Origin of the sequence: Flavobacterium poyangense (assembly GCF_011751075.1) — a bacterium.
Lineage (GTDB): Bacteria > Bacteroidota > Bacteroidia > Flavobacteriales > Flavobacteriaceae > Flavobacterium > Flavobacterium poyangense.
Genome location: NZ_JAALLN010000008.1, coordinates 173015 through 259792, shown reverse-complemented (window position 1 = coordinate 259792; position 86778 = coordinate 173015). Strand labels below are relative to the sequence as shown.

Annotated in this window: 56 protein-coding genes, 1 other RNA gene and 1 pseudogene (1 of these 58 running past the window's edge); 35 read left to right on the top strand and 23 right to left on the bottom strand. The window is 36.1% G+C overall.

Annotation, left to right across the window (positions count from 1 at the left end):
• Window positions 1–522, top strand: a pseudogene (locus G3A47_RS14590) (glucosamine-6-phosphate deaminase); the annotation flags it as partial.
• A 140-nt stretch (window positions 523–662) separates the two neighbouring features.
• Here G3A47_RS14590 and G3A47_RS14585 read toward each other — a convergent pair.
• A complete protein-coding gene (locus tag G3A47_RS14585) occupies window positions 663–1583 on the bottom strand; it encodes a hypothetical protein (RefSeq protein WP_166923570.1) in 921 nt (306 codons plus the stop codon).
• Window positions 1584–1703: 120 nt separating this feature from the next.
• On the opposite strand from G3A47_RS14585, the gene G3A47_RS14580 reads away from it, so the two are divergent.
• The gene (locus tag G3A47_RS14580) at window positions 1704–2477 is read left to right on the top strand and encodes a TlpA family protein disulfide reductase (protein WP_166923568.1); all 774 of its coding nucleotides are present in this window, start codon (window positions 1704–1706) and stop codon (window positions 2475–2477) included.
• 349 nt (window positions 2478–2826) lie between these two features.
• Window positions 2827–4446, top strand: coding sequence for an ABC-F family ATP-binding cassette domain-containing protein (locus G3A47_RS14575; protein ID WP_166923567.1), 1620 nt, complete (start codon window positions 2827–2829; stop codon window positions 4444–4446).
• A gap of 89 nt (window positions 4447–4535) precedes the next feature.
• On the opposite strand, the gene G3A47_RS14570 is transcribed toward G3A47_RS14575, so the two are convergent.
• Complete coding sequence (locus G3A47_RS14570) at window positions 4536–4709, bottom strand: hypothetical protein (protein WP_166923565.1); 174 nt, start codon at window positions 4707–4709, stop codon at window positions 4536–4538.
• A gap of 255 nt (window positions 4710–4964) precedes the next feature.
• Between G3A47_RS14570 and G3A47_RS14565 the strand changes: the two genes are divergently transcribed.
• Complete coding sequence (locus G3A47_RS14565) at window positions 4965–6170, top strand: DUF418 domain-containing protein (protein ID WP_166923564.1); 1206 nt, start codon at window positions 4965–4967, stop codon at window positions 6168–6170.
• A 637-nt stretch (window positions 6171–6807) separates the two neighbouring features.
• Window positions 6808–9552, top strand: a complete 2745-nt coding sequence (locus tag G3A47_RS14560; protein ID WP_166923562.1) for a fibronectin type III domain-containing protein — start codon at window positions 6808–6810, stop codon at window positions 9550–9552.
• Between the two features lie 167 nt (window positions 9553–9719).
• Here G3A47_RS14560 and G3A47_RS14555 read toward each other — a convergent pair whose 3' ends face one another.
• On the bottom strand, window positions 9720–10430 hold the full coding sequence (locus tag G3A47_RS14555) for a hypothetical protein (RefSeq protein ID WP_166923560.1): 711 nt from the start codon (window positions 10428–10430) through the stop codon (window positions 9720–9722).
• 294 nt (window positions 10431–10724) lie between these two features.
• Here G3A47_RS14555 and pyrR point away from each other — a divergent pair, with 294 nt between their 5' ends.
• The 6 genes from pyrR (at window position 10725) to G3A47_RS14525 (ending at window position 15353) form a co-directional block, all read left to right on the top strand.
• Window positions 10725–11264, top strand: coding sequence for a bifunctional pyr operon transcriptional regulator/uracil phosphoribosyltransferase PyrR (gene pyrR, locus G3A47_RS14550; RefSeq protein ID WP_166923559.1), 540 nt, complete (start codon window positions 10725–10727; stop codon window positions 11262–11264).
• A 50-nt stretch (window positions 11265–11314) separates the two neighbouring features.
• Window positions 11315–12241, top strand: a complete 927-nt coding sequence (locus tag G3A47_RS14545) for an aspartate carbamoyltransferase catalytic subunit (protein ID WP_166923557.1) — start codon at window positions 11315–11317, stop codon at window positions 12239–12241.
• 280 nt (window positions 12242–12521) lie between these two features.
• Window positions 12522–12854, top strand: a complete 333-nt coding sequence (locus tag G3A47_RS14540; protein ID WP_166923556.1) for a ribonuclease Z — start codon at window positions 12522–12524, stop codon at window positions 12852–12854.
• 178 nt (window positions 12855–13032) lie between these two features.
• Complete coding sequence (locus tag G3A47_RS14535) at window positions 13033–13938, top strand: ribonuclease Z (protein WP_166923554.1); 906 nt, start codon at window positions 13033–13035, stop codon at window positions 13936–13938.
• A gap of 93 nt (window positions 13939–14031) precedes the next feature.
• Entirely contained in the window at window positions 14032–14676 is a 645-nt protein-coding gene (pdxH, locus tag G3A47_RS14530; protein ID WP_166923553.1) for a pyridoxamine 5'-phosphate oxidase, read from the top strand.
• A gap of 170 nt (window positions 14677–14846) precedes the next feature.
• Entirely contained in the window at window positions 14847–15353 is a 507-nt protein-coding gene (locus G3A47_RS14525) for a CAP domain-containing protein (RefSeq protein ID WP_166923551.1), read from the top strand.
• Window positions 15354–15878: 525 nt separating this feature from the next.
• Here the strand turns inward: G3A47_RS14525 and G3A47_RS14520 are convergent.
• From G3A47_RS14520 to G3A47_RS14510, 4 genes are all read right to left on the bottom strand, one after another.
• Complete coding sequence (locus G3A47_RS14520; RefSeq protein ID WP_166923550.1) at window positions 15879–17804, bottom strand: OmpA family protein; 1926 nt, start codon at window positions 17802–17804, stop codon at window positions 15879–15881.
• 11 nt (window positions 17805–17815) lie between these two features.
• The gene (locus G3A47_RS14515) at window positions 17816–18733 is read right to left on the bottom strand and encodes a PorP/SprF family type IX secretion system membrane protein (RefSeq protein WP_166923548.1); all 918 of its coding nucleotides are present in this window, start codon (window positions 18731–18733) and stop codon (window positions 17816–17818) included.
• A 77-nt stretch (window positions 18734–18810) separates the two neighbouring features.
• Window positions 18811–21630 carry a T9SS type B sorting domain-containing protein gene (locus tag G3A47_RS24740; RefSeq protein WP_458294225.1) on the bottom strand — a complete coding sequence of 940 codons (2820 nt, stop codon included), beginning with the start codon at window positions 21628–21630 and terminating at the stop codon, window positions 18811–18813.
• A gap of 1543 nt (window positions 21631–23173) precedes the next feature.
• Entirely contained in the window at window positions 23174–33163 is a 9990-nt protein-coding gene (locus tag G3A47_RS14510) for a choice-of-anchor L domain-containing protein (protein WP_166923547.1), read from the bottom strand.
• A gap of 624 nt (window positions 33164–33787) precedes the next feature.
• On the opposite strand from G3A47_RS14510, the gene G3A47_RS14505 reads away from it, so the two are divergent.
• The 7 genes from G3A47_RS14505 to G3A47_RS14475 all read left to right on the top strand — a co-directional run bounded on the left by G3A47_RS14505 (window position 33788) and on the right by G3A47_RS14475 (window position 40333).
• The gene (locus G3A47_RS14505; RefSeq protein ID WP_166923546.1) at window positions 33788–34279 is read left to right on the top strand and encodes a SixA phosphatase family protein; all 492 of its coding nucleotides are present in this window, start codon (window positions 33788–33790) and stop codon (window positions 34277–34279) included.
• On the top strand, window positions 34279–36360 hold the full coding sequence (ppk1, locus tag G3A47_RS14500) for a polyphosphate kinase 1 (RefSeq protein WP_166923544.1): 2082 nt from the start codon (window positions 34279–34281) through the stop codon (window positions 36358–36360). The genes G3A47_RS14505 and ppk1 overlap by 1 nt, the downstream gene beginning before the upstream one ends.
• 37 nt (window positions 36361–36397) lie before the next feature.
• Window positions 36398–37288 (top strand): Ppx/GppA phosphatase family protein, encoded by an 891-nt coding sequence (locus G3A47_RS14495; RefSeq protein WP_166923542.1) that lies wholly within the window; start codon window positions 36398–36400, stop codon window positions 37286–37288.
• 157 nt (window positions 37289–37445) lie between these two features.
• Window positions 37446–38042 (top strand): TMEM175 family protein, encoded by a 597-nt coding sequence (locus tag G3A47_RS14490; protein ID WP_166923540.1) that lies wholly within the window; start codon window positions 37446–37448, stop codon window positions 38040–38042.
• Window positions 38043–38084: 42 nt separating this feature from the next.
• Window positions 38085–38645, top strand: a complete 561-nt coding sequence (locus G3A47_RS14485; protein ID WP_166923537.1) for a Crp/Fnr family transcriptional regulator — start codon at window positions 38085–38087, stop codon at window positions 38643–38645.
• Window positions 38646–38707: 62 nt separating this feature from the next.
• Complete coding sequence (locus tag G3A47_RS14480) at window positions 38708–39748, top strand: NAD-dependent epimerase/dehydratase family protein (protein WP_166923535.1); 1041 nt, start codon at window positions 38708–38710, stop codon at window positions 39746–39748.
• Between the two features lie 6 nt (window positions 39749–39754).
• Complete coding sequence (locus tag G3A47_RS14475; RefSeq protein WP_166923533.1) at window positions 39755–40333, top strand: NAD(P)H-dependent oxidoreductase; 579 nt, start codon at window positions 39755–39757, stop codon at window positions 40331–40333.
• A gap of 138 nt (window positions 40334–40471) precedes the next feature.
• Here G3A47_RS14475 and G3A47_RS14470 read toward each other — a convergent pair whose 3' ends face one another.
• Together G3A47_RS14470 and dnaX are read right to left on the bottom strand one after the other, a co-directional pair.
• Complete coding sequence (locus tag G3A47_RS14470; RefSeq protein ID WP_166923531.1) at window positions 40472–40816, bottom strand: DNA polymerase III; 345 nt, start codon at window positions 40814–40816, stop codon at window positions 40472–40474.
• A gap of 323 nt (window positions 40817–41139) precedes the next feature.
• Window positions 41140–42225, bottom strand: coding sequence for a DNA polymerase III subunit gamma/tau (gene dnaX / locus G3A47_RS14465; protein WP_166923529.1), 1086 nt, complete (start codon window positions 42223–42225; stop codon window positions 41140–41142).
• 627 nt (window positions 42226–42852) lie between these two features.
• On the opposite strand from dnaX, the gene G3A47_RS14460 reads away from it, so the two are divergent.
• The 3 genes from G3A47_RS14460 to G3A47_RS14450 are packed head-to-tail and all read left to right on the top strand — an operon-like array spanning window position 42853 to window position 44432.
• Complete coding sequence (locus G3A47_RS14460; RefSeq protein ID WP_166923527.1) at window positions 42853–43248, top strand: NIPSNAP family protein; 396 nt, start codon at window positions 42853–42855, stop codon at window positions 43246–43248.
• A gap of 10 nt (window positions 43249–43258) precedes the next feature.
• Window positions 43259–43705: a GNAT family N-acetyltransferase gene (locus G3A47_RS14455; RefSeq protein ID WP_166923525.1), complete on the top strand. Its 447-nt coding sequence runs from the start codon at window positions 43259–43261 to the stop codon at window positions 43703–43705.
• A gap of 13 nt (window positions 43706–43718) precedes the next feature.
• Window positions 43719–44432 carry an exonuclease/endonuclease/phosphatase family protein gene (locus G3A47_RS14450; RefSeq protein WP_166923523.1) on the top strand — a complete coding sequence of 238 codons (714 nt, stop codon included), beginning with the start codon at window positions 43719–43721 and terminating at the stop codon, window positions 44430–44432.
• A 312-nt stretch (window positions 44433–44744) separates the two neighbouring features.
• On the opposite strand, the gene G3A47_RS14445 is transcribed toward G3A47_RS14450, so the two are convergent.
• The gene (locus G3A47_RS14445; RefSeq protein ID WP_166923521.1) at window positions 44745–45038 is read right to left on the bottom strand and encodes an SH3 domain-containing protein; all 294 of its coding nucleotides are present in this window, start codon (window positions 45036–45038) and stop codon (window positions 44745–44747) included.
• A 124-nt stretch (window positions 45039–45162) separates the two neighbouring features.
• Here G3A47_RS14445 and rnpB point away from each other — a divergent pair.
• The 4 genes from rnpB to G3A47_RS14425 all read left to right on the top strand — a co-directional run bounded on the left by rnpB (window position 45163) and on the right by G3A47_RS14425 (window position 48478).
• Window positions 45163–45478: RNase P RNA component class A (gene rnpB / locus G3A47_RS14440), an RNA gene on the top strand.
• A gap of 31 nt (window positions 45479–45509) precedes the next feature.
• On the top strand, window positions 45510–46760 hold the full coding sequence (locus G3A47_RS14435; protein ID WP_166923519.1) for a cation:dicarboxylate symporter family transporter: 1251 nt from the start codon (window positions 45510–45512) through the stop codon (window positions 46758–46760).
• Between the two features lie 131 nt (window positions 46761–46891).
• Window positions 46892–47815 (top strand): ketopantoate reductase family protein, encoded by a 924-nt coding sequence (locus G3A47_RS14430; RefSeq protein WP_166923517.1) that lies wholly within the window; start codon window positions 46892–46894, stop codon window positions 47813–47815.
• Window positions 47816–47818: 3 nt separating this feature from the next.
• A complete protein-coding gene (locus G3A47_RS14425) occupies window positions 47819–48478 on the top strand; it encodes an outer membrane beta-barrel protein (RefSeq protein ID WP_166923515.1) in 660 nt (219 codons plus the stop codon).
• Between the two features lie 380 nt (window positions 48479–48858).
• Here the strand turns inward: G3A47_RS14425 and G3A47_RS14420 are convergent, their stop codons facing one another.
• Both G3A47_RS14420 and G3A47_RS14415 read right to left on the bottom strand, forming a co-directional pair.
• Window positions 48859–49548, bottom strand: coding sequence for a response regulator transcription factor (locus tag G3A47_RS14420; protein WP_166923513.1), 690 nt, complete (start codon window positions 49546–49548; stop codon window positions 48859–48861).
• 11 nt (window positions 49549–49559) lie between these two features.
• A complete protein-coding gene (locus G3A47_RS14415; RefSeq protein ID WP_166923511.1) occupies window positions 49560–50918 on the bottom strand; it encodes a sensor histidine kinase in 1359 nt (452 codons plus the stop codon).
• A 136-nt stretch (window positions 50919–51054) separates the two neighbouring features.
• On the opposite strand from G3A47_RS14415, the gene G3A47_RS14410 reads away from it, so the two are divergent.
• Window positions 51055–53169, top strand: coding sequence for an outer membrane beta-barrel family protein (locus G3A47_RS14410; protein ID WP_166923509.1), 2115 nt, complete (start codon window positions 51055–51057; stop codon window positions 53167–53169).
• Window positions 53170–53427: 258 nt separating this feature from the next.
• On the opposite strand, the gene G3A47_RS14405 is transcribed toward G3A47_RS14410, so the two are convergent.
• Both G3A47_RS14405 and G3A47_RS14400 read right to left on the bottom strand, forming a co-directional pair.
• Window positions 53428–54033 carry an RsmD family RNA methyltransferase gene (locus tag G3A47_RS14405; protein WP_166923507.1) on the bottom strand — a complete coding sequence of 202 codons (606 nt, stop codon included), beginning with the start codon at window positions 54031–54033 and terminating at the stop codon, window positions 53428–53430.
• Window positions 54030–54851, bottom strand: a complete 822-nt coding sequence (locus G3A47_RS14400) for a DUF3822 family protein (RefSeq protein WP_166923505.1) — start codon at window positions 54849–54851, stop codon at window positions 54030–54032. Before G3A47_RS14400 ends, G3A47_RS14405 begins: the two co-directional genes overlap by 4 nt.
• Window positions 54852–55104: 253 nt before the next feature.
• On the opposite strand from G3A47_RS14400, the gene G3A47_RS14395 reads away from it, so the two are divergent.
• Entirely contained in the window at window positions 55105–56529 is a 1425-nt protein-coding gene (locus G3A47_RS14395) for an ATP-dependent DNA helicase (RefSeq protein ID WP_166923503.1), read from the top strand.
• A 127-nt stretch (window positions 56530–56656) separates the two neighbouring features.
• Entirely contained in the window at window positions 56657–57487 is an 831-nt protein-coding gene (ygiD, locus tag G3A47_RS14390; RefSeq protein ID WP_166923501.1) for a 4,5-DOPA-extradiol-dioxygenase, read from the top strand.
• Window positions 57488–57693: 206 nt separating this feature from the next.
• Here ygiD and G3A47_RS14385 read toward each other — a convergent pair whose 3' ends face one another.
• Complete coding sequence (locus G3A47_RS14385; protein ID WP_243860467.1) at window positions 57694–59046, bottom strand: outer membrane protein assembly factor BamB family protein; 1353 nt, start codon at window positions 59044–59046, stop codon at window positions 57694–57696.
• Between the two features lie 173 nt (window positions 59047–59219).
• Here G3A47_RS14385 and kdsB point away from each other — a divergent pair, with 173 nt between their 5' ends.
• On the top strand, window positions 59220–59954 hold the full coding sequence (gene kdsB / locus G3A47_RS14380) for a 3-deoxy-manno-octulosonate cytidylyltransferase (protein WP_166923499.1): 735 nt from the start codon (window positions 59220–59222) through the stop codon (window positions 59952–59954).
• A gap of 181 nt (window positions 59955–60135) precedes the next feature.
• Here kdsB and G3A47_RS14375 read toward each other — a convergent pair whose 3' ends face one another.
• The 8 genes from G3A47_RS14375 to G3A47_RS14340 all read right to left on the bottom strand — a co-directional run bounded on the left by G3A47_RS14375 (window position 60136) and on the right by G3A47_RS14340 (window position 75050).
• On the bottom strand, window positions 60136–62547 hold the full coding sequence (locus G3A47_RS14375) for an alpha-ketoacid dehydrogenase subunit alpha/beta (protein WP_166923497.1): 2412 nt from the start codon (window positions 62545–62547) through the stop codon (window positions 60136–60138).
• Between the two features lie 188 nt (window positions 62548–62735).
• The gene (locus G3A47_RS14370) at window positions 62736–65486 is read right to left on the bottom strand and encodes a M1 family metallopeptidase (RefSeq protein ID WP_166923572.1); all 2751 of its coding nucleotides are present in this window, start codon (window positions 65484–65486) and stop codon (window positions 62736–62738) included.
• 419 nt (window positions 65487–65905) lie between these two features.
• On the bottom strand, window positions 65906–66634 hold the full coding sequence (locus tag G3A47_RS14365) for an LOG family protein (RefSeq protein ID WP_166923495.1): 729 nt from the start codon (window positions 66632–66634) through the stop codon (window positions 65906–65908).
• A gap of 341 nt (window positions 66635–66975) precedes the next feature.
• Window positions 66976–69807 (bottom strand): excinuclease ABC subunit UvrA, encoded by a 2832-nt coding sequence (uvrA, locus tag G3A47_RS14360; protein WP_166923493.1) that lies wholly within the window; start codon window positions 69805–69807, stop codon window positions 66976–66978.
• A 100-nt stretch (window positions 69808–69907) separates the two neighbouring features.
• Window positions 69908–70861, bottom strand: a complete 954-nt coding sequence (locus G3A47_RS14355) for a Fic family protein (protein WP_166923491.1) — start codon at window positions 70859–70861, stop codon at window positions 69908–69910.
• A 63-nt stretch (window positions 70862–70924) separates the two neighbouring features.
• On the bottom strand, window positions 70925–72709 hold the full coding sequence (locus G3A47_RS14350) for a chloride channel protein (protein WP_166923489.1): 1785 nt from the start codon (window positions 72707–72709) through the stop codon (window positions 70925–70927).
• Between the two features lie 74 nt (window positions 72710–72783).
• The gene (gene ggt, locus G3A47_RS14345; protein ID WP_166923487.1) at window positions 72784–74469 is read right to left on the bottom strand and encodes a gamma-glutamyltransferase; all 1686 of its coding nucleotides are present in this window, start codon (window positions 74467–74469) and stop codon (window positions 72784–72786) included.
• Window positions 74466–75050 carry an acyl carrier protein phosphodiesterase gene (locus G3A47_RS14340; RefSeq protein WP_166923485.1) on the bottom strand — a complete coding sequence of 195 codons (585 nt, stop codon included), beginning with the start codon at window positions 75048–75050 and terminating at the stop codon, window positions 74466–74468. The genes ggt and G3A47_RS14340 overlap by 4 nt, the downstream gene beginning before the upstream one ends.
• Window positions 75051–75386: 336 nt before the next feature.
• On the opposite strand from G3A47_RS14340, the gene glmM reads away from it, so the two are divergent.
• The 6 genes from glmM to G3A47_RS14310 all read left to right on the top strand — a co-directional run.
• Entirely contained in the window at window positions 75387–76775 is a 1389-nt protein-coding gene (gene glmM / locus G3A47_RS14335; RefSeq protein WP_166923483.1) for a phosphoglucosamine mutase, read from the top strand.
• A gap of 277 nt (window positions 76776–77052) precedes the next feature.
• Window positions 77053–81675, top strand: a complete 4623-nt coding sequence (locus G3A47_RS14330) for a hypothetical protein (protein ID WP_166923481.1) — start codon at window positions 77053–77055, stop codon at window positions 81673–81675.
• A gap of 31 nt (window positions 81676–81706) precedes the next feature.
• Window positions 81707–85399 (top strand): DUF6443 domain-containing protein, encoded by a 3693-nt coding sequence (locus G3A47_RS14325; RefSeq protein WP_166923479.1) that lies wholly within the window; start codon window positions 81707–81709, stop codon window positions 85397–85399.
• 4 nt (window positions 85400–85403) lie between these two features.
• Window positions 85404–85775, top strand: coding sequence for a hypothetical protein (locus G3A47_RS14320; protein ID WP_166923477.1), 372 nt, complete (start codon window positions 85404–85406; stop codon window positions 85773–85775).
• 359 nt (window positions 85776–86134) lie between these two features.
• Window positions 86135–86359 carry a hypothetical protein gene (locus G3A47_RS14315; RefSeq protein WP_166923475.1) on the top strand — a complete coding sequence of 75 codons (225 nt, stop codon included), beginning with the start codon at window positions 86135–86137 and terminating at the stop codon, window positions 86357–86359.
• Window positions 86360–86487: 128 nt separating this feature from the next.
• On the top strand, window positions 86488–86778 hold the 5' portion of the coding sequence (locus G3A47_RS14310; RefSeq protein WP_166923473.1) for a hypothetical protein. 6 nt of this gene lie beyond the right edge of the window; only the first 291 of its 297 coding nucleotides appear in the window; it begins with the start codon at window positions 86488–86490; its stop codon lies off the right edge, out of view.

Below are 86778 nucleotides of genomic sequence, written 5' to 3'. Positions count from 1 at the left end.
AGATACATCGGATTAAAAGATGAAAACACCCATTTCTTAGACCTGCCATTTTACGAAACAGGACAAGTTAAGAAAAACCCGTTAGGTCCCGAAGACATTGCGATTGTAAAAGATATCATTGCTAAAATAAAGCCACATCAGGTTTTTGCAGCAGGAGATCTGGCAGATCCACACGGAACACATGAGGTTTGTCTAAATGCTATTTTCGCAGCAATGGCCGCTTTGAAACCGCAACCTTATATGGATGATTGCTGGTTGTGGCTGTACAGAGGCGCATGGCACGAATGGGATATTCACGAAATAGACATGGCCGTGCCATTAAGTCCATCAGAAGTATTGTTAAAACGTCATGCTATTTTATACCATCAATCTCAGAAAGACAGAGTAATGTTCCAAGGAAATGATTCGAGAGAGTTCTGGGTTAGAGCAGAGGACCGAAATAAAAATACAGCCATTTTATACGATGAATTAGGTTTGGCTGAATATGAGGCAATCGAAGCCTTCAAACGTTTTGATTATTAGCGTTGTTTTTTTACGATTCGGGTTAGAGCGAATCAAATGACAGAATCCGGATTGATTTCAATGTAGAGTGAGTTTTCATTGAAAATCATTCCGGGTTTTGTTTCTTTTTACAATGTAAACAGAAGTTCACGGAAATAGTTTTATTTTTTTAGATTCTTTTTAATCCACTTATCCACAGGGATTTTTTTTTCAACATATTCTACATAGTCCTTTGTGTGAGAGGAATCCAGATAAATGGCGTAGAACTTTTTTCCATCTGCACTGACTTTAAAATTTTTAAAATCATCATAGTTTTCATTAGAAGCTTTTAAATAAAAATCACATAATTCAAATGTTCTGATGTTATAAAAAGGATCAAACTCGGTCGGTTTTCCAACAATTTCAAAATAGACTATTTTATCCTCGCAGTCAGTACCATTAATTTGAATGATTTGTTTTTTTCTTTTTTCGAAAAAATCAAGAATCTGTTTTTCTTTTTCATTGTATTCAAACTGATACGGGATAAATTGATGTTTTTCTGTTTCAAAATCTTTACGATGATTTCGTTTTTCGGTTGGTTGTATTTCAATTCCATTTTTACCAACATAACCCCAGGTTCCGCCAATTAATAAGGGATGTTCGGGATCTTTTGAATAATCAAAACGGCAGCCATTACAAAATTCGGCAAAACCAAAATTTATTTGTGAAATCCAATCGTATTGCGCAGGAATAATTTTTTTTCCCTGATCGCTGTATAAACCACTTTTTTTATTCTCGGTATACCGAATAAAACCTTCATTAATAACATCCGGACCTTCAGAAGTCAAATAAACATCGAATAAATAATCTCCTTTTCTATTGTAATATTTATGAAAATCTATAGTGAAAATGGCTGTTTTTATTTCATACCCATCAGAATAAGAATCTGCATAAAGTGATGGGCGTAAAGGAATAATAATTTTACCAACTTGATTTTTTACCCCCAGTAAACTATCCTTTTCAACATAATATAAAAGTTTTTCAGTTTGCGCAAAACTAAACAAGCCGGTTATAATTAGAAGTGAAGTAAATATTTTTTTCATTCAAAAAAGACTTTTAAAATAGAAAGCGAAAGTAATACCAGGATCTATTGTATTCAAAAGTACTTAAAATTCTAAAGACTTTATTAGTACTTTTGAATTCGATTTATTTTATACAATTTCATGAAAAGACTAATAAGCGTTGTCGTTGTAATTTTTATTTTTATTTCTGGTTCAGCGCAGGAAAAATATGGAAATCCCGAAGTAGACCCGATACAAATTCAAAGTAAATTTTCGGATTGGTGGGCGTATCAGAATAAAAAAATAATGCTATCCAGAGATTTTACGGCGCTTGATTCTTTTTCTAATCAAATCACAAAAGAAGCTTTTCTGGAAGAACTTACAAAAGGGAATTTTATTCCAATTCGTTTGCTTTCAGAAGGAGATATTTACAATTATAAATTGTTTAAAATTGAACCTGATTCTGATACCAGTATTAAAGCCACAATTGCTCAGGAAGCTTTTGATGCGGAGAAGAATTTCAAAATGGAAGGAACCGTTTTTCCTAAGTTTTCTTTTAAAGATTTAAATGGAAATCTAGTGTCAAATGAGACGATGAAAGGCAAAATAATTGTCATTAAATGTTGGTACATTCATTGTGCTGCCTGTATCAAAGAATTTCCGCATGTTAACGAATTGGTTTCAAAATATAAAAACCGTAAAGACATCCTTTTTGTGAGTCTGGCAGAAGACAATCCACAACAATTAAAAACATTTTTAGCGAAAAGACCTTTGTCCTATTCCGTGATTCCGAATTTGAAAGGATATATGAATGAGACACTGCAGTTGAATGCCTTTCCAACACATTTTATCCTCGATAAAGAAGGGGTGATCAAAAAAGTAGTATCTAATTTTGAAAGTTTAGAAGTTGCTTTGGCTAAAGAAAGTAAACTGTAGTTTTTTTTGAACCATATAAGTTTTTTAGTAAATATAAGTTTAGCTTAAAAACGCAAAGAATTAGAAATAAAACTTTGCGATTCTGCGCCTTTGCGTGAAAATTTTGTCGCGAGGAGTTCGTACGGGTGTTGTTTTTGCTCGCGAGGACGCAAAGTCGCAAAGTTTTTTAAGAGGGTTTTACGACTTCAATTAGTTTGGACCTCCTATGTGAGAGATAAAATTAAGCTATACGACCAGCTTAAAATGTACTCATATCACTTATACGGTTTAAAAATATAGGCGTATAAGTTTCTTTGCAGCTCTGAACCTTTTTCCTTACTTTTGCACCAAATTAATTAAAAAGACATTCATGTTAACAGTCAATAATTTATCAGTTCAGTTTGGCAAACGAATTTTGTTTGACGAAGTAAATACTACTTTCACGCACGGAAATATTTACGGCGTTATTGGAGCCAATGGTGCTGGGAAATCTACTTTTCTTAAAATCATTTCAGGTGATATCGATCCAACTTCAGGCCATATTCATTTAGAGCCGGGAAAACGTATGTCGGTTTTAAATCAGAACCACAACATGTTCGACGAGCATACCGTTTTAGAAACCGTTTTGATGGGAAATAAAGTATTGTATGCTGTTAAGAAAGAAATGGATGAACTTTATTTAGACTACAACGATAAAAACGCTGATAGAATAGGGGAACTTCAGGTTCAGTTTGAAGAAATGAACGGTTGGAATGCCGATTCTGATGCTGCGTCGATGTTGTCTAACTTAGGAATCAACGAAGAACATCACTATACTTTGATGTCTGATATGGAGGGAAAAATGAAAGTACGTGTGCTTTTGGCACAAGCGCTTTTCGGTAATCCTGATGTATTGATTATGGATGAGCCTACCAACGATTTGGACTTTGAAACAATCGCCTGGTTAGAAAACTTTTTGGCGAACTATGAAAATACAGTAATTGTAGTATCTCACGACCGTCACTTTTTAGATGCGGTTTGTACTCATATTTCTGATATTGATTTTGGAAAAATAAACCATTATTCAGGTAACTATACCTTCTGGTACGAGTCTAGCCAATTGGCTGCGAAACAACGTGCACAGCAAAACAAAAAAGCAGAAGAAAAGAAACAGGAATTAGAAGAATTTATTCGTCGTTTTAGCGCCAACGTAGCAAAATCTAAACAAGCTACTTCTCGTAAAAAAATGATCAGTAAATTGAATATTTCAGAAATCAAACCTTCCAGCCGTCGTTATCCTGCTATTATATTTGATCAGGATCGTGAAGCAGGAGATCAGATCTTGAATGTTGAAAATTTAAGCGCTTCTGTAGATGGAGAGCTGTTGTTTAAAGATGTTGATCTGAACATGGCGAAAGGCGATAAAATCGTTCTTTTCTCTAAAGATTCGCGTGCAACTACTGCTTTTTACGAAATTTTAAACAACCAACAAAAAGCAGATTCAGGAACTTTTGACTGGGGAATTACAACCAACCAAGCTTACTTACCGGCAGAGAATCACTCGTTTTTTGAAAATGATTTGAGTTTGGTAGACTGGTTACGCCAATACGCCAAAACAGAGGAAGAGCGTGATGAGGTATTTATTAGAGGGTTTTTAGGGAAAATGATTTTTTCAGGAGAAGAAGCTTTAAAAACAAGCCGTGTTTTATCAGGAGGAGAAAAAGTACGTTGTATGTTGTCGAGAATGATGATGGAACGCGCTAATATTCTGATGTTGGACGAACCAACAAATCACTTGGATTTGGAGTCTATTACCGCTTTTAATAACTCATTAAAAAACTTTAAAGGTTCTGTGATTTTTACAACACATGACCACGAGTTTGCACAAACTGTTGGTAACAGAGTAGTAGAACTTACACCAAATGGTGTTATTGATCGCTACATGACTTTTGATGAGTATCTTGATGATGAGAAAATTCAGGAACAAAGAAAAAAGATGTACAATCTGTAATTAAAATTAGAGGTAGTCTTGAAAAAAGAATAACTCTTTAGTATAAAAAGAAAAAACCTGTTCAATGACTGAACAGGTTTTTTTTATGCTTATTTTCTGCCAAGAAATTTACTGATTAAAAAAACAATTAGGGCAATGATAAAGATAACAAGGAAAATACCAAAACCCATTCCTGCTTTAAAAATATCTCCAATAACTTCACAGCTTGTAAGTGTTACCGGTATAACGAATAACAGTAACAATTTTAGTGTTTTATTTTGCATGATTTTATGATTTTAATGCTATAAAAAAAGCAGTTATTATACTATTGTGAAGTTACTGGCTACCATGGGATTAGGTGTTATATAATTTGCTGAAATTGTTTTATTATTTAATTTCTATTATTTGTAAAACTAAATTGAGAATAATTAAAAATTAGACCTTTAAACGCTTGATAATTGAGGATTTAGATTGTATATTTTTGATAAAATACAATTATTTTTGAGAGATATACATTAATCAAAAACCTTATAAATCCTATGTCAGAAAACGCTTTTAGTTTAAAATCACCTCGTATAGAAGTGATTGATGCCTTACGTGGTTTAGCCATCATGGCTATTATGTTACTTCACAATTTAGAACACTTTGATTTTTATCATTTACCCGAGTATTTACCTGAACCGATAAAAGTATTAGATAAGATTATCTGGGATACTTTGTTCTTTCTTTTTGCAGGAAAATCGTATGCCATTTTCTCCCTTTTGTTCGGATTTAGTTTTTTTATTCAGAGAGACAATCAGCTTAAAAAAGGAAATGATTTTAGAGCTAGATTTGTTTGGAGACTTGCCATATTGTTCGTTTTTGGACTTGTAAATACAATCTTTTTTTCGGGAGATATATTAATGATGTATGCTGTTCTGGGATTGATTCTGATTCCGGTTTGCAATCTAAAAACGAAGTATGTGTTGCTAATAGCCACTTTTTTACTGACATTGCCTTTAGAATGGTTTAACTTTTTTAATATTCTTTTTAACCCGAACTATATTCTTCCTGCTAATATGTCAAATGCTTATTATGGTGATATGTATACTTATTTAAGAGAAGGCTCTTTTGCGGATCACGCAGTAGGGAATGTAACAATAGGAAGATGGGCTTCGGTCTTCTGGTCCTGGGAAAATGGAAGATTCTTTCAGGCACCGGCTCTGTTTATGTTTGGGATGGTAGTAGGAAGAAAACAACTTTTTGCAGCTACACCGGAGAATAATGCATTTTGGAAAAAAGCCTTGGTGTATGCTTCATTGTTATTTATTCCTCTTTTTGCATTCAAAACCTTTTTACCGGATTTAATTGTTAATAAAGATTTAGTAAACAGTTTGTTGATCATTTTTACTTCGTGGTCAAATGTTAGTTTTATGGTTGTTTTGGTGAGCTCATTTGTATTGTTGTATCAAAAAGAAGCGGTGAATAAGATTCTTATAAAATTGATTCCTTTTGGGAAAATGAGTTTGACAAGTTACTTTTCACAATCTATTATGGGGTCTCTTATTTACTATCGTTTCGGATTAGGGCTTTATCAATATACAGGGGCAACATTTGGTTTGTTAATCGGTATCGCTTTATTTCTGTTGCAGTTAGGATTTTGTACCTGGTGGCTCAAGACGCACAAGCAAGGACCATTAGAGGCACTTTGGCATAAATTAACCTGGATTTCTTTTGCAAAAGAAGAAAAGACCGTCGCTGTATAAATTATTTGTTTGAAAGTTGAAATACGGATAAGCAGATTTTCTAAGAGGAAAGCGCAGATAAAATTACTTTTTATCTGCGCTTTTGCTTTATGGAAACTATCGCGCCGGTGTTTCTTTATGTTACTCAAGTCGCTACTTGTAAAATGTAAAATGTAAAATGTAAAATGTAGATTGTGAAATGTGAAATGTGAGATGTGAGATGTGAGATGTGAGATGTGAGATGTGAGTCTGAAAAATTATCCGTTTTTTATAACAACTTAATTTCAATGAATAGAATGCCTGCGAAAGTAAAAAACAATGCGGATTTGTATTTCATTGCTTTAATATCTTACTTAGGAATCGAACATGCAGTCACGTTTGTTTAATGTACTTCTGCAATTCCTATAAACTCTATTACCTTCTGTCTTTATTTTGTAAAACAAAGCTATAAGATAAAACATGTCAAATTTCACAATCTACATTTTACATCTCACAAGTATCAACCTGAATTATGCTATGATATTCCTGACTTATAGTATTAACTTTACAATCTTTACAATAAGGAAAGGTAAAAATAAAAGTAGGGTAATGTTGTCTTAAACTTATTTGTATTTGGAGCGAATACTTTTGTGTCGTTTAAACAACACAAACCAAACTTATGAAAAAACTTTATTTTTTACTACTATTTTTAGGGATAGGTTTAGCTTCACGGGCACAAACACTATTCCCTTATTTGCAAAATGCAACACCAACCTCTATTTATGTGAACTGGAAAACAAGCAGCAATCCGGAATCTATTGTAGAATACGGAACAGCAGCATCCAGTCTTAATGTTACGGTTACCGGTAATACCAATGTCTTTACAGATTCAGGTTATCCGGGAAATTATTTTTACCACAGTGTAAAACTGACGAATCTTTCGCCTAACACTAAATATTATTACAGAATAAAAACCGGAGCCGACGTGTCTTCGGTTTATTCTTTTAAAACCCTGCCTAATCCGGGACAAGCGGCAACTAAAGATGGGCATATTCGCTTTTTGATTATGGGAGATAACCAATTGAAAGCAGTACCGCGTTATGATTCTTTAGTATCGGCAGCCAAAAGAAAAATTAGGCAAAAATGGGGAGCTGCTTTATCTCCGGATGACAATATCGCCATGACTTTTATGGTAGGCGATCAGGTTGACGTAGGTACCTTAGACCACTATGAGAATGTTCATTTTAAAAAGAACAGAGGTTTGTCAGGGAATGTGCCTATCCAAACGACCGTAGGAAACCACGAGACCTATGGAACGCTTGGAATGAATTCGTATTACGATCATTTTTACATCAGTGAGCTTTCTTATAAAGGAATTTCATCAGGAACAGAGAATTATTATGCACAACAAGCAGGAAATGTATTGTTTATTAGTTTAAGTTCCGAACATACCGGAGCGGCCCAATTAACGTGGTTGCAACAAGTTCTTGCCGCAGCAAATAACGATAACACAGTAGAGTGGATCTTTTCGTTAAGCCACAGACCATATCAGGCAGAGCAGTATGTGGGTGATATTTCGACATGGGTTCGTAATACTGCGGTTCCTTTGTTGGTGACTTCTCCTAAATATGCAATGCATATCGGGGCGCATCATCATCTTTACCATAGAGGGCAGTTAAAAAACACACCTACTTATAATATTATTTCGGGAGGTACGGCCTGGGATCAATATTGGGGGTCATCTACTGAGCAGGATTTTGATGATGTGCAAAAAACAATATGCAATTGGATTTATCAAATTGTAGATATCGATGTGGTAAACAAAAAAATGGATATTGAAAGTTATTCCATCGGAAGCGTTGATAAATGGAAGAACAACCAACTAATGGATGAATTTCACCGATATAAAAACAAAGTTGCTCCGGCAAAACCATCTATCACCAATACGTTTTCCGGAAATGTCACATTGCCTGTAACGGTTACGGGATCGGCATATAGTACTACAACAAATGAGTTGTTGAATACCAGTCAGTTTTTGATTTCACAAACACCGACATTTGACATCGTTAAAAAAGAAGTGTACCGCGATTTCGAAAATTTATATGGAAAATATGGTACTCAAAAAGATTCTACTGTTAATATAAATCTGGGAGTGGATATTACCAAAATGAATTTGGCTGCTAACTCGTTACCAAACGGGAAGTATTATGTGAAATTAAGATACAGAGACCGTAATCTCGAATGGTCACCGTGGAGTGATGTACAGACATTTACTGTGACAGGTAGTACAACGGTAAATACAGAGATCATTACCGATGCTTTGACGTATGCACAAAACGCACCTATTAAAGTTAATTTTACAGACGCTCCGGCCAGTACATCAACTTGGGTAGGATTGTACAAAGAAGGGCAGACACCGGGAGCATCATCACCATCTCAGACTTGGCAATATACAGATGGAAACCCAAGTGGGTTCATAAATTTTCCAAAAGGACTAGCAAATAAAGGACGTTATTATGCTGTTATATTTTCAAACGGAGGATACACAGAAATTGCCCCTAGAAAATATTTTTATGTTGGACCGGTTCCGGTACTGACTACTGATAAAACAGAGTATTCCGTTGGAGCTCCCGTAGTAGTAAATTATAGTAACGGGCCGGAACTAGCAAAAGACTGGATTGGAATATACAAGATGGGAGTTAATCCGGGGTCAGGAGTTGCTTCTTCAAGTTGGCAGTATGTTACAACGGCTACGGGAACTAAGTCGTTCACGAATTTGCCGAAAGGATATTATTATGCCGAGTATTATTTGCAAGATAGTTTTAATGCGATTGGCAATAAAGTATACTTTAAAATTGGAGCTGTTGTTACTGAGTTATGGATCAATAAACCGGTGTATGAGCTTGGTGAACAAATCACCGCTTCATGGACAGATGCTCCGGGAATAGTAAAAGACTGGTTAGGAATTTATCATGATGGCGATAATCCAAACAGTAAACCATTGGTGAGTTATACTTATTTTGAGGGGCTTTCTGAGGGAACTAAAAACATTGTAGCTCCTGAATTGCCGACAGAAAAAGGAAAATATTTTCTGGTAATGTTTACCAATGATTCTTATAACGAAGTGTCAAACAGAGTCTCTTTTGAAGTACTGGGGCACTCTTTGGGAAATGACAAATTTAAAATTGATAATGGTTTAAAAGTGTACCCAAATCCTATGGGGAGTAATAAAGAAACTTTTATCCAATCGGAATACCCTATTGACGAAATAGAAATCTATAACATGGAAGGAAAGTTATTGTATGCTACAAAAAATGTAAACAACAATCAGTTTTCTTTAATCAATCAGGATTTACCAAAAGGAGTTTATATTCTAAAGATCCATTCGCGCAAATTGTTTACAGCGAAGTTGGTTGTAGAATAAGTAGATTTTAGATAAAGATTTTAAGTTGAGAAGCCTCTGTAATTGCAGGGGCTTTGCTCTGTAAAGAGTTCTAATGAAAAGCTGCACAAATGCCGGGACATTTATATAACTTTTCATTAAGACACTTCGTTGAGGAGGACTTAGTATTGTTTGTTGTCTTGCTAATTTTAGCAAGTTGTAGGCGTATAAAACACAATGTATTTTTCAATCACCTTATTGGTTTTACTATTCTTAGCTTTAATTTTGTAAACGTATTTGGTTAGAAAAAAGTTAAAGAGTGATTCGTCAACCGATTCAAAATCCTTGAGCTCATTGGACCATTCAGGTCCGCAATGTTTTTCTACGACAAGTTTTAATTCTTCAATAGTAAAGTTTATTGGATAATCATTCTTTTCTTCAATAGTTTCAAATTTTAAATTTTCTTTGTCAATTTTAAGCTTGCTCCAGTTTGAAGTATAACTTTTCCAGTCGTCTAAAACGCAAAATGAACTTTCCACATCTTGTTTTGTATTTACTCCTATTTTTATTTCATATTGTCCATATAATTCTATTTCATCAAATGCAGTTTCTTTAATTTTAAATGATTTTTCAACCATATAACCTGGATAAAGATCAAAGAAAACAGTATCTTGTTTAGTTTCATATATCCTGTCATTAAAATATTTATCCCTCCAACTCATATCATTATCCTGTACCGAAATAGTTAAATCAGGGAATTTTATTTGAATATAGTCATTTGAATTATTTGCAATTTCTTTTTTTGTTGATGCTAAGTTTTCTTTCTTTTCGATGGAAACTTTTTTATTATTTGATTTTGTTGTTTTCTCACAAGAAAATAACAGGAGACATAGTATTACTATTTTGAGCGTAATTTTCATATTGAATATAAGGTTGAGGTATGAATTACTTATAAGGAATAAAACTAAGTATAAAAATGGAAAGAATTTATCAAATTTAAAATTTCCAAGAAAAAAAATATACGCAAAGTTAACAGACATTTGCCGGCGACTTTGATGGAACACTATATAAGAATGTAGTATTTTGGCTTAGTATAGAAAGATGAAGATGCAATTTAAATACAATTGCAAATCATAATTTTATTTTTCAAATAATCCAAACAACAGTTTAATAAAATTATTGTACTTTTGCCCAACCAAACATTACACTTTACTATGAGCCAAAAAGTATTACTTAATTCAAAAGAAGTTACTATCATACTCCATCGTTTGGCTTGTCAGTTGATTGAAAAACACTTAGACTTTTCGGATACTATTTTGGTAGGGATTCAACCAAGAGGTGTTTTCCTGGCAGAACGTCTGAAACAAATACTAGAAAACGAATATAAAACACCCGAAATTCCTTTGGGGTATTTAGATATCACTTTCTTTAGAGACGATTTCCGCAGAACTGATAAACCGCTTGAAGCCAATAAAACACAAATTAATTTTATAGTCGAAAACAAGAAAGTCATTTTTATAGATGATGTTTTGTTTACCGGACGCAGTATACGTGCGGCTTTAACTGCGATTCAGTCTTTTGGAAGACCATCGGAAATTGAGTTGTTAGTGTTGATCGACAGGCGTTTTAGTCGAAATTTACCTATTCAACCCGATTATCGAGGTCGTCAGGTAGACGCTATTAATGATGAAAAAGTAAAAGTAAGCTGGAAAGAAAATGAGGGAGAAGATGTTGTTCATTTAATAACGAGCTAGTTTATTCTTCATTATAAAAAGTACAATTAAAAAAATATAATCGAAACAAAATGAAAGAATTAAGCGTAAATCATTTATTAGGAATTAAATACATCAATGAGAATGATATTAACCTAATTTTTGAAACTGCCGATCATTTTAAAGAAGTCATCAACAGGCCAATTAAAAAAGTTCCTTCGTTACGAGATATTACCATTGCCAACATCTTTTTTGAAAACAGTACCAGAACCAAGCTTTCTTTTGAGTTGGCTCAAAAACGATTATCAGCCGATGTAATTAGTTTTTCTGCAGCCCAGTCTTCTGTAAAAAAAGGAGAAACACTGATTGATACTGTAAATAATATCCTTTCGATGAAAGTAGATATGGTAGTAATGCGCCACTCCAATCCCGGAGCGGCTTATTTTTTATCTAAAAACGTCAAAGCAAGTATTGTAAATGCCGGAGACGGAGCACACGAACACCCAACGCAGGCTTTATTGGACAGCTACTCCATCAGAGAAAAATTGGGAGATGTTGCCGGAAAAAAAGTAGTTATTGTCGGTGATGTATTGCACTCACGAGTGGCATTATCTAACATATATGCTTTGCAGATGCAAGGTGCTGAGGTAAAAGTTTGCGGACCAAAAACACTTATTCCAAGATATATTGAATCGCTTGGTGTAACCGTCGAACCCAATTTGAGAAAAGCATTAGAATGGTGTGATGTTGCCAATATGTTGCGTGTACAAAACGAACGTATGGATGTCAATTTTTTCCCTTCGACAAGAGAATATGCACAACAATACGGAGTGGATAAACCTTTGTTGGATTCGCTAAGTAAAGAAATTGTCATTATGCACCCGGGTCCGATAAATAGGGGAGTGGAGATAACAAGTGAAGTGGCAGATTCCAACCAATCTGTAATTTTAAATCAGGTGGAGAATGGTGTTGCAATCAGAATGGCGGTAATCTATCTTTTGGCATCTAAGATTCAATAGTTAGATTAAACAAATGTGATATTGATCATAGCCGAATTGCTATATTGAGCGAAGCCGAAATATCAAGCTGAGCAAAGTCAAAGTTGTCAAATTGTACAAAGTCAAAACTGTCAAACTTAGCAAAGTTAAAGCTGTCATATTGAGAGAAGCTGAATTGTCAAACTGAGCGAAGCCGAAGTTGTCATATTTGAGTGTAGCCGAAATAACATAACTAAAAAAAACTTTGTACCTTAGCTCTCAAAATTAGTATTGTATCATATAAGCCTTTATAAATTTTAAAATGAAAGTAGATCAAAAAGGACATACCGTTACGATTAAAGACACTCAGGGAGATTTTAATTCTTTCCTGGAAAAAGTAACGCAACAATTTAAAACCTTTGAAAAACAAAATATTATAATTGATCTGACATCAGATACTACATTATCTGAAAAAGACCTAAAGCTATTTTTACCACTTTCCAAGCAACAAAAAAAAGCTAAAAAATCATTTGTAATTGTAGTTTCTGATCTTGACTTTAATGCGATTTCTGATAAGTTAATTGTCGTTCCTTCTCTTTTGGAAGCCCACGATATTATCGAAATGGAAGAAATAGAAAGAGACTTAGGGTTTTAAATTTTAGATTGCAGATTTTAGATTTAATTAGGATAAATTTTAAATTTGAGAACTGTTTAATCTATAGTGATATTTTCGAAATAAAACCGGACTTGAGATTTTAGATTTAATTTTGAATGAGTTTATGTGAGCGTATTGCATTAATCTAAAATCTGCAATCTACAATCTAAAATCAAGAATGAAATTAACGATACTAGGCTGTTATGCAGCTACTCCAAGAACAATTACGAACCCTACTTCGCAGGTTTTAGAAATTAAAAACAGAATGTTTTTAATTGATTGTGGAGAAGGAACTCAGGTTCAACTGCGCAAGAATAAAATCAAATTCTCAAAAATTAACCACATCTTTATTTCGCATTTACATGGCGATCACTTTTTTGGATTAATTGGTACTATTTCTACTTTTGCGCTTTTAGGGCGTACAACCGATTTGCATATTTACGGACCAAAAGGGATCAAAGAAATTATCACTTTACAACTAAGGCTTTCGAATTCATGGACAACGTATGAATTGTTTTTTCATGAATTAGAGTCAAAAGAAAGCGAAGTTATTTTTGAAGATCAAAAGGTGATCGTAAAAACGATTCCGTTAAAACACAGAGTGTATACCAACGGATTTTTATTTCAGGAAAAACCAGGAGACAGAAAACTAAATGTCGATGCGGTTCAAAACTATAATATTGATACTTGTTACTATCAGAAAATAAAAGGTGGCGGAAATGTCACTTTAGATGATGGGACTGTTATAGAGAACGAAAAACTGTCGTTTGATCCGATTCCGTCAATGAGTTATGCGTTCTGTTCGGACACTGGGTATCATGAAGCGGTGATTCCGTTAATAGAAAATGTTGATGTTTTGTATCATGAATCTACTTTTTTGGATTCAGAAGAAGGCTTAGCGCAAAAAACACTTCATTCTACCGCAAAAGAAGCGGCAACAATTGCCCTGAAAGCCAATGTTAAACAGTTGGTCTTAGGGCACTATTCTACGCGTTATGGCGATATAACTGTTTTTAAAGAAGAAGCAGAAACCATATTTCCGAATGTATTGCTAGCAGATGACGGCAGAAGTTTTGAGTTTTAACTTGAAGAGTCTAAGCTGCTGAGGTGCTAAGATTCTAAGATTAAAAAATCTACAATCTACAATCTACAATCTAAAATCTAAAATTTTTTAAATATGAATGATTTAAGTAATTATAGAAAATCTTACGAAAAAAGCGAATTGCTTGAAAGTAGTATACCCGAAGATCCGATTAATCTTTTTAACCGATGGTTTCATGAAGTGGAAGATTTTGGAGCCAGTGGGGAGGTTAATGCTATGACTGTTTCTACAATTGGTTTAGATGGCTTTCCGAAATCGAGAGTTGTTTTATTAAAGAAATTTTCTGAGGAAGGCTTTATTTTTTATACCAATTACAATTCCGAAAAAGGGAAGGCTATTGCTGCGAATCCGAATGTTTGTTTGTCTTTTTTCTGGCAAGAGATGGAGCGACAGGTGATCATAAAAGGAATTGCCCAAAAAACATCTGAAAGCATTTCTGATAACTATTTTGATTCCCGACCGGACGGAAGTAAGTTAGGTGCGATTGTTTCGAACCAAAGCGAAGTAATTCCATCCAGAATATTTTTGGAAGAAAATCTAAAAAAACTGGAGGAAGAATTTGAAGGAAAACCAATTCCAAGACCTAAAAATTGGGGAGGATTTTTAGTGACTCCATTAGAAGTAGAATTTTGGCAAGGAAGACCAAACAGATTACACGACAGGATTCGATACAAAAGCCAGTCGGATTTTTCTTGGAAAATAGAAAGGCTTTCTTCTTAGTGTAAGAAAATTACATAAAATAAATAATACTACGTGTATTTCATCGATTATTTTTGCGTTTTAGCGGTATTTTGAATAAGTTTACTCTGTAAAGTGATAACTATATTATTAAAATAATTTTAAAGGATTTGCCCCAACATCTACTTTAAAACGCTAAAATGCTGATGACTATGAAAAAGATTATGCGCGGCATGATGTTCGTTGTGATACTGATCACAATGAGCTCATGTTCTGCTGACACCGCTGAAGGGAATGGAGATAGTTCTGCTACGGATGAGGCTCTTAGTACGATCCACACTTATAGTAATTCTGAATTAGAATTAATGCAAGTCATAAACAATTACCGTGTAAGTGTTGGTTTAAATGCATTAGAAAAAGTAAATTATATTTCTAATAAATGTGAAGATCATAATAAATATATGATTGCAAACAATGTGGCTGATCATAATGATTTTGTTTCAAGGTCGGAAAGTATTATAAAAGTACTGGCAGCGAAAAATGTGGGAGAGAATGTGGCTCGTAACTACAGATCTTCTGAGGCTGTTCTCAAAGCCTGGTTGGATAGTCCGGGACACAAAAAAAATATAGAAGGAAATTATACCCACTTTGGGATTTCTGTTGAGACAGATCCTGTAACAGGATATAAATATTATACCAATATATTCGCGAGAATATAAAACGTAATGAGTTAGTTTAGTTAGTCGTTGTAGCTTTAAGGGTTGCAGCGACTTTTTTTGTTTGGGATTGCAAAGAGGATTGTTTTGCGCAATCTTGTCATTCCGAAGAATGAGGAATCACACTAGTAGCTCGACAAAGCTTAGCAACATGCTGCAGGGATTCTCGAATGCGATTCCTCCTTTTTTTGCGCAATCTTGTCATTCCGAAGAATGAGGAATCACACTAGTAGCTCGACAAAGATTAGCAACATGCTGCATGGATTCTCGAATACGATTTCTCCTTCGTTGGAATTGGCAATATTATGTAAATAGGTGTTCGTATTTAAAATATATTAATTTCTACTTCAATTAAATCTGACAGGTTTTTAAAACCTGTCAGATTTGTGGTTTAGGGTTGTCAGGAACGACATCAAACGTTGTGTTTATCATAGAAATCGGAATGACAAGATTGCGAATTTTTAAATAAAAAAAGCTGTCCACAATAGACAGCTTTTAAGAGTATGATCATCTTATTGTAATTTCAAATTACAAAGCCGTAATAATAAACTCACTTCGTCTGTTCTCTTGGTGCTCTGCTTCTGTACAAGGTACCCCATCCGCGCATTTGTTTACGAGTTCCGTTTCTCCGTATCCTCGGCCTGTTAGTCTATTTGCTGCAATACCATTTTGAATTAACCATCCAATAGTAGATTTCGCTCTGTGCTCCGATAAAACCTCATTGTATTTAAAGGTCGCACGGCTATCAGTATGCGAACGTATGTCAAGTTTCATCGTTGGATTATCATTTAATACGGCAAGTATTTTTTCAAGATCCAAAGCAGCCTCCGGTCGGATATTTGATTTATCTAAGTCAAAATAGATCATTTTTATACCAAAACATTTTCCTAAATCATCCCCCACGGTAACTTTACAGGTCGATTTGTCAAGGGCAATAGATAAGGTTGTTTTTCCGGTTGTTTTTTCAATAGTGACGCTAAGTTCTCTGGTAGTATAATCGGTTTTTTCGGCTCTTACATTATAGGTTTTACCACATTCGACAGGAAAACTATAGTATCCGGTAGCATCGGCGATTGCAGTACCCTCTACATCCATCTGATTGTTAAACAAAGTCACTTTTGCTCCCGGTAAAACAGCTCCGGTTTCGGCATCGGTGATGAGTCCGCTAAGCTCTTGTATACATTTTAGTCTTTTGGTTTCCAGAAATTTATAGATATCATCAGAACCTTGTCCTCCGTCTTTGTTCGAACTAAAGTACCCTTTTCTTGTGACAGGGTCAATGCTATAAGCAAAGTCATCTTTTGGAGAATTAATATCATTACCTAGGTTTTGAATGTTACGGATACTGCCGTCCTGTGCGATTTCACCAACAAAAACATCCAAACCACCAAGTCCGGGATGTCCGTCAGAGGCAAAGTAAATTTCATTTTCATTGGTGATATAAGGAAATGTCTCTTTTCCTTCGGTATTAATACTTTTTCCTAAATTTTCCGGTTTTCCGAAATCGCCATTACTGTTTATCGCTACTTTAAAAATATCAGATTGCCCTAATGTTCCGGGCATATCAGAGGCAAAATATAATGTTTTTTCATCGGGACTAAGTGCAGGATGAGCTGTACTGTAATGGTCACTGTCAAAAGACAATGGCGTTACATTGTCCCATTTGCCATTTTCAAGTGTGGCTTTGTATATTTTTACTAAAGTAATTTTGTTAGCATCTGTTCCTTTTTTTCCTGTTAGATAATTGTTTCTTGTAAAATAGATCGTTTTACCATCTTTTGTAAAGACCGGTGAAGATTCGTGAAATTTTGTATTTAAGGCATTTTTTATTTTCGATACTTTAACAGAATCAACATCCGCCATATAGATGTTTGTAAAATACTCGTTGGTCCATTTGTGTTTGCGTTGCGAAAAATTTCCGGTGTCTCTTGCCGAAGCGAAATATACTTTGTTATTGTGTACAAAAGTTCCATAATCGGAGTACTTGGAGTTAATACCGGCATTTTCAATGGTATAACGCCCGGAATTTGCTTTTATCTGGTCGAGATAGTTTATATCATTGGTATAAAGTTTACCTCTGCTGTCGTTTTTGAATTTGGAGTCAAATTCATCTAAAATTTTATTTGCTTTATCCAGCTGCCCGGTTGATTTTAAAGACTGGGCATATCTGTAATAATACTCCGCTTCAAGATTGGTATTCATGGCAAATAATTCACCATACCATTTTGCAGCACCTTCAAAAGCAGAATTAAAATAATAGGAGTTTCCAAGTTTTTTGAACATATCTTCAGACTTGTATCCTTTTTCGGCCACACGTTCATAAACCTTTATCGCATCGATATAAGCATATTGATCGTATTTTTTATCGCCGGAATTTACTTTCGATTGTTGCGCATAACTGTCAAATGAAAAGACAATACTAATTGTCAGACAAAGTAGGATATAATTTTTCATGATTGTCATTTTTAGAAGAAACGAGGAGTTGTCATTTTGCCTTTATTGGAGAAGAATTCATATCGTAAGAATATCTCATGCGATCCCGAATTGTAATTGTTTAATTTGGTGGTTTCCCGATCGTAACCATATCCAATGTACAAACCGTCTGTGACCTGAAATCCGACTATGGCGCTTAAAGAAGCACTCCATCGGTAAGCGACACCGGCCACAAATTTATCGTTGAACATAAAATTGGCCGAAACATCTACCTGTAAAGGGGCCCCCTGTACCATTTTAACAAGTGCAGCCGGTTTAAATTTAATGTATTGATACCGATCTAAATTAAAAACATAACCGGTCATAAAGTAATAGTTGATTTTATCTTTATAAATGGCAATATCATTATCATCATATCGATTGGTTTCAATAAAATTAGGAACCGATAAACCGACGTAAGCTCTGTCGGAATGCCAGTAGACCCCGGCACCGATATTAGGAGAGAATTTGCTGCTGAAATCCTGAAACTGCGGATCACCCTGATCCGCAGGATTTAGTTTATTGATGTCTAAATTGAATAAATTAGCAGTTCCCTTGATCCCAAACGAAATTTTGGACTCGGCTGAAACCTGAACACTATAGGAGAGATCTGCAGAGAGAGAATTTTCATTAGTAGGACCAATTTTGTCGTTGACAAACGAAAATCCAACCCCCAGATTACTGTTGTTTATAGGTGTGTTAACCGAAAGAGCACTGGTTTCAGGAGCGCCATCCAATCCAACCCATTGTGTACGATATAAACCGAAAATACTTAATACTCCTCGGGATCCCGCATAAGCCGGATTGATATTTATGGTGTTATACATGTATTGGGTATACTGCGCATCTTGTTGTGCATAACCGGCAATTACAGTAAACATTATGACGAAGGAAATTAATTTTGTTCTCATAGTAGATATTTATTATTTCAATTATTACTAATGATTTTTTTATCAATGTTTGTAATTCAAACCCGGTGAGTCTGTTTTTATCTTGATAAATACAGATAACCACTTTCTTTATGATTTTGAACTACATTATTTCCATCTAAAGATTTATAAGTGATGATGTAGAAATAAGTACCTGTTGGTAAACCATCAGATTGCTTAATAGTTGTTCTTCCTCTGGAAGTTCCGTCGAATGCATTGGTTGCATTATTGTAATTAGAGGTGTCAAATACTAATACTCCCCAACGATTGTATATTTCTACTGTATTTTCAGGATAACAGCTTGTCTGATCAATATTGTCAATTTGGAAATAATCATTTCTTCCATCGCCATTAGGAGAGAAGGCATTGTGTATCACCACATTTTGACAGGCCAATACACTACAATCATCGTTTATTTCCATCGTTAATACAATACTTCTCGGACAGGTTTCATCAGCAATTGCATATTCAAATGTATAACTGCCTACTGCCAATCCAAACGAATTAAGGATGTTACCCTGCAAAGCGTTACTGTTACCGGTATCGATCCAGGTTCCGGTTAGTGGCGTGTTTTCAGGTAGTAATGTATTTAAGTTAATTGGAGTAGAGTCTGATTTACAAGCTTTACCGGTTATACTAGTCACATCTTTTGGAAGCACTGTTATAGTAACAGTTGCTGTATCACATATATCAGGAATTGCTTTGATACAAATCTGATAGTTATAAGTATAGGTTCCCGCAGGAGTTAAACTTGATACTGTTACATTACCGGAAGCGTCAATTGTTATATTTGGATCCGTTTTTGCATTGTTGTTATTACCAGTGTCGCTTAACAATGTAAAGTTAACTAATTCTACTGTAGCTTTTACCTGACCAATTAAATCATTATCAAGAACATTACCCACTAATCCGAAAGTGTTGCAGCCAATATTAGAATATGTATCATCAGTGGCTATTATAGCCGGCGGAGCAACTATAGTTAGGGTCACAGTAGCTGTATCACAGTTATTGCTATTGTCAGCCTCACAGATTTGATAGACTAATGTTAAGGTACCAATAGGCGCATTTGGAAGTATGTTAATAGAACCATCTGAGTTTAATTGTAAGAACGCATTTGGCGTTACGGTTGTAATAGTAACATCTGATGGTTGTACAACCACTCCTTCGATCGTATCATTTGGCAATACATTCAGCACATTTGGAGTGATTTGATTTACACTTGGAAACGGACCGGCAGTATCATCATTGGCCACAATATCTCTAAGCATTTTGCAATTAACACCAAAATCAGCATCTAAATGAATCAAATCTTGTGGTGTTATGGTCACAATATAACTGCTTGGACTTGTTGTCTGACAAGCGTTATGTAATTGCGCCTGACTTAATTTTGAAGTAACTTTTTTATCTGCTGACGGAATAACTTTTACCAAACCGGTTGCTCCTAATGCTGTCGCAACCGCATCCAGATTAGCATCTCTTACCAGTTTAATCGTATAATCTCCATTAGGGTTTGCTGTTTCAGGTCGGTCTCTCCAATAACCTGATATACCTACAATTATTTCTTTATGATAACCGTTAGGGCCATCAATAATAACATTAGGGGTTAGTGCATTACCAAAGCCGCCTTCGTTTAGTTCTCCTACGTTTTGAGGGCCGGCAAAACTGCCATCCCCATTAAAGTCAATCCATTCCCATTTGCTGTAATCGATTGCTCCATTTCCATCAGGAATGTTTTTGGTTACAATTCCGTCGTTATTAGCATCATACCATTCGTCCTGAATGCCGTTGCCGTTGGTATCGTACCAAACATAGTCTCCCAAAACAGGTAACGTTGATGATCCGTATTCGAAATTATGTACTTGGAATTTACATTCTTCAAGAGTGGTATAGAACAAACTTGAATCTATAGGATACAACTGTTGTACGCTACCTAAATTGGCATCCTGAACCTGAACCAGATAACTTCCAACAGGCACGCCTGTGAAGTTGTAGATACCATCGGCACCGGTGATGCGCAATAAAATAGGACCCGTTGTGGTACCTTGTGGAATTAATGTCACCGGTACATTGGCAATAGGCGTATTGGTATCAACGTTAATAATTTGTCCGGATATTTTTACTTTGTAGTCCGGTTGTGTTATGACAACGGTAGCAGTAGCCGTACAAGTCTGATTTTCATTGTTTACAGGCGAAGTAGCTGTCAAAGTATAGGTACCGGCCGGTAAGTTTGTATTTCCAACAATTTCATTGTTTTGATTTCTAATGACAACTGTAGCACCAGGGCTGCTGGTTATCGCAATAGCACCATCGGCAGCACCAAGACAAGTGGCGTTTGTAGCTATTCCGCTTACAGACACTTTATTTTCGACAGTAAAGGTTTGTACCAATTCTGTTTTATTACCTGCGCAATCTGTAAGGGTATAAGTTCTTGTTAGAATATAGGCGCTTCCCTCACAACCACTTCCTCCATTATGGGTGTCCGTAATGGTGATTGTGACGTTTGAATCACAATTGTCAGAAACATTCGTAACATCCTGTGGATTACCAGTTGGAATACTAACAATACTTTCTAATCCGGTAACATCAGCAGGAACAGTTCCCGTAGGCGCTGTGGTATCTCTCACGGTTATAATTTGTACATAAGAGGTAGTGTTGCCGGAGCAATCCGTTGCGGTCCAGGTGCGAGTTAAAGTATAATTTGAATTACATTGATTTTGAATATCACTTTTTGTTTCAGAGAAAACAACCGGTAAATCTAAAGTACAATCATCTGACACTACTAGTTGAGCAGGGGCTGGAACGGCATCACAAGAGACAGTGGCATCTTTAGGAAGATCTCCGGCAAATACCGGTTTACTGGTATCTTCGATAGTGATCACTTGAGTGAAAGTTTCAGAAGCATTACCACAATCATCGGTAACAGTCCAGGTATTGGTTATAGTTCCTGCATTGGCGCAACCCTCAGAGGCTACAAAAGTACCGCTGGTTTTCACAATATTCGAAACATCACCATCACAAGAATCCGTCGCAACAGGGAATTGTGCTTGCGCCGTAGCCAAAGCTTGTGTATCGCTACATTGAACAGTTGTATTTAATGTTCCGGCTTGAGTGGTCCAGGTTGGAGCTGAAGTATCTTCGATAGTAATTATTTGTGTGAAAGTCTCAGAGGCATTACCACAATCATCGGTAACAGTCCAGGTATTGGTGTACGTTCCTGCATTGGCACAACCCTCAGAGGCTACAAAAGCACCGCTTACTTTTACAATGTTGGTAACATCAGTATCGCAGGCATCGGCAGCAACAGGGAATTGTGCTTGCGCTGTAGCCAAAGCTTGAGTATCGCTACACTGAACAGTTACGTTTAATGTTCCTGTTTGTGTTGTCCAGGTTGGAGCTGTAGTGTCTTCGATAGTAATTATTTGTGTGAAAGTATCAGAAGCATTACCACAATCATCGGTAACAGTCCAGGTATTGGTGTAAGTTCCAGAATTAGAACAACCCTCGGAAGCCACAAAAGCACCGCTCACTTTTACAATGTTGGTAACATCAGTATCACAGGCATCAGCAGCAACTGGGAATTGTGCCTGAGCAGTAGCCAAAGCTTGTGCATCACTACATTGAACGGTAGTATTTAATGTTTCGGCCTGAGTGGTCCAGGTTGGAGCAGTAGTGTCTTCGATGGTAATTATTTGTGTGAAAGTATCAGAAGCATTACCACAATCATCGGTAACAGTCCAGGTATTGGTATACGTTCCGGCATTACTACAACCCTCAGAGGCTACAAAAGCACCGCTCACTTTTACAATGTTGGTAACATCAGTATCACAGGCATCAGTTGCAACGGGGAATTGTGCTTGAGCAGTAGCTAAAGCTTGAGTATCGCTACATTGAACGGTAGTATTTAATGTTCCGGCTTGAGTGGTCCAAGTTGGAGCCGTGGTATCTTCGATAGTAATTACTTGTGTAAAAGTCTCAGAAACATTACCACAATCATCGGTAACAGTCCAAGTATTGGTATACGTTCCTGCATTGGCACAACCCTCAGAGGCTACAAAAGCACCGCTGGTTTTCACGATATTCGAAACATCACCATCACAAGAATCAGTAGCAACAGGGAATTGTGCCTGAGCATTAGCTAGAGCTGTTGCATCACTACATTGAACGGTAGTATTTAATGTTTCGGCCTGAGTTGTCCATGTCGGAGCTGAAGTATCTTCGATAGTAATTATTTGTGTGAAAGTATCAGAAGCATTACCACAATCATCGGTAACAGTCCAGGTATTGGTATAAGTTCCAGAGTTAGCGCAACCTTCAGAGGCTACGAAAGCACCGCTGGTTTTCACGATATTCGAAACATCACCATCACAAGAATCGGTTGCAACAGGGAATTGTGCCTGAGCATTAGCCAAAGCTGTTGCATCGCTACATTGAACAGTTGCGTTTAATGTTCCGGCTTGAGTGGTCCAAGTTGGAGCTGATGTATCTTCTATTGTAATTACTTGAATAAAGGCATCCGTTACGTTTCCACAATCGTCTTTGGCAATCCAGGAGTTGGTATAAGTTCCTGCATTGGCANCAACCTTCAGAGGCAATAAAAGCACCCTCAGTTTTGGTGTAGGTCACAAAGGAACAATTTGCTGTTGCTGCCGGTGCTTGACTTTGAGCAGTTGCTAATCCTGCAGTATCACTACATTGTACAGTTGTGTTTAAAGCTCCTGGCTGAGTAATCCAAGTTGGAATTGCAGTATCTTGAACTGTAATTACCTGAGTAAAGACAGTTGACGTATTATTACAAATATCATTTGCGGTCCAAGTGTTGGTATAAGTACCGGTACTTCCACAACTTCCTTTTTGTAATAGCCCGGTTACTTTAGTATAAGTTACGGTTCCATCACAATTATCGGTTGCAATTGGAGCTTGATTTTGAGCGTTTGTCAATCCTTCAGTATCACTACATTGTAAAGTAACATCTAATGTTCCGGCCTGAGTGGTCCATGTTGGAGCAGTAGTATCTTCGATAGTAATTACTTGCGTGAAAGTCTCAGAAGCATTCCCACAATCATCGGTAACAGTCCAGGTATTGGTGTAAGTTCCAGAATTGCCACAACCCTCGGAAGCTACAAAAGCACCGCTGGTTTTCACAATATTTGAAACATCAGTATCGCAAGAATCCGTTGCAATAGGGAATTGTGCTTGTGCAGTAGCTAAAGCAGTTGCATCACTACATTGAACAGTTGCGTTTAATGTTCCGGCCTGAGTTGTCCAGGTTGGAGCTGTAGTGTCTTCTATAGTAATTACTTGCGTGAAAGTTTCAGAAGCATTCCCACAATCATCGGTAACAGTCCAGGTATTGGTATACGTTCCTGCATTGGCACAACCTTGAGAAGCTACAAAAGCACCGCTTACTTTTACAATATTGGTAACATCAGTATCGCATGCATCGGCAGCAACAGGGAATTGTGCTTGTGCATTAGCCAAAGCTTGTGCGTCACTACATTGAACAGTTGCGTTTAATGTTCCTGCTTGAGTGGTCCAGGTTGGAGCCGTGGTATCTTCGATAGTAATTATTTGTGTGAACGTATCAGAAGCATTACCGCAATCATCAGTAACAGTCCAGGTATTAGTGTACGTTCCTGCATTACTACAACCTTCAGAGGCTATAAAAGCACCGCTGGTTTTCACGATATTGGAAACATCACCGTCACAAGAATCCGTTGCAACAGGGAATTGCGCTTGTGCATTAGCCAAAGCTTGAGTATCACTACATTGAACAGTTACGTTTAATGTTCCGGCTTGAGTGGTCCAAGTTGGAGCTGTAGTGTCTTCGATAGTAATTATTTGTGTGAAAGTCTCAGAAGTATTACCACAATCGTCTTTAACAGTCCAGGTATTGGTGTACGTTCCGGCATTACTACAACCTTCAGAGGCTATAAAAGCACCGCTGGTTTTTACAATGTTTGAAACATCAGTATCGCAGGCATCAGTAGCAACAGGGAATTGTGCTTGCGCCGTAGCCAAAGCTTGTGTATCACTACATTGAACAGTAGTATTTAGTGTTCCTGTTTGTGTTGTCCAGGTTGGAGCCGTAGTATCTTCGATAGTAATTATTTGTGTGAAAGTCTCAGAAGCATTTCCACAATCATCGGTAACAGTCCAGGTATTAGTGTACGTTCCGGCATTGCCACAACCTTGAGAAGCCACAAAAGCACCGCTTACTTTTACAATGTTGGTAACATCAGTATCGCAGGCATCAGTTGCAATAGGGAATTGCGCTTGTGCATTAGCCAAAGCTGTTGCATCACTACATTGAACAGTTGCATTTAATGTTCCTGCCTGAGTGGTCCATGTTGGAGCTGTAGTGTCTTCGATGGTAATTATTTGTGTGAAAGTATCAGAAGCATTACCACAATCGTCGGTAACTGTCCAGGTATTGGTATACGTTCCGGCATTACCACAACCTTGAGAAGCCACAAAAGCACCGCTGGTTTTTACAATATTCGAAACATCACCATCACAAGAATCCGTTGCAACAGGGAATTGTGCCTGAGCATTAGCCAGAGCTGTTGCATCACTACATTGAACAGTTATGTTTAATGTTCCGGCTTGAGTGGTCCAGGTTGGAGCCGTAGTGTCTTCTATTGTAATTACTTGAATAAAGGCATCCGTTACGTTTCCACAATCGTCTTTGGCAATCCAGGAGTTGGTATAAGTTCCTGCATTGGCGCAACCCTCAGAGGCAATAAAAGCACCCTCAGTTTTGGTGTAGGTCACAAAGGAACAATTTGCTGTTGCTGCCGGTGCTTGACTTTGAGCAGTTGCTAATCCTGCAGTATCACTACATTGTACAGTTGTGTTTAAAGTTCCCGGCTGAGTAATCCAAGTTGGAATTGCAGTATCTTGAACTGTAATTACCTGAGTAAAGACAGTCGACGTATTATTACAAATATCATTTGCAGTCCAGGTGTTGGTATAAGTACCGGTACTTCCACAACTTCCTTTTTGTAATAGCCCGGTTACTTTAGTATAAGTTACGGTTCCATCACAATTATCGGTTGCAATTGGAGCTTGATTTTGAGCATTTGTCAATCCTTCCGTATCACTACATTGTAAAGTAACATCTAATGTTCCGGCCTGAGTGGTCCAGATTGGAGCTGTGGTATCTTCGATAGTAATTATTTGTGTGAAAGTCTCAGAGGCATTACCACAATCATCAATAACAGTCCAGGTATTGGTGTACGTTCCTGAATTAGTGCAACCCTCAGAGGCTATAAAAGCGCCGCTGGTTTTCACAATATTTGAAACATCAGTATCGCAGGCATCAGTAGCAACAGGGAATTGTGCCTGAGCATTAGCCAGAGCTGTTGCATCACTACATTGAACAGTTGCGTTTAATGTTCCTGCCTGAGTGGTCCAGGTTGGAGCCGTGGTATCTTCGATAGTAATTATTTGCGTGAAAGTATCAGAAGCATTACCACAATCATCGGTAACAGTCCAGGTATTGGTATAAGTTCCTGCATTACTACAACCTTCAGAGGCAATAAAAGCACCGCTCACTTTTACAATGTTTGAAACATCAGTATCACAGGCATCGGCAGCAACAGGGAATTGTGCTTGTGCATTAGCCAAAGCTGTTGCATCACTACATTGAACAGTTGTATTTAATGTTCCGGCTTGAGTGGTCCAGGTTGGAGCCGTGGTATCTTCGATAGTAATTATTTGCGTGAAAGTATCAGAAGCATTACCACAATCATCAGTAACAGTCCAGGTATTGGTATACGTTCCGGCATTGCCACAACCTTGAGAAGCAACAAAAGTACCGCTTACTTTTACAATGTTTGAAACATCAGTATCACAGGCATCAGCAGCAACAGGGAATTGTGCCTGAGCATTAGCCAAAGCTGTTGTATCACTACATTGAACAGTAGTATTTAATGTTCCGGTTTGAGTGGTCCAGGTTGGAGCAGTGGTATCTTCGATAGTAATTATTTGTGTGAAAGTCTCGGAAGTATTTCCACAATCATCGGTAACAGTCCAGGTATTGGTATAAGTTCCTGCATTGGCACAACCTTGAGAAGCTACAAAAGCACCGCTGGTTTTTACAATATTCGAAACATCACCATCACAAGAATCCGTTGCCACAGGGAATTGCGCTTGTGCAGTAGCCAAAGCTTGAGTATCGCTACATTGAACAGTAGTATTTAGTGTTCCTGTTTGAGTGGTCCAAGTTGGAGCCGTGGTATCTTCGATAGTAATTATTTGTGTGAACGTATCAGAAACATTACCACAATCATCGGTAACAGTCCAGGTATTGGTATACGTTCCTGCATTGGCACAACCTTGAGAAGCTACAAAAGCACCGCTTACTTTTATGATGTTTGTAACATCAGTATCACAGGCATCAGCAGCAACTGGGAATTGTGCCTGAGCAGTAGCCAAAGCGGTTGTATCGCTACATTGAACAGTAGTATTTAATGTTCCGGCCTGAGTGGTCCAGGTTGGAGCCGTGGTATCTTCAATAGTAATCACTTGCGTGAAAGTATCAGAAGCATTTCCACAATCATCGGTAACAGTCCAGGTATTAGTGTACGTTCCGGCATTGCCACAACCTTGAGAAGCCACAAAAGCACCGCTTACTTTTACAATGTTTGTAACATCGGTATCGCAGGCATCAGTAGCAACAGGGAATTGTGCCTGAGCAGTAGCCAAAGCTGTTGCATCACTACATTGAACAGTAGTATTTAATGTTCCGGCTTGAGTGGTCCATATTGGAGCAGTGGTATCTTCAATAGTAATTATTTGTGTGAAAGTCTCAGAAGCATTACCACAATCATCAGTAACAGTCCAGGTATTGGTATACGTTCCGGCATTACCACAACCTTGAGAAGCCACAAAAGCACCGCTTACTTTTACAATGTTGGTAACATCAGTATCACAGACATCAGCAGCAACAGGGAATTGTGCCTGAGCATTAGCCAAAGCTTGAGTATCACTACATTGAACGGTAGTATTTAATGTTCCGGCCTGAGTGGTCCAGGTTGGAGCACTAATATCTTGAACAATAATTGTTTGACTAACAGGTAGAGACGTGTTGCCGCAAGCATCTATAGCAGTCCAAGTTCTGGTTTTTGTATAAGAACCGGTGCAATTTCCGGGATCTGTTGTGTCCTGAAAGGTTAGAGAAGAAACAGTTCCGCTATCATCAGTTGCGGTAGCTTGTGCAAATACAGGTACTTCCGGACAGTTGATTGTTGTAGTTGCCGGTAAAGGATCAATTATCGGTTTAACAGAATCTCCATCAATGATTACAAATGATTCGCTGATACTACAGCCTTTAGAGTCTGTAATTGTTACGCTATAATTTCCTGCTAAAAGACCACTGGCGGTAGCTGTAGTTTGAGCAGGAGTTGTATTCCATAAGTAAGTATAAGGAGTTGTTCCTCCTGACACGGTAACGGTAGCAGAACCGGTTGCATCACCTCCACAAACTACATTAATTTGTGTTTTTGTAGCACTTAAAGCTTTTTCTGGTTGTCCGATTGTTACCGAGCAAGTAGTAGTGTAACCTAATTTGTCGGTTACAGTTACAGTATGTTGACCCGCAATTAGAGAAACTGCTTGCGGAGTTGTTTCATTATTATCCCATAAATAAGTGTAGTCACCATTTCCTCCGATTGCAGTTACAGTTGCTTTTCCGTTACTGTCTCCAAAACATTTAGCCGGATCATCTTGAGAAATACTACAAGACAATATATTTGGTTCAGTTATGAGGATGTCGCAAGTTGTAGTACATCCTTTAGCGTCTGTTACGGTAACAGAATGGGAACCTGCATTTAATAGTACAGCTTTTTGTGTAGTTTCACCGTTGTCCCATAAGTAAGTATAACTTCCATTTCCGCCAAGTGCAGTTACGGTAGCTTCTCCATTACTTAAACCATTAGAGGTAACTGCTTTGTTTTGTACTATTGAACAGCTTAAAGCAGCACTCGGTTGTCCAATAGTAACGGAGTTGGATTGAGACGAACAAGAATCTGTAACCGTTAAAGTATAAGTTCCGGCAGGAAGATTTGAAACAGTGGCTGTTGTTCCTACTACTGTGTTAGAACTGTCTTTCCAAGAGAAGGTTACTGTTCCTATTGCGTTTGTAACGGCACCTGCAGTTACTGTTCCGGTACTGTCACCAAAACAAGCCGCATCTGTTTTAGAAGAAGTTGCTAAAGCCAAAGGAGCACTCGGTTGCCCAATAGTAACGGAGTTGGATTGAGAGGAGCAAGAATCTGTAACCGTTAAGGTATAAGTTCCGGCAGGAAGATTTGAAACCGTTGCCGTTGTTCCTACTATCGCATTAGAGCTGTTTTTCCAAGAGAAAGTTACAGTTCCAACAGAGTTTGTTACGGCGCCCGCAGTTACAGTTCCGGTACTGGCACCAAAACAAGCGGCATCTGTTTTAGAAGAAGTTGCTAAGGCCAAAGGAGCACTCGGTTGCCCAATAGTAACGGAGTTGGATTGAGAGGAGCAAGAATCTGTAACCGTTAAAGTATAAGTTCCGGCAGGAAGGTTTGAAACAGTGGCTGTCGTTCCTACTACTGTATTAGAGCTATTTTTCCAGGAGAAAGTTACAGTTCCAACGGAGTTTGTTACGGCTCCCGCAGTTACAGTTCCGGTACTGGCACCAAAACAAGCGGCATCTGTTTTAGAAGAAGCTGCTAAAGCCAAAGGAGCACTCGGTTGCCCAATAGTAACGGAATTGGATTGAGACGAACAGGAATCCGTAACAGTAAGTGTATAAGTTCCGGCAGGAAGATTTGAAACAGTGGCTGTCGTTCCTACTACCGCATTAGAGCTGTTTTTCCAAGAGAAAGTTACAGTTCCAACAGAGTTTGTTACGGCTCCCGCGGTTACTGTTCCAGTATTTCCACCAAAACAAGCGGCATCTGTTTTAGAAGAAGCTGCCAAAGCCAAAGCGGCACTTGGTTGTCCGATGGTAACAGAGTTGGATTGAGACGAACAGGAATCTGTAACCGTTAAAGTATAAGTTCCGGCAGGAAGATTTGAAACAGTGGCTGTCGTTCCTACTACTGTGTTAGAGCTGTTTTTCCAGGAGAAGGTTACAGTTCCAACGGAGTTTGTTACGGCTCCCGCGGTTACTGTTCCAGTATTTCCACCAAAACAAGCGGCATCTGTTTTAGAAGAAGCTGCTAAAGCCAAAGCGGCACTCGGTTGTCCGATGGTAACGGAGTTGGATTGAGAGGAGCAAGAATCTGTAACGGTAAGTGTATAAGTTCCGGCAGGAAGATTTGAAACTGTAGCAGTTGTTCCTACTACTGTATTAGAGCTGTTTTTCCAAGAGAAGGTTACAGTTCCAACAGAGTTTGTTACGGCTCCTGCAGTTACGCTTCCGGTGCTGGCGCCAAAACAAGCGGCATCTGTTTTAGAAGAAGCTGCCAGAGCCAGAGCGGCACTCGGTTGCCCAATAGTAACGGAGTTGGATTGAGAGGAGCAAGAATCTGTAACCGTTAAAGTATAAGTTCCGGCAGGAAGATTTGAAACTGTGGCTGTTGTTCCTACTACTGTATTAGAGCTGTTTTTCCAGGAGAAAGTTACAGTTCCAACGGAGTTTGTTACGGCTCCCGCAGTTACGGTTCCGGTACTGGCACCAAAACAAGCGGCATCTGTTTTAGAAGAAGCTGCCAGAGCCAGAGCGGCACTCGGTTGCCCAATAGTAACGGAGTTGGATTGAGACGAACAGGAATCTGTAACAGTAAGTGTATAAGTTCCGGCAGGAAGATTTGAAACCGTTGCTGTTGTTCCTACTACTGTATTAGAGCTGTTTTTCCAGGAGAAAGTTACAGTTCCAACAGAGTTTGTTACGGCTCCTGCAGTTACGCTTCCGGTGCTGGCACCAAAACAAATAACATCTGTTTTAGAAGAAGCTGCTAAAGCTAGGGCGGCACTTGGTTGTCCTATGGTAACAGAATTGGATTTGGACGAACAGGAATCTGTAACAGTAAGTGTATATGTTCCGGCAGGAAGATTTGAAACAGTGGCTGTTGTCCCTACCACCACATTAGAACTGTTTTTCCAAGAGAAGGTTACAGTTCCAACGGAGTTTGTTACGGCTCCTGCAGTTAGTGTTCCGGTGCTGGCACCAAAACAAATAACATCTGTTTTAGAAGAAGCTGCTAAAGCTAAAGCTGCACTCGGCTGTCCAATAGTAACGGAGTTAGATTGAGACGAACAGGAATCCGTAACGGTAAGTGTATAAGTTCCGGCAGGAAGATTTGAAACAGTGGCTGTCGTTCCTACTACTGTATTAGAACTGTTTTTCCAAGAGAAGGTTACAGTTCCAACGGAGTTTGTTACGGCTCCCGCAGTTACTGTTCCTGTGCTGGCGCCAAAACAAGCGGCATCTGTTTTAGAAGAAGCTGCCAGAGCTAAAGCTGCACTCGGTTGTCCGATGGTAACGGAGTTGGATTTGGATGAACAGGAATCTGTAACGGTAAGTGTATAAGTTCCGGCAGGAAGATTTGAAACTGTGGCTGTTGTTCCTACTACTGTATTAGAGCTGTTTTTCCAGGAGAAAGTTACAGTTCCAACGGAGTTTGTTACGGCTCCCGAAGTTACTGTTCCGGTGCTGGCACCAAAACAAGTAGCATCTGTTTTAGAAGAAGCTGCTAAAGCCAAAGCGGCACTCGGCTGTCCAATAGTAACGGAGTTAGATTGAGATGAGCAAGAATCCGTAACGGTAAGTGTATAAGTTCCGGCGGGAAGATTTGAAACCGTTGCTGTTGTTCCTACTACCACATTAGAGCTGTTTTTCCAGGAGAAAGTTACAGTTCCAACAGAGTTTGTTACGGCTCCCGCAGTTACTGTTCCGGTGCTGGCACCAAAACAAGTGACATCCGTTTTAGAAGAAGCTGCCAAAGCCAAAGCGGCACTTGGTTGTGTTATGACTATAGAAACAACGCCTTTACATCCGTTTGCATCTGTTGCAGTTGCTTCGTAGGTTCCAGCCCCTAAGTTGGTTATAGTTTGAGTAGTTGCCGCAATTGCAGTTCCATTTTTTTTCCATGAAAAAGTATAAGGCGCAACACCTCCCGTGGGAGTATTGAGCGTAATTGCTCCCGTACTTTGTCCAAAACATTGTACATTAACGTGTGATGCAACCGATTCTGTTACAGTAATATTACTGACAGTTACCACTACAGGTTTAGTATCTGAACAACCTGATGTAAGATTTTTTCCTTTGATATAATAGGTGCCTGCAGTTGCAGCAGTAGGAGTTGTATAAGGAATTGTTGCAGCTGCGTCTTGCCAATAGGTATAGGTTAGTCCGGCAGTGCTACCGGCAGTTACAGCCGCAGCAGTAATATCTACCTTATTAGGGAAACATACCCCGGGAGGATTATTAATTACTAAAGTATTTGTCGCAAAACTTCTTGCTTTTAAAAATACACCCGCATCCCATTTTTGATCGGAGGCATCGGCAATTGCCATTTTTATTTTATAAGTTTGACCCGGAGTAACAGCATAAGTAGCTGTAAGTACGGTCGTAGATCCATCATATTCCATCACTAACGAGGCCGGAGGGTTGTCTGTATAATAGGCAGCATTTTTGGCCGCAAAAGCAACATTATTTACGTTGGTTCCGGCAGAGTGTATGTTGTTTATCGTAACAGCATCATTATTGGGTAATTGAGCAAGATTTACAGCATTATTGGTATAAGTACCGGTTATTCCGGGTCCGCTTAAGAAAAAACCAAATGCATCGTTAAATTGGGTTTCAACATATTCCAGATATTCTTCTGAAGCGAAAACGAATTTGAATTCAACTAAGTTTCCATCCGGAACAAAATTGAATTCAAGAATCGAAGCATCGTGCATGGTTCTGCCTGATATATTAGTTAAATCAGGATCACTGGCATCATTAACCATTTCGTCTGATTTATTTGTAAACGTATTAGGCCCCATAGCGGAGCTTATTTTTCCGGTGGAAATTAAAAGACCTTCATCAATAGGAAATGTCGAAGTGGCCTTATTAAAGTAACCCAACTGTCTGTCACCGGCAGTTGCAGACCAGGTATGATTTGTCCAATCCCAATTGCTTCCATTTCTTTTGTAATAGCCAAATCTAACATTGCTAATCGTTAAACAGCCCGATGTTAGTATGTTACGTACTAATCCATCTGCCGTATATCCATTATTTCCGGCGGCAGGATTCGCAACATCTATAGACCCGGCTACAGCCAGTGCCGCTAATGCCGCAGTTGTCTTAGCAGTTGAACTACTCTTAGCAGTAGATTTATTTTTGGTGATTGTATTTCCAATTCTGGTGGGAATATTTGTTTCTTGAGCAGACAGCTCTGTAAAGAAAAATAGTAATCCCAAAATAGTTGTTAAAGTAATTTTTTTCATGATCCTTCATCTTTAATTTCAAAAATTGGTTGTTCCTCTACAGTATTTTTTTCTTATAAAATTTATTTTGGCTCCTTTAGTATTATCATTCTTTAACACACTTATCTACGATTTTTGAGCCTCCATAGATTTAACTTTATGTTTGTGATTTTTTTAAATTTTTAACATAATCAAAGTTATATAGTCTATTTTTAATAGATTTTTTTCCTCTGTAACTAACCTAAATAGTCGTTGAAATGTCTTTTTTGAGCCAAAATTTGACAAAATCGAGGTTGTTTTTTGCTGTTTTTGAATAATGAAAATAGAAGTTTGTTTTAGATTTTTTAATTAAAAACACGATGAAATACATGTGTATTTGCGAATAATCTGATATAAAGTTAATTTTTTGTGATATAGTCAGTATCGACTAACGGATCGTTTTAACGACGAAGAGCATTTTTTTGCAACAATAGAAAAGATGATCTATTCTTTTAATGCCGCTTTTAGTAAAATTTTATTCTTGTTAAAATTTTCTTAAAATGTTAACAGAGTTAAAAAAAGGAAAGGGATTGGAATTTCTTTCGTAAATTAGGACTTCAATAAAATAGTATCTCCTTTTTATGATGTTTCTAAATCCTTGCGCTTATGAAAAATTTAATCTTAATACGACATGCAAAATCCAGTTGGGAAGCTCCTTTAAAAGATTTTGACAGACCTTTAATGAAAAGAGGAATTTTAGATGCTCATGAAGTATCGGGAACTATTTCAAAATTCTTGCCCAAGACTTATATCATTTGGAGTAGCACAGCGGCCCGGGCTTCTGAAACAGCTGTAATTTTTGCTCAAAACATATCCTATCCCATAGAAAGTATCGTATACAAAGATGATCTCTATACTTTTGATGATAAACAACTCGAAAAAGTGATCAAATTATGCGATAATAGTTTTGAAAGCGTTATTCTTTTTGGACATAACGAGGCTATTACAAATTTTGTTAATAAATTTGGGGATGTTTTTATAGAAAATGTCCCTACATCCGGATTTGTATCCTTAAAGTTTGATTCAGAAAGTTGGGATACTATTAATAAAGGCAGAACTCATAAAACAATTTTCCCCAAAGATTTAAAAAAAATATAGTGTACGAACAAAAATATATCGATAGAGAAAAGAGTTGGTTAGCGTTTAATGCAAGAGTACTTCAGGAAGCAGGAGATAATACAGTTCCACTTTTAGACAGGTTGCGTTTTGTTGGAATTTTTTCGAACAATTTAGATGAATTTTTTAGAGTGCGTTATGCCGCAATCAGAAGACTGAGTCTTTCGGGGATTTCCGGTGAAAAATATTTGGGCGGAGTTTCTGCTCACCAGTTAATTAAAGACATCACCGAAATTGTAATTCAACAACAATCGGAAAGTTTACGTATTTTAGGAAATATTGAAGCTGAATTAGAAGCCGAAAATATTTTTATTATAAACGAAAACCAGATTACAGAAGCACAAGAACATTACCTAAGAGACTTTTTTACTCAAAAATTAAGTCCGGAACTAGTTACGATTATCCTAAACGATTTAGCGGAGTTTCCGGTCTTGAAAGATACTTTGGGCTATCTGGCTATTCGTTTAGAAATGAATACAAATGATGAAATTCGATATGCCGTTGTCGAAATTCCGAAAACGATAAACAGATTTGTGGTTTTACCGTCGAATGATGATAAACAATATGTGATCTTAATCGATGATGTAATTCGCCATAATCTGAATAATATTTTCAATATTTTTGATTATAAAAGCGTATCAGCCCATATGATCAAAATTACACGTGATGCGCAATTAGATATTGATAGTGATTTGAGCAAAAGTATGCTCGAAAAAATTGCATCATCAGTTAAAGACAGAAGAATAGGAGAACCGGTTCGTTTTATTTATGACAGTTTAATCGAAGATGATACTTTGCATTTCTTTCTGGATAAAATGAAAATTGTAGAAACAGACAGTATAATTCCGGGCGGTAGATATCATAATCGTCGTGATTATATGAGTTTCCCGAATTTAGGAAGGTATGATTTGTTATATAAAACCAATGATCCTTTGCCTATTCCGGGATTGAGTCTGGAAGGTAGTATACTGCAGAAAATCAGTAAAAAAGACTATTTGTTGCATGCTCCGTATCAGTCGTTTTCTTATTTAACTAAATTTTTGCGTGAAGCGGCATTAGATCCAAAAGTAACCAGTATAAAAATTACGTTATACCGTTTGGCAAAAAATTCGCAAATTATTAGTTCCCTAATAAATGCGGCAAAAAATGGCAAGAGAGTGGTGGTTCAGATCGAACTTCAGGCTCGTTTTGATGAAGCAAGTAATATCTCTTATGCCGAACAAATGCAGACGGAAGGTATTGAACTTATTTTTGGAATTAAAAGCCTGAAAGTACACAGTAAAATATGTGTGGTAGAAAGAATGGAAGAAGGTAAAAGCCGTCGTTACGGATTTATTTCGACCGGAAATTTCAACGAATCGACAGCGAAAATTTATACAGATGTAACATTGTTTACCTGTCATCCCGGTATTCTGAAAGACATTTCGAAGATATTCGAGTTTTTCGATATCAATTACAGAGTACACCGATACAAGCACTTGATCGTATCGCCACATTATACAAGATCGAAATTTATAAAATTGATAGATCGTGAAATTCTGCATGCTTTAGCCGGTAGGAAAACGCATATCAAGTTAAAAATGAATAGTTTATCTGATTTTAAAATGATCGATAAATTATATGAAGCAAGTAATGCTGGTGTCAAGATTCAGCTTCAGGTAAGAGGGATTTGTTCGCTGATTCCGGGGATTCCGGGAATGAGTGAAAACATTGAAGCAATTAGTATTGTAGATAATTATTTAGAACATTCAAGAGTTTATATTTTTGGAAACGCAGGATTAACAGAGGTTTATATTTCATCAGCAGATTTTATGACGAGGAATCTTGACGGAAGAGTAGAAGTAACCTGTCCAATTTATGATCTTGAAATCAAGAAAGAATTAATTGATAATTTTAATATTGCCTGGAAAGGAAATGTAAAAGTGAGATACCATTCCTATAAACTGGACAATAAATACAAAGCTCGTAATCACCATGCCCCATTTAGAGCACAGCTTGAAACGTATAAATATTATCAGCACAAAGTTGAATCAATAGTGAAAATTCCACAAAAAATTAGTTAGTACAGAATACAAAATAAAACCAAATCATAAAGGGAGCATGATTAGTATAAGAAAATACGCAGCAATAGATATCGGATCGAACGCCATGAGGCTTCTGATATCGAATGTTGTAGAACAAGAAGGCAAAGAACCACAATTTAATAAAAGTTCGCTTGTTCGTGTTCCGATTCGTTTGGGGCAAGATGCCTTTACAGTTGGAGAAATTTCAGAACAAAATATAGATCGAATGGTAGATGCGATGAAAGCATTTAGCCTTTTGATGAAAGTACATAAAGTAGAACGTTATATGGCGTTTGCAACTTCAGCAATGCGCGAGGCCTATAATGCCAAAGAAGTTGTGGCTTTAATTAAGAAAAAAGCCGATATAAAAATCGAAATCATAGACGGTAAAAAAGAGGCCGCAATTATTGCTTCAACAGATTTGCATCATTTATTAAGAACTGATGAAACCTATCTTTTTGTAGATGTGGGCGGTGGTAGCACAGAATTTACGCTATTCTCTGATGGAAAAATGATTAACTCGAGATCGTTCAAAGCCGGAACCGTTCGTTTGCTAAATAATATGGTTCACGATGTGGTGTGGGATGAAATCGAAAAATGGATCAGGACCAATACCGAAGGCTACGAAGAAGTTACCTTAATAGGTTCCGGTGGAAATATTAATAAATTGTTTAAAATGTCCGGGAAGCAACAGGAAAAACCGCTTTCGTACATTTATATCAATTCACAATACGCTTTTTTAAATTCGTTGACCTACGAACAAAGAATCGCGGAATTAGGACTAAACTCAGATCGTGCCGACGTAATTATTCATGCCACAAGAATTTATCTGAACGCAATGAAATGGAGTGGTGCCCGCCAGATTTATGTTCCCAAAATAGGACTTTCCGACGGAATTGTAAAAGCCATGTACTACGGTAAAATTTAAAAGTAGACAAGTCAGTTTTTACAACGCCCGACCGAAGCAAAGCAAGGTCACAAGATATTTTAAAATGCCAATTTGCAAAAATTGGCATTTTAAATTAAACAGAAAAATTACTGTAAATTCGTGAAATTCATAGCAAACTTTTAAACGTACATAATAAATGAATAAAACAAGACTTGAAGCCTTTAGTGATGGTGTATTAGCAATTATAATAACCATTATGATTCTGGAAATTAAAGTTCCACAAGGAAATGAATTTGCAGATTTAAAACCGCTTATTCCAAAGTTTTTGAGTTATGTTTTGAGTTTTATTTATGTCGGAATTTATTGGAACAATCACCATTATTTAGTGCATGGTTTGTCTAAAGTAAATGGGAAGGTGCTTTGGAGTAACCTGCATTTACTTTTTTGGTTGTCTCTGATTCCGGTTTCAACAGGCTGGATGGGCGAGCACAATTTTGCTAAAGCTTCCATGGCTTTATACGGAATTATTCTGATGCTTTGTGCGATAGCGTACAATATACTTCAAAAAAATATCATTCAGGTAGAAGGAAAAAACTCTTCTTTAAGTAAAGCGCTGGGGAAAGATCTAAAAGGAAAAGCTTCAGTAGTTTTATACTTTGTTGGTATCGTTTCTTCTTTTTACTACGAATGGATTTCGGGTGCCTGTTACTTGATAGTAGCTTTTTTATGGCTGATTCCGGACAGAAGAATTGAGAAGATTTTTAGCCCTGCCGAAAAAACAATTGATTCTTAAAGTTCTGATTCTTTTAAATCCTTTTACTCGAAATACGATATAATGAAATTAATATTTCAATCTCTTCAGATTTTACCGCTACAGGAACTAGATAAGCTGGACGGCTTAATTGTGAAAAGGAAATTAAAAAAAGGAGATTTTTTAATTCGGGAAAACCAGATTGCCAAAGAAATTGTTCTTATAAAATCAGGAGCTTTGCGCTCTTTTTATATGAATAATGAAGGGGAAGAAATAACAAATTGTATCACATTCGAGAATGAATTTATGACTGCTTTTACCAGTCTTATTACGCAGAAACCAACCGAAGAAAATATTCAGGCTTTATTTGATACGGAACTTGAAGTGATAAGTCACGAACAGATAGCGCATCTTTACGAGAACAGTATCCATTGGCAAAAAGTGGGAAGAGTAATTGCCGAAATGCAATATATAAATTTGGAACAACGAATTTTATCTTTCCAGAAACTTAGCGGGAAAGAACGTTACGAAACGCTTTTTGAAAATCATCCGCACTACATTAAGTTGATTCCATTACATTATTTAGCTTCTTTTTTAGGGGTTACTCCAAGGCATTTAAGTCGTATTCGAAAAGCTGTTTTATAGGACATTTGTCCAGTTTCTGAGGGATATTACATCATTATTTTTGTTGCAAACAATAAATACTGATGAATAAAAATATTTTAATAATTGGAGGAACAGGATTAATTGGTAAAACAATATTACGTATTCTTAAAAGTAGGAATCCAAACTATCACCTGTTTGTCGGAAGCCGCAAATCCGGCAATAACCCAAACGATATGGTTATTGATGTGACCAATTCAAAAACCTTTAAAGCTATACTGGATAATAAAATAGATCTGATTGTATTGTGTACAAAAGACAGTGGCAATGAAATTTTAAGGTTTGCAATAGAAAATCAACTCGACTATATTGATATTACAAAACCAACTCCGGACTTAACAGTCGCTTATGATTTAGCCAAAGAAAATAAAGAGTACATAAAGAGCCATATCGTTTTTAGTTCCGGTTGGATGGGGGGAATTGTTGGGAGTTTAGTTGGTTTTGTAGCCCCGGATAAACGCAATATTATAGAAGCGAATCTTTATATTTATTATTCCGTAAAAGACTTGGCCGGGAAAAGTTCTGCCGATTTTTTGGCTAAAAATGTATGTAAACCCTTTTTTGTTTATAAAGATAACAAACCTCAAAAAGTTAAACATTTTCTGGATTCCGAAAAATTTAATTTCTCATTCGGAATAGGAAAACGCCAAGTTTATAATCTGGATGTTCCGGAGTTGTTTATCTTTAATCAAATAGAAAAAATACCGACCGTTTCTTCTAAAATGACTTATAATTCTAAATTTATTACTAGGATAATGGGGTATCTTCAATCGTTTAGAATTTTTAACATTATGATTTTAAAAGAAAGACAGTGGTTGTTTGGGGCTAGTGGAAAAGGGGATCAGACTGTTTTTGAAATCAGTATTAAAACAAAAGACAAAACAAAAGATAAAACAAGAAAAGTTAGTTTGCAGAGTATGAGAGGACAAGCTGAATTAACCGCATTCTCTACCGTTTTACATATCGAAAAAATGTTGGAATTGACTTTAGATAGCGGAATTTATTTTAGTCACCAAATGCATCTACCACAGGAAATTTATGATGCATTGAATAATAATGATTCAATCAATATAAAAATAAGCTAATTGAAAATGAAAAACATTCTAATTATTAACGGCCACCCTAATGCAAAGAGTTTTAATTTTGCAATTGCCGATGCTTATAAAAAAGGGGCATTGGACTCCAAAGCTGCAGTAGAAACGATTACTATTGTCGATTTAAAGTTTAGTCCCAATCTGCAATTCGGATATCAGGAAAGAACCGAATTAGAGCCGGATTTGCTGGAATCCTGGGAAAAAATACAAAAAGCAGATCACTTGGTTTGGATTCATCCGGTATGGTGGGGTGGTTTACCGGCAATCACAAAAGGTTTTATCGACAGATTGTTTTTACCCGGTATGGCTTTTCAATACAGAGAAAATTCCGTTTGGTGGGATAAATTGCTTAAAGGGAAAACAGCACATATTATTACAACTTTAGATCAACCCGGTTGGTATTACCGCTTGTTTTATGGAAGACCAAGTGTCAATCAGTTAAAAAAAGCAACTCTCGAATTCTGCGGTATAAAACCGGTAAAAGTAAGTTACATCGGAATTGTTAAAACAGGCAACGGTCTTCAAAGAGCAAAATGGCTCGAACAAGTTTATAATTTCGGGCTTCGAAACAAATAAATTTAACACGAATTACACTGATTTACACTAATCGTTATCATTTTAAAATATAAATTTCACTAAGAATTACAAGAATTTTTATACGCAAAGATTAATAAAAAGAATTAGTGAAAATTAGTGTAATTTGTGTTTCTATACCTATGAATGTAAATCCAATCCAAATGTGGAACGTAAAAGTTCAATGTTTGGATTGATTTCTAGTAAACGATTGTAGCGGTCCTGATCGTTAAAACTACGTCTGGCTTCAACTTTTTCGTTTACGACAACTTCAATGGTAATATCGTGATTGTGTAGATGTCCTTTTAAATGTCCTAAAAGGCCATGAATCTGGCTTTCAAAATCTAATTTAGAACCCTCATTAGGTAATTCAAGCGTAATAACAGTTCCATTTAGAGTAGGGTCGTTAATGAGTAATAACGATTGCATAATTCTAAGACCTTTGTTGCCCAGACGTTCTGCATATTTGTTCCAGTGCAATAACATTTCGGTTTCGGTAAACTCTTCTGTTGGTAAAGTACCGGTAGGTCTTACATATGATTTACTGTTCGCTTCCAGTTCTTTCTTTTTGCGAATACTGGATAATGAAAAAGCAGAAATTTTTTGCTCAGTGTCAGTCTCCGTCTTCGGAGCTACAGCATTTGTATTTGCAGCAGTTTCTTGATTTTCAGTAGTCGAAGTGCCTTGTGTAACCCCGGAATTTGAATCTTGAATCTTAGAATTTGGAATTTCAACACTTGGAGTTTCACCTTTAGGAGATTGAACTTCAACAATAGAATAACCTCCATTTTTAAAGTAAACAGGTGGTATTATGAATTGCTCAGCTTTTTTTTTTCTCCATCAAAGTTGATAGAGGCCAGTTGCATTAAACATAATTCAACCAGTAAACGCTGATTTTGACTTAGTTTGTATTTTAAATCACAATCGTTTGCAATATCAATTCCTTTTAGTAAAAAGTCCTGAGAGCATTTTTGAGATTGCACACCGTACATTTGTTGCGCCTGCTCACCAACTTCAAGTAAAGCGATAGTAGCCGGAGTTTTACTTACCAGTAGATCTCTGAAATGTGAAGCCAGTCCTGCAATAAAATGATGTCCGTCAAAACCTTTTGCCAGAATATCATTGTAGGCCAGTAAAAGTTCAGGAATCTGATTCTCTAGCAGTAAATCGGTAATTGATATGTAAGTTTCGTAATCTAAGACGTTTAAGTTCTCTGTTACAGCCTGACGTGTTAAATTGGTTCCGCAAAAAGAAACCACACGGTCAAAAATAGATAAAGCATCACGCATCGCACCATCTGCTTTTTGAGCAATAATGTGCAAAGCATCATCTTCAAAACTGATTCCCTGGCTTGTCGCAACATCTGCCAAGTGCTCTTTTGCATCTTTGACAGTAATTCTTTTGAAATCAAAAATCTGACAACGCGATAAAATCGTTGGAATAATTTTGTGTTTTTCAGTAGTCGCTAAGATAAAAATAGCATGTTTTGGCGGTTCCTCTAATGTTTTCAGAAAAGCATTAAAAGCTGCTGAAGATAACATGTGAACCTCGTCAATAATATAAACTTTGTATTGACCGGTTTGTGGCGGGATTCGAACCTGATCAATCAAGTTACGAATATCGTCAACCGAGTTGTTTGAAGCCGCATCTAACTCAAAAACGTTAAATGCAAAATCTTCATTAGGATCATCATATCCGGGTTGATTGATTTTTCGGGCCAAAATACGCGCGCAGGTGGTTTTACCAACTCCACGTGGTCCTGTAAATAATAAAGCAGAAGCAAGGTGATTGCTTTCTATGGCATTCAGCAAGGTGTTGGTAATGGCTTTCTGCCCCACAACATCCTTAAATGTCTGCGGGCGATATTTACGTGCCGATACTACAAATTGTTCCATATTCCTTTATTATTCGATAGCAAATATAGGGTATAATTTAATGATTAAAAAATTTAAAAATCGAAAGATTTTAAGTGTTTGAACGACTGTAAGTTTTATGATTTGTCAGTAAGGAGATTAGATAAAATGAAATTTAGTTTTAAGCTGAATTCGATTTTTGAATACTAATAAGCTCAGAAAAAAAATCCTTTAAATCAGTGAAATCTGTGACTACTACTTTTTATTATGCCACAGATTAAATGGATTAAAAAGATTATTTCTAAGCTTATAAAATTCAATTCATGAAAATTATTGAAATTCTTTTAACTCGATTGTTAGGTAGTATTGTCAATAGATGAATAATCGGGTTGAGGTTATCAGGCATAAATTCAATTTCAAAAAAATAAAACTATAGTTTTTTTTCAATAGCCGTTGGTTTTAACCAACGGAATCGGAATCAAGAAAATCTCGGCTTTAGCCAAAATTTAAGCGATAGATTGAGTTAAAGTATAAGTAGATTTATCTCTAAATTGATTGGCTGGAAAGCAACGAAAATTCAAAATTAGATTCATTTTTGTAATGAAAAAAGGATTAATTTTATACACCAATTAATTAAACTTTCGCAAATTAAATTTTAATAAAAGTAAAATGAAACTACATTTTTTGATTTTAGTATTCCTTATTTCTTTTGGAATGAAAGCCCAAAAAGCAAATACTAGTCCAATTTACCAATTGCGTATCTACGAGATATTCGAAAAGAATAAAAAAGACTTTCATGATCGTTTCCGGGATCAGGCTATGGTGATCATGAAGAAATACAACTTTAAAATTAATTCTATTTGGGAATCAAAGTCAGAAAGTAAAACCGAGTTTGTTTATCTGCTGGAATGGCCCGATGAAGCCACTATGAAAGCAGCATGGGCGAATTTCAAAGCAGATAAAGAATGGATAGAAATTAAAAAACAAACCAGCGCAAAGTTCGGTGATCTACTCGGAAATATTGAAGACAGAACAATGATCAAAACAAGTTATTCCCCTAATTGATAGCCTAAAGATGCGGAACGATTCCTTAAAGATTATCGAATTCAGGAAAAGCAATTTAGATTCGCTACGACATCTCTTTCTAAAAGTGCGTCAGGATACTTTTGTGTGGGCTGATCCAACTACATTCGATTTGCCGGATTTTGATGATCAGACAGAAGGGGAATTTATCTTAACAGCCTTGTATGACGAAAAAGTAGTTGGGTTTATAGCGGTCTGGATGCAGGATAATTTTATTCACCATTTGTATATTGATAAGGCATTTCATAAATGTGGGATAGGCAAAGCACTTTTAAAAGCTGTACTGGAAAAAACAAAATTTCCTGTAACGTTAAAATGCCACGATAAAAATACAGAAGCAATTGAATTTTATAGGAAAGTTGGATTCATTGAGAAAGAGAGAAGTGAGAACGAAAATGGTGGCTATGTTTTATTTGAGTTGAAAGAGAAAATAGCATAAAAGTAAAGTTAAGATGAAAATCATAACCTGGAATTGCAATATGGCTTTCAGAAAAAAAGCAGCCTTTATTTTGGTTCACCAACCGGATATTCTGATAATTCCCGAATGTGAAAATATCGAAAGATTAAAATTTGCTGCAACTATTCCAAAGCCAACAGCTATGCTTTGGTATGGTGAAAATGTAAACAAAGGACTTGGTGTTTTTTCGTATAGCGATTACCGCTTCGAACTTATGGATTGTCATAATCCCGATTTCAAAAACGTGTTGCCCATTGCAGTTACCAAAGGAAAAGTTGATTTTGTTTTGTTCGCTATATGGGCAAATAATCCTCAGGATAAAGACGGACAATATGTAACTCAGGTTTGGAAAGCAATTAAGTATTACGAAAACCTGCTTTCTGAAACCAAAACTATTTTAATTGGAGATTTCAATAGCAACACGATCTGGGACAAGCCAAGAAGAGAAGCAAATCATTCGGCAGTGGTGAGTAAATTAGCAGAGAAAAACATTTTCAGTGTCTACCACAAATTTTTCAATCAGGAGCAGGGAAAAGAAATGCATCCAACATTGTTTTTATATCGACACGAAAATAAACCCTATCATCTGGATTACTGTTTCGCTTCAAATGATTTTATAAACGTTTTAGAAAGCGTTGAAGTCGGAAGCTACGAAGACTGGAAAATGCACAGTGACCACAAACCTTTGATTGTGAAGTTTGGGATATAAAGAAATTTGGTTTCTGGGTAATGACACACAGATCAAACTCTAGTTGTCAAGCTGAGCGAAGTCGAAGCCCCGTTTCAGTTCCATAAGCCTTCGACTTCGCTCAGGGTGACATTCGTGATTGCTATGAGGTAAGGTTCAAAAAAACTCTTTTCTGAAAATAATGCCTCCACTGTCAAGCTGAGCAAGATAAAGGGTTTAATCAAACCCCCACTGTCAGGCTGAGCGAAGTCGAAGCCCTCCATCACCAGTTAAAAAAAGACACACTTCGTCATCAGAAAAACTTCTGAAAAATATAAAATTGATTTTTTAAAATCACCTGCCTTTGATGCTTAAATCGATTAGTATCTTAGCGGTTTCGGAATCGGTATCTACCGAGAACCCGGATACATAAACGCCTTTTTTGCCTGAGTTTGATTTTATTCCGTAAACAACTGCCTCATCGCCTGGGTCTGATTCCCCTTCGTATCGATACACATGTACAATTTCAAATTTTTCAGGATTTTTTTTAATTGCGTCTGAGTTTAAATTAAAATCATAGGTAAATCCTTTTTCATTCAATTGATCTAAAGCTTTTGAAACAGTTGCGTAATGATACATTCTAATCATGATAATTGAATTTTAAAATTATGGATTTTAAAGATAACCAATTTAAAATTAAAATGTTGCGATTTTAAAGTGAAAATCTAAATTTTAAAAGCGGGATTCTTCGATTATAAATTGCTACTTTTGCCCCGCAGACCGCCTTATCGTCGCTCGCTTAGGTGAGGGGAGGAAAGTCCGGACACCACAGAGAAGCATAGCGGGTAACACCCGTCGGCCTTAGCAATAAGGCAAGGACAAGTGCAACAGAAAGTATGTACAGGTAATGCTGTAGTGAAACCAGGTAAACTCTATGCGGTGAAATACCAAGTATATCAGCATTTAAGGGCTTCTCGTCCGTTGTTGAAGGGTAGGTAGCTTGAGCTTATGAGTAATTGTAAGTCTAGATAAATGATAAGGCTCTGATGTATCAGAGACAGAATCCGGCTTATAGGTCTGCATTTTTTATATATTTGTGAAACTATCTAACCTAACTTCATGAATGTAACTACTTCAAATCTTCCAAATAAACCTAAAAAAAGTACTTTTTCTGTCATTGTAACCAATTTGACCTTTTGGGTTCTGATTGCGATTATTGCCGGTGTTTTACTGGGACATTTCTCGCCGCAAAACGGAATGAAAATGGAAATTGTCGGCAAAACGTTCGTAGATATCATTAAACTGTTTATTGGCCCCATCATATTTCTGACTATTGTTTTAGGGATCTCCGGAATGGGGAATCTTAAAAAAGTAGGCCGAATCGGAGTCAAAGCTTTAGGTTATTTCGAAGTAGTTTCAACCATTGCTTTAGCTATTGGCGTTGCAGTTGCTTATATTCTTAAACCGGGAAAAATTGACAAAACAGGATTGGCCTTGCAAGATGCAAGTCAGTATACCAATCATGCTGCGGACAATTTTTCGTGGCTGAATTTTTTCCTTTCCAATTTTACGCTTCAGGTTTTGGTTGCGGCGATTGTTTGTGGAATCGGATTGAATTTTTACCAAAAAAGAGAACAGACTATTTTGGTTTTGGAACGTTTCTCCAAAGTAGTTTTTACAGGATTAAAATATGTGATGTACCTCGCTCCGCTGGGCGCTTTTGGTGGAATGGCGTATACGATTGGTAAATTTGGATTGCAGACTTTGATTCCGCTTGGGAAGTTGATGTTATGCGTTTATATGACCATGTTTTTATTTGTTTTCCTGATTCTGGGTAGTATTTTGAAATATTATAAAATCAGTATTTTGTCGATTTTAAAGTATATCAAAGAAGAACTTTTATTAGTTCTCGGAACTTCATCTTCTGAGGCTGCCTTGCCAAGTATTATGGTTAAACTGGAACAAATGGGTTGCAGCAAATCAGTGGTGGGTTTGGTAATTCCGACGGGATATTCTTTTAATTTGGACGGCACTTCGATTTATTTATCAATGGCTGTGATATTTTTGGCGCAGTTGTACGATGTTCATTTGAGTTTCTTCGAAATTCTGAGTGTTATTGGCATACTGATGATTACTTCTAAAGGAGCGGCTGGCGTTACAGGAAGCGGTTTTATTGTTTTGGCATCAACGCTGACCGCGATTCATAAAATTCCCGTTGAAGGACTGGCCTTTTTGCTTGGAGTTGATAAATTTATGAGTGAGGCCAGAGCCATTACGAATTTGATAGGAAATACAGTAGCAACAATTGTGATTTCTAAAAGCGAACGTGATTTTACAGAATTGAATTTGGAACCGGTCTTGGAGGAGTAAAGAAGGATTGTGTATTTCGCGCTTCGTTGACCGAAAGGCAACTAACAAGTGGACTCCTTCGTCGAATGACAACTAACAGGTAGGCTCCTACGTCGAAATTGACAGGAAAAAGTAAAAAAAACAAAAAAACAATGAAAACAAGAATAGGAATTTTAGGATTAGGTGGTGTGGGCGGTTATTTCGGTGGACTTTTAGCAAAAGCCTATCAAGAATCAGAAGAAGTTGAAATTGTTTTTATTGCCCGTGGCGAAACACTTAAGGTAATAGCGGAATCTGGATTGAAAATTATTACGAAAGAATCGGAGACTGTTGTTTTTCCTAAAGTAGTTTCAAATGATCCCGAGGTTATCGGGAAACTCGATTATTTAATTTGTGCTACCAAAACCTATGACATTGAAGAAAGTCTGCTGGGCTTAAAAAAGTGTATTACAAAAAATACCGTTATTCTTCCATTATACAATGGTGTTGATGCTCCTGAGCGCATCAGGACTCTTTTTCCGGACAATGAGGTTCTGGATGGCTGTGTTTATATTTTTTCGATGATTACCTCGCCCGGAGTTATTCATAATGTAGGTGCTTTGCAAAGATTGTTTTTTGGTTCCGACAGTGCTTCGATTTCTAAAATGAAAGCTTTACAGACTATTTTTAAAAATGCGGGAGTAGACAGTCATTTAGTAGATAATATCGAAGATACCGTTTGGGAGAAGTTTGTGTTTATTTCGGTGCTGGCATCAGCAACTTGTTATTTGGATTACAATATCGGACAGATTCTGGAAGATAGGGAAGCGAGAAATATATATGTTTCTTTGATGAATGAAATAACAATGATAGCTGCCGTAAAAGGATTAAACCTTCCGGAAGATATTATTATGCAAACCATTTTAAAACTCGAAAAAACTCCGCCGGACACCACTTCCTCTATGCATCGTGATTTGTTGGCCGGAAGAAATATAGAATTGAATTCCTTGACCAAATTTGTAATAGAAGAAGGTTTGAAGTACGAAGTTGAGACGCCAACGTATCAATTGGTTTTTGACAAACTAAGTGGAGAATAAAAGATGATTAAAAAAGTATTTTACCTTTTATTGATTTTGTTCTGTATAAAATCAAATGCGCAATACGTTAGAGTTTATGCCGGTTTTGGACTTTATGCAGCATCGGATTTCAAAAGTAATAGTTTCGGAGAACTTGGTGGCGGTGTTGAAGTCAAAATGCATCGTTTTTTTAAACCCGAAGTCGGACTGAGTTATTTTTTTGGCAGCCTGGAAGATTATAATAGGTTGGATAATAATGGAACTATTTTGGATGTAAGCAGTAAAAAAGTTAATGCTGTAAATTATAATATTACACCAAAGATTGCATTGTACAGCACCGAAGTAAATGCAGGAGATGTATTCCTTCAGATATTACCAAGATATAATGTCTCTAAAATTGAGGCGGAACGATTATACACGGTTATCAATCAAAGTAATCCCGAAAAATCGGTTACAAAAAGGGAAACCCTTACACAATGGCAGCAGTCCATAGGAATCGGGGTAGGAATAGATATTGTGCTTTCGGATAAAAGTTATGATACGGTTGCTATAAATGCCTATTACAACGGAGTTAATCTGGGGAAACCACTAACCGATATAAATAACAGCAGTAGTAGATACAATACCAATACGGTTGGTATGGGAGTTAGTTATTATTTAGGGTTTGGGAAGAAGAAATTATAACAAACCTTTGGGCTGTAATTCGTAAAAATTATATTTAGCAATTGGTGGCGCAAAGTTTTTTACGCACGCAGATTTTGCAGATTTAGCTGATAATTTTGCTTTGCAGTTCTGTTAAAAAACAATCTTAAAAAAAATATACCGGAATTTAACCGCAAGGTTCACTAAGATAAAAAACAGCTGTCTGGATAAAGTTTTACCAGCTCTTATGTTTGCTGAGTATTTTCTCATGTAGATTTACTTCTTCAGTAGGCCATTATGCGATTGGAAGGCTATAGTGTCACAAAAGAAAAATATCAGCTAAATCAGCTAAATCTGCGTGAAAAACTTTGTGATAAGTGCAAAAAATCCTTGCGCTCTTTGCGGTTAAACAAAGCTGTAGGTTACAAGAATTCTATTTTAAACTCAATTCCAATATTTCGAATACTTTCAATGCTGATGGCAGCATCATCTTTAAAGTACTTTCGAATTTTACTGATATAAACATCCATACTTCTTCCTGAGAAAAAATCGTCATTGTTCCAAATCGCTTTCAGGATTTGTTCTCTTTTTAGTAATTGATTTTTATGGACGTAAAAATACTGAATCAAAGCAGCTTCTTTCTCCGTGAGTTGTTGCGTTTGATGGTTTATTTTTAAAGTCAGTCGTTTGGTGTTAAAGAGATACAGTCCGATTTGAATTTCTTCTGTGACAGTTGAAAGGCTCTTTTGCTGACTTCTTTTTAAGATGTTTTGCAAACGTAAAATCAGTTCTTCGGCCTCAAAAGGTTTTACGATATAGTCGTCTGCACCGAGTTTCAGTCCAATGATTTTGTCTTCTTTTAGTCTTTTGGCGGTTAGGAAAATAAAAGGAATTTCGGGGTTTATTTTGATGATTTTTTCCGCAAGTGAAAACCCGTCCAGTTTGGGCATCATCACATCAAAAACACAAATATCAAAACTTTGATTTTTAAAAAGGTCCAGCGCTATTGTGCCGTCTTCTGCCCAGATTACTTCATACTTATAAAGTTCTAAATATTGTTTCAGCACATGGGCAAAATCAAAATCATCTTCGGCTAAAAGTATTTTTTTCAATAGAAAAGGCTTTAAACTTTAAACATAATGGTAAATACAGAACCTTTCCCTAAATCACTAATCACGGCAATAGAGCCCTGATGCGCTTTTACAATCTGATCCACATAATACAAACCTAATCCCAGGCCTTTTACATTGTGTAAGTTGCCTTGTTCTACACGGTAGAATTTTTCAAAAAGTAATCCTAACTTGTTTTTTGAGATTCCGATTCCGTTATCTTCGATGCTGATTGAAAATTGGTTTTGATGATTTTTAGTTTTTATAGAGATCGTGCTGGAACCATATTTTACAGCATTTTCCAATACATTTAGAATAGCAGTGGTCAAATGAAATTGATCTAAAGCCAACATCGTTTTCTCTGTTCTGAAATCCGTTTCAATGGTGATTTTTGGATATCCAATTCTAAAATCTTCTATAATGGCAAACAGAAAATCTTCGGTGTTTATCTTTTCTTTTTGCAATTCGATTTCATTGTCGGCTAATGAATTGGCCAAAACCTGATCGATTAACGTTTGTAAACGATTGTTCTGACGTGAAATCGTATGCACAAGAGCGGTAAAGCTTTCATCGTTTTCACGAATGTTTTTCTGCTCTAATATTTTTGTGGAAATACCCAAAGTGGCCAAAGGCGTTTTGAGTTCGTGTGTAATATTATTGATGAAATCGGTTTTGACATCGCTTACCTTTTTTTGTTTGATTAAAGCTTTAATCGCAATAACAAAAAGGGTAATCAGGGTGAGAATAGAGAGCAAAGACAATAGTAAAACAATCGTCATTCTTTTAAAAATGATCATTTCCCAATCGATTACCGAGATATACATTGAGTCTTCGGTCAGTAATTTATACTCCTGATTTTTGTATGATCCGTTTGTTGTTCCGACATAGTTACGAACTAAAAAAGCATGGTTTAACGAAGCCAGATTGCCGTATAATTTGTTTTGGATAAAAGGCTTTTGAGCGAAGATAGTGTCCGCTTTTTTAGTGTTTTGATATACTACAAATTTGTTCAGTACAATAGCAAAATCAATTTTCAGATTGGGTAATTCCCTTTCGAATTTGCGTTGAATTTTCTGCGTTAAAGCATTTCGGTATTCATTTTCAAGGATTCCGTTTTTGATTTCAGCTTTGGTTCTTTTTCCTTGAATGTAATTTTGAATTAATCCTTTGTAATGCGCTTCTTTTTTACCAACTATAACCGAATCAATATCGCTGTAATTATTTGAAATATTGGCAATTTCATTTTTGATTTCGGTGTGAAACTGCGCTACTTTATAATCGTAAGTCGTTTTAACTAAATAGCATTGTACTGCTGATAAAACAAGCAAGGCGACAACCGAAAGTGTGATTAATAAATTGATTCTTTGTTTCATACCAAAAGGAATTCGAATCAAAAATAAAGCTTTTGTGTTACAATTTGAGCATTAACGTCGCATTAACCTCCAATTAACTTTCAGAACGTCGCATTCGAAGCATTTTTGTAGCTCTAAATCAAAATCTTTTAAACGAATGAAAACGTGCCTGTTTTTTAAAATTATTTTATTTGTATTGCTTTTTTGTCTTTCTGCGGTCGGTTATGCGCAAACGGAAACACCTAAGGACAGTATTTCTAATAAGTTGAACGAAGTCCTGATAAAGACGGATAAAAAAGCTTTCTCCAATCAAAACGGAAATATTAAAATTGATGTTGCCAACTCTGTCTACAATACGATTCCGGATCCGATTGATTTATTGTCAAAATTGCCGTCGGTTCAGATTAGTTCAGATCGTGAAAGTATTTCGATTGTCGGTAAAGGAAATCCATTGATTTATATCGACAATCAAAAGGTTGAAATGAATGATTTGAATGCGCTGGCTGTCGCTGATATTAAAACGATTGAAATTCTTCAGAATCCGTCATCTAAATATGAAGCGCAAGGTCGCGCCGTGATTCTCGTAACAAGAAAACTGAGCAAAAGAGACGGTTTTAGAACTGAAATTTCTGAAGTAGCTTCTTTTAAAAAGAACTATAACAATTATCTGGGGTTTAATTCCAGTTTTAAAAAGAATAATTTCGAATGGAAAGCCAATTTTAATTACAACCGTTTGAATCCCTGGGAAATGCATAGTATTGACTATCAGATTCCGCAGGCCTCAATTGTTTCCGATTATAATGTAATGGCTAATACAAAAAGGAATAAATATGTTTTTGGAGGAGGTTTATTTTATAAAATCAATGAAGACGATTATTTTTCGATTACAGTCAGTGGCAGATTGCAGAGTGATACTTTTGACATCAATACCTTTACTTATAATAAAAAAGAAAAGGATGAAAACACCATTTTTACTTTAAGTGATAATTCGAGTAAAAAGAACTTTGTAAACGCATTCGTAAATTATTCAAAAAAGATACGAGCTATAGATACACAACTGTTTGCAGGTTTTCAATATTCTAATTTTAATCAGCACTTATGGAGCTTAGTCGAAAATAATTTCAATGATACCCAGTTGGAGCTAGCACAAAACCGAAATCAGAAATTTAATGTTGATGTTTTTTCCGGACGGGTTGATTTGGAGAAAAAGTTTAAAAATGAAATGAATTTGGAATTTGGCGCCCTTTATTTAGCTGCAAATTCTAAATCGGATGCTGCTATTTTTAATTTTAAAAATAATACAAATACCAAAGTAGATTATGACTTCGAAGAAGCAAATCTGGCTGTTTATGCTCAGTTTTCGGGGAAGATTAGTAAGGTCGATTTTTCTGCCGGGATTAGGGCTGAGAATACAAAGGCAAACGGGAAATTTCAAACCGACCTTACTGAACCAATTGATAAAAATTATACGAATGTTTTTCCAAAAGCCCAGTTGACTTTCCCGGTTGACAGTACAAAAAGTATCAATGTAAATTATGCGAAAAGCATCATAAGACCTAACTATTCTTCTTTAAGTCAGATAACTACTTATATAAATCCTTATTTTTTGTACGGAAGTAGTATCAATCTGAGTCCGACATTTACTGATGAAATTTCTACCGTTTTCCAGTATCACGATAAATCGTTCAAATTGAGTTATTATCAAAATAAAAATCCTGTCTATTCAAGTTTCGTTTTTGATGAACAGACCGATATATTGACGATTACAGATATTAATTTTAACAAGGAAACAGGTTTTACGGTTGATTTTACTCTGCCCTTTACTTATAAATTATGGAGTACAACAAACTCTTTGGTCTTCATTAAAAACAAAGTCATGGATGATTCGGCTTTATACAATTCTTCAAAACCCTATTTGTATTACTATTCAAATCATACATTCAAACTTCCGAGAGCGTTTACTTTTGCACTCACTTTTTGGGGAGAAACGGAACGAAAAGAAGGTGTTTTTGAGCGAAATGCAAAATTTATTCTCGACATGTCGCTTACAAAAACGTTTGGTAAAAACTGGAACTGTACTTTGAGTTATAATGATGTTTTTAAAAATATGATTTATGCAGAGCGATTTACCATTAATAATATAAGTTCGAAAGCCCGTTATTTGGTAGATGCCAACGAAATTTCGATCGCACTTCGCTATACTTTCGGAAGGATTAAAGAGAGTGAATTTAAAGAGAAAAGCGTAAATGAGAGTGAGAGCAGGATTCGTTAGAGAGTAGTAGTCGCTCGTCAATTCCGACGAAGGGGAATTGTAGTCGTTTAGTTGTTCATTTGTCATTCCAGTAAAAGGCAGTTGTTGTGTCGTTTAGTCGTTCAGTTGTCATTCCGAGGCACGAGGAATCACACAAGAAACTCCGTTCCAATTGGGTACGATTCCTCATACCTCGGAATGACAAAGGAAGGGCCATTAAGCAAAAAATGGCTGCCTCAGAATGAAACAGCCACTTCGTATGCTTAAAAAAGAAACTAATTATCCCTCGTCTTCTTCTGTAATTTTGTTTGATGCATCATCTACAAGCTCTTCGTCGTCATCGGTAGAATTTAATTCGAAGAAACTGAAAAAAGAACCTCCGTAACTCTTCTGAAAAGAGAAATTGCTAAGATGTTCTAATTTGGTATATTTTGAATGTTCAATAATCATCATGCCATCGTCGTGAAGTAAATCCCTTTCGAAAACCGTTAAGACTATTTTTTCAAAAGTAGCCTGATCTAAACCGTAAGGCGGATCGGCAAAAATGATATCGTAAGAGGTTTTACAGTTTTCAAGGTATTTGAAAACATCACTTTTTGTTGCAGCAATATCAAAATCGTATTCTGATGCAACCTGCTTGATGAATTTTACGCAACCAAAATCTCCGTCAACAGAAGTAATTGGAGCACTTCCGCGGGAAGCGAACTCAAAACTTATGTTACCTGTTCCTGAAAACAAGTCCAGTACCTTCAAGCTGTCAAAACTAAAATGATTGTTCAGAACATTAAATAATGCTTCTTTACTCATGTCAGTTGTAGGTCTTACAGGAAGGTTTTTTGGTGGAAAAATGCGGCGTCCTTTGTATTTTCCTGATATGATTCTCATGATTGAAATAAAATATAATGTTTTTGATTCTGAGCTGTAGAAAAGCTGTTTTTCTCTTGTAAAGTGCTTACATCTAAAAAAGCAACGTTACGAATGTATTTATACGCAATGGCATAAAAAGGATCGTTTTTGGTTATGGTTCCCAATAATTCAAGCTGAAAACTTTCGGGATTCAAACTCAATTGTTCTGCTGTAAAAAGCAAATAGTATATAAAATCTTCCGGAGTCTGATACTCGAAAGAATTGAATAACAATAGTCTCTGGTTTTGTACTACAATCAGTTCGAAGTGATCCGGATTAAAATTAACGATCATTTTTTTGTCGTCGTTATTTCTGGAAGCTTCCAGTATTTTTTCAATCAGAATACTGTTCGAATGTTTGTAATCGAAAGAGCCAATTTCATCAATCAAAAAATTATTGATGTTTACATACGGGATATATATCGTATTCATCTCGTAGTTGGTGATCTGATCGTACGTAAAAAAATCAGTTTCAAAAACTTTGGTGTTGTATTGTAAATAACTCCCTAAATAATTTTCGTCAAACAAAGCCGTCGGTACAAAAGTAGAGAGATTATTGGTATGGATTACGACTATAGTATCGTAAGTATCTTTTAGTTCGGGATGTTTTTTAAAAGCATCACTATACAATTCTTCTATTTTAGAGCCTCTTTGTGTAGGCGTAAACTCGACTTCATTAAACGAAGTAATGGTATTATTAAGCGTATCAAAACAACAAAACGAAAATCCGTTCAGCGAAACCTGAATAGAAAGTTTTTTGTATTTTTTTGATGTTATATTAGTGTTTTGAAATGGCATAATTTGATTTACAATTTGTTACCAGTTGTAGTGTCAAGAAAGAATTTAATTAAAAGACAAACTTACAAATTAAAAAGCAACAATAATAATTGCAATTTCAAAAAACAACATTTTGTTAAAGTTACGTGTGTGTTATGTTTTAGCTAACTATCGGTTTTTGTTTTCTCTTTTTTGAAAACTTTATGAGCAAAACTGATTTTTGAAATTGGCATTGACGCTAAAAAAACCGTACTTTGTAGTTCAAATTTTTCCTATGAATTCAGCACAGTTTTACGGTGTTTTGCAAAAAAGATTTCCGTTTGCTCCAACTTATAAACAAGATATTTTTTTTCAGAAAATCGCAATTTTCCTAACAGAACCGGACAACAACACTATTTTTGTCTTAAAAGGATATGCCGGAACGGGAAAGACAACTGTGATCTCAACCATTGTAAACAACTTGGGAGATATCAATAAAAAGTATGTTTTGCTGGCTCCAACCGGACGTGCAGCAAAAGTTATCGCCAATTACTCTCATACGCCTGCCTTTACGATTCATAAAAAAATATATTTCCCTAAAAAGTCTTCGGGTGGCGGAGTGGCTTTTACCAAACAAGTCAACAAACATAAAAACACCATTTTTATAGTCGACGAGGCCTCGATGATATCCGACAGTAATTCGGATTCTAAATTGTATGATAACGGATCACTATTGGATGATTTAATATCTTATGTTTATTCCGGAACCAATTGCAAAATGATTCTTTTGGGAGATACAGCTCAGCTACCTCCTGTAAATTTAGATATTAGTCCGGCGCTTGACATACATACTTTGGGTGTGCACTACGATAAAGAAATTGAACATATCGAACTCGATGAGGTAATGCGTCAGGAAGAAAGTTCAGGGATTTTGTACAACGCTACGGAATTGCGGGAACTGCTGAAAGAATCGTTTTTGACAGAATTTAAATTCAACGTAAAAAAGTTCAAAGACATTGTCAGACTTACGGACGGTTACGATATTCAGGATGCTATAAATACGGCCTACAGTAATTATAGTATTGAAGATACTGCCTTTATAGTACGTTCCAATAAAAGGGCAAATCAATACAATGAACAGATCAGAACCAGGATTTTGTTTAAAGAAAGTGAACTTTCGGTTGGTGATTTCCTAATGGTGGTGAAGAACAATTATTTCTGGCTAAAAGAAACCGATGAAGCCGGATTTATTGCCAATGGTGATATTATTGAAGTTTTGGAACTTTTCGGAATCAGAGAATTATACGGATTTACTTTTGCGAAAGTAAAAATCAGAATGGTCGATTATCCGGATCAGAAGCCTTTTGAAACCGTTTTGATTTTAGATACTATAAAAAGCGAATCTCCTTCCTTAACCTATGAAGACTCCAATCGTTTGTACGAAGAAGTGATGAAGGATTACGAGGAAGAAACTACAAAGTACAAGAAGTTCCAAAAGGTAAAAGACAATGAGTATTTTAATGGTTTACAAGTAAAATTCTCGTACGCAATTACCTGTCATAAATCACAAGGAGGGCAGTGGGACACGGTTTTTATAGAACAACCGTATTTGCCAAACGGAATTGATCGCGATTATATTCGATGGTTGTATACCGCTATGACACGTGCAAAAAATAAGCTATATTTGATAGGGTTCAAAGACGAGAGTTTCGAGGAATAATCTTCTGTCGCAAATGACAAAAATAAGCACAAGTTTTTTTAGGATAGTTAATTCGTGCAATTCGTGCAATTGCTTCGCCTGTTCGCTATCGCTCGGGTTGTGGCAAAACTAAATTTACAAGAGGATCATGACAACACTAAACGATTTACATTCGATTTTATCGACATTTTCGAATACCGATAAAATGCCGGTTTTGTTCTTAGGACACGGCAGCCCAATGAATGCCATTGAAGAAAATCAGTTTGTTACGGGTTTTCGAAATCTGGCCAAAACATTACCGCAACCCAATGCTATTTTGTGTATTTCGGCGCATTGGTTCACCAATGGAACCAAAGTAACTTCAATGCAAATGCCCCGAACTATTCATGATTTTGGAGGTTTCCCACAAGCTCTTTTTGAGGTACAATATCCCGCAAAAGGAAGTCCCGAACTGGCTTACGAAACCAAGAAATTAATAGAACCGGTTCCGGTAGACCTGGACGAACACTGGGGGCTGGATCACGGTGCCTGGAGTGTGATCAAACATTTGTATCCGGAAGCAAATGTTCCCGTCGTGCAATTGAGCATTGATTATACCAAATCGGGACAATATCATTTCGAACTGGCTCAGAAGTTACAGGCATTGCGTCATAAAGGTGTTTTAATCATCGGCAGCGGGAATATCGTGCACAATTTGCGTTTGGTTGATTTCAGGAATTTTGATAAAGACAATTATGGTTACGATTGGGCGATCGAAGCCCGTGAAACGATCAATACTCATTTATTAGATGGTGACTTTCAACCTTTAATTGATTTCGAAAAGAGGAGCAAAGCGGTTCAATTAGCGATTCCAACTCCGGAACATTATTTGCCTTTGCTCTATACTTTAGGATTAAAACAAGAATCAGAAGAACTGAGTTTGTTTAATGATAAATTACTAGCCGGTTCTCTGAGTATGACTTCTTTAAAAATTATGTAGTTTAACTGATTTGATATAATTCGTAAAAACGGTGTTTACAGTTAATCTGGGAGAAATTTTTTCACGCAGATTTTGCAGATTCAGCTGATTTATTCGAATTGTTGCGAAAAACAAAAAAAATCAGCCTAATCTGCTAAATCTGCGTGAACAAAAAAACTTTGCGTCTTTGCGACTTTGCGAGAAATTTTTAGAAAATAGAAACTTAGCTATTTACTTTTCTGCAAATGATACGCATACAAATACCCGTCAGCACTTCCGAAATAAACGCTATTATTGCTAATAAACGGTGATGAAACAATAGGACCAAGTTTGTAAAATTCATCCATAATCTTTTTGTTTTCGCTGTAAAGAGACAAATCAAAATCTTTGGCGACATACAAAGCGTCTAGTTTGTTATTATTTAAAATTTTAGCAGCATTTTCTTTTCGATTCTCGGTACTTATAGAATTAAATTCTTTCCCGGAAGAAAGTAAATTAAGCGCAAAGAAATTTCCTGTAAAATCTCCAAAATAAGCAGTGTTACCGGCTATTGCAGGGGTGTCGTACACATATCCTTTGGTCTCAAAACGCAGTAATTCTTTTCCTGTTTTTGCATCCAGGCCCAGTAAAGCATAAGTATCTGAGGTACCTACATAAAGAATATCGTTTTTAATAACGATTGTACTTAAAATCCATGAATTTTCGGCATCGTATTTCCATTGCAGTTTTCCGGTTTCGGCATCTACAGCAAAAATGTAAGGCTCTCTGGCGCTAAGATAAACTGTGCCATTTGCAACGGCAACCGAAGACTGGATGCCTTTGAAACCTTGTTTTTTTCCGGTTTCGAATTTCCATTTTAGTTTTCCGGTATCACAATTTAGGGCATACAAATCAGCATCCCAACTCCCAATGTATAATGTGTTTTTGTCGATAATTGGCGTGCTATGGACGGCAGCATTGGTTTTGAATTTCCAGCTTAATTGTCCTTTTTTGGCATCAACAGCATACACATTTCCGTCACTGCTTCCGAATACAACCAAAGTCGATTTATTGTTTTTGTACACAGCCGGTGAAGACAAATAAAAGGACCATAAATCATCCATAACCACATCCAGCGGCTTCATGCCCCACATTCCGGTTTCCTGATAAAAGTGTTCGCCACCCGTTTTAAATTTCCAAAGTTCTTTTCCGGTCGTTAGGTTTACGGCATAATAATGACCGTCAAAACTTCCGAAGTATATCGTATTCTCTAAAATACTTGGCGAACTGTGAACAGCTCCATTTGTTTTAAATTTCCATTTCAGGTTTCCGGATTTTTCGTCTATGGCGTAAAAATACCCATCTTCACTACCAACATATAAAATTCCGTTTTTGGTGATGGGAGAGGAGAAAATCTTCCCTTCCGTTTTGAATTTCCATTTAAGATCGCCTATAGGTCGATAGCCTTCTCCTTTAAACACCCGATTTGTAAAAGAATTTAGGATAGATGAATTTGTTTTTTGCGAAAAAACAGTAGTTGTAATTAAAAAGAAAGAAAATAAAAGAATACGGAAAGTTGCTGTCATAATTTTTTTTTGCATAAAAATAATTTTTTTTTGCACATGAAAGAATGTTTTGTAAAATATTTAATCCTAGTTATTTAAGGAAAATGTTATGATTTTTTGAGAAATATGTTTTCGATATATTCTTAAAACCTGATGTTGAATAGGTATATTTGTTTTTTAGAATTTCAACACCATTAATACCGTCAAAAATGAAAATAATAGCAGTTATTCCGGCACGTTATGCTTCTACACGATTTCCAGCCAAACTCATGCAGGATTTGGGAGGCAAAACCGTTATTTTAAGAACCTATGAAGCCGCAGTCGCAACTAAATTATTTGAAGACGTTTTTGTAGTAACCGATTCGGATTTAATATTTGATGAAATTGTTTCTAATGGTGGGAAAGCCATTATGAGCATCAAAGAACACGAATCAGGAAGTGATCGAATTGCCGAGGCTGTAGCGAATCTGGATGTGGATATTGTAGTGAATGTGCAGGGTGACGAACCTTTCACTGAAGCGGGACCTTTAGAACAGGTTTTAAATGCTTTTAAGAACGATCCCGATCGTAAAGTTGATTTGGCTTCGTTAATGCGCGAAATTACCGATGAAGAAGAAATCAACAATCCGAATAACGTAAAAGTAGTGGTAGATCAATCACAGTTTGCTTTGTATTTTTCTCGTTCTGTGATTCCGTATCCAAGAGACAAAGATGTTGGGGTGCGTTATTTTCAACATATCGGAATTTATGCTTTTAGAAAACAAGCTTTACTGGATTTTTATAGCCTGCCGATGAAGTCTTTAGAAGCTTCAGAGAAATTAGAGCAGCTTCGCTATCTGGAATTTGGTAAGCGCATTAAAATGGTTGAAACGACGCATGTGGGTATCGGTATTGATACAGCGGAGGATTTAGAAAAAGCCAGGGCTATTTTGAGAGATATATAGGGCTGAAGTTGTGAGATGTGAGTTGTGAGATGTGGGTTGTGGGTTGTGAGATTTGAAAACTGACGCTTTAAACTTGAAACCTGAAACTTGAAACTTGAAACTTCAAACCTAAAACAAATAGAAAATCCCCTAAAAAGATAACTTCTTCTTCAGGGGATTTTTTTATTTAAGCCTTAGTTCTTTAGTATAAACTAGGATATTTAGTAGGATTCACTTCGTTCATCATGGTGTAAACCTTTTCAAAGATATCTTCGGCAGAAGGTTTAGAGAAATAATCCCCATCTGTTCCGTAAGCAGGTCTGTGTGCTTTTGAAGCTAAAGTTTGTGGTTTACTGTCCAAATATTTGTAAGCATCCTGTTCTTCAAGAATTTGTTGTAAGATAAATGCTGAAGCGCCACCCGGAACGTCTTCGTCAATTACTAAAAGACGATTTGTTTTAGCGATACTTTTTACGATATCTTTATTAACATCAAACGGAAGTAAAGACTGGATATCGATTACTTCGCAATCAATTCCTAATTCTAATAATTCGTTTGCTGCTTGTTCTACCAATCTTAAAGTAGACCCGTAAGAAACTAAAGTAATATCAGCACCTTCTTTTAGTGTTTCAATAACTCCGATTGGTGTTTTGAATTCTCCAAAATTAAGTGGTGTTTTTTCTTTTAAACGGTATCCGTTCAAACATTCGATTACTAAAGCAGGTTCGTCACATTCTAAAAGAGTATTGTAGAAACCGGCAGCCTGTGTCATGTTTCTTGGAACCAGAACGTGAATTCCACGAACTGCATTGATAATCATTCCCATTGGAGAACCGGAGTGCCATATACCTTCCAGACGATGTCCGCGGGTTCTGATGATTAAGGGAGCTTTCTGTTTCCCAACAGTTCTGTATTGTAAGGTTGCTAAATCATCACTCATGATCTGAATAGCGTACAATAAATAATCTAAATATTGAATTTCAGCAATCGGACGCAGACCTCTTAAAGCCATTCCAATTCCCTGACCAATAATAGTGGCTTCTCTGATTCCGACATCGGCAACACGCAGTTCACCGTATTTTTCCTGCATTCCTTCTAAACCTTGGTTTACATCACCAATGTTTCCAACATCCTCTCCGAAGATTAAGGTTTCCGGATATTTACTGAATATGGCGTCGAAGTTATCGCGAAGAATCATTCGGCCATCTAAATCAGCTTTGGCATTATCGTCATATTCAGGAAGTACTTTCTGTACAGAAAATACATTTTGAGCAGAATCCGAATGTAAATTACTGCTGAATTTCTCTTGTGTGGTTTCGATGTAATTGCTGATCCATTCAGACAATAAAACTTTACTGTTTGGAACTTCAATAAAACGCAATATTTTTCTGGCGATTACCAGCATTTCCTTTTTCAAAGGCGATTTTATAGCGCTTAATTCAGAGATGTATTTCTGAATTTTATCTTTATGATTGATGCTGGCACTTGAAATTTGTTCCAATAAAACCAAAAGATTCTTTTGATCTTCAATAATTGGATTGATAAAAGAGTTCCAAGCCTCTTTTTTAGCTTCAAGAACTTCTTTTTTAAGTTCAAAATCAATTTCGCCTAATTCTTCAGGAGAAGCAATATTAATTGCAATCATCCATAAACGCATTTGGCGGATACAATCGAAATCTCTTTCCCAAGCCAGTCTTTCGGCGTTTTTGTAACGTTCGTGTGATCCTGAAGTAGAATGTCCCTGAGGTTGTGTTAATTCATTTACGTGAATTAAAACCGGAACATGCTCCTCGCGTGCAATTGCTGCTGCTCTTTCGTAAGTAGAAACCAATTCGGCATAATCCCAGCCTTTTACTCTGAAAATTTCATATCCTTTTGAATCTTCATCACGTTGGTATCCTTTTAAGATCTCAGAGATGTTTTCTTTGGTGGTCTGATGTCTTGCGTGAACCGAAATCCCGTATTCATCATCCCAAACGCTCATCACCATCGGAACTTGTAGAACTCCGGCAGCGTTTATAGTTTCAAAAAATAAGCCTTCAGATGTACTCGCGTTTCCAATTGTTCCCCAGGCTACTTCATTTCCATCTACAGAGAATTTTTCTTTGATAGTGATGCCATCAACATTTCTGTAAATTTTTGAAGCTTGAGCCAAACCAAGTAATCTTGGCATTTGGCCTGCTGTAGGAGATATATCTGAACTTGAATTTTTTTGTTTTGTTAAATCTTTCCAAGAGCCATCTTCGTTTAAACTGTGTGTTACAAAGTGACCGCCCATTTGCCTGCCCGCAGACATTGGATCAAAATCTAAATCGGTATGACCGTATAAACCGGCAAAAAATTGTTTTGGAGTTAATTCTCCAATTGCCATCATAAAGGTTTGATCGCGATAATAGCCGGAACGGAAATCTCCGTTTTTAAAAGCCTTGGCCATAGCAAGCTGTGGAACCTCTTTTCCGTCACCAAATATTCCGAATTTGGCCTTTCCTGTCAATACTTCTTTACGCCCTAAAAGACTACATTCGCGGCTGGTTACGGCAATTTTGTAGTCGTTTAACACCTCAGTTTTGAAATCTTCGAAAGTCAACGTAGAATTGTTTTTTTCTTTAATCATAATCTGGAATGGGTCATGTTAGGCGACAAAATTACTTAAAAAGTATCAATAATCATAATTCATTAAAGTAAATATAATTTAATTATTTATAATTAAATTGCTAAAACACTAGGGTTTGTTTGTTGAATGTTTAATGATTTTGTGGTTTAAATGGTAATAATTTATGTTTTTGTTTAAAATTTATTCAATTAAAACCATTTTCGGGTAAAAAGATTGACTAATGTTTTAGGAGAAAAAGTAACAACAAATCGTATTTTTTCGTCGTAATTTTTTTGCGCAACCTCCCAACCATTGTTCGAATAGATCGGAAAATACAATTCGAAGTAGTCCGGAACTAAGTTTAAACGGATTCCGCTATCGTAGGCAAATTTTGCATTTTGGTGTTTATTTTGCATAAAACCAATGTCTCCATAAGCTTCAATCCAATCCCAAAGCGAATAACTGGCATTTAAAGTCGCCATCCATTGATTGGCGTATCGTGGTTCTATTTTAGACTTAAAACCACCTTCGGCTATGACATATTGTTGGCTGAAAATTCCGGTGCTCTCAGATCTTCCTAAAAAATTATAATCAAACATATAGTCTGTTGGTCTGTCTAATCCAAAACTAAAATAATCAGAATTGGTGTGATTGTACAAGAAGCTTCCGGCATAGACACGTAAGTTCAGCTTGCGGTTATTCTCAAATAATCTTCGGTATTCAACTTCTCCGGCCAGTTTTCCGAATCCACCTGAAAATTGAACATCGGTCATAAAACTAAAATGATCTACCAATTCTGTCTTGGTGTTCATATAACGAGCGTTGAAAACAGAATAATTCGGATTCGAATTATCAGTAATGTATTTACTGGCTTCACGATTTACAATTACCTGACGTACCAGAATAAGCTGCTTTCTATTGTCTCTGAAATTTTCTTCGCGAATTCTAAGCTGTACCATCGGATTTAGCCTGAAATAAGTCGCATCGGGTGCATAGTGAAAGTAATTTTGACTAATAGAATATCGGACATTATAAAGTGTGCTGTTTCTGTAATAATGATTCAACGAAAAAGCAGAAGAACCGGATATAGTACCCGCATTAATAGAATAGGCCGGATTAATGTCAAAAGTAAAGGGTTTGTCTAGTATGGTTTTGTTGTGAAAACGCATTCCGGGTGTAAAACCATCATAATAATTATAAGTAAGCGTCGGAACATATAAAATCTGATTGTAGTAAGGATCTTCAAGATCTTTTGCAAAATTAAATTTTATAGGACGATTTGTGATAACCAGACTTTTCAGCGATTTCCAGTTGTTTCTTAAGTTGTATTCGGGAACCTCATTGTCGTAATTCAGAACTATTTTATCGGCTTTGTTTCTGTCAATATGATAGATAGAGTCATTGTTTTTTGGTTCAATCCATTTCTTGAAAACAATGTCGTTTCTTTTAATTCCGTAAACCGGAATAGGAACAAAAACACCTGTTCTGTTTCGTATTGAAAATTGAATGCTGTCTTTAGTCCTGGTAACATTCGAAAATTTATAATCGATAATGTCGCGGGAATCGATGATGGTCGTAAAGAACCAATCGATATTTTTTTTACTGTTTTGAGTTACTATTTTTTCAAAATCAAATCGGCTAACCTGTTGGTTTTTGTTTAATTCATAAAATTGCTGAACACTTTTTGGAACAATGTTGTGATTTAAATAATTGTCTAAGTAGCTTAAACTTAAACCTGCCCGGTATTTACTTGCAATTTGTTCGTTGAACTTTATTAAGGTATTTTTTGGGTTACCAAGAGGCTGATCCAGATTTTTTCTGGCCATTAACATATAGTAATAACTGTATTGCTCGTTAAAAGTCAGGTTGGCAATATTGTAACTTTTAAAGAGTCTCATGCTCGAAAGACTTCCAAGCATTTTTTGATCCTGATGATTTTCATCCATGTATTTCATCATGGCATAAATTTGAATTCCATCGCGAATCCAGTTGTCTTTTCTGAAGTCTAAACGCAGACTGTTCTTTAGGTAGTTGTTCAGATATGTTTTTAAGAATGTAATTTCAAAGATAAATTCATCTGAAAACGGACTAATAAAAGACGGCAATTGATTTAACCCGTAAAAAGGATTTCGGTCATAATCGGTCTGCGAAACCGTAATTTTTTGATGTGGATAATTGCCGATAAAGGTATTTGCAAAAGTGACAACTTTATTTATGATAAGCGCTTTCTGAATGTCGCTGATTTTTTTGTTTTTTAAATTGGAAAGAATTTCAATTGAACCATTTTCATAACTTTTGAAGCTATTTTGCTTTTCGATAAACAGATTAAAGTCAGTTCTGTTAGTTCCCGAAAAAGTATAGGTGGTTGATTGCGGGTTTGTAAGATCTTTAGCAATCGAATTTAAATCGGTTGTAATCGAGTAAGTATTTGGAATTTTTATTGCAACTTCATAATCACTGGTTGCATTTGCAATGTCGTCCAGATTGAAATTGTTGTATTTTGTAAAAGTATGATTTTCAAATCGTGCGGGACTTATAAACCAGTTTTTCAGGTTCATTCCACCATTTTGATCAAAGCCGTAATGGGTAAATTTATCGCTTGGAATCTTGGCTATATAAGTAAGGTGGATTTCTGTTTTTTGATTCGGAAGCAGTTTTTGTTTTAGCTTTACTACAATGAAGTCAGGATTTCTTTCGGTTCTTTCCCATTCAAAAGCCATGTCGTTGGCATCTACTAAATTTAGAATGGTAGTGTTTCCTCTTTCTTCGGCTTTGGCTAAGTGAAAACCACGATAAAATTCATCGGAAAAACGTCTGGCTAGTGGTGTGTTTTTGCCGGAGAAAGCATTGTTCCAGTCATTTAAAACAATCGAGTCTAAAGTATCATTTGAAGTGTTATGAAAAATAATATCTTGTTTTACGTTTAAAGTTTTTAGTTCAAGATTCACGGCAACTTCCATCTTAGACTGATGTTGCGCATATTGTTTTATTGAACTCAATAAAATGAAAACGAAGAAGATACTGTTATAAAATGATCTCAAATTGGCTTAAATTTGTTTTGGCTGTTTCTTTAATTTACTTGCTTAGAATTATTCTGGCTTTTGTAAAAATAGTATAAAAAAAAGCTGTTTAAGAAAACAGCTTCATTTTTTTTGCATTACGTAATAAATTTTAACCATAAAAGTGATGTAAGTTCATGTAAAATTAACCCGTTAGACGTGATTATTTTTTAAATATTTAATTTTCAATTATTTGAATCCGAATAGTTTGGGTATGTAATATAAATGTATTTCTTTTATATATTACCCTCAAAGGATTAAAATGAACTTTTTAAGCCTCTTTCTTAAATGAGCTTACATTACTTATATGGTTTAAACAACTAGAAATTCGGACTCAAGTCGTATTTCTTATAGAATTTATCCAAAACATCAACTACTTCATCTTCAGTGTCTACGATTTTGAATAAGTTTAAATCTTCCGGACTCACAGTATGCATTTTCTCAACCAAAACAGTTTTTACCCATTCGATCAATCCTGACCAGAATTCAACTCCAACCAGTATAATTGGAAATTTCCCAATCTTTTTTGTTTGTATTAAGGTGATCGCTTCAAACATTTCGTCTAAAGTTCCAAAACCTCCCGGCATTACTACGAAACCTTGAGAATATTTTACAAACATTACTTTTCTAACAAAAAAGTAATCAAAATTTAGGTTTTTATCGTGATCGATATAAGGGTTGAAATGTTGCTCAAAAGGCAATTCGATATTCAAACCTACAGAAGTTCCACCGCCTAAATGTGCGCCTTTGTTTCCGGCTTCCATTATTCCGGGACCACCTCCTGTGATTACACCGTAACCTGCTTTACTGATTTTAAAAGCAATTTTTTCTGCCAGTAAATAATATTTATCCTCCGGTTTTGTTCTTGCAGATCCAAAAATCGATACGCATGGACCAATACGTCCCATGCTTTCATATCCATTTACAAATTCAGCCATGATTTTAAAAATCGCCCAGCTGTCATTTGTTCTGATTTCATTCCACGTTTTTTGCTTCAAACGATCCTGGATTACTTTATCCTCATCGTTGTCAAAATCTTCTAATCTCATTTTTTGTATTATTAATTGTTTTCAGGAGCTCGTTCCTGTTGTTCCTCTTTGTCTTTTGCAATCTTCCAATGGGTAGGGATGAAAGCAATAAGATTTCCTCTTTCGCTGGAGCTAGGGCATTAATTTTTGGTTCAACTTTGTCTTTTATGAAGATTAAAGTTGAAAAATTTAATTAAAAAGGCGTACTAAATTAACTCTTTTTTTGAGAGTGGTAACAAAAAAACGCATTTATTAACCTAAAAAAAATAATTGAACGAATGATTTTTAAATTCGTTGTTCATTATCAATTAATTAGGGTAATTGTTGTTCGATGCGTTATTGCAATAATTTTAATTGAAATATCAGGCAAGCTCTTTTTTTAGAAACTTAGCCGTATAACTTTTTTTGCTTTTTACTACTTTTTCAGGTGTTCCTTTTGCAATAAGTTCTCCCCCACCTTTTCCGCCTTCAGGACCAATGTCTATGATATAATCGGCCAGTTTGATAACGTCCATATTATGTTCGATTACCAGAATGGTGTTTCCTTTATCAACCAATTTGTTGATTACGTCCATCAGGACTCTGATGTCTTCAAAATGTAAACCTGTTGTAGGTTCGTCAAGGATGTAAAAAGTATTTCCGGTATCTTTTTTAGATAATTCTCCTGCTAGTTTGATACGTTGTGCTTCGCCACCCGAAAGCGTTGTACTTTGTTGCCCAAGTGTGATATAACCCAAACCGACATCCTGAATTGTTTTTACTTTTCTGTGAATTTTTGGAATGTTTTCGAAGAAAGGAACAGCTTCATCGACTGTCATATTTAATACATCCGATATGGATTTTCCTTTGTATCGAATCTCTAAAGTTTCTCTGTTAAAACGTTTTCCTTGGCAAGTTTCGCATTCCACATAAACGTCCGGTAAAAAGTTCATTTCAATAGTTCTTACACCTGAACCTTCACAGGTTTCGCAGCGTCCGCCTTTTACGTTAAAACTAAAACGTCCGGCTTTATATCCGCGGATCATACTTTCAGAAGTCATCGTAAACAGATTTCTAATTTCTGTGAAAACTTCGGTATAAGTCGCAGGATTTGAGCGTGGGGTTCTTCCAATCGGACTCTGGTCAATATCAATTACTTTGTCAATATGTTCCAGACCTTCTATTTTTTTGTAAGCCTGTGGTTTTTTTACTCCATTAAAGTAATACGCGTTTAGAATCGGGTAGAGGGTCTCGTTTATCAAAGTCGATTTTCCGCTTCCTGAAACTCCGGTTACGCAAATTAGTTGCCCTAAAGGAACTTCAATGGTAACATTTTTTAGGTTGTTTCCTGTTGCTCCTGAAAGTTTTAAGAACTTACCGTTTCCTTTGCGTCTTTCTTTTGGGATTTCCAGTTTCATTTTACCATTCAGATATTGAGCAGTAATGGTGTCAGACGCCAAAGTTTCTTTCGGAGTTCCGATACTGATAATTTCGCCACCATATTTTCCGGCTTTTGGACCAATATCAATTACATAATCAGCTGTTTCGATCATGTCTTTGTCGTGTTCGACTACAATAACTGAATTTCCAATATCGCGTAATTGTTCTAGCGAATGGATTAATTTTTCGTTATCTCTCTGATGTAAACCAATACTTGGCTCGTCTAATATGTACAAGACACCAACCAGTTGCGAACCAATTTGCGTTGCCAGACGAATACGTTGTGCTTCACCACCCGAAAGTGATTTGGAACTTCGACTAAGAGCCAGATAATTCAGGCCGACATTCATTAAGAAATTTAGACGGTCTTTGATTTCTTTAACTACTTCGGAAGCAATTAACAGTTGCTTGTCTGTTAAATGATTTTCTAAATCTAAGAACCATGCTGTTAGATCAGAGATGTCCATATCACACAATTCGGTGATATTTTTCGTGTCGATTTTAAAGAACAAAGCTTCTTTTTTCAAACGTGAACCTTCACAAACCGGACAGTTTACTTCGTCCATGAAATCTTTGGCCCAACGTTTTATTGTAGTGGACGGACTTTCGTCGTATTGATTTTTGATGAAATTTGAAATACCTTCAAAATCAATTTTGTAATCACGTGTAACGCCCAGATCTTTTGAATTGATAGTAAATTTATCTTTTCCGCCATGTAAAATCATGGTCATTGCTTCTTCCGGAATCTTCTCGATCGGATCGGTTATTTTAAAATTGAATTTTTCTCCAATAACTTCTAATTGCTTAAAAATCCAGGAAGATTTGTATTCGCCAAGTGGAGCAAATCCACCAGCTTTAATGGATAGTTTAGGATTTGGAACAATCTTTTTAATATTGATTTCGTGTACGGTTCCCAAGCCATTACAATGCGGACAAGCTCCTTTCGGGGAGTTGAAAGAGAATAAGTTGGGCTCCGGATTTTGATAAGAAATACCCGTTGACGGACACATTAAATTTCTACTGAAGTAACGGACTTCGTTGGTGTCCTGGTCTAAAATCATTAAAACATCTTCACCATGATGCATGGCTGTATTGATGCTTTCTGCCAGTCGTTTTTGATTGTCGGCGGTGTCTTCAATTAGCATTCGGTCTACTACAATTTCAATGTCATGGGTTTTGTATCGGTCTAATTTCATTCCCGAAACCAAATCCTGTACTTCGCCATTAACACGAACTTTTAGAAATCCCTGTTTTGTAATTTGTTGGAATAATTCGGCATAATGTCCTTTTCTGGCTTTAATAACCGGAGCAAGAATATTGATACGTTTTCCGGTAAAATCCTGAATAATCAAATCTTTAATTTGATCGTCAGAATACGAAACCATTTTTTCACCCGTGTTGTAGCTGTATGCATCTGCTCCACGAGCGTATAGTAGTCTTAAAAAATCGTATATTTCAGTAATAGTTCCGACGGTAGAACGCGGACTTTTACTGGTTGTTTTTTGTTCAATAGCAATTACAGGCGAAAGCCCGTCGATTTTATCAACATCGGGACGTTCTAAGCCACCAAGAAACTGTCTGGCATAAGCCGAAAAAGTTTCTACATAACGACGCTGTCCTTCGGCATAGATTGTGTCAAATGCCAAAGATGATTTTCCCGAACCCGATAAACCGGTAATCACGACCAGTTTTTCACGCGGAATAGAAATATCGATATTTTTTAGATTGTGAACTCTTGCGCCGAGAACTTCAATAGTATTGTCTTTTTCTAACATAAATTTGAGCAAAAAGCAAAGTTACCATTTTGATTTGTTCTTTTTGTACTACGTAGCAGAAGTTTATGTTATAAATTGTAACAAAAAACGCTAATATAAATTAGCGTTTTCTTTTTCGGGTTGCCATATATTCTTCTATGGCTTCTTTGGTAGTATACCAGTTTCGGCCTTCTTTATAAGCATCTATTTTACCTGTTCTGGCCAATAGGCTTACATATTCCTGACCATAAGGAGTCTGTGGTTCACTAACAATATCTGCAATTTTCTGAAAGTTGTTGTCACTATCCGGCATTGCATTCAGATAAATATTGAGCGTACGTTCTAGTGCCTGACACATCAAAAGAACTAGTTTTTGATAGTTTCCGGTATTAGCCTGATTAAGGGCTTCATAATATTTTTTCCTGTCATTTTTAAGAATAATGGCAGGTGGAAACCCACAGCGCATCAATAATAAATTCATGCTCAGACGTACTGTACGCCCATTACCATCGAAAAACGGATGTATCCAGACCAGTTTATGATGGTAAACAGTGGCAAGCTCTATATCGTTAAGTCCTAATGGATTTCTATTAATAAAATCTATTAGTTCGTCGAGATAATCGGAAACTCTATTTGCATTTGGAGGCATAAAATTGGCGCCGGAAATACGCACACCACCATTGCGCAAACGTCCTGCAAAATCATCTTCGATCGACCGCAAAACTAACCCATGTATAGAAAGTATATCAATGCTTCTGAGTTTGTAAGTATCATCAACAATAGTATATAGGTAGTCAATAGCCTTATCGTGGTTATGGGTTTCAAAGTGTTCTCTTAAGGATTTTCCTTTAATAGTCATTCCTTCCTGAATAACCATTTGAGTTTCCCGAAGACTCATTGTATTCCCTTCAATACTATTGGAATTATAGGTCCATTCTAAAGAAAGGCTTTCACGGATTTTGTGCAAAGCAATGTTGGGCAAGGGTCTGCCAGTTTGCAAGTCCTGCCTTTTCTGATACAACCGTTCAAAGGTTGATTCAAATTCGTTTCTATATGTTAAGTCTATATCCCACAAAACTCCACAAAGGTACTTCTTATTATCGGATATAAAAATTTTTTAACTTATCCGATAATAAGATTACTCGATAGTCATGGCCCGTAGTTTGGTTCTATAGGCTTCAAGTGCTATAGATTTGGAAATGAAACCATAATATTTTTCATTTCGAAGTACGGGTATAAAAGCTGTTTTGGTTTTTTCAAACTTGCTCATGACAATTTCCATGCTGTCATAAGAAGAAATGGTTGCAATTGGAGTTTTCATGACATCTTTAATCAAGGTGTATTTTACACGGTAACTATTAAAGATAATTTCCCGAATATCATTAAAATGAACCACACCAACAAGATCTCTGTCGTTATTCACAACAGCAAAAACAACCTGATTAGAGTGCGAGATAAGATCTACTAATTTGGTTAAATTTTCCTCAGGATGTACTGTTAAATAATCAGTTTGAATGATCGAATTGATATCCAGTGTCGATAATATATTTGAATCTTTATTGCTGGTAAAAGCATGTCCTTTTTTAGCCAATCCTTTTACATCGAGTGAGTGTTTTTCGAATCTTTTGGAAATAGCAAAACTAATGGAAGATATAATCATCAACGGAATCATTAATCCGTAACCTCCCGTTATTTCTGCGATTAAGAAAATGGCTGTTAGTGGCGCGTGAAACAAACCACTCAGGATACCTGACATTCCAACCATGGTAAAATTACTGACCGGAAGGTTGGTAAGTCCCGTCATATTAACCAGCTTAGAGAAAAAATACCCCAAATAAGAACCTAAAAATAAGGCAGGAGCAAAGTTTCCACCATTTCCGCCACTACCAATGGTAAGACCTGAAGCCAGGACTTTTATCATAAACGTACATCCAACAAATAGGAGTAAAACCCAATTATTGTTTCGGTATTCACTAAATAATGTATTGTCGAGTAATTTTCCCGGATCACTTTCCGATAAGGTTTTAATACTTTCGTAACCCTCTCCAAACAGAGTAGGGAAGATAAATATCAGAATGGCTAACATAGAAGAGCCTACCAATGCTTTTTTGTAAGGACCCATTTCCAACTTTGAAAAATAATGCTCAATTCTCTGGAAGTTTCGGGAATAATAAATAGCAGCAAGACCGGTTAGTATTCCGAGAATTACATAAAAAGGAGTATTGTGATAGTTGAAAGTCTCTTGTTGTTTAAAAGACAATAAAATACTTTCGTCCAATAAAATAGCAGATACAATCGCACCGGTTGCGGCTGAAATCATAATAGGAGTGAAAGCAGAAATACTCACATCGACCAATAAAACTTCAATCGCAAAAAGTACCCCTGCAATTGGTGCGTTAAATGCTGCCGAAATTCCCGCAGCAACACCACAACCAATAAGTAAGGTTCGATCTTTATAAGGAAGTCTGTAATTTTGAGCAAAATTAGAACCAAACGCCGCACCGGTTATCACGATTGGACTTTCCAGTCCGGCAGAACCACCAAGACCAACGGTTAAGGAACTGGTAACAATTTGCGCATACATTTGTTTTTTAGGAATGATACTCGCTTTCTTGGCAACCGCATAAAGTATTTGAGAAGTTCCTTTTTGAATGGTTCCGCTCAATACTTTTTTGACAACCAAAACGGTTAGTAAAATTCCGACAATAGGAAGCAAACTATTGATGAAACTCAGTTTCAGAATCCCATTGATATACGTAGCAAATGAAAAAACGCTGTGGGCAAATGTTTTTAAAACAATTACCGCAAGAGCACAGGAAATACCGATTAAAACACTTGATAAAAAAATAAATTGCTTTGGTGTCATTAAGGATTGTCCCAAAGCAATTATGCTTTCTAGTCTTCTGAAATATTTTTTTAGCATTCTGTTTTAAAAATTACGGATACTACAAATTTAAGTTATAATCTTTAAAAAACCGGAAAAAAAAGAGAACTAAATTAAAACCCGGCCGCTTTATCATCACCACGGAAGTCAGCGCCACCCTCGAGATTTTTATTTGGGAGCACCAAAATCGCGTCGACTTTGCCAATAATTGGAGTTGATTTTTCGTTGATCAGATAATTTTTCGCTTTTAGTTTGTCTATGGTTTTCGTATCAAAAGTCTCAGGTTCAAAAGTAATAAGATCAGGTAACCACTGATGATGAAAACGAGGTGCGTTTACAGCTTCCTGCATACTTAAGTTGTATTCGTAAACATTTAGAATGGTTTGCAAAACAGAAGTTATGATCGTAGAACCGCCCGGTGTACCAACTACCATGAATAGTTTGCCGTTTTTCTCCACAATGGTTGGGGTCATAGAACTTAACATTCGTTTTCCCGGCGCAATACTGTTGGCCTCATTTCCTACCAAACCAAACATATTTGGAGATCCCGGTTTAGCACTAAAGTCATCCATTTCATTATTTAGAAAGAAACCTAAGTCATCACAAAAGTATTTAGAGCCGTAGGCGTCGTTAAGCGTTGTAGTCGCAGCAACAGCATTTCCAAATTGATCTACAATCGAGTAATGTGTTGTTTCAGTACTTTCGTTATACGTTACTTTTCCTTCTTTTATTTCAGAAGATAAACTGGCTTTTTCCGGATTAAAAGTAGACATTCTGTCTTTTAAATAAGAATCGTTCATTAAGGCTTTGACCGGAACTTTTACAAAATCCGGATCCCCCAAATAATGGCTTCTGTCGGCATAAGCTCTTCTTTCGGCTTCAACTATAATCTGAATGGACTGATCGGAGTTATGTCCCAATTTAGACAAATCATAAGGCTCGATCATTTTTAAAATTTGCGCCAGACAAATTCCACCACTGCTTGGTGGTGCCATAGAAGTAAGTTTTAAATCTTTATAGGTAAATTGAAGTGGTTTTCTCCATTTTGCCTCGTATTTTGCTAGATCTTCAAGGGTTATAATTCCTCCTTTTTTCTGAAGATAATCGACCAAAATTTTGGCAGTTTCTCCTTTATAGAATTCATTTCTTCCATTTTTTTGAATCCTTTTTAAGGTTTTCGCCAAAGCGGAATATTTAATAGTGTCATTCTCTTTGAAATTTGCTGCAAAAAGTGTTTGATCCCCATTTACTTTGAGGATGCTTTCACGATAATTTTTTAGGTTTTTCTCTTGTTTTTGTGTGACAACCACACCTCTTTCCGCAAGAGCAATTACAGGCTTTAAAATTTCAGACATAGGCATTGTACCTAATTTTTTATGAACGGCAAAAACACCCGCAACGGTACCCGGTACACCAATTGCAAGAGCGGTTTCAGTACTTTTACCTTTAATTACGTTGCCGTCTTTATCCAGAAACATATCTTTTGTGGCTGCCAATGGTGCTTTTTCACGATAGTCTAACGATCCGACTTCGCCATTTGCTTTACGATAAACCATAAACCCGCCACCACCAATATTTCCTGCAAACGGAAAAGCTACAGCCAGTGCCAATTCGGTACCCACCATGGCATCGTAAGCATTTCCGCCTTTTTTCATGATTTCGACACCTATTTTTGATGCTTCTTCACGGGCAGAAACTACCATCGCTTTTGTAACTACTAATCCGGTTGGTTTGGGTTGCGTTTGTTGCGCTGAGCAGCTAATATATAATAAGGTAAACAGTAAGGTAACTTTTCTCATAATAAGAGTAATTTTTGTTTTGAATGTTCTTTAATATCCTCAAAAAAGAGGGTGAATTCTTGTTCGAATTCAGAATAAAATTCTTTTAATTCGGCGCTGGCATACTGCATTTTTGATTCGTTTTTAGATCGTCGGTCCATTTGGGTTAAAATCTGATGAATTCCTTCGACAGTCTGATAGCTTAATAGCCAGTTTCTCTGAATCATATAAGGCATTAAATCCTGCGTTTTTTCAGTGAGAATATCGTAATTTTCGTGTAATGATCTATAGAATCGATTTACGAAAGTCTCCAGTTTTTCATCCGAATATTTTGTCCAGTTTTTAGCTAAAAAATGATCATATACAATATCTACAATCACACCCGAATAATGATGGTATTTTTCGTGTAGCCGTTTAGTACTCTGTCTGAAAATAGCATGCGAATCGGTGTAGGTATCAATCGATCGGTGCAAAATAATTCCTTTTTGTACCTCTTCGGGAAAATGTTCAAATTGTTTTCCCCGAATCCCATCGGCCATGAAATTGCCAATTTTTATTAAATCATTGTCTCCTGACAGATAAATGTGTGCTAGGAAATTCATGCCTTTTTGAGTTAGTACCATTTCGATGTTTCGAAGATGGTACGTTATTTTAGTAAATGTATAAAAACTTTTTTAAATCATTTTGTTATAAAATGAAGTCTATACTAAATAAATTCTATTAGGATGTAAATTAAAATATTCGGTTTTTAGAAAATAAGGAGCTTTTTTAAAAGTAAGAAAAATACTTTTGTTGTTTATTCGTAGAAGGCTAAAACAAAGAAAATAAATTATTTCCAGTGGAGTACTTCATTATTATTTTAAAAATCTTAGCAACTCAGCACCTTAGTTACTCAGCAACTTTTTTATATTTGTAACTAATAACCATATCTCAAAAAAATGACTTTAATAAAATCTATCTCAGGTATCCGTGGAACCATTGGAGGAAAAGTAGGGGACAACCTGACTCCTGTTGATGCCGTAAAGTTTGCTTCGGCTTACGGAACCTTTCTTAAAAATAATACTTCAAAAGAAAAATTAACGGTAGTAATTGGTCGTGATGCCAGAATTTCAGGCCCGATGATTCATAATTTGGTAGTAAATACCTTAATAGGTTTAGGAATTAATGTAATTGATCTGGGACTTTCAACTACACCAACTGTAGAAGTGGCTGTTCCTCTTGAAAAAGCAGATGGAGGAATTATTTTGACGGCCTCTCATAATCCAAAACAATGGAATGCCTTGAAATTATTAAATGAAAAAGGAGAGTTTTTAAGTGGAGCCGAAGGAGCTAAAATTCTGGAAATTGCAGAGGCTGAAGCTTTCGATTTTTCAGATGTTGATAATTTAGGTGAAATTACGATTAACGATGCCTATATGGATATTCACATCGACGAGGTTTTAAATTTGCCTTTGGTAGATGTTGAAGCAGTAAAAGCGGCAAAATTTAAGGTAGTAGTTGATGGAGTAAACTCTTCCGGTGGAATCATCATCCCAAAATTATTAGAATTAATGGGCGTTGAAGTCGTAAAATTATACTGCGAACCAAACGGACATTTCCCACACAACCCGGAACCTTTAAAAGAGCATTTAACGGACATTTCTGAATTGGTGGTAAAGGAAAAAGCACATTTAGGAGTTGTAGTCGATCCGGATGTTGACAGATTAGCTTTTATCAGCGAAGACGGAGAAATGTTTGGAGAAGAATATACTTTGGTAGCTTGTGCTGATTATGTATTGAGTAAAACTCCGGGGAATACCGTGTCAAACATGTCTTCTTCACGTGCTTTACGTGATGTAACAAATGCACACAAAGGAAACTACGAAGCCAGTGCAGTAGGTGAGGTGAATGTAGTAGCATTAATGAAAAAAAACAACGCCATTATCGGTGGTGAAGGCAACGGTGGAATTATCTATCCGGAATCGCATTACGGACGTGACAGTTTGGTTGGGGTTGCTTTATTTTTGACACACTTAGCCAATAAAAAAATGTCAGCTTCAGCATTGAGAGCTTCCTATCCGGAATATTATATGAGCAAAAATAAAATTGAGTTAACACCACAAATTGATGTTGATGCGATTTTAGTAGCCATGACAGAAAAATATAAAAACGAAGATATTTCAACAATCGATGGTGTAAAAATTGATTTTGCAACCGAATGGGTACATTTAAGAAAATCAAATACAGAACCTATTATTCGTATTTACACAGAAGCTCCGTCTCAGGAAGCCGCAGATGTTTTGGCACTTCGAATTATTGACGAGATTAAAGCTATTGCCGGGATTTAGTTTTTTTAGGACATAAGCATAAAAGCCGTTTCAAGTTTTGAAATGGCTTTTTTGTTTTTATATCACACTATGAAAAATAGTAAGTTTAGAAAATGTTTTTTTTTAATCAAAGTGTTACGGAATGGTATCTTTTTTTTAGATAAATGTGATGATTATAATTGATAGATAAAAGAAAAACAACTACTAAAGCATTATTTTATCTTAATTAATTGATAAAAAAAATACTATTTTTGCCTAAAATACAAAAAATACTCCTATTTAATTTATTTGCCTGTTCATGAAAAGTTATTACCATTGTCTATTTGTTCTTTTATTTTTTTGCTTTAGTGCCAATTTTCAGGCACAAGTTCCGGGAGGTAGTAACCAGCCGCCAAAAGTTAATGATTTACTTTATAACGAAATCTTTACTCCAAAAATCAGTACTCCAAATGTAGCTGGACTTGGAAAGGTTAATTTCTCAAATGTTTCAGAGTATACAGGTTCTGCAAGTATTAATATTCCAATTTATCAAATACAGATCGGGCAAATTAGTGTTCCAATAGAATTAAATTATTCAGCTACAGGTATTAAGGTTGATGAAACGGCATCAAATGTCGGGCAAAATTGGTCTTTAAATGCTGGGGGAATAGTCACAAAAGTTATAAAAGGAATAGAAGATTTTAAAGTTGGTATTGAAGGGAATTTGCCATACGATGTGAACAATCCTAAATTAAAATTTACTAATCTTGGAACAGCTGGTGTACAAGGTTTTAAACTTAAAGAGGTGGGTTGGCTTATGCAAAGTCAAAATATTTCGTTAAACAAATATTACGATTTAGGAGCAACAAGTATTGATAAAGTTTATACGGTAAACGACATGAATTTGCCTTCTGTAAGTAAAGATTTATCTCCCGATGTGTTTTATGCAAATGCGCCGGGACTAAACACCTCATTTACACATAGAAAAGATGGTTCTGTGATGGAAATCGCGGCACAGGGGAATAAAATTTCAACTAATGTAAAGCAAGATGCAGGTCAAACTATAAATCAAACACCGATAATTTCTCTCTTCCCGGAATTTAGAGATAATATTAAATTTCAGAATGATCTAGTATTGTTTGATGGAGGACCGGCAAGGAGAATGCAAGGTATTAGTAAAGTGGATATTACGAATATAAGCGGTACCCAGTATATTTTTGATCAATTAGATGTTAATCAATATGTTAATCGGGATATTTATAATTCTTATGTTTTGAAGCAATCGAGCAGAGATATGACCTCTCAGGAAGTAATGGCTTATAAACTTAGTAAAATAAAAGATTTTAAGGGAAATGAAGTTTCATTTGAATATGAAAAATATGCTATAAGTTATCCCGAATATAGAAAAACATCGAGTTATGAAGTAACAAATCTTAGTGGTAATCAGCTTACAAGAAATCTAAGATCTACAGAAATTAGGTATCCTAACTTAAACCGAATAAGTAAAATAACTTATGCTGAAGGATCGGTAGAATTTAAGTATGAAGTAGCCCGAAAAGATCTTCCGGGAGATTATGCTTTGTCAAGAATTATAATCAAAGACATCAATAATAGTATAATAAAAACAGTAACGTTTGAGTACGATTATATCACATCCAATAATAACTGTAATGAGCCTACTTGCAAAAGATTAAGACTTTTACAGATACAGGAAACAGGAAAGAATAATGTGGCGATACCTCCCCACAGATTTTTTTATAATGAAGACGTAAAACTTCCGGAAAGAGGCGCTTTTATAACAGATTATCTAGGGTATGCAAATGGCCCGGTTTTAAACGGAAACAACAATGATTCTTCTGTTTGTGGAACCTGTCTTTTGCCTCCTCCGCAATTGTATTATTTGCCTAATAAAAAAGAACTTTCTTTTTCTCCGTTTCCTATTTTTTTAGATAGTTTCGCTTTTAAGACAAGTGGAAGATCTTTGGAACCTTCATTACCTTACACTAAGGCTGGTATTATTAATAAAGTACAATACCCAACGGGAGGAAGTGAGGAATTTGAATACGAATTAAATGATTTTTATGCAGCCGGACGAAATGTTGTATCGGGTGGTCTAAGAGTTTCTTTACATAAATTAATTGATAGCAAAGGCGCTCTGCAGGTAAAGAAATATAATTATTTGGATGCCGACAACAATTCTTCTGGAATATTAAATAGTTTACCTTTGCTCGGAATAGCTAATGTCGGTGATGAAAATTTGGCAACTGCTTATTTAGGAATTTCACAGTATACGCAACAAAGCGGACTTACACTTTTTACCTTTACAAATTCCAAAGCAGATTTCGATATTATAGAAGGATCAAATGTAGGATATTCGAGAGTTTTGATAAAAGAAAATGCAGATAACGGATATGTAGAAAAGGTATTTTCGACCAGAAAAGATTTTCCTGTTGAGGAAACGTTTTTTACGCATCAAACATATGATGCGAAAAAGGTTGAGTTTGGTTTTAAAAACGGATGGCGTCTTCCAAGTAATAATAATACAGAATTATTAGTTGGGAAATTAAAAAGTATTAGAAAATTTGATAAGACAAATAACTTAGTTGAGGAAACCAAAAACGGTTATAAGTATGATATTTTTAGTAATCCTATTAACGAGAAAGTAGGGATTTCCAGAGCAGAAGTTTTTCCTCAGGAAGCGGGAGGATTTGAGCCAATAGAACCTGATTTTGCATTTTATCCGAAAATTTATTCCAGTAGAAATTTAACCAACGAAACTAAAACTACAACAAACTACGGTCAAAATAAAGTTTTAAGTAGTAGTTCGACTACTTATGACCCGGTATACACTTTGCCAAAATCGATGGAAACTGTTGTCAATGAATCGGGGGCTGTAGTTTCTTTAATTAAAGAGACAAGTTACCCTCATAATTTTACAACTACTATAATGAGCAGTTTGGTTGGGCTTAATAGAATTGCTGAACCGGTAGTGGTAAAAACAACACGTAAGACAAACAATGTGACAGAAGATCTCAACAGTCAGGTTATTACCTATAATACTTTTGTTAAAGGGGCTAAAACCCTGATTTTGCCAACTACTGTACAAGCAATTAAGGGAGCGCAAACAGCTTCAAACGTATATGAAGACAAAATGCAATTTCATGCCTACGATAAGTTAGGAAATGTAACAGAAGTGTCTAAAAAAGAGGATACCCACACCGTTTATCTTTGGGGGTACAATTATACCAAACTAATTGCTAAGATCGAAAATGCTACTTATGCGGAAGTAATGATTTCGTTGGGTAAGACCGCTACAGAAACCCTTGAGTATCTGCAAGCTTATAATGAAGTAGCGTTAAAAAATGAAATGCAGAAAATAAGAACTGGTTTAAAAGATGCGATGGTAAGCTCTTATGTTTATAAGCCATTGATTGGTATTGCAAATGTAATAGACCCAAGAGGTGTAGCGTTATCCTATGAATATGATGATTTAAATCGTTTAAAGAGAATTAAAGATCAGGACCAAAATATTATTGAAGAATACTGTTATGGCTATAGCGGTCAACGTAATAATTGTCAGGATGCAATAATTCCGTCTGATGGCGGTGTTGGTGGTACCGATGGCGGTGGAAATTCAGGTGGCAGTTCTTCAGGTGATGCTGATTTATGGGTGAAAATTGGCGACTTCAAGTCCTATAAAACTCCTGTAGCTTGCGGTAGAGGTATAGATTGGGAAGCCAAATTGCCTTATGGTGCTGATTATAAAGGCAAAGGGGTTCTGAATCTTCATGAGAATTTCTATTTTCCAAATCCTCCTCAGATAGGAGTAGATTTTCAACCGGGTTATCATCCATTACCAAATGAGTACAAGGTATTAAATCTTCCTTATCCTTTAGAAGAATATACCTGTAATTACTATGCAGAAAGATCAGGTAATAGTTTTGAACTTGTCGGGTTGGATAATCCTAAATTTCAAGGACCAAACAGAGTGGTAGAACTTGTATGGTGGATGGAAGTTGATGGAGAGAAAATCGAACTTCCGAAGGTTCGCGAACATGCTAATGTATTTTTTATACCAAAATGTCTTGATGGAACTTATGGCAAAATTGTTTGTTCGGCGAAAATAACTTCCGGTTATGTGGGTCAGGAACCTATTCGAAAAACAGTGACTTATGTGGTAAAAAGTAATTTAATGACTTTAAAAAGTGGTCTTCACGATTATGATGACGTACCAGCACCATATAAAATAGGTGTTGATAATAAGTATTCGGGTGATGCCTGCAACAGAACATTGGTAAATGGTGGAGGAAACACTTCAACACCTATCGATCCGGGATTCTGGAAAGATACTCCTTGGACAATAAATAATGGCGTTGTAGTAGTACCTGATTTTAAGATAGCAGTCGAAAAATATCAATCGTATACTATTCCGGTTCCTGCGTGGTTGCCAACTAATTTTACATGGACCGGTATTACTACTCCAAGTTTGCATCCGTTGTTTAATTATCCGAGACCAACAGGAGGTATCCATAAAGACAACCCTTTTGTTCTTCTTCCGCTTCCTTCTTTTATAACATATCCTTATCTGTTAGAATATTATGCCAGTCTTTATGTGTCAGTAGGGGGGTATAAGTTTGATAGAGCATCCGTGCTTCAAAAGGTTAGTGGCAAAGGGGATTATAGTTTTAGCTGGTATATAAAACTTGAAGGCACAGGGCAACAGATTCCAATAATCAGAACTTTAGAATCAAAGGATCTCTTTTTTATACCACCAGCCTTAAATGGAAAAAGTGGTAAGTTAATTTGTGTTGCGACCAAGAGATTTGATGGGGTTACTGCTCCTTTAACTTTTGAAAGTGAAATTATAACTTTTCAACAGGGATTATCCAACTCAGACAACCTGAATTATCAGGTTGAATATCTTGACGAAGTAGAACTATAATTTGCATACTATAAAATTTAATCCTAAAAAGATGATCTCAAAAAACTACCCATATAGCATACAAATTATTTTACTGCTATTTACTCTATATGCCCAAGCACAGACTCCTGCGACTATTACGAAAGGGGCTGTAAATACACCCTATATTGTAACACAAAACGAAACTCTTACGGCAACTCAAAGTATCACACTTAAACCTGATACGTGGATTAAAGCGGGAAGTACTTTTGTGGCAAAAATAGTTCCGGATGCTTATATTCCTTATACATTAAGTAACGAGAATTTTGTTTTTACCCGTAAATTTCAAAAAGCTTTAACCTCCAGTTCAGGGGTTACTGCTAATTCAGATGTTATGGATAATGTCACTTATTTTGACGGACTCGGAAGAGCGATGCAGAATGTTAGTATAAAAGCAGCAGCTAACAAAAAGGACATTCTTACTCCAATTGTTTATGATAATATTGGCAGGCAGGAAAAAGAATACCTTCCTTATACTGATACTAACGAGTCTGTCGGTATTTACAGGAATACGGCGAGTGCAGTTATGGGAGTAGAAGAGTATTACAAATCAAATTACCCGCTTGATATTAATGCGACTGTTCCTAATCCTTTTTCGCAAAAAAAGTTTGAAGATTCTCCTTTGAGCCGTGTTTTGGATCAAGCAGCACCAGGTAAAGATTGGGCTTTAGGCAGCGGACATGAGATAAAAATGCAGTACCAAACTAATATTGATGAGGATGCTGTAAAATATTTTATTGTCTCTGTTGCTTTAAACAATGAGGGGATATACGTACCTACCATCACTTCAACAAGAGATTATGCGGTAGGACAATTGTACAAGGCTGTAACTAAAGATGAAAACTGGATCGCCGGAAAAGACAATACTATTGAAGAATTTAAAAACAAAGAAGGGCAAGTGGTCTTAAAAAGAACCTACAATGCCGGTTTACCTCATAATACCTACTATCTTTATGATTCCTATGGTAATTTAAGTTATGTTTTGTCGCCAAAAGCAGAAGGAGGTTTCACAGCTCCGGTGTTAAAAGATTTGTGTTATCAGTACCGTTATGATTCCAGAAACAGATTGGCAGAAAAAAAACTGCCCGGAAAAGAATGGGAATACATCGTATACGACAAACTCGACAGACCAATCTTGACTCAGGATGCCAATCTGAAGGCAGAAAACAAATGGATTTTTACCAAATACGACGCTTTTAGCCGACCGGTATATACCGGAGAATACACTAATGCTACTCAAACCACAAGAGCAGCTGTACAAACGCTGGCCAATAATGGCACTGCTTTGTTTGAAAAAAAACAAGCTAGTCCAGTAACGGTTAATGCAACAAGTATCAATTACTCGAACAATGTGTTTCCGACTGTGGGAATAAATTTGTTTACTATAAATTATTACGATGATTATCTAAGTATAGATTTAGATGGTGGAGTACCGGCAGTTTCGTATGGTATTACACCCATTACAAATGCTAAGGGGTTAGCGACTTGCTCTAAAGTTAGTATTTTGGGTACCGCAGATTGGACTACAACGGTTAGCTATTATGATGCAAAAGGAAGAGCGATTTACAACTACAGTAAAAATAATTATTTAGGTGCTACAGGTACCATAAAAACAAAGCTTGATTTTGCAGGTAAAGTAGTAGAAACGACTACTACCCATAAAAAGAAAACGGATGCTTTGATTACGATAGTAGACGTTTATGATTATGATCATACAGGACATTTATTAACCCAAAAACAAACTATCAACAATCAGACTCAGGAAGTAATTGCCAGCAATAGTTATGATAATTTAGGGCTACTAAAAGCCAAAGCGGTTGGTGGTAAAATTACGCAATCACGTCTTCAGAATGTAGATTACGATTATAATATTAGAGGATGGCTTAAAAATATTAACAATGTAAATACTATTGGAACAGATTTATTTGCTTTTCAGCTCAATTACAACACAGCTGCTACAGGAACTCCATTGTTTAACGGTAATATCAGCCAGACATTTTGGAAAACTGCCAATACAGATACGGGGTTAAAAAGTTATACTTACAGTTATGATGCCTTAAACAGATTGACTCTGGCTACAGACAATTCTGTTGTTAATCCCGGAAGATTCAATGAAGGTTTGAGTTATGATAAAAATGGTAACATTTTAAGTATTCTTAGATTAGGTAATACAAATCCGGTAGCTGCCACATTTGGCATTATAGATAATCTTTCTTATGCTTATGATAGTGGAAACAAACTAACTAAGGTAGAAGATTTTTCTGAAAGTACAGAAGGATTTATTAATGGAAGTAATACTGCTGTTGAGTATACTTATGATAGTAACGGTAATATGAAGACGGATGAAAATAAAAAAATTAAAAATATAGATTATAATCATTTAAACTTACCCACAAGAATATCATTGTCTTATAATGGAAATGGTACTATTACTTATGTGTATGATGCGCTAGGTACAAAACTTCAGAAAACTGTAGCGAATAAATTTGAGATTAGAACTACTGATTATGCGAATGGTTTTCAGTATAATAATGACGCTTTACAATTTTTGCCGCAGTCTGAGGGATATGTTTTTCATAATGAAGGCGTTTTTAATTACATTTACCAATACAAAGATCATTTAGGGAACATTCGTTTAAGTTATCAGGATAAAAACAACAATGGCGCTGTAAATACATCCGAAATTGTTCAGGAGAATAATTACTATCCGTTTGGATTATTGCAAAAGGGGTATAATAATGCTATTGTTGGTGTTGATAATAAGTATAAGTACAACGGACAAGAATTTCAAGATGAGTTAGGGCTTAACATGACAGCGATGGATTATCGTCAGTATGATAATGCTTTGGGGAGATTTAATTCTATCGACGCTTTGTCAGAAATGAGTTACTCGGTATCGCCTTTTGCTTTTTCGTATAATAATCCGATTTTCTGGTCAGATCCTACTGGGTTGATTTCTCAAGCGTTCTTTAATTCGTTATGGAACAATAGTGCAGCAAACAGTGCAACGAAATGGGTAAATGATGGAGGTGGTACATTCTCAAACACAGACGGGAGTGGAATGGTTGACCAGGAAACTGGTGAGTTTACAGGGTTTGATAGTCTAAGAGCAGTAACCGTTACAGGTAGAAGAACTTCTGACGGAGGTTCGAACTTAGATGGTAACATAGGTGGACTTGCTCAAAGTAAAGCTTATAGTTTTGGAAGATTTTACGAAGGATGGAGGAGTAATTTTAGGACAAAACAAGCTGATGGTATTCAGGAGTGGTTTGATGTATTGGGGACCGCTGATCCTTTGGGAATAGTTGATGGCCTTAATGCTTTAGGATATTTAGCTAGAGGACAAAATGGAAATGCGGCGATTGCGGCGATTGCAATAATTCCTTATGTTGGGGATGCGGCGAAGGGAAGCAGATTAGCAATGAAAACAGCAAAATATGAAAAATTAGTTGATGGATTTGGAACGAGGGCTTTCATAAAAGAATTTAATAATACAACACCCATAAATACTAGAATTCTTTTCAATGATATAACCCAAGGTGGGACTAAGAAAATTATTAACACTCCTAAAGGCACTATTATAAATGCAACGATGTCTAATGGAAGTATTATTCAATTGCGAAATTTTTCAACTAAAAGCGGTGATTTAAATCATTCAACATTAGAATTTATTGGGACCCAGAATAAATGGAAATTTAATTACTAAAACTATGGATTGGAACTATATTAAAGATAAAATTTTGGTTTTTGGAGAAGATGATTATATTTTTGCGAATATGATGATTTCGATTCTAGATGAATTTGATAGTGTTGTAAATAAGGAAAGTAAAAGAATCTTTACGTTAAAAATGTTACATGAATTAATGGAAGAAAAATTAATAGATGTTTTTTATGTAACTGAAACTGAATTTGAATCTTACAATTACGATTCAGAAGATGATATTTTAAAATTTATCGGTGAAATTGATTTAAGATGGTCAAAGTTAAATTATGAATTACCACTTCCTAATGAACTTTTTTGGGCAACAACAACACAAAAAGGAAAGAAACTTACACAAAGCAATAATTATAACTTCATTTAAGGTTTGCATTACATGATCTTCAGAGTATTCTTGTAAAAAGTTACATAAAAACCTGCTCGCTCGGATATATTTCACCGCAACGATACCGCAGATTTGCAATCTGTGCCCGCAAAGTAATTCACGCAATATAAATAAAAAGTACAGTGCAAAACTGTACTTTTTATATTTACAGGAAAAAGAATAGTGTCAACAAAGTACAAAGTCATAATAACAGGAGAAGAAGGAAGTATGTGGGTTTAGAAAGTGATTTAGGAGTGATTTTATTAGATCTGTTTTGAGAAAATCAATCTTTGCGGAGAGTGATTGTTAATCTACGCTATCGGATTCCCTCACCAATAATGATTAAAGTGAATAAAAATATGGCAAAAGTAATATTAGAAAGCTGGAAAGAAGGATTAAAAAAAATATCACTTACAAAATTACAAGTAGAAAAATTAGGATTGTCTTTAAGAGAAGCGAAATCAAATGTAGATTCTCTTTTGGAGGATGAGAAAATAATTTTAGAAATAGATGATGAAAATTTAGCAAATGAGTTTCTGAGGGAAGCTCAAAAAATTGGCGTTGACTGTAAGCTTATGACATAACTGGTAGGGTAATGTATTAGATAAGTTGGACACTAACTATTCGTGACTCTCAGCAAAGTTTTTATTTATAAAAGTCGTTAGATTTAATACGACGGGATATATAATGATTAATTTTAGTAATAATAACAATGAATTCAATTGTAGAAATAGTAGACAAAATAAAACAACGACCAGCAATGTACATTGGTAGAAATTCTATTTTTTGTTTAAAAGCTTTTCTTGATGGTTGGTATTTGAGAAGTTCAAATGATGTAAGTGATTCAGGTATAATGAATGAGTTTCAAGATCGGATTGTGAAAAAATATGATATCAAATCTGCGCATTCATGGTGCGATATATTGTTGTTTTATTCTCAAGATGAAGGTAAAGCTTTGGAGTTGTTTTTTAATGAGTTCGAAGAATTTTTAGAAGTAAATAAC

Bases quoted from the DNA above. Each gene is read 5' to 3' on its own strand.
- G3A47_RS14540 (WP_166923556.1), top strand. From the start codon at position 12,522: ATGAAAGTAGATCAAAAAGGACATACCGTTACGATTAAAGACACTCAG.
- G3A47_RS14385 (WP_243860467.1), bottom strand. From the start codon at position 59,046: ATGCAAAAAAAAATTATGACAGCAACTTTCCGTATTCTTTTATTTTCT.
- G3A47_RS14580 (WP_166923568.1), top strand. From the start codon at position 1,704: ATGAAAAGACTAATAAGCGTTGTCGTTGTAATTTTTATTTTTATTTCT.
- G3A47_RS14435 (WP_166923519.1), top strand. From the start codon at position 45,510: ATGAATGTAACTACTTCAAATCTTCCAAATAAACCTAAAAAAAGTACT.
- ygiD (WP_166923501.1), top strand. From the start codon at position 56,657: ATGACAACACTAAACGATTTACATTCGATTTTATCGACATTTTCGAAT.
- G3A47_RS14520 (WP_166923550.1), bottom strand. From the start codon at position 17,804: ATGAAAAATTATATCCTACTTTGTCTGACAATTAGTATTGTCTTTTCA.
- G3A47_RS14480 (WP_166923535.1), top strand. From the start codon at position 38,708: ATGAATAAAAATATTTTAATAATTGGAGGAACAGGATTAATTGGTAAA.
- G3A47_RS14315 (WP_166923475.1), top strand. From the start codon at position 86,135: ATGGCAAAAGTAATATTAGAAAGCTGGAAAGAAGGATTAAAAAAAATA.
- G3A47_RS14350 (WP_166923489.1), bottom strand. From the start codon at position 72,709: ATGCTAAAAAAATATTTCAGAAGACTAGAAAGCATAATTGCTTTGGGA.
- G3A47_RS14485 (WP_166923537.1), top strand. From the start codon at position 38,085: ATGAAATTAATATTTCAATCTCTTCAGATTTTACCGCTACAGGAACTA.
- G3A47_RS14515 (WP_166923548.1), bottom strand. From the start codon at position 18,733: ATGAGAACAAAATTAATTTCCTTCGTCATAATGTTTACTGTAATTGCC.
- G3A47_RS14545 (WP_166923557.1), top strand. From the start codon at position 11,315: ATGAAAGAATTAAGCGTAAATCATTTATTAGGAATTAAATACATCAAT.
- G3A47_RS14415 (WP_166923511.1), bottom strand. From the start codon at position 50,918: ATGAAACAAAGAATCAATTTATTAATCACACTTTCGGTTGTCGCCTTG.
- G3A47_RS14575 (WP_166923567.1), top strand. From the start codon at position 2,827: ATGTTAACAGTCAATAATTTATCAGTTCAGTTTGGCAAACGAATTTTG.
- G3A47_RS14460 (WP_166923527.1), top strand. From the start codon at position 42,853: ATGAAACTACATTTTTTGATTTTAGTATTCCTTATTTCTTTTGGAATG.
- G3A47_RS14525 (WP_166923551.1), top strand. From the start codon at position 14,847: ATGAAAAAGATTATGCGCGGCATGATGTTCGTTGTGATACTGATCACA.
- glmM (WP_166923483.1), top strand. From the start codon at position 75,387: ATGACTTTAATAAAATCTATCTCAGGTATCCGTGGAACCATTGGAGGA.
- G3A47_RS14470 (WP_166923531.1), bottom strand. From the start codon at position 40,816: ATGTTATTGCACTGGAACAAATATGCAGAACGTCTGGGCAACAAAGGT.
- G3A47_RS14475 (WP_166923533.1), top strand. From the start codon at position 39,755: ATGAAAAACATTCTAATTATTAACGGCCACCCTAATGCAAAGAGTTTT.
- pyrR (WP_166923559.1), top strand. From the start codon at position 10,725: ATGAGCCAAAAAGTATTACTTAATTCAAAAGAAGTTACTATCATACTC.
- kdsB (WP_166923499.1), top strand. From the start codon at position 59,220: ATGAAAATAATAGCAGTTATTCCGGCACGTTATGCTTCTACACGATTT.
- G3A47_RS14340 (WP_166923485.1), bottom strand. From the start codon at position 75,050: ATGAATTTCCTAGCACACATTTATCTGTCAGGAGACAATGATTTAATA.
- G3A47_RS14570 (WP_166923565.1), bottom strand. From the start codon at position 4,709: ATGCAAAATAAAACACTAAAATTGTTACTGTTATTCGTTATACCGGTA.
- G3A47_RS14370 (WP_166923572.1), bottom strand. From the start codon at position 65,486: ATGGAAGTTGCCGTGAATCTTGAACTAAAAACTTTAAACGTAAAACAA.
- G3A47_RS14330 (WP_166923481.1), top strand. From the start codon at position 77,053: ATGAAAAGTTATTACCATTGTCTATTTGTTCTTTTATTTTTTTGCTTT.
- G3A47_RS14400 (WP_166923505.1), bottom strand. From the start codon at position 54,851: ATGCCATTTCAAAACACTAATATAACATCAAAAAAATACAAAAAACTT.
- G3A47_RS14490 (WP_166923540.1), top strand. From the start codon at position 37,446: ATGAATAAAACAAGACTTGAAGCCTTTAGTGATGGTGTATTAGCAATT.
- G3A47_RS14375 (WP_166923497.1), bottom strand. From the start codon at position 62,547: ATGATTAAAGAAAAAAACAATTCTACGTTGACTTTCGAAGATTTCAAA.
- G3A47_RS14535 (WP_166923554.1), top strand. From the start codon at position 13,033: ATGAAATTAACGATACTAGGCTGTTATGCAGCTACTCCAAGAACAATT.
- G3A47_RS14505 (WP_166923546.1), top strand. From the start codon at position 33,788: ATGAAAAATTTAATCTTAATACGACATGCAAAATCCAGTTGGGAAGCT.
- G3A47_RS14565 (WP_166923564.1), top strand. From the start codon at position 4,965: ATGTCAGAAAACGCTTTTAGTTTAAAATCACCTCGTATAGAAGTGATT.
- G3A47_RS14455 (WP_166923525.1), top strand. From the start codon at position 43,259: ATGCGGAACGATTCCTTAAAGATTATCGAATTCAGGAAAAGCAATTTA.
- G3A47_RS14495 (WP_166923542.1), top strand. From the start codon at position 36,398: ATGATTAGTATAAGAAAATACGCAGCAATAGATATCGGATCGAACGCC.
- G3A47_RS14410 (WP_166923509.1), top strand. From the start codon at position 51,055: ATGAAAACGTGCCTGTTTTTTAAAATTATTTTATTTGTATTGCTTTTT.
- ggt (WP_166923487.1), bottom strand. From the start codon at position 74,469: ATGAGAAAAGTTACCTTACTGTTTACCTTATTATATATTAGCTGCTCA.
- pdxH (WP_166923553.1), top strand. From the start codon at position 14,032: ATGAATGATTTAAGTAATTATAGAAAATCTTACGAAAAAAGCGAATTG.
- G3A47_RS14365 (WP_166923495.1), bottom strand. From the start codon at position 66,634: ATGAGATTAGAAGATTTTGACAACGATGAGGATAAAGTAATCCAGGAT.
- G3A47_RS14560 (WP_166923562.1), top strand. From the start codon at position 6,808: ATGAAAAAACTTTATTTTTTACTACTATTTTTAGGGATAGGTTTAGCT.
- G3A47_RS14395 (WP_166923503.1), top strand. From the start codon at position 55,105: ATGAATTCAGCACAGTTTTACGGTGTTTTGCAAAAAAGATTTCCGTTT.
- G3A47_RS14425 (WP_166923515.1), top strand. From the start codon at position 47,819: ATGATTAAAAAAGTATTTTACCTTTTATTGATTTTGTTCTGTATAAAA.
- G3A47_RS14445 (WP_166923521.1), bottom strand. From the start codon at position 45,038: ATGATTAGAATGTATCATTACGCAACTGTTTCAAAAGCTTTAGATCAA.
- G3A47_RS14585 (WP_166923570.1), bottom strand. From the start codon at position 1,583: ATGAAAAAAATATTTACTTCACTTCTAATTATAACCGGCTTGTTTAGT.
- G3A47_RS14555 (WP_166923560.1), bottom strand. From the start codon at position 10,430: ATGAAAATTACGCTCAAAATAGTAATACTATGTCTCCTGTTATTTTCT.
- dnaX (WP_166923529.1), bottom strand. From the start codon at position 42,225: ATGGAACAATTTGTAGTATCGGCACGTAAATATCGCCCGCAGACATTT.
- G3A47_RS14320 (WP_166923477.1), top strand. From the start codon at position 85,404: ATGGATTGGAACTATATTAAAGATAAAATTTTGGTTTTTGGAGAAGAT.
- G3A47_RS14450 (WP_166923523.1), top strand. From the start codon at position 43,719: ATGAAAATCATAACCTGGAATTGCAATATGGCTTTCAGAAAAAAAGCA.
- G3A47_RS14405 (WP_166923507.1), bottom strand. From the start codon at position 54,033: ATGAGAATCATATCAGGAAAATACAAAGGACGCCGCATTTTTCCACCA.
- G3A47_RS14325 (WP_166923479.1), top strand. From the start codon at position 81,707: ATGATCTCAAAAAACTACCCATATAGCATACAAATTATTTTACTGCTA.
- G3A47_RS14430 (WP_166923517.1), top strand. From the start codon at position 46,892: ATGAAAACAAGAATAGGAATTTTAGGATTAGGTGGTGTGGGCGGTTAT.
- uvrA (WP_166923493.1), bottom strand. From the start codon at position 69,807: ATGTTAGAAAAAGACAATACTATTGAAGTTCTCGGCGCAAGAGTTCAC.